This window comes from Paenibacillus sp. HGF5 (assembly GCF_000204455.1).
GTDB lineage: Bacteria > Bacillota > Bacilli > Paenibacillales > Paenibacillaceae > Paenibacillus_AQ > Paenibacillus_AQ lautus_A.
Map to the genome: position 1 here is coordinate 1 of NZ_AEXS01000143.1, position 94,011 is coordinate 94,011.

Annotated in this window: 92 protein-coding genes and 1 riboswitch; of the genes, 18 read left to right on the forward strand and 74 right to left on the reverse strand. The window is 52.5% G+C overall.

Annotated features, from left to right (window positions below):
• Nucleotides 1-358 precede the first annotated feature (358 nt).
• A complete protein-coding gene (locus HMPREF9412_RS22300) occupies nucleotides 359-1,240 on the reverse strand; it encodes a nucleotidyltransferase-like protein (RefSeq protein ID WP_009594087.1) in 882 nt (293 codons plus the stop codon).
• A gap of 185 nt (nucleotides 1,241-1,425) precedes the next feature.
• On the opposite strand from HMPREF9412_RS22300, the gene HMPREF9412_RS22305 reads away from it, so the two are divergent.
• The gene (locus HMPREF9412_RS22305; RefSeq protein ID WP_009594056.1) at nucleotides 1,426-1,791 is read left to right on the forward strand and encodes a YgzB family protein; all 366 of its coding nucleotides are present in this window, start codon (nucleotides 1,426-1,428) and stop codon (nucleotides 1,789-1,791) included.
• 131 nt (nucleotides 1,792-1,922) lie between these two features.
• On the opposite strand, the gene HMPREF9412_RS22310 is transcribed toward HMPREF9412_RS22305, so the two are convergent.
• The 20 genes from HMPREF9412_RS22310 to HMPREF9412_RS22405 all read right to left on the reverse strand — a co-directional run bounded on the left by HMPREF9412_RS22310 (nucleotide 1,923) and on the right by HMPREF9412_RS22405 (nucleotide 17,334).
• On the reverse strand, nucleotides 1,923-3,680 hold the full coding sequence (locus HMPREF9412_RS22310; RefSeq protein WP_009594068.1) for a glycosyl hydrolase family 18 protein: 1,758 nt from the start codon (nucleotides 3,678-3,680) through the stop codon (nucleotides 1,923-1,925).
• Nucleotides 3,681-3,758: 78 nt separating this feature from the next.
• Complete coding sequence (gene perR, locus HMPREF9412_RS22315) at nucleotides 3,759-4,178, reverse strand: peroxide-responsive transcriptional repressor PerR (protein ID WP_009594041.1); 420 nt, start codon at nucleotides 4,176-4,178, stop codon at nucleotides 3,759-3,761.
• Nucleotides 4,179-4,265: 87 nt separating this feature from the next.
• The gene (locus HMPREF9412_RS22320; RefSeq protein ID WP_009594051.1) at nucleotides 4,266-5,585 is read right to left on the reverse strand and encodes a DUF4097 family beta strand repeat-containing protein; all 1,320 of its coding nucleotides are present in this window, start codon (nucleotides 5,583-5,585) and stop codon (nucleotides 4,266-4,268) included.
• Between the two features lie 57 nt (nucleotides 5,586-5,642).
• Nucleotides 5,643-6,260, reverse strand: coding sequence for a hypothetical protein (locus HMPREF9412_RS22325; RefSeq protein ID WP_009594064.1), 618 nt, complete (start codon nucleotides 6,258-6,260; stop codon nucleotides 5,643-5,645).
• 196 nt (nucleotides 6,261-6,456) lie between these two features.
• A complete protein-coding gene (locus HMPREF9412_RS22330; protein ID WP_009594060.1) occupies nucleotides 6,457-7,170 on the reverse strand; it encodes an MgtC/SapB family protein in 714 nt (237 codons plus the stop codon).
• Nucleotides 7,171-7,218: 48 nt separating this feature from the next.
• A complete protein-coding gene (locus tag HMPREF9412_RS22335) occupies nucleotides 7,219-7,677 on the reverse strand; it encodes a GNAT family N-acetyltransferase (RefSeq protein ID WP_009594096.1) in 459 nt (152 codons plus the stop codon).
• Nucleotides 7,678-7,894: 217 nt separating this feature from the next.
• On the reverse strand, nucleotides 7,895-9,334 hold the full coding sequence (gene gatB / locus HMPREF9412_RS22340; RefSeq protein ID WP_009594110.1) for an Asp-tRNA(Asn)/Glu-tRNA(Gln) amidotransferase subunit GatB: 1,440 nt from the start codon (nucleotides 9,332-9,334) through the stop codon (nucleotides 7,895-7,897).
• Between the two features lie 30 nt (nucleotides 9,335-9,364).
• Nucleotides 9,365-10,822, reverse strand: a complete 1,458-nt coding sequence (gene gatA / locus HMPREF9412_RS22345) for an Asp-tRNA(Asn)/Glu-tRNA(Gln) amidotransferase subunit GatA (RefSeq protein WP_009594131.1) — start codon at nucleotides 10,820-10,822, stop codon at nucleotides 9,365-9,367.
• 20 nt (nucleotides 10,823-10,842) lie between these two features.
• Complete coding sequence (gene gatC / locus HMPREF9412_RS22350; RefSeq protein WP_009594109.1) at nucleotides 10,843-11,130, reverse strand: Asp-tRNA(Asn)/Glu-tRNA(Gln) amidotransferase subunit GatC; 288 nt, start codon at nucleotides 11,128-11,130, stop codon at nucleotides 10,843-10,845.
• Nucleotides 11,131-11,304: 174 nt separating this feature from the next.
• Nucleotides 11,305-11,685 (reverse strand): hypothetical protein, encoded by a 381-nt coding sequence (locus HMPREF9412_RS22355; RefSeq protein ID WP_009594088.1) that lies wholly within the window; start codon nucleotides 11,683-11,685, stop codon nucleotides 11,305-11,307.
• A 351-nt stretch (nucleotides 11,686-12,036) separates the two neighbouring features.
• Complete coding sequence (locus HMPREF9412_RS22360) at nucleotides 12,037-12,672, reverse strand: ABC transporter permease subunit (protein WP_009594108.1); 636 nt, start codon at nucleotides 12,670-12,672, stop codon at nucleotides 12,037-12,039.
• Entirely contained in the window at nucleotides 12,669-13,592 is a 924-nt protein-coding gene (locus HMPREF9412_RS22365; protein ID WP_009594099.1) for an ABC transporter ATP-binding protein, read from the reverse strand. Before HMPREF9412_RS22365 ends, HMPREF9412_RS22360 begins: the two co-directional genes overlap by 4 nt.
• Nucleotides 13,589-13,783: a PLDc N-terminal domain-containing protein gene (locus HMPREF9412_RS22370; protein ID WP_009594094.1), complete on the reverse strand. Its 195-nt coding sequence runs from the start codon at nucleotides 13,781-13,783 to the stop codon at nucleotides 13,589-13,591. Before HMPREF9412_RS22370 ends, HMPREF9412_RS22365 begins: the two co-directional genes overlap by 4 nt.
• A 36-nt stretch (nucleotides 13,784-13,819) precedes the next feature.
• Nucleotides 13,820-14,029, reverse strand: a complete 210-nt coding sequence (locus tag HMPREF9412_RS22375) for a hypothetical protein (RefSeq protein ID WP_009594077.1) — start codon at nucleotides 14,027-14,029, stop codon at nucleotides 13,820-13,822.
• Entirely contained in the window at nucleotides 14,026-14,364 is a 339-nt protein-coding gene (locus HMPREF9412_RS22380) for a YxlC family protein (protein WP_009594083.1), read from the reverse strand. The genes HMPREF9412_RS22375 and HMPREF9412_RS22380 overlap by 4 nt, the downstream gene beginning before the upstream one ends.
• Nucleotides 14,348-14,905, reverse strand: a complete 558-nt coding sequence (gene sigY, locus HMPREF9412_RS22385) for an RNA polymerase sigma factor SigY (protein ID WP_009594091.1) — start codon at nucleotides 14,903-14,905, stop codon at nucleotides 14,348-14,350. The genes HMPREF9412_RS22380 and sigY overlap by 17 nt, the downstream gene beginning before the upstream one ends.
• A gap of 235 nt (nucleotides 14,906-15,140) precedes the next feature.
• Nucleotides 15,141-15,332, reverse strand: a complete 192-nt coding sequence (locus HMPREF9412_RS22390; RefSeq protein ID WP_009594128.1) for a hypothetical protein — start codon at nucleotides 15,330-15,332, stop codon at nucleotides 15,141-15,143.
• Between the two features lie 179 nt (nucleotides 15,333-15,511).
• Complete coding sequence (locus tag HMPREF9412_RS22395; protein ID WP_009594127.1) at nucleotides 15,512-16,150, reverse strand: MBL fold metallo-hydrolase; 639 nt, start codon at nucleotides 16,148-16,150, stop codon at nucleotides 15,512-15,514.
• A gap of 2 nt (nucleotides 16,151-16,152) precedes the next feature.
• Nucleotides 16,153-16,719: a thioredoxin family protein gene (locus tag HMPREF9412_RS22400; protein WP_036673129.1), complete on the reverse strand. Its 567-nt coding sequence runs from the start codon at nucleotides 16,717-16,719 to the stop codon at nucleotides 16,153-16,155.
• A gap of 3 nt (nucleotides 16,720-16,722) precedes the next feature.
• The gene (locus HMPREF9412_RS22405) at nucleotides 16,723-17,334 is read right to left on the reverse strand and encodes a DedA family protein (RefSeq protein WP_009594089.1); all 612 of its coding nucleotides are present in this window, start codon (nucleotides 17,332-17,334) and stop codon (nucleotides 16,723-16,725) included.
• A gap of 185 nt (nucleotides 17,335-17,519) precedes the next feature.
• Between HMPREF9412_RS22405 and HMPREF9412_RS22410 the strand changes: the two genes are divergently transcribed.
• On the forward strand, nucleotides 17,520-17,834 hold the full coding sequence (locus tag HMPREF9412_RS22410) for a hypothetical protein (RefSeq protein WP_009594078.1): 315 nt from the start codon (nucleotides 17,520-17,522) through the stop codon (nucleotides 17,832-17,834).
• A gap of 239 nt (nucleotides 17,835-18,073) precedes the next feature.
• Here HMPREF9412_RS22410 and HMPREF9412_RS22415 read toward each other — a convergent pair whose 3' ends face one another.
• The 5 genes from HMPREF9412_RS22415 to yyaC form a co-directional block, all read right to left on the reverse strand.
• Nucleotides 18,074-20,221, reverse strand: a complete 2,148-nt coding sequence (locus HMPREF9412_RS22415; protein ID WP_009594122.1) for an O-antigen ligase family protein — start codon at nucleotides 20,219-20,221, stop codon at nucleotides 18,074-18,076.
• Between the two features lie 362 nt (nucleotides 20,222-20,583).
• Nucleotides 20,584-21,774, reverse strand: a complete 1,191-nt coding sequence (locus HMPREF9412_RS22420; RefSeq protein ID WP_009594059.1) for a class I SAM-dependent methyltransferase — start codon at nucleotides 21,772-21,774, stop codon at nucleotides 20,584-20,586.
• Between the two features lie 27 nt (nucleotides 21,775-21,801).
• Entirely contained in the window at nucleotides 21,802-22,494 is a 693-nt protein-coding gene (locus HMPREF9412_RS22425; RefSeq protein WP_009594126.1) for a DUF6483 family protein, read from the reverse strand.
• A 340-nt stretch (nucleotides 22,495-22,834) separates the two neighbouring features.
• The gene (locus HMPREF9412_RS22430; RefSeq protein WP_009594101.1) at nucleotides 22,835-23,626 is read right to left on the reverse strand and encodes an alpha/beta fold hydrolase; all 792 of its coding nucleotides are present in this window, start codon (nucleotides 23,624-23,626) and stop codon (nucleotides 22,835-22,837) included.
• Nucleotides 23,627-23,732: 106 nt separating this feature from the next.
• Nucleotides 23,733-24,272: a spore protease YyaC gene (gene yyaC, locus HMPREF9412_RS22435; protein WP_009594134.1), complete on the reverse strand. Its 540-nt coding sequence runs from the start codon at nucleotides 24,270-24,272 to the stop codon at nucleotides 23,733-23,735.
• A 176-nt stretch (nucleotides 24,273-24,448) separates the two neighbouring features.
• Here yyaC and HMPREF9412_RS22440 point away from each other — a divergent pair, with 176 nt between their 5' ends.
• Nucleotides 24,449-24,676, forward strand: coding sequence for a DUF1128 domain-containing protein (locus tag HMPREF9412_RS22440; RefSeq protein ID WP_009594048.1), 228 nt, complete (start codon nucleotides 24,449-24,451; stop codon nucleotides 24,674-24,676).
• A 106-nt stretch (nucleotides 24,677-24,782) separates the two neighbouring features.
• Here HMPREF9412_RS22440 and HMPREF9412_RS22445 read toward each other — a convergent pair whose 3' ends face one another.
• Complete coding sequence (locus tag HMPREF9412_RS22445) at nucleotides 24,783-25,502, reverse strand: pirin family protein (protein ID WP_009594116.1); 720 nt, start codon at nucleotides 25,500-25,502, stop codon at nucleotides 24,783-24,785.
• Between the two features lie 65 nt (nucleotides 25,503-25,567).
• A complete protein-coding gene (locus tag HMPREF9412_RS22450) occupies nucleotides 25,568-26,572 on the reverse strand; it encodes an asparaginase (protein ID WP_009594097.1) in 1,005 nt (334 codons plus the stop codon).
• Between the two features lie 281 nt (nucleotides 26,573-26,853).
• On the opposite strand from HMPREF9412_RS22450, the gene HMPREF9412_RS22455 reads away from it, so the two are divergent.
• The 3 genes from HMPREF9412_RS22455 (at nucleotide 26,854) to HMPREF9412_RS22465 (ending at nucleotide 28,136) form a co-directional block, all read left to right on the forward strand.
• Nucleotides 26,854-27,111, forward strand: a complete 258-nt coding sequence (locus tag HMPREF9412_RS22455) for a GlsB/YeaQ/YmgE family stress response membrane protein (protein ID WP_009594073.1) — start codon at nucleotides 26,854-26,856, stop codon at nucleotides 27,109-27,111.
• Between the two features lie 48 nt (nucleotides 27,112-27,159).
• Nucleotides 27,160-27,570 carry a YtxH domain-containing protein gene (locus HMPREF9412_RS22460; protein ID WP_009594054.1) on the forward strand — a complete coding sequence of 137 codons (411 nt, stop codon included), beginning with the start codon at nucleotides 27,160-27,162 and terminating at the stop codon, nucleotides 27,568-27,570.
• Nucleotides 27,571-27,704: 134 nt separating this feature from the next.
• Nucleotides 27,705-28,136 (forward strand): DUF5665 domain-containing protein, encoded by a 432-nt coding sequence (locus HMPREF9412_RS22465; RefSeq protein ID WP_036673137.1) that lies wholly within the window; start codon nucleotides 27,705-27,707, stop codon nucleotides 28,134-28,136.
• A 96-nt stretch (nucleotides 28,137-28,232) separates the two neighbouring features.
• Here HMPREF9412_RS22465 and HMPREF9412_RS22470 read toward each other — a convergent pair whose 3' ends face one another.
• From HMPREF9412_RS22470 to HMPREF9412_RS22520, 11 genes are all read right to left on the reverse strand, one after another.
• Nucleotides 28,233-29,210, reverse strand: coding sequence for a magnesium transporter CorA family protein (locus tag HMPREF9412_RS22470; RefSeq protein ID WP_009594132.1), 978 nt, complete (start codon nucleotides 29,208-29,210; stop codon nucleotides 28,233-28,235).
• 122 nt (nucleotides 29,211-29,332) lie between these two features.
• Nucleotides 29,333-30,103 carry a sigma-70 family RNA polymerase sigma factor gene (locus HMPREF9412_RS22475; RefSeq protein WP_009594120.1) on the reverse strand — a complete coding sequence of 257 codons (771 nt, stop codon included), beginning with the start codon at nucleotides 30,101-30,103 and terminating at the stop codon, nucleotides 29,333-29,335.
• A complete protein-coding gene (gene rsbW / locus HMPREF9412_RS22480) occupies nucleotides 30,100-30,549 on the reverse strand; it encodes an anti-sigma B factor RsbW (RefSeq protein WP_009594118.1) in 450 nt (149 codons plus the stop codon). The genes HMPREF9412_RS22475 and rsbW overlap by 4 nt, the downstream gene beginning before the upstream one ends.
• Nucleotides 30,550-30,581: 32 nt before the next feature.
• Nucleotides 30,582-30,905, reverse strand: a complete 324-nt coding sequence (locus HMPREF9412_RS22485; protein WP_009594079.1) for an STAS domain-containing protein — start codon at nucleotides 30,903-30,905, stop codon at nucleotides 30,582-30,584.
• Between the two features lie 112 nt (nucleotides 30,906-31,017).
• Nucleotides 31,018-32,697, reverse strand: a complete 1,680-nt coding sequence (locus tag HMPREF9412_RS22490; RefSeq protein ID WP_009594095.1) for a response regulator — start codon at nucleotides 32,695-32,697, stop codon at nucleotides 31,018-31,020.
• 20 nt (nucleotides 32,698-32,717) lie between these two features.
• Nucleotides 32,718-33,572 (reverse strand): CheR family methyltransferase, encoded by an 855-nt coding sequence (locus tag HMPREF9412_RS22495; RefSeq protein WP_015737480.1) that lies wholly within the window; start codon nucleotides 33,570-33,572, stop codon nucleotides 32,718-32,720.
• Nucleotides 33,573-33,650: 78 nt separating this feature from the next.
• Nucleotides 33,651-37,310, reverse strand: coding sequence for a response regulator (locus HMPREF9412_RS22500; RefSeq protein ID WP_009594103.1), 3,660 nt, complete (start codon nucleotides 37,308-37,310; stop codon nucleotides 33,651-33,653).
• Complete coding sequence (locus tag HMPREF9412_RS22505; protein WP_009594119.1) at nucleotides 37,307-38,482, reverse strand: PP2C family protein-serine/threonine phosphatase; 1,176 nt, start codon at nucleotides 38,480-38,482, stop codon at nucleotides 37,307-37,309. Before HMPREF9412_RS22505 ends, HMPREF9412_RS22500 begins: the two co-directional genes overlap by 4 nt.
• 251 nt (nucleotides 38,483-38,733) lie before the next feature.
• Nucleotides 38,734-39,075, reverse strand: a complete 342-nt coding sequence (locus HMPREF9412_RS22510; RefSeq protein ID WP_009594092.1) for a general stress protein — start codon at nucleotides 39,073-39,075, stop codon at nucleotides 38,734-38,736.
• 87 nt (nucleotides 39,076-39,162) lie between these two features.
• Nucleotides 39,163-39,696 carry a hypothetical protein gene (locus HMPREF9412_RS22515; protein ID WP_009594102.1) on the reverse strand — a complete coding sequence of 178 codons (534 nt, stop codon included), beginning with the start codon at nucleotides 39,694-39,696 and terminating at the stop codon, nucleotides 39,163-39,165.
• 56 nt (nucleotides 39,697-39,752) lie between these two features.
• Nucleotides 39,753-40,274, reverse strand: coding sequence for a DUF948 domain-containing protein (locus HMPREF9412_RS22520; RefSeq protein ID WP_009594084.1), 522 nt, complete (start codon nucleotides 40,272-40,274; stop codon nucleotides 39,753-39,755).
• A 278-nt stretch (nucleotides 40,275-40,552) separates the two neighbouring features.
• On the opposite strand from HMPREF9412_RS22520, the gene HMPREF9412_RS22525 reads away from it, so the two are divergent.
• Nucleotides 40,553-40,717 carry a DUF1328 domain-containing protein gene (locus HMPREF9412_RS22525; RefSeq protein ID WP_036663891.1) on the forward strand — a complete coding sequence of 55 codons (165 nt, stop codon included), beginning with the start codon at nucleotides 40,553-40,555 and terminating at the stop codon, nucleotides 40,715-40,717.
• A gap of 121 nt (nucleotides 40,718-40,838) precedes the next feature.
• Here the strand turns inward: HMPREF9412_RS22525 and HMPREF9412_RS22530 are convergent, their stop codons facing one another.
• The 3 genes from HMPREF9412_RS22530 to HMPREF9412_RS22540 all read right to left on the reverse strand — a co-directional run bounded on the left by HMPREF9412_RS22530 (nucleotide 40,839) and on the right by HMPREF9412_RS22540 (nucleotide 43,690).
• On the reverse strand, nucleotides 40,839-42,344 hold the full coding sequence (locus HMPREF9412_RS22530) for a DHA2 family efflux MFS transporter permease subunit (protein ID WP_009594045.1): 1,506 nt from the start codon (nucleotides 42,342-42,344) through the stop codon (nucleotides 40,839-40,841).
• 56 nt (nucleotides 42,345-42,400) lie between these two features.
• Nucleotides 42,401-42,850: a MarR family transcriptional regulator gene (locus tag HMPREF9412_RS22535; protein ID WP_009594042.1), complete on the reverse strand. Its 450-nt coding sequence runs from the start codon at nucleotides 42,848-42,850 to the stop codon at nucleotides 42,401-42,403.
• A gap of 255 nt (nucleotides 42,851-43,105) precedes the next feature.
• A complete protein-coding gene (locus HMPREF9412_RS22540) occupies nucleotides 43,106-43,690 on the reverse strand; it encodes a hypothetical protein (RefSeq protein WP_009594047.1) in 585 nt (194 codons plus the stop codon).
• A 184-nt stretch (nucleotides 43,691-43,874) separates the two neighbouring features.
• On the opposite strand from HMPREF9412_RS22540, the gene HMPREF9412_RS22545 reads away from it, so the two are divergent.
• Nucleotides 43,875-44,219, forward strand: a complete 345-nt coding sequence (locus HMPREF9412_RS22545) for a hypothetical protein (RefSeq protein WP_009594133.1) — start codon at nucleotides 43,875-43,877, stop codon at nucleotides 44,217-44,219.
• A gap of 108 nt (nucleotides 44,220-44,327) precedes the next feature.
• Here HMPREF9412_RS22545 and HMPREF9412_RS22550 read toward each other — a convergent pair whose 3' ends face one another.
• Nucleotides 44,328-45,203, reverse strand: coding sequence for a cation diffusion facilitator family transporter (locus HMPREF9412_RS22550; RefSeq protein WP_036673142.1), 876 nt, complete (start codon nucleotides 45,201-45,203; stop codon nucleotides 44,328-44,330).
• 222 nt (nucleotides 45,204-45,425) lie between these two features.
• On the opposite strand from HMPREF9412_RS22550, the gene HMPREF9412_RS22555 reads away from it, so the two are divergent.
• Nucleotides 45,426-45,614 (forward strand): hypothetical protein, encoded by a 189-nt coding sequence (locus HMPREF9412_RS22555; protein WP_009594046.1) that lies wholly within the window; start codon nucleotides 45,426-45,428, stop codon nucleotides 45,612-45,614.
• A 122-nt stretch (nucleotides 45,615-45,736) separates the two neighbouring features.
• On the opposite strand, the gene HMPREF9412_RS22560 is transcribed toward HMPREF9412_RS22555, so the two are convergent.
• The 5 genes from HMPREF9412_RS22560 to HMPREF9412_RS22575 all read right to left on the reverse strand — a co-directional run bounded on the left by HMPREF9412_RS22560 (nucleotide 45,737) and on the right by HMPREF9412_RS22575 (nucleotide 51,451).
• Complete coding sequence (locus HMPREF9412_RS22560; protein ID WP_009594043.1) at nucleotides 45,737-47,362, reverse strand: ABC-F family ATP-binding cassette domain-containing protein; 1,626 nt, start codon at nucleotides 47,360-47,362, stop codon at nucleotides 45,737-45,739.
• 442 nt (nucleotides 47,363-47,804) lie between these two features.
• Nucleotides 47,805-48,836: an MBL fold metallo-hydrolase gene (locus HMPREF9412_RS22565; protein ID WP_009594074.1), complete on the reverse strand. Its 1,032-nt coding sequence runs from the start codon at nucleotides 48,834-48,836 to the stop codon at nucleotides 47,805-47,807.
• A 127-nt stretch (nucleotides 48,837-48,963) separates the two neighbouring features.
• A complete protein-coding gene (gene cydS, locus HMPREF9412_RS33780; RefSeq protein WP_015737491.1) occupies nucleotides 48,964-49,065 on the reverse strand; it encodes a cytochrome bd oxidase small subunit CydS in 102 nt (33 codons plus the stop codon).
• A 5-nt stretch (nucleotides 49,066-49,070) separates the two neighbouring features.
• Nucleotides 49,071-50,102: a cytochrome d ubiquinol oxidase subunit II gene (locus HMPREF9412_RS22570; RefSeq protein ID WP_009594061.1), complete on the reverse strand. Its 1,032-nt coding sequence runs from the start codon at nucleotides 50,100-50,102 to the stop codon at nucleotides 49,071-49,073.
• Nucleotides 50,099-51,451 carry a cytochrome ubiquinol oxidase subunit I gene (locus tag HMPREF9412_RS22575; protein WP_009594104.1) on the reverse strand — a complete coding sequence of 451 codons (1,353 nt, stop codon included), beginning with the start codon at nucleotides 51,449-51,451 and terminating at the stop codon, nucleotides 50,099-50,101. Before HMPREF9412_RS22575 ends, HMPREF9412_RS22570 begins: the two co-directional genes overlap by 4 nt.
• A 357-nt stretch (nucleotides 51,452-51,808) precedes the next feature.
• On the opposite strand from HMPREF9412_RS22575, the gene HMPREF9412_RS22580 reads away from it, so the two are divergent.
• Both HMPREF9412_RS22580 and HMPREF9412_RS22585 read left to right on the forward strand, forming a co-directional pair.
• The gene (locus HMPREF9412_RS22580) at nucleotides 51,809-52,939 is read left to right on the forward strand and encodes a virulence factor (protein ID WP_009594093.1); all 1,131 of its coding nucleotides are present in this window, start codon (nucleotides 51,809-51,811) and stop codon (nucleotides 52,937-52,939) included.
• Between the two features lie 119 nt (nucleotides 52,940-53,058).
• Nucleotides 53,059-53,238: riboswitch (Lysine riboswitch) on the forward strand.
• 113 nt (nucleotides 53,239-53,351) lie between these two features.
• The gene (locus HMPREF9412_RS22585) at nucleotides 53,352-54,803 is read left to right on the forward strand and encodes an amino acid permease (RefSeq protein ID WP_009594067.1); all 1,452 of its coding nucleotides are present in this window, start codon (nucleotides 53,352-53,354) and stop codon (nucleotides 54,801-54,803) included.
• Nucleotides 54,804-54,879: 76 nt separating this feature from the next.
• On the opposite strand, the gene HMPREF9412_RS22590 is transcribed toward HMPREF9412_RS22585, so the two are convergent.
• From HMPREF9412_RS22590 to xylA, 5 genes are all read right to left on the reverse strand, one after another.
• Nucleotides 54,880-56,022: a transglutaminase domain-containing protein gene (locus HMPREF9412_RS22590; protein ID WP_009594081.1), complete on the reverse strand. Its 1,143-nt coding sequence runs from the start codon at nucleotides 56,020-56,022 to the stop codon at nucleotides 54,880-54,882.
• Nucleotides 56,023-56,129: 107 nt separating this feature from the next.
• The gene (locus HMPREF9412_RS22595; protein ID WP_009594111.1) at nucleotides 56,130-58,481 is read right to left on the reverse strand and encodes a YcdB/YcdC domain-containing protein; all 2,352 of its coding nucleotides are present in this window, start codon (nucleotides 58,479-58,481) and stop codon (nucleotides 56,130-56,132) included.
• 194 nt (nucleotides 58,482-58,675) lie between these two features.
• On the reverse strand, nucleotides 58,676-59,299 hold the full coding sequence (locus HMPREF9412_RS22600) for a bifunctional 4-hydroxy-2-oxoglutarate aldolase/2-dehydro-3-deoxy-phosphogluconate aldolase (RefSeq protein ID WP_009594066.1): 624 nt from the start codon (nucleotides 59,297-59,299) through the stop codon (nucleotides 58,676-58,678).
• Between the two features lie 270 nt (nucleotides 59,300-59,569).
• Nucleotides 59,570-61,066: a xylulokinase gene (xylB, locus tag HMPREF9412_RS22605; protein WP_009594063.1), complete on the reverse strand. Its 1,497-nt coding sequence runs from the start codon at nucleotides 61,064-61,066 to the stop codon at nucleotides 59,570-59,572.
• Between the two features lie 216 nt (nucleotides 61,067-61,282).
• Nucleotides 61,283-62,599, reverse strand: a complete 1,317-nt coding sequence (gene xylA, locus HMPREF9412_RS22610) for a xylose isomerase (RefSeq protein ID WP_009594057.1) — start codon at nucleotides 62,597-62,599, stop codon at nucleotides 61,283-61,285.
• A gap of 368 nt (nucleotides 62,600-62,967) precedes the next feature.
• Between xylA and HMPREF9412_RS22615 the strand changes: the two genes are divergently transcribed.
• Both HMPREF9412_RS22615 and HMPREF9412_RS22620 read left to right on the forward strand, forming a co-directional pair.
• Nucleotides 62,968-64,140 (forward strand): ROK family protein, encoded by a 1,173-nt coding sequence (locus HMPREF9412_RS22615; RefSeq protein ID WP_009594065.1) that lies wholly within the window; start codon nucleotides 62,968-62,970, stop codon nucleotides 64,138-64,140.
• Between the two features lie 152 nt (nucleotides 64,141-64,292).
• Complete coding sequence (locus tag HMPREF9412_RS22620) at nucleotides 64,293-64,496, forward strand: hypothetical protein (protein WP_009594106.1); 204 nt, start codon at nucleotides 64,293-64,295, stop codon at nucleotides 64,494-64,496.
• A 125-nt stretch (nucleotides 64,497-64,621) separates the two neighbouring features.
• Here HMPREF9412_RS22620 and HMPREF9412_RS22625 read toward each other — a convergent pair whose 3' ends face one another.
• From HMPREF9412_RS22625 to HMPREF9412_RS22645, 5 genes are all read right to left on the reverse strand, one after another.
• Nucleotides 64,622-64,858, reverse strand: coding sequence for a glutaredoxin family protein (locus tag HMPREF9412_RS22625; protein ID WP_009594069.1), 237 nt, complete (start codon nucleotides 64,856-64,858; stop codon nucleotides 64,622-64,624).
• Between the two features lie 65 nt (nucleotides 64,859-64,923).
• Nucleotides 64,924-65,865, reverse strand: a complete 942-nt coding sequence (gene trxB, locus HMPREF9412_RS22630) for a thioredoxin-disulfide reductase (protein WP_009594070.1) — start codon at nucleotides 65,863-65,865, stop codon at nucleotides 64,924-64,926.
• A gap of 425 nt (nucleotides 65,866-66,290) precedes the next feature.
• Complete coding sequence (locus HMPREF9412_RS22635) at nucleotides 66,291-67,337, reverse strand: leucine-rich repeat domain-containing protein (protein WP_009594072.1); 1,047 nt, start codon at nucleotides 67,335-67,337, stop codon at nucleotides 66,291-66,293.
• 130 nt (nucleotides 67,338-67,467) lie between these two features.
• Nucleotides 67,468-69,492, reverse strand: a complete 2,025-nt coding sequence (locus HMPREF9412_RS22640; RefSeq protein WP_009594098.1) for a heavy metal translocating P-type ATPase — start codon at nucleotides 69,490-69,492, stop codon at nucleotides 67,468-67,470.
• Nucleotides 69,493-69,832: 340 nt separating this feature from the next.
• Nucleotides 69,833-70,942, reverse strand: coding sequence for a hypothetical protein (locus HMPREF9412_RS22645; protein ID WP_009594040.1), 1,110 nt, complete (start codon nucleotides 70,940-70,942; stop codon nucleotides 69,833-69,835).
• A gap of 187 nt (nucleotides 70,943-71,129) precedes the next feature.
• Between HMPREF9412_RS22645 and HMPREF9412_RS22650 the strand changes: the two genes are divergently transcribed.
• Entirely contained in the window at nucleotides 71,130-71,768 is a 639-nt protein-coding gene (locus HMPREF9412_RS22650) for a nucleotidyltransferase domain-containing protein (RefSeq protein WP_009594130.1), read from the forward strand.
• Between the two features lie 61 nt (nucleotides 71,769-71,829).
• Here HMPREF9412_RS22650 and HMPREF9412_RS22655 read toward each other — a convergent pair whose 3' ends face one another.
• Nucleotides 71,830-73,122, reverse strand: a complete 1,293-nt coding sequence (locus tag HMPREF9412_RS22655; protein ID WP_009594125.1) for a homocysteine synthase — start codon at nucleotides 73,120-73,122, stop codon at nucleotides 71,830-71,832.
• A 150-nt stretch (nucleotides 73,123-73,272) separates the two neighbouring features.
• The gene (locus tag HMPREF9412_RS22660; RefSeq protein WP_009594055.1) at nucleotides 73,273-74,100 is read right to left on the reverse strand and encodes an SDR family NAD(P)-dependent oxidoreductase; all 828 of its coding nucleotides are present in this window, start codon (nucleotides 74,098-74,100) and stop codon (nucleotides 73,273-73,275) included.
• A 240-nt stretch (nucleotides 74,101-74,340) separates the two neighbouring features.
• Here HMPREF9412_RS22660 and HMPREF9412_RS22665 point away from each other — a divergent pair, with 240 nt between their 5' ends.
• Nucleotides 74,341-74,598 (forward strand): DUF3949 domain-containing protein, encoded by a 258-nt coding sequence (locus tag HMPREF9412_RS22665; protein ID WP_036673148.1) that lies wholly within the window; start codon nucleotides 74,341-74,343, stop codon nucleotides 74,596-74,598.
• A 75-nt stretch (nucleotides 74,599-74,673) separates the two neighbouring features.
• Here HMPREF9412_RS22665 and HMPREF9412_RS22670 read toward each other — a convergent pair whose 3' ends face one another.
• From HMPREF9412_RS22670 to HMPREF9412_RS22700, 7 genes are all read right to left on the reverse strand, one after another.
• Complete coding sequence (locus tag HMPREF9412_RS22670; RefSeq protein WP_009594050.1) at nucleotides 74,674-75,531, reverse strand: ATP-binding cassette domain-containing protein; 858 nt, start codon at nucleotides 75,529-75,531, stop codon at nucleotides 74,674-74,676.
• A complete protein-coding gene (locus HMPREF9412_RS22675) occupies nucleotides 75,524-76,366 on the reverse strand; it encodes a hypothetical protein (protein WP_009594080.1) in 843 nt (280 codons plus the stop codon). The genes HMPREF9412_RS22670 and HMPREF9412_RS22675 overlap by 8 nt, the downstream gene beginning before the upstream one ends.
• Complete coding sequence (locus HMPREF9412_RS22680) at nucleotides 76,347-77,036, reverse strand: RNA polymerase sigma factor (protein WP_009594062.1); 690 nt, start codon at nucleotides 77,034-77,036, stop codon at nucleotides 76,347-76,349. The genes HMPREF9412_RS22675 and HMPREF9412_RS22680 overlap by 20 nt, the downstream gene beginning before the upstream one ends.
• An 89-nt stretch (nucleotides 77,037-77,125) precedes the next feature.
• Nucleotides 77,126-79,327: an ABC transporter permease gene (locus HMPREF9412_RS22685; protein WP_009594071.1), complete on the reverse strand. Its 2,202-nt coding sequence runs from the start codon at nucleotides 79,325-79,327 to the stop codon at nucleotides 77,126-77,128.
• Nucleotides 79,320-80,189, reverse strand: coding sequence for an ABC transporter ATP-binding protein (locus HMPREF9412_RS22690; protein WP_009594107.1), 870 nt, complete (start codon nucleotides 80,187-80,189; stop codon nucleotides 79,320-79,322). The genes HMPREF9412_RS22685 and HMPREF9412_RS22690 overlap by 8 nt, the downstream gene beginning before the upstream one ends.
• A 317-nt stretch (nucleotides 80,190-80,506) precedes the next feature.
• Nucleotides 80,507-81,412, reverse strand: coding sequence for an aldo/keto reductase (locus HMPREF9412_RS22695; RefSeq protein WP_009594052.1), 906 nt, complete (start codon nucleotides 81,410-81,412; stop codon nucleotides 80,507-80,509).
• A gap of 50 nt (nucleotides 81,413-81,462) precedes the next feature.
• On the reverse strand, nucleotides 81,463-82,257 hold the full coding sequence (locus HMPREF9412_RS22700) for a sulfite exporter TauE/SafE family protein (RefSeq protein ID WP_009594117.1): 795 nt from the start codon (nucleotides 82,255-82,257) through the stop codon (nucleotides 81,463-81,465).
• A gap of 122 nt (nucleotides 82,258-82,379) precedes the next feature.
• Between HMPREF9412_RS22700 and HMPREF9412_RS22705 the strand changes: the two genes are divergently transcribed.
• Nucleotides 82,380-82,565, forward strand: a complete 186-nt coding sequence (locus HMPREF9412_RS22705) for a hypothetical protein (protein ID WP_036673163.1) — start codon at nucleotides 82,380-82,382, stop codon at nucleotides 82,563-82,565.
• 44 nt (nucleotides 82,566-82,609) lie between these two features.
• On the opposite strand, the gene HMPREF9412_RS22710 is transcribed toward HMPREF9412_RS22705, so the two are convergent.
• Together HMPREF9412_RS22710 and HMPREF9412_RS22715 are read right to left on the reverse strand one after the other, a co-directional pair.
• Nucleotides 82,610-83,164 carry a hypothetical protein gene (locus HMPREF9412_RS22710; RefSeq protein ID WP_009594076.1) on the reverse strand — a complete coding sequence of 185 codons (555 nt, stop codon included), beginning with the start codon at nucleotides 83,162-83,164 and terminating at the stop codon, nucleotides 82,610-82,612.
• Nucleotides 83,161-84,063, reverse strand: coding sequence for a hypothetical protein (locus HMPREF9412_RS22715; protein WP_009594082.1), 903 nt, complete (start codon nucleotides 84,061-84,063; stop codon nucleotides 83,161-83,163). Before HMPREF9412_RS22715 ends, HMPREF9412_RS22710 begins: the two co-directional genes overlap by 4 nt.
• A 193-nt stretch (nucleotides 84,064-84,256) precedes the next feature.
• Between HMPREF9412_RS22715 and HMPREF9412_RS22720 the strand changes: the two genes are divergently transcribed.
• Nucleotides 84,257-84,598, forward strand: a complete 342-nt coding sequence (locus tag HMPREF9412_RS22720; protein WP_009594086.1) for a hypothetical protein — start codon at nucleotides 84,257-84,259, stop codon at nucleotides 84,596-84,598.
• Between the two features lie 157 nt (nucleotides 84,599-84,755).
• Here HMPREF9412_RS22720 and HMPREF9412_RS22725 read toward each other — a convergent pair whose 3' ends face one another.
• The 5 genes from HMPREF9412_RS22725 to HMPREF9412_RS22745 all read right to left on the reverse strand — a co-directional run bounded on the left by HMPREF9412_RS22725 (nucleotide 84,756) and on the right by HMPREF9412_RS22745 (nucleotide 92,230).
• The gene (locus HMPREF9412_RS22725) at nucleotides 84,756-86,945 is read right to left on the reverse strand and encodes an alpha-galactosidase (protein ID WP_009594085.1); all 2,190 of its coding nucleotides are present in this window, start codon (nucleotides 86,943-86,945) and stop codon (nucleotides 84,756-84,758) included.
• Nucleotides 86,946-86,992: 47 nt separating this feature from the next.
• Nucleotides 86,993-89,035: a beta-galactosidase gene (locus tag HMPREF9412_RS22730; protein WP_009594058.1), complete on the reverse strand. Its 2,043-nt coding sequence runs from the start codon at nucleotides 89,033-89,035 to the stop codon at nucleotides 86,993-86,995.
• Between the two features lie 116 nt (nucleotides 89,036-89,151).
• Complete coding sequence (locus HMPREF9412_RS22735; protein ID WP_009594112.1) at nucleotides 89,152-90,438, reverse strand: ABC transporter substrate-binding protein; 1,287 nt, start codon at nucleotides 90,436-90,438, stop codon at nucleotides 89,152-89,154.
• A 71-nt stretch (nucleotides 90,439-90,509) separates the two neighbouring features.
• Nucleotides 90,510-91,349, reverse strand: coding sequence for a carbohydrate ABC transporter permease (locus tag HMPREF9412_RS22740; RefSeq protein WP_009594105.1), 840 nt, complete (start codon nucleotides 91,347-91,349; stop codon nucleotides 90,510-90,512).
• Nucleotides 91,349-92,230: a carbohydrate ABC transporter permease gene (locus HMPREF9412_RS22745; protein WP_009594044.1), complete on the reverse strand. Its 882-nt coding sequence runs from the start codon at nucleotides 92,228-92,230 to the stop codon at nucleotides 91,349-91,351. Before HMPREF9412_RS22745 ends, HMPREF9412_RS22740 begins: the two co-directional genes overlap by 1 nt.
• A 124-nt stretch (nucleotides 92,231-92,354) precedes the next feature.
• On the opposite strand from HMPREF9412_RS22745, the gene HMPREF9412_RS22750 reads away from it, so the two are divergent.
• Nucleotides 92,355-94,011 (forward strand): cache domain-containing sensor histidine kinase (locus HMPREF9412_RS22750; RefSeq protein ID WP_009594039.1); only part of this gene is annotated, 1,657 nt, incomplete at its 3' end.

Genomic DNA, 94,011 nt, shown 5'->3' on the forward strand with positions numbered 1-94,011 from the left:
CTTCTTTGTCTTTCGCCGAAAACTCATTTTCAGCGGCGACCTTTATAATATATCATGCTGCCCATCATTTCGTCAAGAACTTTTTTTGAGAACTTTTTAATTCGACATCTTCTTAACCGAATTATCAAAGTCCCTTTCGAAGGGGCGAGTTATAATGTATCACAGAAACAGCTGGCTCGTCAACATGATTCGCCAAATTATTTTTCGACTTCATGTAACAAAGTAATCGACACATGATTCGCTAAACCTTCCCCCTATCTTGATGTCACTCTCGTTAGATACTGTTTCCTGAGACGCGGTTTCATAAACGTTAGTATTAACTTCTTCTGCACAAAAAAAGAAGGACTCCCGTCCTTCCTCATAAGTCGGTGTAGTACCGGATGGCTTCAGTCCCGTAGGATCTGGATTCCCTCCATACCGGAACTTCCTTCACCAGCGACCGATACACCAATTTGCGCATCACGATCGGCAGCTCCTTGCATACTGGTGCCAGCTCAGGGTGGAGCACCAGCTCCTGTATCGTCCAAGGATTCCGACGGCTTCTTAATATGCGGAGCAATAGCGCAGAAGAGCTCTCCAGCTTAGATATCATGGAGAATTCATAGGCAAGCAAGGCCAGCTCTACCCGTTGTCCCAGCGTTTCCGTGCTGACCGTAAGCTCTTCATATAGCTTGCGTACAGGTGTGTTTAATCCTGTAATCTGCTCCCAGACCGCCGATTCCGGATGAATCCCCCGCTCGATCAGCTCCAGCTCGCCCCAATGGTGCAGACCTTCCAATAGAGTATGGTAAGCATCCAGCACCCGCTCCTCCTTCAAAAGCATCTTGGCATCCATGTACTTTTGCAGGAAGTGGGCAAAGCCTATAAACAATTTTTGCTCCCGGAACGGTTCTGCGAACCTGAGGAAATCTCGTCGCAGATTGGAAAGGCGATCTTGATTGTCTTTTATGACATCCCCTTCCAGGAGGCATTTGATCAATACTTTGTCCGTGCCCCTCAGGAGCTCCCGATGCAATTCGTCCAAGCCGATGCTTAACACCTGACAGCGTTCCCCGCCTACGATAGAATGCTGGATGGGAGGCTCATCAGGCGTTCCGTCATACACGACAACAATATTGACCTCAAAATCGTGAACAAGTGATCCTCGCTGCATATTGTCCGAATTACGGTATGCTATCGCTCCTACAGCTTCCTCATCAACCGTATTTCCATAATAAAAAGAAAAGTTGGTTAATTCCACGTTTCCCTCCATACATTCCTTGGCGAATTTCAGCCATTTCAGTTATAATGTAATTCTACATGTCCATGTAAGTTCCTTCTTTTAGGAGATAAGATCTTATAAGATGACAAACGGAATTCAAGATCTCATTTCTTGTTTCGCCTTATTTCATAAACAACTATTTGAATAGACAGGAGTTTTCGAGCATGATCTTTAAGAATGCAAAAATCAACGCCTTCCGCACATGGGGACTGCTGCTGACTATGCTCGGCATGGGCCTTATGGTGCTTGGCACGGCCGGTATCGTATTCTTTGGACAAGCAGGCAAAATATTTGCCGGTATCGGGTTGGTGTTTGGCCTGATTATGATGCTGGGAAGTCTCGGCATTTACTTTTGGGCAGGCATGCTGTCCACGAGCGCCGTCCAAATCCAGTGCCCGGAGTGCAATAAACTGACCAAAATGCTGGGCAAAACCGACCGCTGCATGTTCTGCCATACGATTTTGACGCTGGATCCGAGCCAAGCCAACATCACAGCAGAAGAGCTTGAAGCCCAGCAGATCAAATCCTAACAAGGATTTGCAGAACCTGCTTATATGTAGGATTCGCAACGCTTAAGACGAATAAACACAAAGAACCCGGTTATCCTCGCGATAACCGGGTTCTTTGTGCTTAGGATGAGAATGATAAGTTCCATGGTTCCCTAATCATGTATCGTCTTAAGAACATGCCACGTTTCCGGGACGGCAAAGCTTCGATTCCAGGAAGCAATGCCGCCAAGCTCCAGCTTTTTGGCCATTTTGACCCGGGATTGCAATGAAGTGCCGTCTTCCATCCATATCTTCTTAATGGACTCTCCCTCCTCGAATTGGACATAATTCTGTCCGGTCCCGGCATCCAGCGAGCCTTTCACCTTCTCCTCCTTCAGCAGGGCCTGCAGCTTCTCCATACCAATCGCTTTGGAGGACACTTTCGTCTCTCCCGCTTCGCTCGTTTCGGTCCAGACCCGCGTATACAACGGTACGCCCAACACCAGCTTGGATGGCGGGACTGCATCTTCTTCCAGGATTCGCCTTACCGACTGCTCAGCCCATGGCAATGAGGAGACCGATCCCGCTTTCGGACTGGTGGCCCAGTGCTCGTCATAGGCCATCACCATCATGTAATCAACGGTTTCGCCGAGTCGTTTCCGGTCGAGAAAGAGCGACCACATCTCGCTGTTCGATTTGGGCGTAACATCGATGGACACAATCAAACCTCTGGCTTTGGCAAGCGGCTTCATTTCCCGCACGAATTGTACGACATGATCTTTATCCTTGGTGTAGACATTTTCAAAGTCGATATTGATACCGTCGAGATTGTATTGCTTGGCATAAGCCAGCATCTGTTCAATGATATGGGATCTTTTATCGAACGTAGACAGCGCTTCGGTGGTCAGGTCAGGGTCGAAGCTGTTGTCCATGAGACCCCAAACTTCCTTGTTCCTGTTATGCGCCCAACTCACATACTGCTTAACCGCTTTGGATTTGACCGTTCCTTCTCCGTCCACGATGCTGAACCAGGTCGGACTGACCACGTTGACACCGGGCAGTTCGCCAATGCTATCCGTGCTCGGATTCTTGGTGTAGACGGCTTCCCATACCAGGTTGACCGACTTGTCCTTCCATTCCAGCTCAGCCCGCGAAGGGATCTGCTTCAGAGCCGGAATTTCCTTCAGTTCCCCAAGCTCGATCTGCTCTTTAAGGACATATCCCGTATACCCGTTATCCGCCTGAACGAATAACCATCCCTCCTCTTCGCGCCATACCCGAAGCCGCTCGCCGGCCGGCATGTCCAGTACGATCGGGGACTTCTTCTCCCCGCTCTCGCGCAGAGCCACGGTGTCCTCGGGTTTACCGGGAGCCGCCTTCGCAAGCTGAATCGCATCCCCGGCGCGCATCAAAATGACCGCGCCTGTTGCCGAGTCTTCGTGAACGGCCACCCCATAATGCTGCTTGAGCGGCTTCAGCGGAACATAAGCAATGCCGTTAACCAGTTCAGGCGCATAAGGCAGGGTAACCGCTTTGCCGTTCAATTCCCCCTTCAGACTATCCATCTTCATGCGAAAAACCGATTCGGAAGTCGTAATAATAATCGATTCCGTTTCCTGCTCGAAACGGATGTTGGCATCCACGCTCTCCTGAATCACCGTTATCGGCAGCAGCAGCTCTTCGCCAGATCCCAGAGCAGGGTGCTCCTTCAATTCGCCCTGAACGAAAATCGGCTTGTCCATTCCGCGCCAGTCCGGTACGGTATAGGTCTGGTTCGGAAACAACGTGGTGACAACCCACCAGACCCCCGCCGCAATCAGCATCAGCCCTAGATAAAAAGAGCTTCTGTTTGTACGCCTCTTTTTTCCCCGATATCTTCTTCTTGCCAAACTGCTCCCCCATTTCACTTTCGCCAAATCGCCCCAATCCATCGCGAAAAAATAAGCCCTAAAAATAAAAACGTGTGGAATGGTTCATTCCGCACGTTCATCATCTATAACAACCGGCGTCTATTGACAGGACTTGCAGAGCCCATACAGCTCCATTCTCAGTCCTTTTACTTCAAATCCGGTGCTTTTCTCAGCCTGCACTCCCACATCTTCGAGGGACGGATAGCTGAAATCTTCGATTTTGCCGCAACTTTGACAGATGACATGATGATGGTCGGAGACGTTGGCGTCAAAACGACTCGAATTGTCTCCGTACGTCAGCTCGCGCACCATGCCGGCTTCAATAAACATTTTTAAATTGTTGTATACTGTGGCTACGCTCATACTAGGAAAATTAGGTTCCAGAGCCCGATAAATATCATCCGCTGTCGGATGGCCCATAGATTCCACCAAATACGTTAAAATCGCATGACGTTGCGGCGTGATACGGACACCGGTCGTTTTCAGTTGTTCCAGCGCATGCTGTACGGACGTTCCCATGGTTGCCCACCGCCTTCAAGTTTAACTGGTTTTTACAAAGCATAGATCGCTCTTACGCTTTATTGTACGGCGTTTCTTGGATTGTTGTCAATCCGGCAGAGGCGTCCAGCCCCCGCTGTTCCGGCCTTCCTCCTGTTCCGGGTAGCTCCGGTAAATGTTCAGGTTACTGTTACCTTCAATGCGAATGGAATGCTCGCCGGTGCCGGATTCCCCGGAAATGGTTTTCTGCTCGATCTTAAGATTAGGCAGCGTGGTCAGAATTCTTCCGTAACTAATCGTCCCTTCAAGCTTGTAATCGCCCTCGAGAGGAACGTGAAGATTCATCTCTCCAACCGCGCTATATACATTCCAATCGCCTCCGATCCGGGGGGAACGAATGGCTACTCCGCCATTAAGGGACTCGGCGCTTAATTGCGACTCCGCACCGCTGATCAGAATATTGCCGTTCCTCGTCTGGACCCGGATATGATCCGTCGTTCGCTTGACCGTCATGTTTCCTACTTGCGTGGTCAAGTCGGTCTCGCCCGTGATGTCAACAGCCAGCATATTCCCGCGGTTGGTGGACATTTTAACATTACCGATAACGCCGCGCGCGGTCATTTCGCCGTTCAGCGTTTTGCCTGTCACATTCCCGTAGACCCGATCCATCGTGATAGGCCCATTCCCGCTCTCCAGCAAAATATTCTCAATCGCTTCCACCCGGTTTAAGGTAATCGCTCCGTTCATCGTCCGTATCTCAAAATTGAACCGGCGATCATCCGGGACCGCGATATTCAAATTCATTCGGGGCTGCCGTTTACCCGATTCTCCATAGGCTTTTCCCTTGGACCGAATCGTGATCGTCTTGCCTTCCCCGACCTCGATCGTCGACTGCTCGGCGATCGCCTCCGCTACACCAGGCTGCTCTCGGTCGACCCACACTATCGCTTCCACCCGGATATCGTCGACGTCCTGCCGCGTGATGGAGATATCTCCGTTCAAGTGATCGACGATGATCTTCTCGGTATTGAGCTCCACCGGTATATCCAGTGCCGGCTTCTGGAACCGGTTATCTTCCGCTTCGCTGTAATCCACGCCCGCTGCCGTCAAATTCAGGCTCACCCGGTTCCAGAGATGAAGGAAATGCTCCTGCTGGGAAATCACGAATACGGACGCCGTAACGGCGACTGCCAGCAGAATCCCCCGAATATCCGGCCGAAACCGAAATTCCCTACGACGGCCCAGGGCTCGGGACAGTGTATACCTGACGATATATTCAACGCCGAGCAGGATAAACAGCAGCGGCCACCAACGCTGGAGCATGAATATATAATCCGTCCCTCTCCACTCGTCAAGCAGCAGCAAAGCGCCCGTACTGACAAGCAGCAAGGCGGCCGTATATCGCCCAACTCTGATTTTATGTTTCATCCGTCTCCTCCCCTCGTCTGATTACGCGGCTTTCACCCATGTGCCGCTGTACGTGTACTATAGGGATTTTCTCTTGTCTTTATGATGCCTGAGAGCTTCCCGGATCCCGGCCCAAATCCCGATAACGATGAGCACGACGGCGGAGGCCTCCGCACCGTAGTCGCGAATTCCCTGCTGCAGCCAAGGCGGCTTCTGGTGAAACAAAATGAGCAGGGACCCGGTAACAACCAGCATCAAGCCAAAAGCGATTCCCCGCTCGCCGCGAAACAGATGAATAGCCCCGTTCCCTCTTCCGTCACCTCCGGAAGCAGCGGCTGCCTCGCCGCGTCTTTTTCGGGAAATAATATATTCGGCTGCCTGCAGCACGTCAAACACGTTATAGAAATAACCGATCGGAATCAGAAGCCCCAGCACGACAAGCAGCGGAACGTTGATCTGCATGCCGATGGAAGAGAAATATAAAAGCGCCGATATATCCAGCAGCAGCAGCATGATGAACGTGATTCCCTTACGGTACATGCCGAGGTACAGATGACCCAGCCCTGGAATGAGTGCGGCTAATAAAAGCGCGTAGAATTTCCGTCTTTTTCGCTGAAGTCCGGGATGCCGCTTCATCCGAATCGAGCGCCTTTTTTTCTTGCGGACTGCGGTTTGCGTTTCGGTGGTTGGATTCATAACCTACTCGCCTCCTTCCAAACATCAAGGGACTGGCGTTGTTTACCGATGTTTTTCTTTGATAGTACCCCAATGCGAAGCCGAAGTAACTGGCAAAAAACTGGATAGGCCATTCAGGAGAAGCTGATAAGCCTACAAAAAAACGGCCCTGCCGGTAATTCAGCAGATGCCGTTTGGTTATGATGATGGAAGCCGGTTATTCAGCCGTTACCATCGTTACGTGGCCGATTCCCCGCAATTGCCGGGTGATCTCCATCGGTTCGAATTTACGGTCGGTCAAGACTTGCAGCGAAATTTCTAGTCCTAGCACCGCAGGCTGCAATTCCCCGTATGCCGCATTGCTCCGCTCGTTTACGACGAGCTTCTTGATCACGAATTCCTGCTCCTCCAGAACTGCCGATATGTCATCCAAAATATTCGGCGTATTCTCAGCATGCAGGGTGATCAAATGCAGTTTGCTGCCGCGGATGTACCGCTGCTCCAGCTTATTAAAGACCACCAGGTTCAGAAGGATCAGCACCGTGGATACAATCGACGCAAAATAAAACCCGGCCCCTACGGCTAGCCCCACGGCACCCACAACCCAGATGGACGCGGCGGTCGTTAATCCGGTAATGGATTTGCCTGTAAACAAAATGGTGCCGGCGCCAAGGAACCCGATCCCGGTAATGACTGCCGTGGCCAAGCGCGCAGGGTCGATCCGAACGTTAATCTCGGCAACGAAATCGGAAAAACCGTAAATGGATAACAGCATAATAAGCGCAGAGCCCAGACACACCAAGATATGGGTGCGCAATCCTGCCGCATGGTTGGAACGCTCCCGTTCAAAACCGATCAAGCCGCCAAGCAGCATAGCCAGCAGCAATCGTAATAATATGGATACATTATCTATCACCCAAGGATTAGTCAAAAGAACGATACTCCCCTCACGTCACGTCTGTCGAATATGCGATATCATTCATTGTTTATGAAGATGGAACTCGGTCAATTCCACGCCCGGAGAGACCTCGAATGCATGGTCCCTCACGAACCCGAATTTCTCGTACAAGGTCACAGCCGGCGTATTGCGCGTCCCTGTCGATACCGTGAACATCGGCGCCTCCTTGTAGCTTTCCAATACATGGCGAATTAAACTCCCCGCGATACCTTTGCGAAAATGACCGGGATGGACCATCATCCGCGATATGGTGACCTGATCCTCTCCGGGCTCCACCGCTATGGCTCCGACGAGATCCCCTTCTTCATTTATATAACCAAAAAAGGTTTCCCCGCTCGCACGGATCGTCTCAAAGGTGTCCAGCAGCGGAGGAATTTCCGAGAATCCGATCAATTCGGCTTCCAAAGGGTACGCCATGTGCTGCAGGCTCCATATCTGCTGCACGGTATCCCGATCCTCCAAGGATAGTTCCTTAATCATCCATTCATCCCCTAACCGAGTTATTGTAAGAAAAAAATCATCGGCGTACTTTCAAATAAAACAGACCGCGTTTAACGGTCGTTTTTCTTGGGATATCAGGCAGCAGCCCTTCCAAAGTTCATACTTTCTGATATCTTAAAAAGGAACTTGCCCCGATTTCGGGACAAGCTCCACATCTTCTAAGAAAATGATTCGAGGAAAAACCCCGGATCGGTAATTATCCGTTCAGCACCTCAACCAGCAGTTTGTTGGCGAGGGCCGGGTTGGCTTTCCCTTTGCTCTCTTTCATCACTTGACCAACCAGGAAGCCGATCGCCTTCTGTTTGCCTGCCTTGTAATCCTCCACGGATTGCGGATTGTTCGCGACCACCTGCTCAACGATGCCCTTGATCGCACCTTCATCGCTGATTTGGACAAGTCCCTTTTCCTCAACGATTTGCGCAGGCAGCTTGCCGCTTTCCAGCATCTCCTTAAAGACGGTTTTCGCGATTTTGCTGCTGATGGTCCCCTTCTCGATCAAGCCGATCATCTCGCCCAAGCCTTGACCCGTCATCTTCACTTCAGATAGCTCCAGATTGTTCGAGTTCAAATACCCCAACAGATCGCCCATGATCCAGTTGGATACGGATTTGGCATCCTTCGTGTAGTTCAAGCTGTCCTCAAAAAAGTCGGCGAGCAGCTTGGATGACGTAATGACCGCAGCATCATAGTCCGGCAAGCCGTACTCGGAAGCATAGCGGGCTTTGCGGGCATCCGGAAGCTCGGGGATCGTCGCGCGAACCGCTTCTTTCCACTCTTCGCTGATATGCACCGACACCAGATCCGGGTCCGGGAAATAGCGGTAGTCGTGCGCCTGCTCCTTGCCTCGCATGGAGAAGGTCTTCGCCTGGGCTTCGTCCCAGCGCCGCGTTTCCTGTACGATCACGCCGCCTTCATCAAGGATTTCCGCTTGACGGAACTGCTCATATTCCAATCCGCGCTGCACGCCGCGGAAGGAGTTCATGTTCTTCAGCTCGGCTTTCGTTCCGAATTCCTTCTGTCCCCATGGACGAAGGCTGATGTTGGCGTCGCAGCGAAGCGAGCCCTCTTCCATCTTCACGTCGGATACGTCGCAGTACTGCATAATCGCGCGCATTTTCTCCAAGTATGCCTTGGCTTCCTCCGGCGTCGAGATCTCCGGTTCGGACACGATCTCAACGAGCGGCGTTCCGACCCGGTTAAAATCGACCAGCGATGCATAACCTCCGTCGACGTGCGTGAGCTTGCCGGCATCTTCCTCCAGGTGCAGGCGGGTAATGCCGATCCGCTTCGTCTTCCCGTCCACCTCAATATCGATCCAGCCGTTCTCGCCGATCGGCTGATCGTACTGGGAAATCTGGTATGCTTTCGGGGAATCCGGGTAGAAATAGTTCTTGCGGTCGAATTTGCTGACATCGCCGATGGTGCAGTTCAGCGCCATGGCAGCCTTTATGGCATATTCCACAGCCTGGCGGTTCAATACGGGCAGAACGCCGGGATGGCCAAGGCAGATGGGACATGTATGCGTGTTCGGCGGAGCTCCGAACGCAGTGGAGCAGCCGCAAAATATTTTGGAATGGGTATGCAGCTCTACGTGAACTTCCAATCCGATAACCGTTTCATATTTAGATGTAGACATCGATTGTTTCCCTCCTTCTCTGCCGCCGGTTTACAGTTCAGGGCGCCGTTTATGATGATCTGTATTTTGCTCGTAGGCATGCGCAACGCGCAGCACGGTCGACTCATCAAAGGCTTTCCCGATAATTTGCATTCCTACGGGCAGTCCGTCCGCGAATCCGCAAGGGACGCTTACTGCCGGCACTCCCGCCAGGCTGACAGGAATCGTCAGGATATCGTTCAAATACATCGTCAGCGGATCATCGACCTGCGTCCCCAGCTTGAAAGCCGTAGTCGGAGCCGTTGGTCCGATGATGACATCATATTGCTCGAATACTTTATCGAAGTCCTGCTTGATGAGGGTACGGGCTTTCTGCGCCTTCAAATAATAGGCATCGTAATAGCCCGAGCTGAGCGCGTAAGTCCCCAGCATGATGCGGCGTTTCACCTCATCCCCGAAGCCTTGGCTGCGGGATTCGTGATACAGGTCGATCAGGCTGCCTGCATTGTCGGAACGAACGCCGTAACGTACGCCGTCAAAGCGGGCCAGATTCGAGGAAGCCTCCGAAGAAGCAAGCAGATAATACGTAGCGACCGCATAATCGGTATGCGGCAGGGAAACTTCGTCCCAGGTAGCGCCCAGCGATTCAAGCACCTTCAGCGCGTTCAGGACGGTTTCCTTCACTTCGGCGTCAACGCCCTCGCCCAGATACTCTTTAGGCACGGCGATGCGCAGACCGGCAACGTCTCCGGACAATGCGCTCAGATAGTCGGGCACGTCCACTTTGGCGGATGTCGAATCCATCGGGTCATAACCGGCGATGGCTTGCAGGACATAGGCAGAATCTTCTACGTTTTTCGTCAAAGGCCCGATCTGATCCAGCGATGAAGCGAAGGCGACAAGGCCAAACCGGGATACGAGTCCGTAGGTCGGCTTAAGTCCCACGACACCGCAGTAAGAAGCCGGCTGCCGAATGGAGCCGCCGGTATCCGAGCCCAGCGCGAAGTAAGCTTCGCCGGCAGCCACGGCCGCAGCCGAGCCGCCGCTCGAGCCGCCTGGTACCCGGTCCAGGTCCCATGGGTTGCGCACGGGATAAAAGCTGGAGTTCTCATTGGAGCCTCCCATTGCAAATTCATCCATGTTCAGCTTGCCGATCGTTACGGTGTCCGCCGCACGCAATTTACCGACAACCGTCGCATCGTAAACCGGCGTGAAGTTAGACAGAAACTGACTTGCGCATGTGGTGCGAAGCCCTTCCGTTACGATATTGTCCTTAATTCCGACAGGAAGTCCGAACAACAGTCCGCGCGTCTCCCCAGCAGCCAGCTTGTCGTCCAAAGCCTTGGCCGATGTACGCGCGCCTTCCTCGTCCAGCGTAATAAATGCCTTTACCCGATCCTCACGTTCGGAAATACGGGTAAACGCTTGGTCGACCAGATCGGTTACGGAAAGCTCCTTATTCTGCAGCTTATTATGTATCTCCGATAACTTGTAATCAAACAGACTCAAGTGTGTATCCTCCCTCCAGGCTATTCCAAAACAGCAGGTACTTTAATTTGATCGTCTTCTTCATCCGGTGCGTTGAGCAGCACTTTCTCGATCGGCAGGCTCTCGCGCACTTCGTCTTCCCGCATGACATTGCTGAGGTGCAGCACGTGCGTAGTCGGCTCAACGCCGTCCGTATCCAATTCGTTTAATTTCTCGGCATATTGTAAAATCGCATTCAGTTGGCCGGTAAACATCTGCTCTTCTTCAGGCGTCAAATTTAATCGGGCCAGCTTCGCTACATGCTGAACATCCTTATCGGTAATGCTCATGGCTTTGCGTCCTCCTTCATGCCCCTATCCAGTTAAAGGGGTAAAGTCTGTCTCGATAACTTTTCTCATTATATTGTAGAAGCATGGAAGATTCAATCCAATGGCTTGAAGCGTGGAGCTTTCAGGAACTGGTTGCCTCTCACTTCAAAAAAGAGTCGGCCTCAGCCGACTCTTCTAGATCCAAGCGCGAAGATTCACCTGTTTGATGAAGTCCGCCTGGGACATTGCTTCCTTGGTTTCCTCTTCCTCTTCAACACTTTCCAACTCGCCGTTCATCACTTGACGAAACAGCTTCTCATTATATGTCGACAGGGCGAAATCGATGAGCGCTTCCCGCTCGACCCGCTCGGCTTCCTGTTTCAACACGATTGATTCCAGCTCTACATCATCCGCCGGAACAAAAAAATTACGGTTGAGGCTCGGAATCCGAATGACGTAATCGAACGCATTGTCCGGATTTCGGTCATACGCGATGATATAACCGTATTGACCGATTGGAAGATTCTGCTCAAAGGCATCCGCAACGATTGTGATCTTTTCCCCTAAACGCAGCATCGTCTACCTCCTGAGTTGTCTATCCTTTTTCAAGCGATAAGAAAGTATAAACTTCTATGGCTAATCATCCTTATTTCCCAAGAAAACTTCCGCTATATGCGGTCTGTCTTCCGAAAAGTAAGTCGATTGCCGTTTTCTTATCTTCATAGTCTACTAAAAAAAGATAGAGATGTCCATGTGATTCACATAAAACCTGAATCTCCCATGGAAACTAGGATTGCGGGGACAATGGGCTCCGTCTGAGCAGCCTCGCGGCAACGATAATCGACAGCACCATGAGCAGTATTGCCACGATTATCGGAGACCAGACGTTGCTCCCTTCGCCGACAATCCGCTCCGCGGCCATGCTGCTTAATCGGCCCGGTTCCATTGAAGGCGGGAGGGCAGCAAACCGGACAAGAGCGAAAGCGCGCCGGCCACCGCCAAGCTGATGAAAGCAGCAGCAGGCCCGCGGAGGACGGCGCCGAGCGGCAGGGCAAGCGTTACGATCCAAGCCAGCCATACGACATACAAGCCCCCGCCGCTGGCCACCGCCCCCCATTCCAAGGGACCGATGAGCAGATGCGTGTAATACGCTGCGCCGCCAAGCCCAAGCGCAAAGGATGCGGCTACCAAAGTCATCATGGCGGCCCATTTGGCAGCCATCATGGGAATCGTGGATACCGAGCGGGCAAGAACGAGCTCAGCCGTGCCGGTGGCCCTTTCTCCTGCTACCGTGTTCATCCCCGCAAGCACAAGCACTAGCAGGCCGATAACGCTGAACTGGCTTAAGGCTGATGCCATCACGCTCTCGGCGGACGGGACGGTAAATAACGCCGCCGCTTCCGGCGGCACTTCTCCGGCCATGGTCAGGATTTCCGGCAAATAATAGGTCGATACCGGCTGCATAATGCCAAGCAGCAGAAAAACGGCGGGGACCCAAATCCATTTATAGGTCCGGCCGGACTCAAGCATCTCTTTTTGATAATAGATCCAGAACGGCTTCATGAGCCCACCACCTTCATAAACATATCCTCGAGCGTAGACGTGCCGGCTTCAAAACGAAGCAGCTCGATTCCGCCGTCGGCAAGCTCTTGGATTAAAGCGGCACGCGCCACCTCCATATCCGTCACCATCAGCTTGGCGCCGCGTTTGCCGAGCTCGATCTCTTGCACATAAGGACGGTTCGCGAGACTGTCGAGCCAAGCAACTTCCCGCTCCCCCGGTTCAACATCAATCGATAAGACCGGCTGGCGGTATTTCGTGCGAAGTTCGCTAAGCGCGCCCTTCTCCGCAATCTCCCCGTCTACCATCAGTATCATGTCATCGCAAATTTCCTCCGCATCATGAAGCACATGGGTCGAGAACAGAACGGTGACTTCCCCTCGCAGGCGGTCGAGCAGGTCCATAACCTCCCGGCGTCCGATCGGGTCCAGCGCCGATACCGGCTCGTCCAGCATGATCAGCTCCGGCTCGTGCACAAGCGCCTGTGCGATGCCAAGCCGCTGCTTCATTCCGCCGGAATAACCGGATATCCGGCGTTTGGCAGCCTCCTGCAGGCCCACCATCTCGATCACTTCCCGACTTCGCCGAAGGGCCTCTTTTCCGGACAATCCCGACAGCTTGGCACTAAATGACAAATATTCCATACCTGACATCCAGCCATAAAACTTCGGATACTGCGGCAAGTAACCAATCCGGTGACGCCAACTGTCCGTATGTCCATCTCCCGATCCATATCGAATCTCGCCTCGGGTCGGAGGAATCAATCCTGCCAGCATTCGCAGCGTTGTCGTCTTCCCTGCGCCGTTCGGTCCCAGCAGCGCCGTACAGCCTCCGCGCTTCAATTCAAACGAGATGCCTTTAACCGGCATGATGCTTCCGATGCTTTTGGTCAGTTCATGAATACTAAGAAGTTTCTCGGTCAAGCCTCTCGCCTCCCCGCAATAAAATAAGCAATGCTGCCAAGAATGTTACCCAGCAATATAATCAACACCCACATCCATCTCGGCCCACGTATGTTTGCCGGCTCTGCCCGAAACAAAGATAGAAGACCCGTGACCGCAAGAATCGCTTGCAGTGCAAGGATCGGCCAGATCAATCCCCAGTTAATATCCATAACAATCCCCCCATGTTCCATATTTAATGAAGAAGCTTAAGACTCGCTGCCGTCTTTACGAATGACGAATATCCAGTAAAAGAGCAGCGGTAACGGCATCGTCGTAGACCCCCATATCCCCCAGAACCAAGCCATCTTGCCAAGCCCCCGCTTCCTTGCATCCAGGAAAAGCCATGTCCCTTGGATCAGCACCAGCACAACGGCAAGGACGATCACTACCAGCGGGCTCTCGTTCACTTCATTCATCGGATTCCCTTCTTTCCGGCAGATCTCAGGCTTTTGGAAAATACAAGAACGGAAATCCCCGCGACCATGCCGAACCCGTGAATAAACAGCAGGATCATCGGCGCTGCCAAGGCAGCCATCAATCCCCCGCCGACGATAAAGAGCGCAACCAGAAGAAAGAGAAGCAGCTCGTATTTCATCCTCTTCCGTTTGCGTTCCAAGGTATGAACGGCCAACGCATGCATTCCTTCCAGGGATGGGGATGGCGCATCTTCAAACAATTGATCCACCCGCTTCATTTCCTGGTTCAATTCTTCAATCCATTTTTCATCCTCATGTTCAGGTCCTTTGACCATCGTCACCCATCTCCTTTCGCAGCTGTTTAATGCCGTAGGCGGTCCGCGATTTCACCGTTCCTTCGGGGATGCCGAGCATCGTTCCGATTTCCTCGTAGCTGTAGCCGTAATAGTGCTTCAGCAGGATGGCAATCCGATGATCCTCGGATAATCGGGACAATCCATCCAGCATATCCGTCCAGTCTTCTCCCCGCCGCTCCATCTGCCAGCGCATCCGCCTTGCCGATTGAACCGCCTCCTGCTCCAGCCATTTCTTCTCCCGTTTCTTTCGCCGGGTATTATCGATGAACAAACGGGTAGCAATGGTAATCATCCAAGAGGAGAAGGACGAAGTCCCGTTGTAACGGTTCATATTCTCCATGCATCGAACGATGGTATCCTGCGCGGTATCTTCGGCAAGCATCGGGTCCATCGTCACTTTCAGCAAATATTTATAAAGGAAGGAGTAATGCTGCTTGAACAGCAGCGCCATGGCAGCAGCATCTCCTAACTGCGCTTGTCGTATCAAATCCTCTTCGCCAGGGATCATGATTGAAACCATCACCTTCTTTCGCCTTCGCCTGTAATACGAATAACTGCAGCCAATCGTTCAAACGGTTATTATATTTATCGTGTACCAAATGATGTAATTTATATAGATGCCTCCGGATGCTTCTAAAATTCCTTATGGTATCCGTAAAAAAACAAAAAAAGCAGCCGGCTGGCCCGGCTGCAGTCTCCAATCGGAGGATCATTGTTTCTCACTTCATGATGAGGGTGTCATGTTAGCGGTCCACCTATTGATTCAATCTGATAACCTGCAGCCGATGATGCCATGGCTGCTGCGCGATCCCTTCATCCTTCACCAGCCTGTCCCAGACAACGGATGAAATATCCGTCTGGCCCCGCCGGCGGAACTCCGGTTGCCGATCAATCGCTTCGCTTCTTGTAACATTCCCGTTCAGCAGCGATAGATGATCTTTCCTCACTGGCGCTTCCCCCTAATCACGTCCATGCCAAAAAACTCCCCATAAAATAAAAGAACGCAAACCGGGATGAATTCCACAGTCTGCGTGCTTCGCAATGGGTAACATTTAATTAACCGTATTGTATCAATCTTGTCTATATTTGTCCAGACAAAGTTTCCCGATTTATGTCGGATGTTATCCTACCTGCTCGCAGGAACATAAGGATTCCGCTGCTTTTCAAAGCCAATGGTGGTCCGTGGCCCGTGGCCGGAGTACACAACGACCTCATCCGCAAACGTATACAGCGTGTTCTGAATGGAATCAACCAAATCGCGTTCACGGCCGCCCGGAAGATCCGTTCGCCCAACGCCTAGACGGAACAGCACATCGCCGGAAAACAGATCATTTCCGCACTTGAAGCTCACGCTTCCCGGCGAATGGCCCGGTGTATGAAAGACCTTGAAGGTATGCCCGATTAGCTGCAGCTCCAGTCCATCGGCCAAATCATACTCCGCCGGCTCGGTGGACAGCGGTCCGGTGACCTGAGGCCACATCAGCGAACCGTTAAGCTTGGGACTGGCCAGCCATTCGCTCTCCAAGGTGTGGAGATAGACAGGACAGTCCTTCAGCTTGCGGATTTCCTCGACGCCCCCCATGTGGTCGAAATGCGCATGGGTCAGCAGGATCGCTTCAATCTCCAAATCGGCTATTCTCTTCACAAGGGGCCCCGGGTTCATGCCAGGATCGATAATGATCGCTTTGCCTTCCACAGGCCCTGTCAGTAAATATGCATTCGTCTGAAGCGGTCCTAAATTAAAGGTCTCAATATGAAGTGTCATGATTAGAACCCTGACATCAGTTCACGCAATTCCTTAATGATGGCAGCGTGAAACTCATACCCTTCCCCGTAGGCTTGGATGATGCTTTGCCGCGTGACGGCAAGGTTGTCCTGATAGTCTGAGGCTTCACGATCCGGATTGTTCTGCTTGAACTCAATCATAAACTTCTGAACATGCGCCGGACGCGGTCCCCATGTGCCGAGGACATGTCCCCCGGTATCCGAAATGATAACAACCGGAATGGAACGGGCGCCCATGGTCAGGAACTGATCCATGACGTCCAGATTCTCTTCCATAATCAGCACTTCCGTCTCAATTCCCGCGGCCTCCATCGCACGGAATACGACAGGAATATTGCGCGCAACATCGCCGCACCAATCCGCTGCCAGAATGAGGACACGCAGATCATCCCTGAAATTGAGGCTTTCAAAAAACTCTTTATCCTCTTCATTCTCCCATTTAAACTGCTCGTAGCCTGCCTTGAACGTCTCCTGGTTCTTCTGCATGCCGTCCATGAATTGCTGCGGAGATATGCCCGTACCCAAATGATTTGCCATATTCATACTCATTCGTTATTTCGACCTCGCCTTCGCTGATTTTATCCATTTTATCAAAAAATAAAGAATCATGACGGCTAATGCGCCCAGCAGAATTTCCCGAACGTAAGGCCCTGCCTTCTCGTCGATATGCTCCCACTGGTCGCCCAGAAGCAATCCGAGGTATAAGAATAATGCCGTCCACGGAATAACCGCTAGGGTGGTCAACAGCGTAAACCTGCCCACATGCATTTTGGATATGCCCGCCGGGATGGAAATCGCATGTCTTACCACCGGTACAAACCGAGCCGTAAATATAACGCCGGTACCATACTTGCCGAACCATTCCTCGGCGTAGTCGATATGCTTCTTCTTAATCAGTATGTACTTCCCGTACTTCTCCAGGAAGGGCCTCCCCCCGTAACGGCCGATCCAATAAATGAATAACTGGGCGAGCACGCCGCCAACGGTACCAAAAATCATGGCACCGATAAAATGAACCTCCCCCATGGAAACCAGATAACCGCCATAGGCGAGTACGATCTCGCTTGGGATGACCTCCACCATTAATCCGAGCATGATTCCGAAATAGCCCAGCTGCTGGATCCATTCAAACAGTCGGCCCACAGCCTCGTAAAAGAATTCCACGCTTGTCCCCCGCCTTCCTACTGCGTTGATTTCTAGTACTAGCCTATTCTAACACAGCCCGGGACATGCCTTCTACATGCCTTCTACATGCCTTCTACATGCCTTCTAATGCGCCCAATTATGGGCGGCGCAGTGACTTTCGCCCGTTTCGGGACATATGGTGAAGCAAAGGAGTGAGTTAAAGCATGCATTCTCCCCATGCCAAACGACCGGGCAGCAAGCCCCCCTCCCCGCGCGGGATACGGCGGGCCTGCAGCAAAGAATTATACCGTACGACCAAGCGGCTCAAGCTGTACCTTCCTCCGGAAACCTTAAAGCAAGGAGAGGAATTGTATTATCGGAAGGTCATCGGAAACCTGATCTGGATTCACGAAAACTACAGCAACAAAAAACTGCTGTGCGACTGGTGGGAAAAAGACGTCTGCGGCGAGCTTGCCGAGCTCTGGCAGGTTCCGGAGCGCCAACTGGCCTCCGCTTTTCGGGATGCCTTCGGGGGATGACACAGCCCCCTCTCTTCTCCGTCACACCGTGAGAAAATGCGACAAAAGACTGCATTTGGGTCGTCAACCGAAGATCGATAGGACGATCCTTTCTACACCGTTCGTTCTAAGGCGAGCCATCAAAGCGTCGTCAACGCCATGAACTGCCGCCCCTTCATGGTACCGCATCAGGAGAGGCATCCCCGCAATCGGTTGCGATTCGGCATGATTCGCCATATCCTGTGCGGGGATAACGGATATCAGGGCTGCCTTGCAGCATGCTCCCGTTCTCCCCATGTCATCGTGTTATCGAAGCGGTTGGCCTGCCGAGCCGCAAGCACGGACAGATGAAAGCCACGGTCATTTCGAAAAGGATCAAGCTCATGAAGGGCGGCCGCAAGAAAGCGATAGCGCTTCAAGGTATCCCATCCGGCCCGGGCCGCGTCAACCGCTCTGGCGGAATCTCCCGCCCTGCGGTGCCAGTCCGCAAGGGCGGCCAGCTTCAGCACGGCCCGGGTTTGCTTGACCGGATTGAAACGATCCAGTTCGATCCCCCTTTTGAACCATGCCGCCGCTTCCTCCGATTCGCCTCTTAGGGAATAGCCTTCTGCCAGCCTCCAGCTTAAACCCGGGTGATTCGGCGCATGTTTCATGCTTCGTTCCAGCAGCGGAATCTGCTCGCTTGGGGGAAGCCATGCCGAGAGCTTTATGGCCGCATCCGTATTGGCGGGGTTCCACTTCAACGAGGATCGGAGGAGCACGATCTGCCGGCCTGGCGGCTCTGATGCGGCCCACCGCTCTTGGAGCTCGCTGATGCCCAGCGCCGCGGCGAGGAAAGTCCAAGCCACGATCGGGAGAATGACCATAACCCTGGAACGGGCCCCCTTCCCTTCATAGCCGGTTTGCAGTTGATTCCATCGTTTGAACGGCCGGGGTAGCCGAGTTGCCATAGATCCAAGCTGCGGCGCCTCATCGGGGGAACCCCCGGCCAAGCCCATTACCGTAAGCCACAATAGGAGCAGCCATACCAACCCGAAGCCCCAATCGAAATCCACGGACGCATGTCCGATCAGCACGAGGGCGGGGGGCATGAATCGGGAGCTTGCCGCGATGAGCTTAGCAACCATAAAGATAATCAGAATAAGGACAAGCAGCAGCCCAATGACTCCCGTATTCAACAGGATATCCATATATCCGTTGTGCACCTCGGCACCCACATAGGGCTGGGACTGAATGGCGAGATAGGATTGCCGCCACGTCTCCCCTCCCCGTCCCAGCCACGGCGACGACCGGGCCAGCTGCCAGGCGTCGCTGTACATGAGGCGGCGCGCGCTGAGCGTTGCCGCGCCGCCCAGGGTCCGATCCTGCACCTGGAGCAGGATCACGACCATCGCTGCGGCTGCCAGCAAGGCCGCAGCGCCCAAGGCCCCGGGCGCGGCGTAACGCCGCCCGGGCCCTCCCCTGTGCCGCCAGCGGCACAGCAGCAGGCCGGCGAGGACGCCGCCGGCCCAAAGCCCGGCCAGCCACAGCAGGCCGGGCAGCAGGGCTGGCGCCAGCCTGGCATCCGCCAGCTGGCGGTACAGCAGCGCCGCGCTCGCCACAGGCGCGGCGGCAGCCACCAGGAGCGGCGCCAAGGCACGCCGCTCCTTGGCGAAGCCGGCCGCGCACGCAAGAGCGGCCGCGAGCCAGGCGCCGCGCGACTCCGTTAGGAGCAGCGCGGCGGTGTAGGGCGCAAGCGGCAGCAGCGCAGCCGCTGCGCGGAGCGTGCCCGTCCGGTTCCGCAGGACGGACGGCAGCGCGAACAGCCGCTCCAGCAAAAAGGCGGCCATCACCGCCCCGAACGTGTTCGGGTACTGAAGCAGGCCGCCAAGCCTCGCGCCAGTCGCGCTAATGTCCGCATCCGCCGTATGATAGATCCCATACGGCAGCTCCATAAGCCCGTATACGGCAAGCAATGCGCTGCCGCACAGCACGGCGCCCAGCAGATGCCAGCCGGCATGCATGATCCGTAAGCCGGGGCCTGTACGGCACGTGCGCCAAGCAACAATGGCAAAAGAACCATAGCTTCCCCACAGGATGATCTCCTTCATCGTGCCTTCCAGAGAGAGGGGGCGCCCTATCCCGTGAAAGACGTAGATGAGAAGGATTGCGCAGATGCAGCCAAGAACCACCCGCAATTCTCTGTCTGAAGGAACCGCCTCCGGCAGTTTTCCCATGCCATGATTCTTCCGGCGGCCTTGAACGGCACCCTGCCAATCGGCTCCCGTCATGAGCAGCAGAAGCACGCCGAAACCCGCTCCGATCCAATATATATCCTCGTCAAAAAACATTCCGCTCCGGATACTGGCAGCAAGCCCCAGCCCGATCAGCATCATCCCGCAAACACGATGCAGGGTATTCGATGCCATTACACCACGCCCCGTTCAAGAAAGAATGCGTAACCCTTCTCCATTTCTGCCACTTGCACGCTCCCGCTCCTCCGTGTGCTGAGCATGAAACCCACCTAATAGCCATTGTGGACAAGGAAGGTCGGCGTTATTCTTGATTCAATGTTGGCGATCTCATCGCTGCCGTAAGGCCGCTTGATTCCCTAGATCAAGGCTTTGATCGCCATCGCAAGAGTAACGTCTATCGACGTACACTCTCAGAAGAATGACCGCGTTTAGATGTTGATTTTGTTGCGATAACTGGAAGGCCGGCTCCGAAGCTCCTATTTCCCATCAAAAAAAGCGATGAACGTGCGCACTCGCACGTTCATCGCCAATCCGGTTCAACGCGATTCCATTTCCGTATTCGGGAGCAGATCCTTGCAAGCCCGTTCAAGGTACGGCGAGGCGCTTAAAAAATCGCGAAACGCGGTATACTCCTGCCATAGTTTATTCCGATCTCCGGCAGAACCGCTGACCGCACGGATCAAAATATTCTTGGGCGTATGTTCCATATCGATAAACTCCAGCAGCTGCGTCTTGTAGCCCATCAGGTCGAGGAGCTTGGCCCGAATGGCGTCCGTGGCAAGAGCTGAGAAGCGTTCCTTCAAGATACCGTGGGACAGCAGCGGCTCCATGACTGGGCTCTGGACTTGGGCGAACAGCTCGTGCTGGCAGCAAGGCACCGACAGAATCACCGAAGCCCCCCAGCGGACCGCTTTTTCCAGCGCCGCATCGGTTGCCGTGTCGCATGCATGCAGCGTGACCACCATATCCACCTGCTCCAGTTCGTCATATTCCGCAATGTCGCCGACAAGAAACCGCAATTGGGTATAATTCAGTTTTTTCGCCAGCATACTGCAGTGTTCGATGACATCCGCCTTGAGATCCAATCCGACAATATTCAGCTTTCTGCGCGCGGTTACCGCCAAATAGTGATACAGGGCGAAGGTCAGATAGGATTTGCCGCAGCCAAAATCGACGATCGTAAGCGGACGGTCCTCCGGCAGATGAGGGAGGACATCCTCCACCATCTCCAAGAAGCGGTTGATCTGTTTGAATTTATCGTATCTGCGGGCAAATACTTTGCCATCCTCGCCCATGATGCCCAGCTCCACCAGAAACGGAACCGGCTCTCCCTCTTCAAGAATGTACGTCTTTTTCCGGTTATGCGACAAATCCGTTTTGGTCTTGGAAGCGGATTTGGTCAGAATCGAAACCTTGTATTTCTTCGAAATCAGAACCTGATAGTCCGCTTCCGGCGTATAGATCATCGCTTGCCGGAATACATTTTCGAACATATCCAACAGTACGGCCTCCGCCTCATCCGCCGGCACATTTTGATGGGTGACCTTGGTTGCGGAATAATAGGCGAACTGATAGTGCAGCTTGTTCTTGAGCTCTATGGGCTTAACCGTTACTTTGCTGTAGGTCATGCCTTCCCGCTTACGAAGCTGGCTTAGCGTAGCCGTAATCAATGATGCTTCTTCCATGATGTTATGAATCAATTTTCTTAATGCATCCAAAAGGTACATCTCGCTTTCTTTTATGTTATAGACAGGTTAATCGAGGCCGGGAATCGGTTTATCTCCGTCCACCGCCGCATGCGAAAAACGGCGGTGGAGCTCGTCCATTCCTTCCTCGACTTCCTCCAGCGGAAGCCCGCCTTTTGCCAAATCCTCGGGCCGTTTCTGCTGCAATCTTTGATAGAACCTTACGGCTTCGTTATATTCGATCTTACCGCTATCCAGCAGTTGGTACAGGGTATTCTCCGCTTCCGCGAACATCCCCTGCTGCTCCGTATACGCATAATAATCCAGCATCGCCGTTTCGGGCCACGCGTAAGCCCTTAAACGTTCTTTCACCAGACCGATTCGTTCCGTCAACCCGATCAGTTTCGGATCCGCCCCTTGCAGGGCTGACTTCAAATATAACTGAAAGACCTTGGTATAGAGCATAACGGCTTCTTCTTCGCGCTCAAGCTCGAGCAGCAGCGATGCTTCCTCTTCCATCAGCCTAGCGGCACTCTGCAGCTTGTCCGCTTCCAGATAACCATGATTACGAAAGAGCTGCTCGATATCGGCTGCGGACAAGGAGCGAAGCAACCCTGAATTTAGCCGGAACTGCCGTTTAAAAAGCTCATCCAGCTCCCATAAAGCCTCGGTGTGCTTGCGCTCCTGCTTGAGCGAAAACACTTTGGCTATCATCTGTGTCATATCCTCAATAAGCCGCACAAGATAATCCCTGCGAAACATGCACTCGCCCCCAACCTGCATCCGTGCCGGATGCAGCGAATTGTTGACCTCATCTTTAACCTTCCGGTAATTCCCGCTGCCAAGGAAACTAGGACCGGCATGCCCGGCAGCTTCGGTGAATCCCCCGCAGGTGCATTCATGCCGGGTCTATCCCCAATCCGGATCACGATTAAATTGTAGGCTATCCGGGAGCAGAATTCCAGTAGCCGCCTTCCTGCCCGTTCACGCTTGTTCAAGGCGGGGTCCGGAAGCGATGGAGGGTCCACTGCAACTGCAGCCCAGAATGCAATAAACGGATACCCCGCAATAGGAGTATCCGTTTATTATAAACGATATGGATTTATTCTTGCTCCAGCCGTCCCATGAAAGCGGAAATGACTTCGCCGAGCTTCTCGGGCGTCTCCATCATACTCATATGACCCGCGCCTTCGATCACGATCCGGGTTACGTTGTCATGGTCTGTGGTAAAGGTGCGCTCCGCCGGAATCAAGCCGTCCTTCTCTCCTGCTACAAGCAGGATCGGCAGCGTGGATGCCGATAGCACATCTCGCCGGTCCGGCCGCTCACGCATGGCCAGCGCCGCACCTATCGCTCCTTGCGGCGGCGTAAGGTAACCGATCTCCTTCGCCCGCTGAATGCATTCCGGCTTGGTTTCCTTCGTATCCGGAGCAAACAGGCCCGGCACCAATCCGTCAACAAAAGCCGTAATGCCCTCCCCTTGGATGGTGCTGACCGCTTTCACCCGTTTCTCCTTCGCTTCATCCGAATCCGGATAGCCCGTAGAATGGATCAAGCCAAAGCCGTTCAATCGAGAAGCGTAGCGCTGGGCGAAGGAGAGCGCTATATATCCTCCGAGGGAATGACCGAGCAACGCCGCCTTCGGAATATCGAGCTCATCCATCAATAGCAGGACATCATCCGCCATTTGTTCGATGGTATACGATCCCATCGGTGCATCGGACCGCCCGTGCCCCCGGAGATCCGGTACAATGACTCTGAAGCCTTGAAGATATGGCAGTACCTGTTCCCAATAGGCGGAGCTTCCGCAGAAACCGTGAAGCAAAATGACCGGCTCACCTTGTCCCTGATCCACGTAGCAAATCGTGCTGCCGTTGCATTGTACTTTTTCCATAGCGATACCCTTCTTTCTATTCAGCGATGCCCTAGGATAGACACCCATTATTTTATAAAGAATGAACTATTATTAAACAAAAACAACCCCGGTTGAAACGCGTGTCTTACGGCCTAAGGCCAAAGGCCGCCGCGGCTTGCTTCGCTATCTGCTCCGCCATTCCCATGACCTGGTAAAGGGACGTCACTTGGAGGGTCCAATACGGCTTCGGTCCATGAACGTTCACGACCGCTGCCACGCTGTAGTCTCCCACTGCCGGCAGCTTCCCGCCGACGGATTGGGCCGGCGTCAGCGGACCTTCGCTTGCAAAGAAATAACCGACGGAAGAGGATTGTCCCAAGCAAGCATCAATGGCAATAACCACCTGATCCTCGGGTATGCCTTGAAGCTTTGCCTCAAGATTGAAAGCATCACATGGCTCGGGCAGCGTGCCGATCACCTGCGGAAAACCGTATTCCACAAGCCGGCTTCCAGTCAATGGACCGAGCGCGTCACCTGTGGAACGGTCGGTGCCAATACATAAAAATACGATGCTGCCCAGCGCATGGCGCTGCGAAATCCCCCGAAAAAAATCGGCCAGTTCATGGCCCGACATCTTGGCTTTGGCAGCATGCACGCTTGGCGTCTTGCCGGCTTGTTCGCTCATGACGGACCTCCTTGATTAAATGGTTCGATGATTCGCATCGCTGACGTGAAGCGTTTTTTCTGATTTTAACCTATCTTCCTCTCCGATGGCAAAAACATTGGTCGAGCCGCACGCTAACATGTTACAATACAGGGATGAAAATCGTAAATCCGCCTAAGAGAGGATGGTGTTATTCCATGGATTTGAGTAAAAAATCCCAAGCCAATGTCGAGTATATGATCGAACAGATTAAAACGAAGCTACGGATGGCTACAGGCGCTGCCATGCAGGCCTCTGCCTTCTCGGTTAACCAATATGACGATATTTATGATCTGTACGATATGGTCATGAATAAACAGAATCTTAGTATTTCGGAAGTGGAAGCCGTTGTATCCGAGCTTGGACAGCTCCGCGGAAACCAGTAGGACGGTATCTTCACGAACGTTGAGTGTATTCTTAAGAAGCGCTTTTGTCATCACAAAAGCCCCGGGTACTTGCGAATCTCGCAAGTCCCGGGGCTTTCTGTTTACGTTATGGCATATCGATAAGGACCATTTCCGAGCTTCCCTCACTGGAGTTCCCCCGGAAGGTCAGCTCATGACGACGCTGTATCCTTGCCGCATCGCCCGCCTTAATATCGAATACGCCGTCTTCCGATGATATTTCGACATCACCGCTTATGACGTATAGATGCATTCTACGATCCCCGGCCAGACTGTACGTCAGTTCTTGTCCGGTCTCCAGTATGCTGCTGTACATCACAACATCCAGCGACTGGGGCAGGCTCGACTCACCATTGCCTGAACCGATGATCGGAAGCATCTGGTTCAATTGCTGTTCTTTTGTGAAATTGCTTTGATGGTGACTGGTCTCAAGGCCCGGCTCCGCAGGGAGAAACCACATTTCCAGATAGCGTACGTCCTCCGAAGATGAGGCGTTCCTCTCGGCATGGTACACGCCGGAGCCTGTATTCACGACATGAATCGTACCGGGCGTAAGCTCCATGAGCTTCCCTGTATCATCCTCATACGTCAACGTGCCTTCCAGCACCAAATGCACAATCACCAAATCATGATGAAACCTGCGATCAAACCCCTCCATCGGTTGGAGCACGTATTCATTATGCGCCAGAAGGCTTCCAAAGTGCTCGTTATGCGGGTCTGTATAATCACCAAAAGAAAAGCTGAATTCGCTATGAATACCGTCTTCATGGGTAGTATGTCTTTCCGCTGCCGTCATGATTTTAATCATGGCCGGTCACCTCCGCCTTTTTTACTATTCAATACCCCGGCGGTTTCCGGTCTAATCAGTCGCCCTTAAGCGTGGAGCAGCTTAAATCCGGTTTCTACCCTGCCTACTCGAAGACCCTCATCATTATATAAATCCTTAGGATATGCAGCTTTCAGCCGTTCGATGGTCGCTTTGCTGCCGTAGCCGATCTGTTCCAATATGGACTCCGCGATCCAGCCCCATTCTTCCTCGGAGCCGTCCGAAATTTTGAAAGAGATGCCGAGCCGCTCCTTCTTAAGGCCGAAACAGTACACTCCCTTGAAGCCGCCCTTGGCCACAATATTAGGATCTTCCAGAAGAAGGGTATCCACTTTATGTTTACCCGCCACCATATAAGGCGCTGCATGCATGGCCTTCGTGATTCGAATGACTGCCTTTCGCGTCGGCTCGTCCTCTATAAGGTCCGGGCATGCAAGCTTCATGTAGGCTGTTGCCAAAGCGCGGAGCGGCATGGCGAATACCGGCAAGCCGCATCCATCGGTTCCCAGTTTAACATCGCCCGGAGCCAATCCAGCCAAATAGGCGACCGTCCGAAGGATCTCCTGCTGCAGCGGATGTTCCGGCTGATCGTATCCCGTCAGCGGATATCCCGCCATCTGGCAGTAGGCCAGCATGCCATAATGCTTGCCGGAGCAATTATGGTACCATTTACTTTTATCGCCGCCGCCTCGCAGAAGTGTTTCTTTGCTTCCTTCGTCCAGCGGCCAGCTGGATGCGCACACCATGTGAGTTTCGCTGATGCCCGCCTTGCGTGCAAACCGCTCCAATACTTCCACATGAGCCTGCTCCGCACGATGCGAGGCCGTCATGATCGCAATTTCCTCATCGGACAGTCCGTAATGATCCGCCAGCCCGCCGCGAATGGAAGGAATCGCCTGCATCGGCTTGGCCGAAGAACGCGTAAATGCGACATAATCCGGATCTCCCGCATAAGCCTCGACCTTACCTTGTTCATTCACAATGCATATATGTCCATTGTGGACGCACTCCAATATGTCCGCCCGATATTCCTTCACCAATACAGTGTCCATGTTGAATAACTCCTTCTATATACCGTCTGTAACGTATGATGCCTTGAGAAGCCTGTATGCTTGCATCTCCCCGAGATCACGCTTATTCGAGAATGATTGCAAATCTGTATTCAGTATAGTACAAAAAACGGCAATTGACAGCAGAATACGTTCCATAGAGGACGGACATTCCATTTATCTCCCGTTTTGCACGTCTCCTGTTTCATGGTGTGGCCTTGCGTTTAATTACGAGATAAGCAAGCCCACTCGAAACACATTGCTCTGAAAAAGGAGGCGATCGTATGTGGGGAATCATCATCAGCATCGTGATGGCAATCATCATCGGGATAATCGGGGATGCGCTGGTTGGTCATGAAATGCCGGGCGGACTTATCGGTTCCATGATCGCAGGTTTCATAGGCGCATGGCTCGGACCGTGGCTCTTCGGAGCATGGGGTCCTGTCATAGGCGGATTTGCCATTGTGCCCGCAATCATCGGTACGGCCATCTTTGTATTCCTGCTCGGTCTTGTTGCCAAGTTGTTTAGACGCACAGCCTGATCCTCGTGTTTATATTCATTTTTATATTAACTAAAAGGAGTGAAAGTTATGAATAACGCAGAACAAGAATATCCAGTACAAAGCGGTTCCACATTCTTCAAAGGTGCTTTTATCGGTGCCTTGGTCGGGGCGGCGGCAGCTCTGTTGTTCGCTCCAAAGCCAGGCCGCGAGCTTCGCGGGGATTTATCCGAGAAGCTGAGCATGGTGTCGGATAAAACCAAAGAAGTCGCTTATACCGTAGGCGATAAAGCTTCTGAACTGGCAAAAACGGTGGGCAGCAAAGCCTCCGATGTCATGGCCACCGTGAATGAAGGCCGCCAAAGCATTATGTCCAGCGTCAAGGAAGCATCGGCAGACGTGTCGAGCGAGGTTTCAAGTGCTTCCAAAGATGTGAAGGATAAAGCGATGGACACCTCTTCCGAAGTCAGCCGTGAAATGAAAACGACAACGAATTATTAATTCGTAGGGTCACGAATAGCCAGCTGACGCAGCTGGCTATTTTTATGCCAAATCCGGCACGTTGTCTTATCAGCATTGTATGGATTCCGAAGTGAAATGAAACGGCGCATCTGCCTGGAAAGCGGGGATATTTCATGAGTAAAGCAAACCCATATCATGGCGGCTCCGGCTTCTCAACCCGAAGCGGCAGTCGTTCGACACGAAACGAGGAACAACGTGGGCAATCCGAATCATCCAGGGAAAGACACTCCATAGAGGCGGATGAGGTCCAGGAGCATCCCTTTGAGCTTAGGCACGAAGTGAAGAAATTGAACACGCGACTGGACAAAATCGCCGCCACGCTGGAGAAGTCCGAAATGAAGGACATGATCGATAATTACATGAATCCCAAAAAACGCATCATTGCCAACCTCACTGCCGGCTTGGCCCGGGGGTTGGGCTTAACCCTTGGCACGGCTCTCGTGCTGGGTCTTCTGGGTTATATTCTCAGCTTCTTTGTCAATGTGCCGATGATAGGGGATTTCATCTCGAACCTGCAGGGATATATTGAACAATCCAAATCCTAATTCGTCTCTATTACCTGAACAAGCCCGGTACCTTTAACGGTTACCGGGCGATTGTGATGGTTATGGCTGCAATTCTTCTGCAAGCGTTCTTCGCACTCAAATATTCCTGTTTTTGGACTTTACTTGAAGCAGGTCCCCCGTCCATCCCTTTGCACGCATCCAAAGGTACATCCCTCCGGTCCAGAGCAAGGTGAAGCCGATGACTGCCGTGAAGCCCCAGAACGTCTTAATGCCGGGCAAGTTCTCGAAATTCATGCCCCATACGGCTCCGATCACGGTTGCCGGTGTGAATACGACCGTAAAGATGGTCAAGGTCTTCATGATTTCATTACCGCGGAACGCCGAGATTGCATCATCGATGGATACCAGCGTATCGATTTCGCGCTCATAGTGATAAATCAGCCTTTCCATTCTTTCTACTCGATGCAGGAGCTGTTGGAACGAGCGGCTGGCATCCAGCTCGCCGTGATATCCTTCCTTCGCCGCAGCGATCAGCTCCTGAAAAGGAATAAACAGGTTGCTCCATTCCAGCAGCTCAAACCTCGACGAGAGAATGTTATCCATTAAAGATCTTCGGTTGCGTGTACGCATATCCTTTTCGACGAGGCGCAGGTTATGTTCGAATTGATCCATTCCTGCATGGTAATAATGCAGAATGGCCCGGGCCAATACAAACATGCCGTCTACGGGCCGCTCGCATTGATGAAGCATCGAGGCTCTATCGGCCTTGACCATCACGCTGCGGGTATGCTCATCCAAATTAATGGTGATCAGCACATGAGCATCCACATAGAAATAGAACTGTTCCGCCTTATGATGCTCGTGTTCATTCGTGACCTTATAAAGCATGGACCCCATAATGACCGGCTCCACCCCATCCTTGAAACGAACGGATAAGTAATTCCGGTCCTTTAACGACGCTGCCAGATTAAACCATTCAGCTGTATAAGGATAGCGTGACCGAAGTTCGCCGATCCAGGAGGATTGCCAGTTCTCGGTTCGGACATCGTGCCATTGCCACCCCCCTGCATAATCATAAACATCCTGACCTTCTGTCGTATCCGGCCCAAGCATGATTTCCTTGCCACTCCCTTCGATAAATACGGATATTAGGTTTCAAAAAAGGCACGCATTCCCGTGATGGAGGAAGCGTGCCTTATGTTGCTATACGTCTGTCTCTACGAAGCTTGTCCATATCAATACGAAGAATTGGACATGATCTGCTTCAGTTTTTCCGTTGCCCGCTTCTGGATACGCGAGACACTCATTTGCGACACGCCTAACCTTTGAGCGATCGCTCGCTGGGACTGCCCCTCCTGAAATGCCAGCAGCAGCACCTTCTGCTCTTGCTCCTTCAGCTGGCTCATCGCCTGTTGAAGATCCATCCGCTTCTCGACGGAATCAAAGTCGTTCACGTCCGAACTGATCAGTTCTCCAAGCGTGGCCCCGGTTTCTTCCTGAGACAATGGGGAATCCAATGATACATAATGATAGCATTCCCTTCCCGCCAACACTTCAACGGTTTCCTCCACGGAAAGATCCAGGTAGGATGCAATCTCATTCACATCAGGGGATCGTTCAAGCTTCACCATTAGTTCATCAATCGCTTGCTGGACCAAGGCCCCCTTCTCCTTGATTCGTCTTGGCACTTGAATGTACCACGATTTATCGCGAAGGAAGTTTTTCATATGCCCGATCATACTCTTCATGGCATAGGGCTCAAACGGAATCCCCAGGCTAATGTCGTATTGCTGAAGCAAACGGATTAATGCCATTTGGCCAACCTGATATAAATCCTCATACAGATCGGGCCGATTCCGGGCAATTTTGCCTGCTGCCATCTTGACCATCGGTTCATATTTTTTAATCAGCACCGTTGCGATATCGTTATCCTTCGTCTGCTGATACTGTTCTATTAAATGCACTGCTTCATCCCTGGACTCTTGGGGAGTCGCCTTATCACTCATACTGGCTCCTCACTTCTTGCGAGCCGCTTCGTCAGCGTAACCTCGGTTCCCTTTCCAGCCTGGTTTGTCACGCTCACCTCGTCCATAAGCGCCTCCATCAGGTAGAAGCCAAGTCCTCCGATTTGGACCTCGCTGAGATCTTTATCATGAAGTGTACGATTGCCAACCGCCCCCACACTGTCGAAACTCTCCCCTTCGTCTCTGACCGTAATGGATAGCGACTCGCCGGTCACTTGAAATAAAACCTCTACCATTCCGCCTTCCTGGCTATAAGCATATAAAACCGAGTTGTTACAGGCCTCCGACACCGCAACCTTCATATCTTCGATCTCTTCATAGGAAAAGCCCATCTTGGAAGCTATCCCGTATAGATTCAATCTTACAATATCCACGTATTCAGCACTGGCAGGCAAATTAAGTGTTATTCTTTGTACATCTGAATTCATTCTTTTCGATCCTTTCCTATTGGGAATTCTTCTTACGACTGAAAGAACTTCGCAATACCCGTCATATCGAACAGCTTTTGAATTTGCGGCGGAACTTCCTCAACTGCAAAGCGTGCTTCCATGCCATGTCTGGCTTTCAGTATCGACAGAAGAATACCAATGCCCGTACTATCAATATATGTCATGTCCTTCATGTTGACGATCAAGTCTACTTCGGAATTGCCGACAAGAGGCTCCATTACCAATCGAAAATCCGGAGCGACGGACAGATCAAGTTCACCGCTCAAAAATACCGTGCATACGCCCTCGTTCATTTGGGTCTTGGCATTGAACTTATCATTCGTTTTTGTATTCATAGACACTCTCTCCCAATCATTTGTTTTCCCTTTACATAACCCGTTATCTCGCTTGTTGAAACAGGTTAACGAGGGATAAAGACGCGCTAATATATGGAAAACGATTCATTCACTAGCCGTTGATGATTCGAACTTGGCTTGGGCTGATGTCCCACCCGTCCGGCTCTACCGGCATATAACGGGATATCAGGTGCTTTACACAGCTGATTTTGACCGGTTTACTGATATATTCATTCATGCCGGCATCAAAGCAGCGCTTCTGAATCCCGTCCATCACATTGGCTGTCATCGCAACGAGTACGGGAGCGTCCGCTTCCGGCTTCATCTGGCGGATGAGGCGAGCGGCCTCCAAACCGTCCATGACCGGCATTTGCAAATCCATAAAGATCATGTCGTAAGCCTTAGGCCCGGCAGCCATCTCGACGGCCTGCCTGCCGTCTTCTGCCATATCCGCATTCATTCCCATCTTTTCAAGCATGCTCTCCATCAGCTTTCGATTAATCGGATGGTCGTCCACGATCAGAATGTTCGGCTGTCTTCCCCCGTGCACCCGATATTTGCCCGAATGTTCCTCTTCCCGGAGCCGAGGATGCTCCTCCTCATGCGTGTGAACGCAGATCGTGAATACGAAGGTGGCTCCCTCCCCTTCTTTGGAGTCAACCTCAATCTCTCCGCCCATCATCTGCACAAGCGATTTACAGATCGCTAGCCCCAGACCTGTTCCGCCGTAGCGTCGGGTCATCGAGGAATCCAGTTGAGAGAACGGCTTGAACAGCCGGTCAAGCTTCTTCGATGAGATACCGATTCCCGTATCTTTTACCGTGAATTCAAGCGTTAATCGATTCTCTTCGGCCTTGGCAAGCGAAACAACCAAATACACGCCGCCCTCATTCGTAAATTTCACGGCATTGGATACCAAATTCACCAACACTTGACGAAGGCGCCCCATATCGCCGAATACCATCGAAGGGATTTGATCCTCGATAAAATACGTAAGCTCCAGGTTTTTCTTGGAGGCTTCTCCGGAGAACAAACCAAACACTTCCTGAACGCAGGACTTAAGATCAAACGGATATTCCTCCAGCTCCATTTTGCCGGATTCCATCTTGGAGAAATCCAAAATGTCATTAATGATGTTAACCAAGGCATCCGCACTGTTGCGGATAATCGTGGCATATTCACGCTGTTCATCCTGAAGCTCGCTGTCCATCAGCAAATCAATCATCCCGATGACGCCATTCATCGGCGTTCGGATCTCATGACTCATCATCGCCAGAAACTCGGTTTTGGCTTTGGCGGCAATCTCGGCTTCTTCCTTGGCCAGCACTAGCTCTTGATTAATCTTTTCCAGTTCCTGAGTCTTCTGGTGTAATTGCGCGGACTGGATCTTCAGCCTGTTATTGGTCCGATACATATCGACAAAACCCTCGATCTTGGATTTCAAGATTTGAGGGATGAAGGGTTTAACCATATAGTCGATTGCACCGGCGGAGTATCCCGCAAAAAGATGCTCCGCGTCCTTGCTGTTTGCGGAAATGAATATTATCGGAATATCCTTCGTCTTGTCTCTCGCCTTGATCAGCCTTGCCGTTTCAATGCCGTCCATGCCGGGCATTTGGACATCAAGAACAATCACGGCAAAATCATACTTCAAGAGATATCGCAAAGCCTCTTCGCCTGAAGTAGCTTTAATGAGCGTGTATTGTTCGCTGTCCAGAACAGCTTCGAGTGCAAGTAAGTTTTCAGGGCGGTCATCTACCAACAGAATATGAATCGGTTCGTGAAACCCCATGAGATCCTCCTACAAAACTTCTATTTAATCTTTCGATAAATTTTCTCGACGCGGTCCAGTGTCTCATAAGCTTCGCTATAATTCGTAAAGTGTATGGACTCTTTGGCGCCCAGGACGAGAATACCGAAATGGCTTAGACTCTCGTGAAACAATCCGTGCACGTGATCTCGCAGCTGGTCATTAAAATAAATCATGACATTCCGGCAAAAAATCACGTTAAACTCGTTAAAGGAACGGTCCGTTGCCAAATTGTGCTCGGCAAATATCATGTTTTTCTTCAAGAACGGCTGAAAAATAACCGAGTTGTACTTCGCGGTATAGTATTCGGAGAACGAGCGGGTACCGCCCGCCTCCAAGTAATTCTTCGTATATTGCTTCATGCGTTTGATATCGAATACGCCTTCCTTGGCCTGCTGGAGCGAACGCGAATTCATGTCCGTCGCATAAATCCGGGATTTTTCATACAACCCCTCTTCATGAAGCAAAATGGCCATGGAATACACTTCTTCTCCGGTTGAGCAGCCTGCATGCCAAATCCGTATATACGGATACGTACGAAGCAATGGAACCACCGACTGCCTGAATGTCAGGAATAGTTTCGGATCCCTGAACATTTCGGTAACAGGAATCGACAAATTATATATGAGCCGCTCAAAACATGAACGGTCGTGCAGTACTTTGTCTTGGAGGGCAGAAATCGTGGAAACACCCTCTGCATGAACATGATGCCAGATTCTCCGCCTCAACGAAGGAATGGCGTAATTTCGAAAATCGTAACCATAGAATCGATGAATGCCATCCAAAAGAAGTTCGATCTCGATCTGTTCCAGTTCACGCTCGCTATTCTCTGTCAACAACAGTTGTTCTGATTCCATATGGTCACTAGATGACATTACGCTTGCACCGCTTTCCGAGTGTTTATTTGCTACTTGTACTTTACCCACTAAAGCGGCTTACGAATACAACCAAACCCTCATTAGGGAAAGAAGTTGCTCTGTCTGAATCGGCTTCTTCATATAATCGGAAGCACCCGCTTCAATGCATTTCGCGCGGTCCTCTTTCATGGCTTTGGCCGTCAGGGCAATAATCGGCAATTTGTCGAATTCCGGCATTTCGCGTAAACGGCGCATCGCCTCATAACCGTCCATCTCCGGCATCATCATATCCATTAACACCAGATCGAAATCCGGATTCTGCTGAAGGAGCTCGATCGCTTCCCGGCCGTTCTCGGCAAAGGTCACTTCCATATTGTATCCTTCCAGCACGCTGGAGAGGGCAAACACGTTGCGGATATCGTCATCCACAAGCAGAATTTTCTTGCCTTCAAACAGTTCTTCCTTGTTGTGCAGCTTCTGCAGGATTTTACGTTTATCCTCCGGCAAATCGGCCTCAACCCGATGCAGGAACAGCGTCGTTTCATCCAATAGCCGTTCCGGTGACTTCACGTCCTTAATGATGATCGACTCCGCATATTTGCGAAGCTGCATCTCTTCCTTCGAATCCAAATCCTTGCCGGTGTAAATAATAATAGGCAGATCCACCAGGTTCTCGTCATCGCGAATCTGGTCAAGCAGTTCAAAGCCTGTCATATCCGTCAGCATCAGATCAAGCACCATGCAATCATAGCGCTGCTTACGCAGCTCGCTGAGCGCCTCGGCGCCCGTGGATGCCGCCGTAATCGACACATCGTCATGACCGATCAATTCGATAATGGAATTCCGCTGAATATCGTCATCCTCGACAATCAAGAGATGTTTCATCGATTTTTCCGCATAGGATTGGATATGCGTAAACGCGTCCTCCAGCGCTTCCCGGCTTGAAGGCTTCTTCAGGTAAGCGATCGCTCCCATCATTAAGCCTTGCTTCACTTCATCCACAACGGAGATGACATGCACCGGAATATGGCGGGTAACCGCAGAGCTCTTCAGCTCGCCCATGACGGACCAGCCGTCGATAACCGGGAGCTGGATATCCAGAATGATGGCATCCGGTCTGTACGACTTGGCCATCTCCAGTCCGATATCACCCTGCAGTGCGACCAAAGCCTTGAAGCCGCGGCCTCTGGCCATATCCAGCAGGATTCTGGCAAACTTCACGTCATCCTCAATGATGAGCAGTACTTTATCTGTCGGCCCGAGCTGGTTGCGATCATCGTCTACCTGTATGGCAGGCTGAACCTCTTTAGTAACCATCTTGGCTTTCGGTACGATCAGAGAGCTCTCCGGCGGTGCCTCCATCGCTGCGGCCGCTTCCTTCGCACCGTCTGCCACTTCTGGATGGCTTGCCGGCAGGAAAAGGGTGAAGCAGCTTCCTTTGCCTTCCTCCGATTCCACCGTAATGCCCCCGCCCAGCAGGCGGGAAAGCTCGCGGCTGATGGAAAGTCCAAGCCCGGTCCCTCCGTATTTCCGGCTGGTGGTACCGTCCACCTGCTGGAAGGCTTCAAAGATCAGATCCGTTTTGTCTGCCGGAATGCCGATTCCGGTATCTTTGACAGCGAAGGACACATAGTCCGATTCCGCATTCAGGTAAACCGGAAGCTTGTCCTTGTCTGCCTTCTCTACAAGCAACTCGACAGAGCCGCTATTCGTAAACTTGAAAGCATTCGATAACAGGTTGCGCAGAATTTGCTTCACGCGATGACTGTCCGTCACGATGCTTTGCGGGAGTTCCTCTTCAATGCGCACGCCCAAATTGATATGCTTGCGCGATGCCACCGCTGCGAAATTCTGCTCCACGAAGGCTTCGATATCCGGAAGCTGGACGTCTTCATAGTTGATTTCCATTTTCCCGGCGTCCACTTTCGATAAGTCGAGAATTTCATCGATCATTTTGAGCAGGTCGGAGCCCGACATGTAAATCGTCTGTGCATATTCAATCTGCTTGGAGCTCAGATTCCCATCCTTGTTCTCGGACAACAGCTGCGACAATATCAGCAGGCTGTTAAGAGGGGTGCGCAATTCGTGGGACATGTTCGCCATGAACTCCGACTTGTATTTGGTTGTAATCGAGAGCTGCTTCGCTTGCTGCTCGAGCTGCATTCGCGCCTTCTCGATTTCATCGTTCTTCTCTTCCACTTCCTGCACTTGCTCCTCAAGCGCACGCGTCTTGGCAACAAGCTCGGTATTGTAATGCTCCAGCTCTTCCTGCTGGCGCTGCAGCAGATCCTCGGAACGCTTGAGGGCATTGGTCTGCTCCTCCAGATTCTCGTTGGTACGGCGAAGCTCTTCCTGCTGCGTCTGCAGCTCTTCCGACTGAACCTGAAGCTCTTCGGTCATGGCTTGCGATTCGCGCAGCAGTTGCTCGACCCGCAGTCGGCCTGTGATATTGTTCAGAATGATGCCGAGGGACTGGCTTAGCTGAGACATCAGCTGTTCCTGCAAAGTTGTCGTTTCCTCGAACGAAGCCAACTCGACGACGCCCAGCACTTCATTCTCGAACAGAAGCGGGTAGATCATGATGGACACCGGCTTCGATGAACCCCACGCGGATTCCACATTCATATAGCCCTCCGGAGCGCCTTTCAGGACGACCGGCTTCTTATCGAGCGCCGCCTGGCCTACAAGCCCTTCCCCGATCATGAAGGCAACCTTCGGCTCTTCTCCGCCTTCATGGGCATAGGAGCCCTTCATCTCCAATTTGTTCGGATGTTTGTCTTCCTGACGGATATAGATGGCTCCGTAATGAGCTCCCAAGATCGGCGTGAATTCGCTGATGAACCGCTGGCCGACCTCTTCCAGGGAATTGATTCCTTCCAGCAGCTCGGTGACTCTGGCCATATTCGAGTTCAGCCAGGATTGATCACGCTGCGCTTGGAGATACGTTTCCTCGATGCGCTGCTTCTCGATGATGTCTTCGGACAAGTCTTTGAATACTCGAGCTACGTCCCCAAACTCGTCCTTCGAAGTAACCTTGATACGGCGGATGGCCTTCAGCCTGCCTTCGCCGAAGCTCTTCAGCATCATGGAGACCACGTTGATGCCCCGGGTAATGCTTGGGAGAATCCATAGAATGACCAGCATTCCGATAAGAAGCCCACCGGCCATGATGTAGATGAACATTTGCACGGAGCGGTCGTAAGCGGCTTTCGCTGCGGCTATATCATCGTTGATCTTCTGATTCTCGTAGCTGCTAAGCTCGTTCAGGCTGATCAGCATCTCCTCCTGGACCGATTGCCCGGTAGAATTACGGAGTGCGTTGGCCCCATCTGCGTCGCTGGTAGAGAGCAATTCCAGCGTCTTGTTCTGATACACGATATATTCGTTAACCGCACGCTCGATCCGGACCAGCAATTGCTGTTCCTCTGCGGTATTTACGCTTTCCTTGATGGCCCTAAAATACTCCTCCGCCTGCGCCGTCATCGTCTCGATTTCCTGTTTGGACACCGTATACGTAGACGGATCGTTGCTCAGGATCATATTCGTAAGTTCGCGCGCCATATTGTTGACTTCTCCGCGCATGCCGCTGGAGTTTCGCACCTTCTGGTAGCGCTCCTGAAAGATTTGGTCCATCTGGTTGTTCATGTAACTGATCCGGTCGTACCCGATCAGGGTCAAAACCAGCATAAGCGCCAGTAATGTTGTAAAACCAATGACTAACTTGCTCTTAAGCTTCATTGATTGGTTTCCTCTCCTTTTTTAAGAGATATCCAAACCAGGCATTTATCGTCCTCTCGCTCCTGCGATGGATCATCCACAAAATACTGTTCCTTCATTTCGTCTTCTCTCCAATGGTGAGGGCCGCCCAAATGCGTCTTCAGATGATCCAGCTTCTCGTCATGCCCGCCCTCTACCAGTTCGAGCAGGCCATCCGTATACATAACCAAATGACCTTCGCCTTCATACTGAAAGCTTCTTGGCTCCATGTCCTCGATCCGGTCGAACAAGCCAACCGGGCAGCAGCCTTGATCCAGCGTCATGACTTCGCCGTCCTCCTTGAAGAACAGGGCCGGGGGATGTCCTGCGTTGACATAGTCCACCCGCTTCAAACGAGTGTCCACGACAAGATAGATGGCCGTAAAATAGTACTGAATCAGCTGTTCGCCCAGGTTCAACTGATTGAATCTGCGATTCAATTCCTGAACCACCTTCTCCGGTTCGACATAAGTCGTGACCGTATCCTTCAGCACCGAAGCGATGAACATGCAAAACAGGGACGAAGTAATCCCGTGTCCCATCATATCCAGCAGAATCACGCCATATCGGCCGTCGCCTAGCGGAAACCATGCATACAAATCTCCCGCAAGCTCTGCCGAGGGCTGGTACAGCGCATGAATCTCCAGCTGTTCATCTTCGATGGGCGAGCTTAACACGGCATTCTGAACCATGGCCGCAAGCTTCAATTCCGCCTGGACCCGCTGTTCCCTTTCAATATGCCAGTCTTTCTCTTGCTTCAACCGAAGCGCGAGGCGTATCCGTGCCATCAGCTCCACCTTGTTGATCGGTTTCGTGACGTAATCGACGGCGCCGGCATCCAGCGCTTCCGCCAGCTTCTTCGAATCTCCGACGGCGGTGACCATAATGATCGGTATATCTTTCAAATGCTCGTATTGCTGAACAATACGGCAAGCTTCTATTCCATCCATCTCAGGCATCATCATATCGAGCAGCACCAAATCGATATCCGCCCTACGGGGATTCGGATCTTGGCTGCGATCGCCGATTCCCAGGTGTTCCAGCATTTCCAGGGCTGAAGATGCAGATAGCGTATTGTGATAATTTTCCTTCTTCAAGATTTCTCGAATAATAATGACGTTAGTCGGATTGTCATCTACGATTAATATTCTCATTGCCCTCTCCTTTAACGTTACGGCTTATGCGGCAGAAATCCTTTTCCTACTATTATACTATAATAACCCTATGATCATTTGCCATAGAAAAAGGTTCTCAAGCTTGAATCTTCCACTTTTAATAGATATATGGAACATTCTTTTAAAACATAGATAAGGAATGAGACGTCAATAGTCTCATTCCTTATCTATGTTTTAAGTCCTATAACCCCTATGTCGAATCAGCGCCAGGCTGAAAATTCAATGCTTCCTCAATCCTTCTTAGCAATCACGAGCACTTTGCCAAGGTCCAATTGTTTCTCGTAAAATCCCGCCTCGGCTTCGGTAAAGCCAAGCGATACGATCTTGGCACGCAGCTCATCCCCGCGGGACCGAAACAGATTCGCCAGGGCATCAAACACGCCTTCTTCCTTAATGCCTACGTTATTGGCATCGGCTGCTTCCACAATCCGGCTCGTCTTGTCCGAATCATGGGCCAATACATAAATGTGATCCAGATCGTAACCGGACTGCCGAAGATTCTGAACCTCCTGAACCGCTTGCGTCCCGTTTTCCACGACTTTGGCATATGACTTCGTATTGGTGAATTCCATTGTGAAAACCTCCCCTAATAGTGTTAAACCTCAATTTAGGTTATAGTCCATTGGTTATTAACCGTAATCCTCAAGGTTGAAACAAATTTATTCGCTATAATCGAAAAATAAATCGACGCCTTCGATTTCACCGGTATCCCGGTCAATGTATACCTTAAGCGCATGATGGTTCTCAAGGTATACATCTCCGTCCTCCGCCTTAAAATACGGTCTACCCAGGGATGCCCGGACATGATCGGTTGACATGCCTATATGCTGGCCTTCAACCTGAAAGGATTCGGCAGAGGGCTTGACATGAACATATTCCGTGTAGCCGTTGCGGACTCCAACCTCCATATCTTTATAAAGAAGCTTAGTGGTTCCGCTCAGGCTGTCCTGCTCGATTCGTGCAGGCGTTCCCAGCTTGTGGACGATATCACGCTTGGTATCCGCAAGCGATATCCCGTTTAACGTCCCGTAGCCCTCTGAAGAGTTGTCGCCGGTGTGTGCTTGTCCAACATCCGCAGCGGCATGAACTACAGGCGGTTGCCATATCTCGGCAGCAGGCTGCTGCACTGCCGCAGCACCTCCACCTCCGGAGTAAACCATGAGCCCGACCATCAACAGTGCGACATTCCACATGCGACCTCCTCCTTTCATCATCTTGCCGTGCACTACCCTGGCTTGGTTAAGCCCTGTTATCTGGCTTTTTGACGACGGAAACTGTTCCACAGGCCAACTGCCGTGTCCACGTAGGACAGCCAATTCCGGCTGCGGGATTTTTCTTCCGCTTCCGTCTTCTGATAAACGGCGTCATACGACTGGAACGTGCGATCTTGTGCCGTCAAAGGCACTTCCATGCGGGCGGGCTGCTCTTTCTTCTGCTCTATCCGGGATTGCTTAAAGCGGCTAACCATGCCGGAAGATACTTGCTTCACCGCATAAGTGACTTCGCTTAAAGCTTCTCCCAGGTTTTTGACGGTATCCATAACCGGATCAATTTGTTTCATCTTATGCTGAACATCCACCGTAATATCGTTCGTATTTCGAATGGTCTGCTTCACTTCATAACTCAATTCGTCGACCGTCTTTTGTACTTCCTGAAGCGTTTGTGTTACCTTTTCGAGCGATTGCGTGGCTGCCTTCAATGTCTTGATCAAGAAGAATACGAGAACCGCAAATGCCACGGCAATAATGGCAACACTGATTTGAGTTAGCATACGTTGTCCCTCACTTTCAAGTTATGTTTGGTTTCGGATACGCAATAGTTACCCTATCCCCCACCTCACGAAACAAAGGGTTCCTTGCCATCCATGCCACTGTTCTCCAGCTTGTTTCATCCTCTGCCGCCCCGGTTAAAGAACACTACGAAGGGCGCTGCGGCAACGCCGATGGCCCCTACCGATCTTCAAATTGGATAAGAGCTCCTTACTTGGAGCAGCATGCGTTGACATGCCATATATCCAATAAAATCGATGAAGAAAGCAGGGTGAATATGATGTTAAAATGGTCCGTAATTTTTCTGGTGGTTGCACTGATTGCAGGGATCTTCGGCTTCTTCGGCATCGTTGAGGCTGCAGCCAGTATCGCGAAGGTTCTGTTCTTCGTCTTCGTTGTCCTGTTTGTGATCTCTCTCTTTACCGGACGCAGACGAAGTATGTGACGGCGTCACGTGTTGTTAAAGCCCGTGCATTGAATATACACTTAGGAACATGAAAAGGGTGTCCCTCCGTTGTTAAACGGATGGGACACCCTTTTTATGGCGTGCTTGAATTTGAGGCGGCTTAAGCGTGCGTTGCTGCAGCCTCCCGGCTTCCGGCTGCCTTCGGCTCTTCCGCCGGCTTCGTCTTCTTGATGAAGAAAGCCAGAATCAAGGAAACCACGCTGATCCAGGTGGCAATAACAAAGGCATAGTTAATGCCATAAATCGTTGCTTCGTTGCCCAGCTTAAGCAGGTCGGCCTGATTCTTCGGATCGAACACCCCCGACTGCATCAAGGCTTCTCCTCGGCTCTCCGCCTGGGTGGACATGACGGTAACGAGAATCGCGGTTCCGATCGAGCCGGAAACCATGCGGAGTGTATTCGACATCGCCGTACCATGGGCGTTCAAGCTCCGCGGCAGCTGATTCAGTCCCGCGGTCTGAATCGGCATCATGAGCATCGACATACCGAACATGCGGGCCGTATAGATAATCATGATCTGGCCGTAAGACATCGTTTCGGTCAGATTACTGAACTCCCACGTCGTAATGACCGTAATCGCCAGACCGATAACAGCCAGCCATTTTGCGCCAACCTTATCGAATATCGCGCCCGTGATGGGTGACATAATTCCCATCAGAATAGCGCCGGGAAGCATGAGCAGACCGGATTCCACCGGCGTAAACCCGCGAATCTGCTGCAGATAAATCGGCAGCAGGATCATCCCGGCATACATCGCCATCGTGACGATGACATTGATCAAGGTCGTTAACGTAAACATGTTGTACTTAAATATACGGAATTCCAGCATCGGATTGTCGGCCTTCATTTCCCGCCATACAAACAGGATGAGGGCAACCGTGCCGACCGCAAGGGTCGTCACAACCGGCGTGCTGGACCAGCCGTCGTTCCCGGCGTCACTGAAGCCGTAGAGCAAGCCGCCGAAGCCCAGGGTAGACAAAATGATGGCGATCATGTCCAGCTTGGGCCGGCTGACCTCGGTCACGTTTTTAAGGAAGAAGACCCCGATTAACGTAGCGATAACGGAGAAAGGCAGGATCATGTAGAACAGCACCCGCCAATCGTAATGCTCCACGATATATCCGGAAAGCGTAGGTCCGATCGCAGGAGCAAAAATCATGGCGATCCCCATCATCCCCATGGCTTTACCGCGGTTCTCTATAGGGAAAATGTTCAGAAATACGACAGTCATAAGCGGCATGAGAATTCCTGCACCCGCTGCCTGAACGAGGCGTCCGGTTAGAAGAAATGCAAAGTTAGGGCTGATGGCACACAGCAAGGTGCCGATCGTAAACAGCGTCATGGCGCTGATGAACAGCTGCCTGGTCGAGAATCGCGCAATCAGGTAGGCGGTAACGGGAATCAGCACCCCGTTCACCAGCATAAAGCCTGTGGTCAGCCACTGGGCTACCGTCGGTTTGATGCTTAAATTTTCCATGATGCTCGGCAGAGCAACATTCATCAAAGTCTGGTTAAGAATGGCGACAAAAGCGCCAATCATTAATGCGGCAATGATGGGGCCTTTCTTGACAGGCTCGCCGGGACGAGCAGCAGTATGGGTATTCATCGGAAGCTTTCACTCTCTTTCTAAGTAAGTTCGTTTATATCAATAGCATGTTTGTTCTATGTGGACAGCTGACCTTGGATATACTCAACATTCGTCAAAATTTTGCGGTACAGGGAACTCAACTGTTTAACCTCTTCATCTGTTAGAAAACCATATAACAAACCGCTAAGCTCAGCGCGTTTATTGGCCAACTGCTCGATCAGCTCCCGCCCGAGCGGCGTAATCTCCAGATGGATGACCCTGCGGTCGGTTGTATCCCTTACGCGGCGCGCGAATCCGCCTTCGATCAATTTATCGGATATGCCCGTGACCGCACCGCACGTCACATGAATGGAATCCGCCAAGTCAGACAATCTCAAAGCACCCTGTTCGTGGAGCTTCTCCAAGGCGGTGTACTGGGTTCTCCCCAGTTTAGGGAACCCCTCCTTCTGCCATTCATTCTGCACAGTCCGAAGCATCTTCTTAAATAGCATCTCCAACTCCAGAATTTCATTCCGCATGGACATGTATTTTTTACACTCCTTTAATGGTCCAGCACTCCTTCAATAGAGACACCCTCTCCTTCGCCTCTAAATACTTTAGTACTAAAACATTTATTTCTAAACATTTACTGATTATAGTAGGGGATTATTTCAGTGTCAATGTTTACATATATATTTTTTTCATAATTATTTTCTGAAAATAATGCCGTCTCATGAAAGAAAATGCAAAAAGACCCAGACGTCGTTTCCTTGTCTGAGTCTTTAGCCGATTCTCTTGCTTTACTTAAACAGCGAAGGAATCGACATCCAATCCATCGTAAAGTTCAATTCCAGGCCATCGGATAGAAACTTAACATTCTTCACGGTTACCAAATCGGGCAAATAGTCCTTCAGCGAAATTTGAATGGGCTCAAGCCGGAACACATTCAGCGGAATCTCAACGCCACGAATCGTTGTCGATTCATGCGTCAAGTGAAGATAGCTTCCCTCGGCTGACATCTGAAAGCGCAGAACGGCACCAAAAGGAACGATTCCCCATTTACCGTTCATGCTGGCTGACATGGTGGTACCGTTCATTGCGAAATCGGCACCGGTTATATCGACGCCAAGGTCATGCGTGCTCATATATTTTACCATGTTCTTCTTGCTGAGTTCCCCGACTTCCTCGGTGCTTAGTTTCATGCGGGTATCCCGGTTCGACACCATGGTCATCAATTTGTCCTTGAAATCAACGGATCGATAGCGCATGTCCAGGGATTGCGTAGGATAAACAAACCAGACTGCCGCACCGATGATCACAAGCAACAAGACAAGTATTCCCAATAGGAATCGCCCGGTTCGTTTCTTTCGGCGTACCAAATCCAAAGATCCCTCCTCCCTAAGGATTTCCCTGCTGGAACAGGGCTTTTCCCATCCCCAAAGTATATAGGAATCCTGGAAACTTGTCACGATTTGAGAATTGTACCCAACTTTCTTGGTTCAAAACATCCAAATGGTGGTTATTACGATATTGTCAAATATTACTTCGGTCCCAAGGAGGAATTATTCCATGAAAAAAACACTAAGCATTACTGCAGCCCTAGCACTCACCCTGTCTCTAACCGCCGTAGCAAGCGCGGATCCGATTAACGGTACGGTATCCAACACTTCAGGACCGGCTCCGATCTCGGTGGAAGACCCGATCATCAAACCTGAAGAAGTCGTGATCGTACCGACGCCGATGATTGAGCTTACAAGCAAAACTTACTTCTACAACGCTCCAAACGGCGAAAAGCTTGGTGCCTTGGCTCCGCAAAAGCTCGACACAACCGGCAATCGTTACGATGTCATGCTTGGCGGGGAATGGGTTGAAGTATATACATGGCTCGGTAAAGCTTGGATTTATGTAGAGTAATCGTGTATGGCTATCGGGCTTCATGATCCTTCATGTACCCCGGCATGTTAAATGGCAGGTCAAGAGAATCTTGGCCTGCCATTTGTATACCTGCACATTCGGTATCCCTTAGGAGGATCCCTTAGGCTCCACATGAATATGGACGCTCATAATATTGTGAATCTTCTCCATCTGCTCCTCGATGCGGTCACTGATCTGATGGCCCTCCAAAACGCTGATATCCGGGTCTACCTCGATAACGACATCCACCAGTACATGATTGCCGTGGATTCGGGCTTTCATATCCTTGATTCCCTCGACACCGGGCGTACGGGCAATCGTGCTGCGCAAATCAGACAAACGGTTTTCATCAAAGCCATCCGTGAGGCTATAGGTACAATCCCTGAATATTTCCCAAGCCGTTTTGCAAATAATGACGCCAACCACTACAGCCGCCACGGTATCCAGCCAGGGCAGGCCGAATTGTGCGCCGATGATGCCCACAGCGGCCCCAACGCTGACGAGCGCATCGGACAAGTTATCCTTGGCCGCTGCCATCAGCGCCTGGTTATCGATGCGCCGCGCAAGGTTCCGATTGTAACGATATACGCCCAGCATCGCAACGGCACAGATGCCGGCCACGCCGGCAGACCATACATTCGGCACTTCCTTGGAGCCTTCAAAAAAAGAACGGACGGCTTCGACCAGCACCTGGATGCCCACGACAGCCATGATGAAGGAGGCCACCAGCGCCGCGATCGTCTCCGCCCTCAAGTGCCCGTATGCATGATCGGAATCCGGCGGCTTCTGGGAAATTCGCAGCCCGATCAATACGGCGAGCGATGCCACGATATCCGTCAGGTTGTTAAAACCGTCGGCGAGCAAAGCACTGGATGCAAACAAATATCCACAGAATATTTTAAACGATGACAGCACGAGGTATGCCGCAATGCTGATCCAGGCCCCGCGCTCCCCTTGTTTGATGTTATCATAGGCATTCACTATATACGTCTCTCCTTTGCTTGCTCCGTGCAGGCTTTAAGCGATATCCATCATTATCCATATTTAATCCTAGCAAAGGTCATTCGTGTGGGTCTAGGGAAACATAATTGCTTCGGTCAAAGAACCATGGACGTAGAAAATGGTATTAATCATTGTTACCCTTGCCGGACGATTTAAAAACGAATAAAATGAGGACAAGCGAACACGAAGAGGAGGGTGATTCCTATGCCCGAGAATAATGAGCCACGCAAAGTGAATTTGGCTGATGCGATCAAGCAAAAGCTGGAACAAAAGAAACAGCAAAATACATCCGCGAACAAGCCGGGACAATTCCAAGCCGGTTCAGCGCAAAAAATGAAAAGCCAAAATAACAAAAAACCAAACAACCAGCGTCGTCGTACCGGCGGTTCGTAAAGAACCGATCCGTAACGCACGCCAAAAAATGCTGCACCTCCCATACCCGGGAGGTGCAGCATTTTTATTGAATAAGAAGGCGGGATGACAGCTTGTCGCCATCATCCCGCTGCTTAATTTCTTTAAACTTCAACCGGGTACATGCTTTCGCGAAGCCCCTTGATCTCTTCACTCTCCAGATACTCGTCATAACTCATGCTGCGGTCGATGATGCCGTTAGGCGTAATCTCGATAATCCGGTTCGCAATCGTCTGAATGAACTGATGGTCATGCGAGGTGAACAAGATGGTTCCGTCAAAATCGATCAAGCCGTTGTTGAGCGCCGTGATGGACTCCAGATCCAAGTGGTTCGTCGGCTCATCGAAGATCAGCACGTTCGCGCCGTTCAGCATCATTTTGGCCAGCATGCAGCGAACCTTCTCGCCTCCGGACAATACGCTGGCTTTCTTCAACGCTTCCTCCCCTGAGAACAGCATGCGGCCAAGGAATCCGCGCAGGAACGTCTCGTCCTGATCCTTGGAATATTGGCGCAGCCATTCCACGAGATTCAGGTCGACTCCGTCGAAATAAGCCGAATTGTCTTTCGGGAAATACGCTTGGGTCGTGGTTACGCCCCAGCTGTATTCGCCGGCTTCCGCTTCGGTTTCGCCGGTGATGACCTGGAACAAGGTCGTTTTCGGCAAGCCGTTTGGCCCGACAAACGCAATTTTGTCCCCTTTATTCACAACAAAACTCACGTTGTCCAGCAGTTTCTCGCCTTCCACGCTCTTCGTCAGGCTGTCCACGGTCAGCAATTGTTTGCCGGCTTCGCGTTCAGGCTTGAAGTTGAGGAACGGATATTTACGGTTGGATGGACGGATATCGTCCAGCGTAATTTTATCGAGCTGCTTCTTCCGGGACGTCGCTTGCTTCGATTTCGAAGCATTCGCGGAGAAGCGCTGAATGAAGGCTTGAAGCTCCTTGATCTTCTCTTCCTTCTTCTTGTTGGATTCGCGCTGGAGCGCGAGGGCCAGCTGGCTGGATTCATACCAGAAGTCGTAGTTGCCGACATACAGCTGGATTTTGCCGAAATCGATATCCGCAATATGCGTACATACCTTGTTCAGGAAGTGACGGTCATGGGATACCACGATAACGGTGCCTTCATAATCCATCAGGAAGTTCTCGAGCCACTGAATCGATTCGAGGTCCAAGTGGTTGGTAGGCTCATCGAGCAGCAGGTTATGCGGCCGGCCGAACAAGGCTTGGGCCAAAAGAACGCGGACCTTCTCGTTGCCGCTCAGCTCCGACATTTTCTTGTCGTGCAGCTCACGCGGAATACCGAGGCCGATCAGGAGCGCAGCCGCATCCGGCTCGGCATCCCATCCGTTCAGCTCGGCGAATTCGCCTTCCAGCTCACCCGCACGCATGCCGTCCTCTTCGGAAAAGTCGGCTTTTGCATACAGCGCATCCTTCTCCTTCATGATGGTATACAGTCTGGCATGACCCATGATGACCGTCTCCAGAACCGGATATTGGTCATATTCATAGTGGTTCTGCTTCAGAACCGCCATCCGTTCGTTGGGAGTCATATGAACCTCGCCTGAGTTCGGTTCAATCTCGCCGGAGAGGATTTTTAGAAATGTAGACTTACCCGCCCCGTTAGCGCCGATGAGGCCGTAGCAGTTGCCCGGGGTGAATTTTATATTGACATCTTCAAATAGTGCTCGTTTGCCATAGCGGAGCGTTACGCCGCTTGTACTGATCATTAAGCATTACCATCCTTTATCACTATTGGTTTCAGCACATTATAGCATAAGTACGGCGGTTATCGAAGCTTCTGGACGATATAAAACGGTTTTAAACAAATATAACCTCCTGCATGGGCCATTTCATGCTGACCAGCCACAGGAGGCCGACGATCAAAGATTACCTTTTACCAAGTTTCATAGAACCGAGGCGTTTCTATTAATTAGAAGAAACCAGTCGGACCGGATCCGCTGTCTTACCATAGACTTCACCGGGAATCGATTGACGATCCCGTGCAGTTGGCTAAGAATAACGCTGCTGCCGCAAGAGCGGTCGGCATTGGCCCAAAACGAAGACGATTAGAAGCAACTAATAAATGGGCCCGAAAGGTTATACGACCTTTCGGGCCTTCTTAGGCAGTCTGTAGTGTGTATGCCGATCGGAATCGCTTCCGGGTTTCTGTTACGAAGTCACGCTTCTTCGTTCCGGCTGAACCTTGAAGGTTTCCCCGTACTTCAAGACACGAATCCGCTCCTTGGCAATCCCGAGCCGCTTTCGTTCCGCTTCCATCCGGTCCAGCGCTTCCCTGGCCGTATCATCGGCCAGCTTGAAGGTCCCGTAATGCATCGGAATCATCGTCTCCGCCTTCACGTCCTGAAACGCCTGCAGCGCCTCTTCCGGATTGACGTGCTGAGACGTCATGAACCATTCCGGCTCGTATGCCCCGATCGGCATCAAAGCGAGGTGAATGTTGAACCGTTCGCCGATCAGCTTAAAACCCTCGAAATATCCGCTGTCTCCCGCAAAATACAAATTCGGCGGAAGCAGTCGGGTGCCGTCCTCAGCGACGGGTTCGTTATTGCATGCCGATTCATCGGAAGAACTCGAATCCGTCTTTCCATCCTGCAGCACGGGCTCCATCACGAATCCTCCCCAATGGGACGTATTCGTATCAAACGGCGTGCGCCGCGTCCAATGCTGTGTCGGCACGAAGGAAAATTTCACGCCTTTTATGGCGACCGATTCCCACCACTGCAGTTCGATCACGCGGCGAAAGCCTTTATTGATCATTTTCCGACGCAGACCAACCGGTACAATGATGGTGGTGTCCGCACGGTACAGCTTACGGATCGAGGAAACATGCATATGGTCATAGTGGGAATGCGATATCAAAATGACATCGATCGGGGGGATCTCATGAATGGGAAGTCCAGGTTCCCCAAGGCGCTTATTAAACCCCATTCTCCGCGCCCATACGGGATCAGTCACAATATTCATGCCTTCGTATTGAATGAAGAACGTGGCGTGCCCGATCCAGGTAACGGAGGTTTCGTGCCGGTTGCTATGCAAATACTGAAGATCCGGCGTCAGGTTCGGAATGCAGTAGGAATAATCCTTCTTCTTCTGACGACGTTCGTCGCGCCACTGCTTGAACTGTTTAAGCGTTTTGTCCGTGCTGACGTTATCGATATTGTTATAGCGAATTCTTGGCATGCAGCCTCCTCCTTCCATTACCCTGTATTTTACCCGTATTGAGCTATCCGCTCAACTTTGCGCTTTGTTGTTCTTTTTACACCGAATGATTCTTGGCGAAACAGCCCGGCTTTATTTTGTCCATCCCTCAATCCGAAGGGTCTTTATACTTGACGACGTAAATCGCCATAAAGGCTACGGCAGCCAGTACCGTGAGCAGCGGTGCTATGAAAATGCCGAAATCCTCCACTTGCCTCACCCCTTCTTCGCGGATTTGCCGCGAATGTAGTTCGCATCGAACAAAAACAATCGCATCAGCAGGATCAGGGAAGGCACCAAGACGCAGAAGCCGAGAATAAACGCGGTAATCAAAGCGATGGCCATCGTATCGTTGGTGATGCTCTCATGAATGTGGATGTAATCATAGAGAATGTACGGCAGATGCGAGCGACCATATCCGTACCAGGCAAAAGCGAATTGAAGCATGACCATGATAAATGCGATGCCAAGGCGGATGCGTTTCCACACGAGGTATACCGCGATGACAAAGCAGACGAACGACGCGATAAACATCCAGGCGATATCCAGCATTTGCCCAAAATGCACCGGATTCTGATGGTTGATCTGGAAAAACGCGAACACCGAAGCCAGGATCGTCGGCCCGCTCCAACCCAGTGCATAACCCCGGACCACGCCGAACGCCACCTCATCCCCGGCACGCTGCGCGTAATAGGACAGGAACATCGCCGAGATGTACAGAACGCTGACAAGGGCAAGCAGAATGACCGACCACGTGTACGGATTCGTGAAGAACGTGTACCAGTGAAGCTCCACCTTACCGCCGTCCATATAGATGATGCCGCCTTCGGATATGGCCAATATCGTCGACAAGGCGGCAGGAATGAGCAGCCCCGTCGCTCCGTATAGTCCCATGTATACGATATTGTTGCCCGTCTGGCTGCCATACGTATGATAGGCGTAGTAAGCGCCTCGGATGGCGAGCAGCACGAGCACCAAGCTGCCCGGGACAAGCAGCGCGGTGCCATAATAATACGCGGCATCGGGAAAGAATCCGACGAGTCCGACCACAAAAAAGATCAGGAACACGTTGGTCACTTCCCAAACGGGGGACAGATATCGCTGGATGATATTGTGGATCTTGTTCTCATGTCCGGTAAGCACGCTATAGAAGCTGAAGAATCCGGCGCCGAAATCAATCGAGGCCACCAGCAAATAGCCGAACAGGAACGTCCATAGAACGGTTATGGCTATCATGGCATAGCTCACTTGCGGTCTCCTCCTTCGATTTCGAGTCCCAGCAGCCGGATTTCCTCTTCCGCGCTTTTATTCCGGAACAATTGGCTCAGCACGCGGATTGCGGATACGGACAAGACCAAATACAGTAGAATAAACAGCAACAGCATCCAGCCGACGCTCGATGAAGTGGTCGCCGCATCCGATACCTTCATATATCCCCGCACAATCCACGGCTGCCTTCCGATCTCAGCAAGGAACCAGCCCAGCCATATGGCTGACATCGATAGAGGCCCTAAAGCCAATATACTGAGCAGCAGCCACTTTGGGTAAGGCTTTTTGCCAGGAAGTTTCCTTCGGAACATATACAGGAGAGGAATCAGAACGATCACGGCGCCGCTGGTCACCTTCAAATCAAAAAAATAATGCACGGACATGGGTGGTCTCTCGTTCTCCGGAAATTCATTCAGGCCGATGACCTCCGTACTGGGGCTGTTCCCTGCCAGTATGCTAAGCGCGTACGGAATCTTTAACGCATACTTGATTTCGTTATGCTCATCCAGAAAGCCGCCGTAAATGAGCGGGGCTTCGGTCATCGTCTCAAAATGCCACTCGGCGGCCGCCAGTTTCTCGGGCTGGTATTTGGCCAGGAATTTGCCGGAAAAGTCTCCGATCATCACGGTGGCCACGGCAAAAACAAAGGTGGAAACGACGGTAAGCTTCAGCGCTTTCTTAAAATAGACGTGCCTGCTTCCCCGAAGTAAGCTGAAAGCCGCGATGCTCGCCAGCGCCGCAGCGCTTGTCGTAAACGCCGACGCCAGCACATGGCTCACCTTGGTCGGCGTCGCCGGATTGAACATGGCCACGAACGGATTCACGTTCGTAAACACCCCGTCCACCAGCTCAAAGCCCTGCGGCTGGTTCATAAATGCATTCATGCTCGTGATAAAGAAAGCAGAAGCGGAGGAGCCGATTGCCACGGGAATTAGCAGCAGCAGGTGGGTCCATTTGTTTTTGAACCGATCCCACGTATAGAGATAAATGCCAAGAAAGATCGCCTCCACAAAAAAAGCGAAGGTTTCCATAAACAGCGGCAGCGCAATGGCCTTACCGGCTACGCGCATAAAGGTGGGCCACAGCAGGCTGAGCTGCAAGCCGATGGCGGTTCCTGTCACGACGCCAACAGCCACGGTAATCACATATCCCCGCGCCCAGCGCCTGGCGAGCAAGGTATAGTGGTCATCCCCCGTCCGGATCCCCCTCCATTCCGCCAGAGCCAGCATAATGGGAATCCCGACGCCGATGGTTGCCAGAACAATATGTACAAACAGGGTCAGTCCGGTCAGTATGCGGCTCATCAGTACTGGATCCAGTGATGACATCAGGTTCACTCCTCGGGTGTGTTATCCAAAATGATGCATGTAGCGCAAATATCCTTTCACGGCACCGTACAGCATAATGGCGGCCACGATAAAGCATAGAATCGCAAGCTTTTTCTCCTGCTTCCTGTACATCGACAGCCTAGCCTCCCTTATGTATTTCGGACTTCCCGCAAGGGGTGCCGCCCTTCGCCGTAATTCTTTGAAAAGCATGAATGAATTCCTATCCAACATTATCAGTTTTACAAACCCTTCCTCTTTTTATCCAAAGTCCGGTCAATTTGTTGGAATCCTGTGCATGATGTTTTTTCCGGCATGGAAAAGAGGTACAATAAGAGGATAAGGAGGCGAAACAAACCCATGAAAATTACATTCATTGAACCAACCCCGAGCCCGAACTCCATGATGCTTCATCTTGATGAAACCCTGGAGTCCGGAATTCGCAGAACATATACACTAGACAACGAACGGTCGGCTCCTCCCTGGATCAGGCAGCTGCTCCATATCCCGGGCGTAAAGAGCGTGTTCCATACCCTCGATTTCATCGCGCTCGACCGTAAAGGCAACGCCGATTGGCCCTCCATCCTGGGCGCCGTTCAGGAAATATTCGGCCAGGAGGGGCTCGCCGCCGGACTCAAGGAAGGCGCGGATGATATCGCATTTGGGGAAGCCCAAGTGTTCGTGCAATATTTCCGCAATATTCCGATGCAAATTCGTGTCAAAAGCGGGAATCAGGAAGAACGTATCGGCCTGTCGGAGCGCTTCTCCCAAGCCGTAGCCGCGGTAGGGACTTCGACGCTTATCAAGGAACGCAAGCTCAAGGAGTACGGCGTACGCTACGGCCAGCTGGGAGACATCGCCCGTGACGTGGAGCAGGAGCTGGAAGCCGCATTCCCGCAGGAGCGCCTCGATAAGGTCATTGCCCAGGCGATTGCCCACGGTGCCAGCGACGAGGATTTCGTCGAGCAGCGCCGGAAGCTGACGGACGAGGAAACCGAGGCCGCGATGCAGGATGAGGACTGGCGCGTGCGTTATGCCGCTCTGGATGCGCTGGAGCCGACGGAGAAACACCTTCCGCTGCTTCGCAAAGCGCTTCGGGATCCGAAGATGCAGATCCGCCGGCTCGTCGTTGTGTATTTGGGCGACCTTCGGACGCCTGAAGCGATGGAGCTTCTGTATGAAGCCATGCGCGACGAAACCCCGGCCGTTCGCCGTACCGCTGGAGATACCTTGTCCGATATCGGCGATGCCGCCGCTACCCCGGTCATGGTCGAATCGCTCAAAGACAGCAGCAAGATCGTTCGCTGGCGTGCGGCCCGCTTCCTGTATGAAGTCGGTACGGAGGAAGCACGTTCCGCCCTTGAGGAAGCCGCCAACGATCCGGAATTCGAAGTGAGCCTCCAGGCGCGAATGGCGCTGGAGCGCATCGAATCCGGCGAAGAAGCTGCCGGAACCGTCTGGCAGCAAATGGCTAAACGGAATCAATCGTAATCGCACAGCGGGAAACCGCCTTGAACCGTAAAAATTATCCATTGCTTCTAACATGGAATGTGATTTATACTTAGGACTCTCTTGTTAGAATTGAATATACAGATAGCCTCATCATTCCAAGATGAGGTAGAGGTTGCAGACATGATCAGTAGTTGTGCCGAGGCAAAGAGAAGCCGGTGAAGCACAGTGAAAGGCATGAATGCCGAAGTGCAGGGTATCCTCTTATATCCTGTGCTGGGGCCGTTGTCGAAAGAGACGGAACTGTCACGGGGATTTCCCCGTGTTGTGCTATCTTCATGGAGGGTATGATGCGGATACGATCAAGACCGCAGGTATAGGACCTGCGGTCTTTTTGTTCTAACAGGGTATATTTTAAATATCATTTCTTAATGTATAGAAGGAGTGTTCGACCTTGAATCGCAAAAAAGCACCGGCTGCTTCGCTTAAGCAGAGCTTTAAAGCCCGTCATATGACGATGATCGCCCTTGGCGGATCGATCGGTACGGGCCTGTTCCTGGCAAGCGGAACGGCCATCGCCTCTGCCGGTCCGGGCGGAGCGCTTATCGCGTATGCCGCCGTAGGCCTCATGGTTTACTTTCTGATGACCAGCCTGGGCGAACTCGCTACGTATCTTCCGGATTCCGGCTCATTCAGCACCTACGCCTCCCGGTTTGTCAGTCCCGCCTTCGGATTTGCCGTCGGCTGGAACTTCTGGTACAACTGGGCCGTTACCATTGCCGCCGAACTCGCGGCGGCGACGGTTATTATCAAGTTCTGGTTCCCGGACAGCCCTTCATTCCTATGGAGCCTTCTGTTCCTGGCGATTATGTTCGGCTTAAACATTCTATCCGCCAAAGGATACGGCGAATCGGAATATTGGTTTGCTATCATTAAAGTAGCGACCGTCATTGTTTTCCTTATCATCGGCGTCATGATGATTTTCGGCATTCTTGGCGGCGAAGCGGTCGGATTCAGCAACTTCAGCCTAGGCGACGGGCCGGTACACGGCGGATTCTTCGCGCTGGTCGGCGTGTTTATGGCCGCAGGCTTCTCCTTTCAGGGAACCGAGTTGATCGGGGTAGCCGCAGGCGAAAGCGAGAATCCGAGAAAACATGTGCCCAAAGCCATTCGTCAGGTTTTCTGGCGCATCCTGATTTTCTATATTTTCGCCATTTTTGTTATCGGCATGCTGATCCCTTACACCCATCCGAGCTTGCTTCAATCCGGGGTCGACAATATCGGTGTCAGCCCATTCACCTTGGTGTTTGAGAAAGCCGGCCTTGCGTTTGCGGCTTCCGTAATGAATGCGGTCATTCTCAGCTCCGTGCTGTCGGCCGGCAACTCCGGGATGTATGCCTCGACCCGCGTCCTGTATGCCATGGCGAAGCAGGGCATGGCTCCGAAATGGCTGAGCCGCCTGAACAGCCGCGGCGTGCCGGTTGCAGCCCTGATCGTAACCTCCGCCGTGGGCATGCTGGCGTTCCTGGCCTCCTTCTTCGGCGATGGCGTCGTTTACGTGTGGCTTCTGAACGCCTCCGGGATGTGCGGATTCATTAACTGGCTGGCGATTGCGGTGAGTCATTACCGCTTCCGCAAAGCCTACGTTGCCCAAGGCAAGGACCTGAAGGATCTTCCGTTCCGTGCGCGCTGGTTCCCCTTCGGCCCCATCTTCGCTTTCCTGCTCTGTCTCGTGGCCATTATCGGTCAAGGCAATTTCAGCGGGGAGATCGATTGGTTAACGATCATTGCCACGTATGTCAGCATTCCGTTGTTCCTCTCCATCTGGTTCGGCTACCGCTTGATGAAGAAGAGCCGCATCGTGCCTTTGGATGAGTGCGATTTGAGCACGGATGCCAAATCATAATGAAGACGAACATGCAAAAAAAAAACAGCTTCCTCCCGTTGTTGGGAGGAAGCTGTTTTTCATTTGGCACGGACATCTACCATATGATCTGCACTCTAAGATCACCCGTGTTTTCAAAAGCATTGTGATAATATTTGATGGACCCCAGATTGTTCTTTAACTGAAGCTGCTGGAGCACGCTCACTAGCTCTCGCTCGCTGCCGTCAAACCGGAATACCAGCTTGCGGCTGCCTTCCGCCTTCGCTGCCTTCACCAGCGGTTGAAGCTGAAGGTGGGAGCTGACGATGGCGCGGGCATCGTACAGCTGATACTCCAGATCCTTCTTAATCGCTTCGTATGCTCCCGCTTTCGAACGATCCTTCGCGGCCAGCCCGGCCAGCGTATTGCGGTAAAGCGTATTCGCCTTCGGATAGGATTTCACCCAGGTATGATCCCGGCCCATCTGCTCATCCGTCCGGAGGTAGTACGTGTAGGACACCTCGTTGTCACGATCCGGCACGGGATCGTTCCACGTCGTGTCCAAGTGATACCATTTGCCGTCCAGAAGGACTAGATTCCAGGCGTGGAGCTGGCCCTGTGGATTGTCGGAGGCGTAAGCCGTACCCTCCACGATTTTGTTCGGAATCCCGGCTTCCTTCAGCAGCTTATGCGTTAATAGAGAATAACCCTGGCATACCGTGCTACCCGTGTAAAGCCCGTCATAGGCCGTATATTTCGTAAGCGTTGTATCGTATTTCAAGTTGCGGACAACCCAATCATGGATGGCTTTCACCTTCTCATGATCATTCATGCCCGGCTTGATGATCTGCTTCAAAATGCGGTCGGTATGCTGGTTCACGTAGTTCGTCTGCTCCGCGGTCTCGCGATAGCTCAACCGGACGGTAACATTGGCGGAACTGGATGTTCCACGATAGTCGTAGCTATAGCTGGCGATGGTGTAATGGATATAAGGATCACTGGCCATCGCCTGATCAAGTGCGTCTTTTAGCTGCGATTTCAGCGATTTGGTCTCGCCCTGGTAAACAAAACGCACCGTCGATTGCCTGTCGCTCATCGCTGTCAGCAGTTTCTGCTGTATCGCATGGACCGACTTCACGACCGCTTTGTTGGAAGTGGCATAGACATCACTGAGATTAGCTGGTTCTGGTACTGCTGCAACGGTTACCGCCAAAGTCCCTATGAACAGTAATTTAACGATCGTTCCTCGGCTTCGTTTCATCGGTACACCCGCCCTTCATCTTCCTCATCCGTATGCACCATCATTGTAACACATAACATCAGGGCTTAAGGGTTCTAGTTTTGTCGACCGGGCACGAATATTAAATACTACCAATAGAATGAGGACAAGAAGGAATCGCTTCGTCCCGCCAGCTTCGACATGCGGACCAGAACCTCAGCCGCTTCCGCGCGCGTCACTTCGCGATTAGGCAGGAACTTGCCATCCACCGCCGGAAGAAGTCCCAGCTTGAGCGCGATCAGGGCTGCGCCTTTGTTCGTCACGGCGTCGGCATCGGATATCCCCTGCACATCGGTTGGAAGAATAAAGGCTTTGGACAGCTTCTCGTAATTCAAAATCCGGGTCAGCGAGCTTGCCAGTTCATCCCTGGTCAGCTTACGGTCCAGCTGCAGCGGGCTGTCCGGGTCATACGGAATCCAGTTCTGCCCGATCAACACTTGAATGGCCTGGTAATACGGATGGTCCGGCTGCAGGCCCGCGTACGGATCCATGGTGGATCTTCCGTATAGCTGCTCGTAGGACGGGCTAACCGAAGCCGCTACCAGCTGATACCATTCGCCAAGGGTGATCTGACGATCCGGGTACACCTTGCCGTCCTTGTCCGGAACCAATACCCGATATTTCACCAGCTCCTTGAGAGCCGCTTCGGCCGAATGCCCTGACGCGTCAGTCACTGCCGGAATATCCTTGCGGTTCATTTCCGGCATGATATCGCGCCATTCTCCGCTCTTGGCATCAAGCGGTACCTGCATGCCGCCTAAAGCCTGCTGTTTATGTGTCGGATAATAAATCAGCTTGATGAAAGGCTTCGTGATTTCATTATTGGCAGACAGGTAACCGCCGTAATAGCCGTATTTCAGCTTCAGGTCAATCTCCTTCAAATACTGCGCTCTTGCCTGCTCCTCGGTAATAGCCGGCTTTACGTCCGTTGGCAGCTTGGAGAGGACGCCTTCCGAATTCACGCTAAAGCCCTGGATCTGCCCGTTGGCCTCAATCGTGAGGTTCAGGGAATCGCCCATGACGCGAATATCGCCAACATAGCGCTGGAATGAAAATTGATAGTTGAGGGTTTTCGTGTCCTTGCCCATTTTATCAACCGATGTCAGCTTCCATTCCTCGGAAGCGTTGGGTACCAGCTTGCTTACCGTCTCAAAAGCAAGCTCCTGCGCAGCCTGCTGCGAAATCGGGTTCTTCACTTCCGCAGTTTCGGTCCGGTCATAACGATAACGGTTGTACGAGTAGATCTGTCCGGTCTTGGCGTCCACCTCTGCGGATACCATCTCTCCTCCGCCCATGGCGGAGATACTATGTTCGCCCCATCTGATGTTCCACGTCTTAACCTCTTTGTTGTTCCATCTTGTACCCAGCGTCTTGGATTCTGTCTTCAAGCCGGACGGCAGCTTGATCTGCGACTCCACCCATCGGGCTGCCGCATCACCGCCGGCGAATGGACCCGCGATCGGCTTAAAGGTTTCTTCGGTTGCCGGAATCGTGCCGTCCTCAACGGAGACAAGCCCGCTCTCTTCCCCCGTGAAACTGATGAATTTGCCGGTATTGGCATCCATTGAATAACCTGACAGATCATTAGGTATGTAACCTAAAAAATATTCGCCTTTGGCATTGTTATATAAATTTTCCGGCACATACGCCAAGGATACTTGGAATTGATCTTCAAACAATTTGCGGATCGAGGCCTCGTTCAATTTCGGCGTGGATGAAGGAAACTCCTCACTGACTTGATTGCGGGAATATTGAATCGTATTGCCCTGTCCATCCAGCGTGATCGTAATGCTGTTCACATCCGATTCAATTCCGTTCACCGAGGTCTGGAAATAAAAATCAAACCGGGGCGGACTGAACAAAGCTGCTTGCATACCGAGATACGCTTCATTCTCCTTAAGCTCGCTTGCTTTCACGTCCGACACATGGGTGCTGATCCATTTCAGCGCCTTCTCCTTGGCTGCTTCCCGGGTTAACGCCGGTTTGTCGCTATCCAGCTTCAACAAAGAATTAGGGAGATAGATATGAATAAGTTCACCCGTAACCGCATTGACCTGGGCATTGAAGCCGGAGGTTGAGTTCCCTTTGGTCAGCACCAATTGCAGATCCCATGCAAGCGCGCTCGATCTCATGTCGTCATTCTCCAGGAACTGCACGTTCGACACCTTCACGTTCTTGAGTTCCGGGAAAGCCTTCTTCACGATTTCTTCCGCCTGTTTGGACGAAATTTTTGCGCCCTTCGGTATTTCGTTATCCGTAACGCTTTCGGAACCGGCTTGACCACTGCTGCCGACGGAAGTTACCGTTTCGGATACAGCGACTCCGCTGCCCGGAACGGAATTGTCCCCCCATACCGGCTGCGCCAAACAAAGCATGGCCGTAGCCGTAACCGCACAAACGGTCTTTTTTACCCTTACTTTCTTCTTCCCCGATGGATTCACTTACATTCGCTCCCTTCCATTACTTGAACCTAACCATGCATTACTTACACACGATGCTATCCTCAACAAGTGCCTGTACACGGCAGCAATGACATAACCAAGCTACCTAAATAATACCATAACTTGTCTATATATTCCTTATGTAGTAAGCTTCCAAAACATAACCTGCGTGGTTAAGGATGAACAAAGTGTAACTATTTCGCCGCTTCCACGAAAGCCGCTGCACGGCGCTGGATCTCGTCCGTATTGCCGGACGCAAGGGCATCCTTCGGAAGCAGCGCGCTCCCTAAACCCACCGCTGCCGCGCCTGCGTTAAAATAATCCGGAATATTGTCCAGCGTAACTCCGCCCGTGGCAAGCAGCGGAATGTGATTCAGCGGGCCCTGAAGCTCCCGGATAAATGACAAGCCAAGGCTTGCCATTGGAAACAGCTTCACGATCTCCGCCCCGGCGGCGTACGCCGCAACGATCTCCGTTGGCGTCATCGCCCCGGGCCATACGTCGATTCCCTGCTCCAGGGCAAATTCGATGACGGAAAGATCCGTGTTCGGCGAGATCAGGAATTGGGCTCCCGCAGAGACCGCTTCCTTGGCCATCTCCACATCAAGGACGGTACCCGCGCCGACATACACGTCACCGTCATAGCGGGCGCGCCAATCCTGAATCATATGTAAAGCGCCCTTCGTATTCATCGTCACTTCCATAAACCGGATTCCGCCCCGGCTCAATCCTTCCCCCACGAAGCCCGCTTGTTCTTTTGTAATGCCGCGCACGATGGCAACGATTTTCTGGCGTTTCAGTTCGGCTGTCAGTTTCATTGGCGTCCCCCCATCACTTTTTTTACACTTCCCGCGCCATCCTTAATCGGATTGGCCGCAGATGTTACACAATGATCACAGGCCATCCAATAAAAGGAACCTGAGAATCGATATCCAAACCGGTTCCCATCGAAGAGGTTTGACCCTCATTCCCCAGCGTAACCTGCTTATGACTTCAACCTGCTTCAAGTATATGCGGTCCGGAGCGTTCACGCAAAAAAAGCAGGCCGGGAGAAATGTCTTCCCGACCTGCTCTTCAACAACTGTAGGTTATCCGCGGAATTCGGACAGCTCCGCGCCAAGCTCACGCGTGGCTCCGTATACGCTTTGATAGAGTCCAAACAATTTGTCATAGGCCTGAACCGCTTGCGGGTTTGGAGAATACGAGCGTGCCTGCCGCAAAAACGCCTTCGCGCAATCCTGAAGGCTTGGGAACCAGCCGCAGCCGTAAGCTGCAAGCATGGCCGCGCCCATGGCCGGGCCCTGCTCGCTTTCCAGCTTCACGATTTCGGCGTTAAACACATCCGCCTGCATTTGCAGCCAGGTCTCGTTCTTGGCTCCGCCGCCAATGGAAATCACGCGGTCGATCTGCTTGCCCGATGACCGGAGGATATCGATGGATTCGCGGAGAGAGAACGTGATCCCTTCGAGTACCGAACGCGCGAAGTGAGGCAGCTTATGCCCGGCGTCCATGCCAATGAAGCTGCCGCGGATGGTGGCGTCCGGATGGGGCGTGCGTTCGCCGACAATATACGGCGTGAACAGCAGCCCGCCGCTGCCTACCGGGATATTCCCGATATCCCTTAACAGCGCGTCAAAGGAAACATCGGGAGCAAAGGTATCCTTGAACCAGGTCAGGCTGTATCCCGCTGCTAGGGTTACCCCCATGATATAATAAGCATCTTTCTCGCTATGGTTAAAGAAATGGACCTTCCCTTCAAAATCCACCTCACGACGCTCCTCATAGGACAGCACCACGCCCGATGTACCAATGCTGCACATCGTTTGCCCTTCTTCGAGAATGCCGGCCCCGATAGCTCCGCAGGCGTTGTCCGCTCCGCCGGCAAACACCTTCGTCTCCGGCAGCAGAGCGGCTTGCTCGGCGATCTCGGGGAGCAGCGTGCCGCATTCGTCGAAGGATTCGACCAACGGTGGGCATAAAGTGTGCGGCAGCTGGAAAGCATCCAAAATGTCGGTGCTCCAGGATTTACCGGCCACGTCCAGCAGCAGCGTTCCGGCTGCATCGGAGTAGTCCAGCGCGTATTGTCCGGTCAAGCGGAAACGCACGTAATCCTTAGGCAGCAGGAACAGGGCAGCCCGTTCCAGCAGCTCCGGCTCAAACTCCTGAACCCAGAGAATCTTCGGCAAAGTGAAGCCTTCCAGCGCGCGATTGCGTGCAATGCCAAGCAGGTTCTCCTGCAAGGTCTCCTCGATGCGGCGGCATTGCGCCGTTGTCCGGGTATCGTTCCACAAGATCGCCGGCCGCAGCACGGCGCCCTCTCCGTCTACCAGGACCAAACCATGCATTTGGCCGGAGAAGCTCAAGCCCTCAACCTCGGATGGATTTATGTTGTTTCCTTTCATTAATTGTCGTAACGACAATACCGTTTTGTCCACCCAGTCCTCCGGCCGCTGTTCGCTGTAACCGGGCTTCGGCTGGCTCAGCGGGTATGACTCCGAATGCTCGGCAACCACCGTGCCGCTGCGGTCCACCAGCACGGTCTTCACGGCACTGGTCCCCAAATCAACTCCGATAACGTAACTCATCTATATCCTCCTTCTTCTCCTCATGAACCGAACATGAAAACATCGTTGGCATTTCTCCCTGGGCACATCGTCTGGTCCCGGGGCATGCCTCCAATGACTGCCGACCGTCGCTCGCCATCGTTTCCGGTTTGAAATAAGTACACCGGCATCCCTGGAGGGAGCCGGTGAAGGTTTTGGATTTCATGGAACAAGCTTAAACAGCCGTACCGTTATGAATTAATTCGCAAGAATGTACTGATTCAGGATCGCCTTCAGCATTTCTTGGCGTCCGGATTCGTTTTTGCGAGGGGACTCGTTGTTCAGCGCGTATTCCGCAAGGGAAGCCAGCGTAGCCTTACCGTTTACGACGTCTGCGCCGATGCCTTCATTAAAGCTGCTGTAGCGCTTCGCGATGAAGTCCTCGAATACGCGGTCTTCGATCAGCTTCGCTGCCACTTTCAAGCCTTTTGCGTAAGTATCCATACCGGCGATGTGCGCATGGAACAGATCTTCCGGCTCGAAGGATGGACGGCGAACCTTCGCGTCGAAGTTCACGCCGCCGCGGCCGAGGCCGCCGTTCATCAGCACTTCGTACAGCGTCAATGTAGCGTCATAGATGTTAACCGGGAATTCGTCCGTATCCCATCCGATGAGCATATCGCCTTGGTTCGCGTCGAGGGAACCGAGCATGCCGTTGATGCGTGCTACGCGAAGCTCATGTTCGAAGGTATGACCGGCCAGCGTGGCGTGGTTTGCTTCGAGATTCAATTTAAAGTGCTTGTCGAGACCGTATTTCTGCAGGAATGCAATCGTAGTAGCCGCATCGAAGTCATATTGGTGCTTGGTCGGCTCCTTCGGTTTAGGCTCGATCAGGAACTGAGCGTCAAAGCCGATTTCCTTCGCGTAATCCACCGCCATATGGAACAGGCGTGCCAGGTTATCCAGTTCTAGGCCCATATCCGTGTTCAGCAGGGTCTCGTAGCCTTCACGGCCTCCCCAGAACACGTAGTTCTCGGCGCCGAGGCGTTTGCCGACTTCGAGGCCCTTCTTGATTTGCGCAGCCGCATGAGCGTATACATCGGCGTTGCACGTAGTGCCCGCACCGTGCATGAAACGAGGATTCGTGAACATGTTGGCCGTGTTCCACAGCAGTTTTTTGCCGGTGGACTTCATATGGTCTTCAATCGAGTCCACAATCGTATCGATGTTGCTGTAGAACTCGCGCAGGCTGCTGCCTTCCGGTGCAATGTCCACGTCGTGGAAGCAGAAATACGGAAGGTTCATCTTCTCCATGAATTCAAAGCCTGCCTCAACGCGTGCTTTGGCAAGGTCCATGCCGGAGTAGTTGCCCCAAGGACGAACTGCCGTGTCGGCACCGAACGGATCGGAGCCGCCTGCAGTCAATGTATGCCAGTAAGCCATCGCGAAACGGAGATGCTCTTCCATCGTTTTGCCGGCTACGACTTCTGTCGGATTATAAAATTTAAAAGCATAAGGGTTGGTCGATTTGCTGCCTTCGTACTCGACTTTGCTAATGTTGTTAAAATAGGCCATGAATAAATCCTCCTATACCTTGTTAAGGTGTGGTTAACGCTTACAAGGTTATCCTATCACAGCTCCACCACTTTGTCTATTGGTTAAACAAAGTTATTCCTTTACAAGTTTTTCAAAACCGATTCCGCCTGCCGTGGGATGGTTTCGCTCCTGCGGCAAAGGACATGTTCCCCGTCTAATCCAGGGTACACCATCCCTCCACATTCGGATGAAGACATCGCCCACCGGATCCGGCTCATTAATGATTCCGTGACTTATGCTGCGTTACGGGCTGTTGCATTTTCCGGGCTTTGCCCCTAGACTATGAGCATATCAAGTCTCACAAGCCTAACTGGATTAGGAAAGCAAGACTAAAAGGATGAACACACATGACGAATATTACCGGTGACCAGGCTCTGGTCAAGAAAATAAACACTTCCATCATTCTCGATACGATACGTCAACACGCGCCGGTCTCCCGGGCGAAGGTGTCCAAGCTGACAGGCCTCAACAAGGCAACCGTCTCCAATCTTGTGCAGGAGCTGTGCAGCAACCACCTGGTCCAGGAAATCGGGCCCGGCGAATCCAGCGGCGGCAGGAAGCCGCAGCTGCTGCTGTTTAACGGACAAGCCGGGTATGCCATCGGCGTCGAGCTGCGCGTGAAGCAGATAACCGCCGTGCTTACCGATCTGGAAGGACGGATCCTTGCCGAAGAAGACACCGCGCTTGAAGGGCACGACGTTGAATCGGTGACGAGGCTGATGGTGGGCATGATCCACAGCCTGATGCGTCAAGCCCCTCCCTCCCCGTACGGCATCATCGGGATCGGCGTGGGCGTCCCGGGGATGGTCGACGGCGACGGCACCGTCCTCTTCGCCCCCAACCTGGGGTGGGACATGGTCCCGCTGCAGGAGCAGCTCGAGCTTGAGCTCGGACTCCCCGTCACCATCGACAATGAAGCGAACGCGGGTGCCCAGGGCGAGCTGCGCTTCGGAGCCGGCCGGGACGCCCGCCATCTCCTCTATATCAGTGCCGGCAGCGGTATCGGCTCCGGCATTATCATCAATGGCGAGCTCTATAAGGGAGCCCGCGGATATGCCGGCGAAAGCGGCCATATGTCCATCGAAGCCGAGGGTCGGGAATGCAGCTGCGGCAACCGCGGCTGCTGGGAGCTGTACGCCTCGGAGAAATCCTACGACGGCAAAGATGCCGTTCTTCCGTCCAGGCGGACGTCCGAGCTTGTCCATCATGCCGAGCTCGGCCATGAGGAGACCATCCGGCATTTCGAGGAGCTCGGACGCTATCTCGGCATTGGCATAACCAATCTTGTCAACGGATTCAATCCGCAATCGGTCATCATCGGCGGGCCGCTGTCCGACGCCCGGGCTTGGATCGAAGAAACGCTCCAGCAGGTCGTTGCCCAGCGCACGCTTCCATACCACCGTGAGCGGATGGAGATCCGGTTTGCGGAGCTGGGCAGCCGCTCTACCATGATCGGTGCGGCCTACTCTGCCATTTCGCAATTTCTCAGCCCGGTACGGGTCTCCATGCCGATTCATTAAAATTGACGATATTTTGTCGTAATTAGCGCCCAGCATATTAAGGAAAATCCAGCGATTTTCCGCTATAATTAATCTCGTCCTGTAATTTAAATCACGATTCTCCTCACGGAGAAACGTGTGATCGTTATACAAAAGGGAGAGGAAACGCTCAAATGACCTATGTAAGCACTGCGGAAATATCGGCACAAATGTTTGTGACCGTATTGCTGTTTCTCCTAGTTATCGCACCTTTGTTCAGTCTCGCCATTATGCGTTTTTTTCAAGGCAAGAAAAAAGCCGGCTTCATTCTCCTCGGCTCCGGCGTGGCGGCATACGTCGTATTCCAGATCATCATGAGCCTGTTTTTCAGCAAGTGAACATGATTTGTACGAACGTATGGCAGCATGAGCATGGCTCGGCAACAAAAAAAGCTCCTTCCCGAACCTCGGGAAGGAGCTTTTTATCATAGGCAAGCGATTGGCTTGCCATCATGCTGATGAGATTAAGCTTCAGGATTCAACGCTTTGTTGAACTGGATCTTGTTCATGCCAAGAATACGGTGCTCACCGATGATGGTGAGAGGTACCGCGCGAACGCCCATATCCCATACCTGCTGCGCGAATTCGTCGTTCTGCTCGATGTTGCGCTCTTCAAACTCGATGCCTTGATCGGACAAGAAGCCTTTTACTTGTTTGCAGTGCGGGCAGTTGTTCGAAGTGTATACAATCACGTTTTCCATGTCGGTCAGTCTCCTCTACTCATGATTTGGGCTGCTTACAGCCGGTTCGATCTCTATCTATCAGTTTACAACACGACAGCGCTGTGTTCCAAGCTCTCGATGTATTTCTCCGCATCCATAGCCGCCATACAGCCGCTTCCTGCTGCCGTGATCGCTTGTCTGTAACGGGTATCCTGCACGTCGCCGCAAGCAAATACGCCTTGGATATTCGTTTCGGATGTTCCCGGAGTCGTTACGATATATCCGTTCGGGTCGGTCGTAATGCTTCCGCCAAGGAAACCGGTGTTCGGATGGTGGCCGATCGCCACGAACACGCCGCTGACCGTAATCGTCTCTTCTTCGCCAGTCTCATTGTTGAGCACTTTGATGCCCTTAACGCCTGTCTCGTCCGCAATGACTTCCTGCGGCGTGCGGTTCAACGCCCATTCGATTTTCTCGTTGGCACGGGCGCGATCCTGCATGATTTTCGATGCACGAAGCTCCTCCCGACGGTGAACCAGCGTTACTTTGGATGCAAAGCGGGTCAGGAAGTTAGCTTCTTCCAGCGCGGAATCGCCGCCGCCGACAACAACGATCTCTTTCCCGCGGAAGAAGAATCCGTCGCAGGTTGCGCAAGTGCTCACGCCGCGTCCCACATTGTCCTGCTCTCCCGGAATGCCGAGATATTTGGCCGTTGCGCCCGTAGATATAATCAGCGTCTCGGCAACCACCTCGCCCATTCCGTCAACGTCCAGCTTGAACGGACGCTCTCCGAATTCCACGCTGTTCACCCAGCCTGTACGAAATTCCGCGCCAAAACGTTCCGCCTGCTGACGCATATTGTCCATCAGCTCAGGACCCATGATGCCTTCGGGAAACCCCGGGAAATTTTCAACTTCGGTCGTGGTTGTCAGCTGTCCGCCAGGTTGCGGACCTTCAATGACGAGCGGGCTCAAATTCGCGCGAGCCAGATAAATGGCAGCCGTAAGCCCGGCAGGGCCTGTGCCTATAATAACGGATTTGTACATATCGTTTCCCTCCTATATATGGAACACTTAATTATAATCATTATAAATTAATATTAATTATGGTTATATCGGAGCCGTCTGTCAATATGTCACATCACACCCCAACTGCAAATATTGTTAATCCATTCTTCATAAACCGCTGGGGAATTTACTATTTCGAAAAAATGAATCTCGTGCTCGAAAGAACACCTCGTTGTAAAACGTTTACTTCGAGGTCAGGAGTGCGCTGAGATTAGGTTAGAAGAATTTTGGGTTACGAAAAGACATCAACCACACGATTAACGGTGCGAAGATGAATGTTTGATGAAGTTCCGAAGCGAAACGCGATACCTGCACAAATCCCCCTGTACTCGCCATGCGAGCTCAGAGGGATTCATAGCTAGGTCATGATTTTCCAAATGCTCTGATTATTCAATGTAATCACCCTAAAACTGATTTTGAGGACTTGGATTGAACCGGTTATCCGACAGATTAACATACGAAAGTCCCGTCAGTTTCTCTATGAATTCCGGCTCGCTCTGGAGTTGATTTCGGCTTAGGTCAAGGAAACTCAGATTCTGCAGCTGCCCCATCTCCATGGGAAGTTCCATAATCCCCGTGTAATTCATACTAAGCAGCTCCAGCAACCTCAATCGTCCGATCTCCGGAGGGACCCGCGTCAACGATACTTCCTCTCTCCGGATCACATGATCTGTAGGTCCATGATAACTCCCGCACGCGATATTCAAGCGTTTTAACTTGGTCAAATCACCAATCTCCGCCGGAATCTCCACGAGATCCTCCGTATATACCGTCAAATCCTCTAATTCCGTAAGACCAAACAGGGCCGCAGGCAGTCTGGTGACGTAACTTTCATGGATCATAAGTTCCTTCAGCTCCTTCAGCTCTCCGATGCTTTCAGGAATCTCCTGGATGCCAAAACCGAAAATTTCAAGCTTGCGCGGTTTATGGAACAATACATCCTGCCAGAACACTTCAAACTTCTTATGTTCCGGACGGCTTAGAAACAGGCCCGGAACCATGGCCGATATGCTCTCGGCTTCTTCTTTGCCGATCTGAAGCCCGCCCATTCGTTCATGAGCTACATTATGTAAGAGGTCCTGTCCATCCTGATCCCAAAAGTTCAAATCCTCCGGCAGATGGGGATGCTGCCATGCAAACAGATCATCCGCCGCCTGCTTCAACACAACAGCGGCTTCCTCGCAGCACCCATAGATGTAGTAAGTGCCTGCTCCGTATTCAATCCCGTTGCCACTCACGGTTTCCTCATCCGATCGCTTCATGATATCGTGCTCGCTAATCTTGCGTTCTTCGATCAGATAAGGCTCAAGCAGCGAAAACACACGCTCGGCTTCCTCCATGAGCTGGAACTCTCCGCGCCTTGCTAACACGAATACCGCCGACCGCTCCATCGCATAATCAATCAGCCAGGTATAAGCAGCTCCCCTTGGAGAGTCGTAAAAGAATGCCATATTGCTGACCACCTCTCATCTTCCACGAAATCAAGCAGCCTGTTTATTTCGCTGCCCATAGAGAAATCCCCTTCTTCTCCAGCAAGGAAAAGAAGGGGACGCTTTGTCATTGCAGACGATGCTCAGTCCATTAACGGCTGCTGCGCAGGAGGCGCAGCCCGTTCAGGATGACCAGAATCGTGCTTCCTTCGTGGCCGATGACCCCGAGCGGCAGCGCTACGCCTTCGATGAAATTGGCTGCAATCAGTGTCAAGATGACGGTAATGGCAAAGATCATGTTTTGCTTCACGATGCGTTGAACCTTGCGTGCCATTTTAACGGTACCGGCGATTTCATCGATGTTGTCGTTCATTAGCACCGCATCCGCCACCTCCAGCGCGGTTCCGCTTCCCGAAACGCCCATGCCGATGCCGACGGTTGCCGTGGCCAGCGCCGGCGCATCGTTCACGCCGTCCCCTACCATGACCACATGGCCATAACGGGCACGCAGGTCCTTAATATGGGTAACCTTATCCTCCGGCAGCAGGTCGGAGAACACCATGTCGACGCCGCTTTGCTTGGCGATGACTTCTGCCGTCGCCTTGCGGTCCCCCGTCAGCATCGCTACCTTGATGCCCAGCTGCTGGAGCCGCTTAACGGCCATGGCCGCCTGAGGACGGACCGCGTCCTGCAGCGCGATCATGCCCACGATGCTGTCCCCTTTCAGGATAACGGATACCGTTTTGCCTTCGGATTCCAGCGTGTCCCGAATGGACAGCCAGTGCTGGCGATTCTCTTGAACCGCGCCCAAGCTTTCATCTTGATCGGAAATCGCACCCGAACGCGGATCTTCGGTCCCTTCCTCCAGTATGTCGCTTTTGCCTATTTTCCAGGTGACTCCCGCAACTTCCGCCTGCATGCCCCAGCCAGTGATGGACTGACCGTTCTCTACCTGCTGCAGCGGTGCTCCCTCTTTCTCAGCTGATTGGACAATAGCTAAAGCTAGCGGGTGCTTCGACATCCGTTCGATGGAAGCGCTGATGCCGAGCAGTTCGTGCCGATCCCACCCCTCGCCTGCGATAAAATCCGTAACCACGGGTGTGCCGAGCGTCAAGGTACCGGTCTTATCAAATGCGACAACCGCCGTACGCGCCATATTCTCGATATGGGCGCCGCCCTTGAACAAGACGCCCTTTCGGGCACGATTGGAAATCGCCGACAGCATCGCAGGCATGATGGAAGATACCAGCGCGCAAGGGGATGCCACCACGAGAAACACCATCGCTTTGTAGAAGGTAGTATCCCAATCCCATCCCAGAACGGGAGTGGCCAGAACAATCAACGCCACGGTCGCAATGACAACGACGCGGGCATATATCGATTCGAACCGCTTGATGAACCGCTGCGATTCCGGCACCTCGTTCTCCGCTTCTTCCACCAGCCGGACGATCTTGGCGAACAACGTAGATTCCGCCGATTGGGTAACCTCAATGTACAGGACGCCTTCCCCGTTTAAGGTGCCAGTGAACACTTCATCGCCTACGGACTTATCGACCGGCACGGATTCGCCGGTAATGGAGGCCTGGTTCACGGAGGAGCTGCCGCGATAGATTTTGCCGTCTGCCGGAATCAGCTCGCCCGGCTTCACCAGAATGAGATCGCCGATCTCCAGCTTGTTAATGGATACCGACACCATTTCCCCCTTCTCGATGCGAAGGGCCGTCTCCGGCTGCAGCTCCATTAAGGACGAGATGTCCTTGCGGCTTCTTTCCATCGTATAACTCTCAAGCGCTCCGCTGAGGGCAAAGATGAAGATCAGCATCGCGCCTTCGTTCCAGTATCCGATCGCTGCAGCCCCCATAGCGGCAGCGATCATCAGCAGGTTCACATCCAGATCGCGTTCCTTCAGAAGAGTCTCGACGCCTTCTTTGGCTTTCACCCATCCGCCGACGGCGTAGGATATCACGTACAGCACAACGGAGAGCGGCTCAGACCATTGGCTGGTCAACCAGGCCACCAGCATCAGCAAACCGCTGCCCAGCGCAGCCACTACCTCCGCATTGCTCAGCAGGCTGCGGATATCCCATTTCCCCGGCTGCCTCGGCTCACGCGGATCGGCTCCATTTTCTATTGTCGATATGCGTCCAGTTGTCGTTTGACTTTGTATCCATTGCATAACCAATCACCTTCCTAATTGAGAATGAAATCCATTATTACTACCCTTAAAATGACACATGCTGCCCCGGCTAGGCCGGAGCAGCATGCTAAATGAGAATGAGAATCATTTTTGAACTTATACAATTTATTTTCCTTCGTACAACTTTATATGTATCATACTCACTTTGCTTTCATTTGTAAACCATATTTTTCACGTCATTTTAAATTCTGAAGAGCACTATCGGTGTTGTTGTCCACACATATGAGGCATATGTGCTATCAAACGTAAAAAAAGTCCTAGCGATTTCTTCGCAAGGACCTCTCTTATGAACCAAACCGTATAAAGCGCTCTCATTCACTCAATCGAGAATCATGGAACATCTGCGCCGCATTTCCAATCTCGCGCCGGTTATCCGTATGGCCGCAAGTTCCGAAGGATGACAGCAGACCTCGTGTATGCCCTGCCGGTACACCATCCGCAAATCAGCAGTGCCCACGCCATTGATCCGGAGCGTCAACTGGGGTTTCGTTCGTCTGATTCGACTGATCATCTCCGAGAACGCCGAGACCTTCTGACCTGCTTCATCCGATGATGCGGAATTCCCTATTCCTTCGCAATCGAATACCAGCACATCGGCCAAACGGGCAATCTCCGCCGCAGCCGACGGGCTCATTCCTTCGCCAAGCAGCGCCCCGTACCGTATTCGGACAAAACGCTTCTGATCCATCAGCGTCTGCTCCGCCACTTCTTCGATAAAATTATGGATCGATATAAACTCATCCGCATGTGCCGGACGTACAGCCAACAGCTCTAAATGGCAGTCTATGCCTTCCGCCCCGCACTGCTCCATCGCCCGGAACAAGGACTCGAGCTGAGCATCCTGCGCCTCGCGTAAATCCATCGTATTGGTAAGCCGGGCATCTTGCAGCAAACTGATCGCGCATCGGGCTCCGGCTGCCGCTTGAAACACCGACACCCAATACGTCACCCATAACATAATGAGTCTCCGTCTTAACAAAGCGCTCTTCTCCGCGCTCCGTGAATTCAGCCATGCCGAATATACCTCCTGCAGCAGGCCATGCTGCAAAGCATCCTCACCGCGTATCAGTCCGATTCCCTGAGCACCCTGCTCGAGATCACGTATGATGGATTCAGGATCCGCGGATCGGCTCATGACTTTCAGTCTTCGGTTCCTGTCACTCCACCCCAGCAGTCGGGTCAAGGAAGGTCTGTCCGTGCCGTTATGACGAATCCCCGAAACCCTGAGGGCTTCCTCAATGTCGTCAGGCGATGCCAGTAACAGCAATACCTCCTCATGGGTGACTCCTCCTGCCATAGCAAAATGCTTCAGCAGATCCGTCTCGGGAGAAAAATCGTTTGCCGTGATGTCCTCTGCTTCGATAAACTTCTTATCTTCCCATAAACGCTCTCCCAATTCACTGCCTGCTCCCCAATGCCTTTCCGTCATGGTTATCCTTCTACTCCCTTTCACCTTGAATTGGATAAACGCTTCTTTACAGGTTATTATGAAACAATTGGAAATATACAGCGCACGGGATAAACGCCGATCGAAAAAATATCCGCCCCCGACCATTTCCCGACCATTTATAATGGAGGAACGGGCCGAAGCGAGAGAACAAAGAGGAGGCATGGACATGCGAACCGATTATGACCATTGGGAACCCTTCAGCGTATCGGAGGCTGCCGGGATTTTTGCGAAAATCCCTGTTCATTGGTATATCGCAGGAGGATGGGCGTTAGATTTGCATTTGGGAGAGCAGACCAGAGAACACAGCGATACCGATATCCTGATCCATCGCGAAGAGCAGGCCGATGTTTACGCCGCCTTAGCCAAAGCTTGGACGCTGTACAAAGCCGATCAAGGAAACTTGTCGTTATGGGAAGAAGGCGAGTATCTGCATTCCGTCGGGGACGTATGGGTCAGCAGGAATGACAAAGCTCCATTTGCATTCCAGCTCATGTTGACGGAAACCGAACAGGATTGCTGGGTCTATCACCGGCAACCGTCGATCCGAAGACCGCTTTGCGATATCTTGTTGAAGACAGACCAAGGAATCCCCTACCTGAAGCCGGAAATACAACTCCTGTGTAAAGGAGGCAGCAGGAACATCCGCGATAAAGACGAGCGGGATTTCAGGACGGTCCTCCCCACCCTGGACCATGAGGCTGTTGAGTGGCTGGCCCAATCGCTCCGCACGCAATTTCCGGAAGGTCATCCCTGGATCGACTACATCGATCAACGGGGTAACTGCCGTGTGGCATCACAAAAATAGGGCGCCTTCCCCCAATAGGGAAAGCGCCCTTTGTCTTACCTATCGATATAGCAGGATTGTCTTACTTCTGGCTGGCCGCAATCGCTTGTTCCAGATCGTACAATATATCGTCGATGGACTCGGTCCCGATCGACAGACGCAGCAGTTCCGGATTGACGCCTGCCGTGAGCTGCTCGTCTTCGGACAGCTGCTGATGCGTCGTGCTGGCCGGATGGATGATAAGCGACTTGGAATCGCCAACATTGGCAAGGTGTGAGAACAGCTTCACATTCTCGATCACCTTCTGCCCTGCTGCTGCCCCGCCTTTAATGCCGAAGGTCAGAATGGCGCCTTGGCCCTTCGGCAGGTACTTTTGCGCCAGCTCATACGAAGGGTGGCTCGGCAGCCCTGCATAGCTGACCCATTCCACGGCTTCGTGATTCTCCAGATACTTGGCAACCTTCAGCGCATTCTCGCTATGGCGCTCCACCCGGAGATGCAGCGTTTCCAGCCCTTGAAGAAGCAGCCAGGAATTGAACGGGGACAGCGACGCGCCGATATCCCGCAGCAGCTGCACACGCGCTTTGATAATGTAGGCGATCGGGCCTACGGCCTCTGTATACACGACGCCATGATAGCTTGGATCCGGCTGCGTCAATCCCGGGAACTTGTCATTAGCCGTCCAATCGAATTTACCGCTATCCACAATGACCCCGCCGATGGAAGTGCCGTGGCCGCCGATGAATTTGGTCGCGGAATGAACGACGATATCCGCTCCATATTCAATCGGGCGCAGCAGATACGGGCTAGGGAACGTATTGTCGACGATCAGCGGAATGCCGTTCTCATGCGCTATGGCAGCAACGGCTTCCACGTCCAGCACATTCCCCTGCGGGTTGCCGATCGTTTCGGCGAACAGCGCCTTCGTCTTGCCGTTGATCGCTTGGCGGAAATTCTCCGGATCCGTGGAATCCACGAAATGGACCTTGATGCCCAGCTTCGCCAGCGTATTGGAAAATAAATTATAAGTGCCGCCATACAAGCTCGAGGAGGAAACGATTTCATCACCTGCACCCGCAATGTTCAGAATGGAGAAGGTGATGGCTGCCTGCCCGGAAGATGTCGCCAGCGCTCCGGCCCCGCCTTCAAGCGCTGCAATCCGTTTCTCGAATACATCCGTGGTCGGGTTCATGATGCGCGTATAGATGTTGCCGAATTCTTTAAGCGCAAACAGATTAGCTGCGTGCTCGCTGTCTTTAAACCCGTAGGAAGTGGTCTGGTAAAGAGGGACCGCGCGGGATAATGTGGTCGGGTCAAGCTCCTGACCGGCGTGAACCGCTAGCGTTTCAATGGAAAATTGGCGTTCTTCTGACATGGGTATTTCCTCCCTTTTCTTCATATGGAAAGTATGATCATTTCATAATTTCTCCCATTCTCTCATACTTTCCTTCGTTTGAAAAGAGTGATACCCAACTAATTTCATCGGAATATAATATTTTATTCTGCATGAGATTTGAAAACCCCTTCATTCCTTCTCCTCTCGATAAACTTTACCCCACCCATAACCGGCTTCGGGGGACGTATCCTCGGGCATGCCCGGCAAGATCAGGCCGCCGTCAATACGAAGGTTAACGCCGGTAATGTAGGAAGCCGCATCCGAGCACAGCCAAGCGATGGCTTCCCCGATGTCCGAGGGCGTCCCCAATCGCCCCAGCGGGATTTTGCTGCCAAGCGGCTCTTCCTCCGCCGATTGCTCCGGCTTGTGCACCGTCGCACCCGGAGCGACGCAGTTCACCCGGATGCCATGCGGCGCCCATTCCAGCGCCAGCGATTGCGCCGCGCGGATCAGCGCCGCCTTCATGCCGCCGTAGATGCTGTCCTTCGGGTAGGCCCTCTCTCCCCGAGAGGACGTAATGAAAATGACGTTTCCCGGAATTCCTTGGGCGATCATCTCCCGAACCGCATATTTGCTGAGCAGCATCGGCGCCCGGAAATCTAGATGCATCGTCATGTCCAGCGCATCCTCTTCTAGCTCCGTCAACTCGTCGTATAGACCGATACCGGCATTGTTCACCAGCAAATCGATCCGGCCGAATTCTTCCAGCGTCTTTCGTATCGTATTCTCCGCTTCGCTGCGAACGGTCAAATCGCTCTGAATAATAAGCGGCTCCTTGCCGTAGGTATGGCCGATGTCCTCCGCTACATCCACGATTCCTTCTTTGCTCGAATTGTAGGTCATCGCCAGCCGGTAGCCTTTTTCAGCCAGCACCTTGGCAATGCCTCGTCCGATTCCCGCGCCAGCGCCCGTTACCAGCGCCACCTTCTCCGTTCCCTGTTTACTTACGGTTCCCATGATTTCTCGCTCCCTTCCGAATTCATCCTTTCATGCCACAGTCGCTTGCCGCCGTTCAACGATGACGCGCACCGTGCCTACCCTTCCTTACCCTGTTCTGAAACGGATGATTGGCTTTCGATAGATAAAGTCGGCATAACGGGCGTTCATATGGTAAATATTTGAATCCATTCCGAGATTTATACGTAGTGTATATTAATATGGCTTTCCATATACGATAAACCAAAGGAGCGTGTACGTATGAGTTCTGAGATGTGGATGATTGCGAGCGTTCTGGTCGCCGCATTCCTGATCATGATTCCCGTACAGTACCGGTATATTGCAGCGTTAAAGGAAGATCCCCGAAGGCAGGGGGTCGATCAGGAAACGTATTACAACAACATATCGTTTCAAGAAGAACAGCTCCACTACAATACGCAAGTCTTGTTTTTGCCTTCCACCATGGTTGCTTCGTGGATTTATAATTGGAGGCATAAGAGTGGAAAAACGACCAGGTAGACGGCTTTAAACGGATGAAAACGCAAAAATCATCGCCCGAATGAAGGCGATGATTTTTCATGATCCAAGCTATACTCAGCCGCGTCTGGCTAATGCGTTCATATGTAGGAAAAAGGTGTCCTCTAAGGTAGGCGCCTTCTCCATGAACTCGGGACCCGGCTGCTTTTTCCCCATCAGCCTGACTCTCATCCGATGCTCCGTCATTTGAAAGTGAATCAGCAGCTCCTGCGGTATCCGCTCAAAGTCTTCCAAATCGATCTCGCCTTCCCAGACGCTGGAGGCCACATTCAGCTTCCATTGGGTCGGTGAACCGATATACCGGAGGCGGCCGCGGTGTATCCAGATGACGGTATCCGCCGCCTCTTCCCATTCGTTCAGCTCGTGGGCTGCAACGATCACCATACGGCCCCTGGCATATTTGGTCAGATATGTGATGAGAAATTTGCGCTCCTCCGCGTCCATGCCGTTCAAAGGCTCATCCAAGAACAGAAAGGACGGTGAGGCCAACAGCGCTTGTACGACGGCAATGCGCCGCTGCACCCCTTGCGACAAATTCTTGACCTTGCTCTTGCGGAAAGGCTCCAGCCGAAAGTCCGCCATCAGCCTGTCAATAGCTTCCGGATTAAACACGCCCTTCAATTCGGCCATATAGGTCAGCAGCTTGCCGACCTTCATATCCCCATACAGCTCGATATCCGCCGGAACATACCCGATTTGACTGCGGATCAGCGGCAAATGATCCCCTGCCCTGCGCCCGCTGTACAGTATATCGCCTGCATCGGGCGCCTGCAGCGTGGTCAGCAGCTCGATCAGGGTTGTTTTTCCGGCGCCGTTCGCCCCCACGATAAGGTTCAGGCCGGATTGAATCTCCGCTTTCTCGATTTCAAGCCGGTACGTGCCTGCCTGCCGTTCCAGTCCTTCCAGCCTAATCATTCGCCAATCTCCAGGCTCCGTTCAGCTTCAAGCTTCGTCCGTAGGAAGAAATCAGCAGAATCAAGCCGATCACAAGCAGGGACATGTCTGTCAGCATTTTGCCGCTCATGGAAACGCCGTGGTCCACGATCTGGCCCTGTATCACGATCCACATGCCGTACACCAACACCGCCGAGATCAGCGAATAGACCATGCCTTTGCGAAACAGCATATACATCGCGGCCCCTCCCGTCACCAGCAGAATGCCCATCCACTCCAGAATAAAGGGCCCGAATAAAAAGCGGGAGGATTCTGCTTGGATGGATCGAAGCCCGAGCGCAAGGGTACTGAGCAAGGCCATTCCGACGACGATGCCCGTCACGAGAAGCAGGCGGGTATACAAGACCAGTGCCGGCGGGTAAGGGGTCAGCGTCTCCACGGCCCGCATCCCTTTATCCCAGGTTCGACTGCTGAACAGCATCGATACGATCAGCAGCAGAGGGGTAATCAATGGAAAAATGCCGCCGGGCAAGCCGGCAAATTGATCAAGCGGATATTCCGGATCGATCAGCATGACCAGCATGCAGAATACCGCGCCTGCCGTGAGCAGAATGGATCTTTGATTCAATCGAATCTGGCTCCGAAGGATCTGTTTCAATGAGGGCGGGTCGACCTGCGGATTAAAATCCAGCTTGGGAGACTCGGGGTCAATCCGGAGCTGATTGAACTCCCCCTGAAGGGACGCGATGAGCTGGGCCGTCTCATCCGGTGTCGGCGACGGAAGAGCCGCTCGTCTGAGCGGGCCGCGAAGCTCGTCTTCAAGTCTTCTCAATTCATTATCGAATGGATGATCCATGGAGATACACCTCACTTTCTTTTACTTTGCTCTGCGAATCAGATTCTTCCGACTTGGAGCGGTTCCGTACCTGTTCCTGAGGACTCTTCTCCCGCGTCCTTCGGGACGAATGGACGGGAACCAAATCGGAATGCTCCATGGACAATGTTTTCTTCAGCTTTCTCAAGCCGTTATATAAATGCGTTTTGACCGTACTCAAGGGGAGGTCGACCAGGTCGGCGATTTCCTGCAGCTTCAGGTCATGAAAGAACCGAAGCGATATGACTTCCTGTTGTATATCGGGCAAGGTCTCGAGCGACGCCGCAATTTCGAGGGAAGTTTCCTGCCTTTCCACAAGCTCCTCCGCGCCCGGTTCAGGGTCGTATGCATCCGGCATCTCCTCACCCGCAAGACCTTCGGACCTGTAGGATGCGCTTTTCCAATAATCCTTGCACATATTCAGAGCGACGCGGTACAGCCAGGAGCGAACATGCTCGAGCGTCCCGTGCTGCTTCAGATGCCGTATGAGCCGGATAAAGGTTTCCTGAACGATATCCTGGGCCTTTTGCCTGTCGGCCAGCCTCTGGGTCGTATAACTGAGCAGCGGGCCATGGTACCTCGTCACCAGCATTTCAAACGCTTCCTGGTCGCCGGCAGCCATGCGTTCGGACAGCTGCTGATCGGAAATCATGCCTATCCCCCCCTTTCTACATGCATTCTCATCTTCCGTTATAACTATTTCTCAATTATAACCGACCGCGTGCAGGTGCATAGTCGTCATTATTTGACATTCATCACGGCATCCCACTCCTGCTGCCACTCTTTGTACGTGATCGGGTTCTCCGGTCGTAAGGCCGGGTTGCGTTCGGTGTCGGGAAGCATCAGCCCCTGCCCATAAAACTGCACCAGCAGCTCTTTGACCTGATTCCCTCTGCCTTCCTCCAGCGCCTTTCTAACCTGTCTGGCCATACTTATGCCTATTTGGTTTTGGGGATCCTCCCCGCTTCCGTTTTTGAACAGCAGCTGCTGTACCGACCGGAGATTTCCGTAAGCCGATCTTAATTGTTTATCGCTAAGCCCTTTCTCCTCCACGTAATACACATACCAGAAAAGACTGCTGATCTTCCCGCGCACGTCTCGTTCCGGATGCTCAAAATTATAATGGAACGCACCCTGGTTGCCGAACAGAATCGAGTTCATCCATTCGCCGGGCAAGTTCGCGAAGTTATAGGTGTAGTGGTTCGAGGACAGAATCAGGCGATGATTCACCTGAGGGTAATCAAAACCTTGGCCCAAATACAAGATCTTCTCGACCCTGCTGTTGAACTCGGGTATCCACTCGGAAAAATAGTCATATTTCTTTTTCATATCCCTCAGCAGCGACACGGATGCCTTCTCCAGATAAGGCGTTGTCACGATGGTAACCGGGAGATCGTTCCGGTGGATTTCCTTCCAAAATTGTCCCCCGTACAGAGAGATATTCTGCTCGATCTCCCTGTCCTCAAACCGCTGGTAGCCCGGCTTCCGCTCCAGCTCTTTCATTCCTGTATACAAGGGTTGCGGATAACCCTCCACCACCAGCTTCATCTCTCCTACAGAGTAGCGCAGCTTGCCGTATTGCCAGCCCAGATAAACATATTTTGACGTAAGGTCTCCATTATCGCTCTTTAAATATACCTCCTGATGACCCGGAAGCGGATACCAGGCCATATGTCCCTCCAGTTTAACTTCAGGCCCCACGCTATAGGCCGCAAATTCTTCATTGGAGTACCCGGCCATAAAATCCATCACCTTGCCCCTATATTCCAGCTCGGCTTGAAGGTCCCCTCCCTTGGCATCGCCAACCATCCTGATCGATATCCGCTCTCCCTGTCTGCGATAAGCAGCATCGATGCCCTGGAGTTGGACACGTTCAAGCTTGAACATCCGGTTCAAGGTTAACGGCAGCTGCCTCATGCCCGATATTTCGGAGGATGGTATCGTTAGCTTCGCCGTCACGCGAAGCTCGTCGTTTGGCAGCCGTTTCAGCTTGATGTCATAGGAAGACACATGATAGAAGGCAATATTTTCAGGATCATCGACATAAGAAATCGTCGGGTCTCCCAGCTTCGCATCAATTTGGGCATACCGTTCCGCCCAAAGCGTGCCGTAGGGCACGGCGGCGGCTGCCGTCAACACGACAGCCCCGAGCACGCCCAGCCACCCTGCCTTTTTCAGCATCGTGGGGCGCTTCGAGTTTAACAAGAACAAACACACCGTCAGCAGCAGGAACGTGAAGGCCAGCACGAACCAACGGGACAGCTGGATATCCTTGGATAGTAGGCCGTACCCCCAATTCTCATATTCAAACCGATTGGATTGAAGGAAGAATTGGTTAAGGTGAAACACTTGGGCCGGCATCCATCTTAATTCGCTGATGAAATAAATTTCCATAAAAAACGTTCCAAACATCCATGCACAGAAACCGATCAAATACACGATCCGATTCGGTATGCTTGCCCCGAGGAGCATCGCTAGCGCGAGCGTCACCATATAGGAAACCTCATACTGCACCGCGAATTGCATCGTATGCACCATCGCGATATCACCGGCTATCCCCTGGCTGACCGACAGGATATAGAATATAACCGACGTCGAGAGGGTAAACAGGGAAAAGTACAGCAAGCTGACCGCATATTTCGACGACAGCAGGGTGAAGAAGGACACAGGCAGGCTGTGGTTCCATTCAAACGACCGACGGCGGACATCCCGCCGGATGGACAAGATGCCGATTAACATCGCCGGACCCAGCGTCATCGTATGACCCAGCATGTGAAAGGAATACGCAGCCGAGTACAAGTTATGATTCGGTCCGTTTCCGCTTGCCGCCTGCAGCATGATGACGATGAACAGAATCGCGTAGAGGACCGGAAGCGAGGCAAACAAGGGATTGCCGAACAAAAGCCGCAGCTCCAGCAGACTATGCCTCCACCACTTATGCATGGCGATCCCTCCGCAGCAGAGCCAGATAGCCGTCCTCCAGGGTCGGATCCGCCGGAAACGCGCCGGTCACTGGGGCCGCTGCACTGATAAACCGGCAAAGCACGCCTTCCGGTACCGTTCGAGTGGACACGACGGACATGGGATCCATCAAGGCAAATTCCTCATGCCCCATCACCGCTTCCCACACTTGTCCCTTTCCGCAGGCCTGCAGTTCGGCCAGGCTGCCGTTCATGGCCAATCTCCCCTTGTTCATTACGGCGATGCGGCGGCAGTTGCTCTCGATATCCGCTACGATATGAGTGGACAACAGGACCGTCCGGTCGATGCTGAAACGGGTTAACACATTCCGGAACCGGACACGCTCCTGGGGATCCAGCCCAGACGTCGGCTCGTCTACGATCAAAATATCCGGGGAACCGAGCAGCGCTTGGGCAATGCCCAATCTTTGCTTCATGCCCCCCGAGTACGTACGCACTTTTTTGTCCGCCTTCTCCTGAAGATTGACCATCTCAAGCAGCCTGGAGATCTCCTTCAGCCTAGCGCTCCGGTCCGTGATCCCCTTCATGGCCGCCACATAATCCAGATAATCTCTGCCGGTCAGCTGCGGATAAATGTGAAAATGCTGCGGCAAATAACCGATCATCTGCCGAATCTCCTCCGGCCGTCCAAGGGATATTCCGTTCACCCTCACCTGCCCGGAGGTCGGCGTCAATAAGGTTGCCAGGATGCGCATTAAGGTTGTTTTTCCGGCGCCATTGGGGCCTAGCAGACCCGTCATGCCTTTATCCAATTGTAATGAAACATCCAAGAGCGCCCAAGCGCCCTTGCGATAGGTTTTTGATAGATGCTCAATGGTAATCATTCTAGAATCCTTTCACCATGTACGATTATGGCATAAGCCGCGCGGTTTACGTTCCTTGGAACGAACCATCGCCTCAAAAAGTTTGACATTCCCCAAGGTTTGACGCCAATTTATTGATAAAGTACAAATAAGGTACAAAAAAGCCCGTGATCCTAAGAGCGGATTGCGGGCATGAACTATTTCGCCTGACGTCAGGCTCTTATCCGGTTATTATAACATGCGGGAATGAGGTTCATCCGTAAATCTTCAAGCCATAAATATTTCATGCCCCAAAAGATTAACGGGATAGACCATTCACACGCTTATCGCTCCCGGTGTTACCGATGTGCCTCATATTGGTTGGCGCGGCTGATCGCCTGGATCGATTGGATGTCCTGAGGCGATAAAGCTTCCAAATCCCCCGCAGCCAGGTTATGCAGCAGCTGCTCAAGCGAGCTTGCCCCGGGAATGGTGCAGGCAACAGCGGCATGGGCCAAAGCATAACGAATCGCCAGCTGGGACAAATCCCGGCCTCTTCCAAACGCTTCAAGCTTCTTGAGCACGTCAAGCAGCTCTTGTTTGCTGTAATCCAGGTATCCCTTCTCGGCTTTGGCTTGTCCTCGGTCCGACAAGATGCCGCGGGCAACGGGACCCCGGGCAATCGCGGATATTCCGTTCTCCTCAAGCAGATCAAGGACCGTTTCCTCCGGTCTCCGGTCCAGGATGCTGTACTGGCTCATGACGCTGACGATGTGGGATTTCGCGACATACTCGCGGATGACGTTCGGCCGGATGGACGATATGCCGTAATATCGAATCCACCCTTCCCGCTTCAATTCTTCAAAAGCTTCAATCGTCTCTTCGATCGGATCATCCAGCGTCCCCCCGTGAAGCTGGTACAGATCGATATAATCCGTACCCAGTCTGCGCAGACTGTCCTTAACGGCTGATTTGATGTAGTCCTTCGAAGGATCCCATACCCAGCCCTCCTGTCCCGGCACGCGGCGGTTGCCCACTTTGGTGGCGATGATGACGTCCTCACGTCGGCCCTGAACCGCTTTGCCAACCAGTTCCTCGTTGCGGCCTTCATCGTATAGGTCCGCCGTATCCAGAAAATTCACGCCTCGATCCAACGCTTCATGAATAAGCTTCACCGCTTGTCCTTCGTCCGTACCCAGCGACATGCAGCCCAGCCCGATTTCGCTTACATACAATTCCGAAGAGCCCAGCCGATTGGTTTTCATCGTTCATCTCCTCCTCTTCCATCATGATGAATAAGGTTCTACCTCTTTACTTACCCTAAAATATCGATCCAGATCTTGACCGCCGTCACCGCAATGAGAAGAGCCAAGGCGTACCGCAGCAGGCGGACGTTCATCTTGCGGCTGATAATCGCGCCGATGGGGGCACCCATCAAGCTTCCGGCAACGGCAAACAGGGACGGCCAAATCGGAATGTCGCCCGAGGCGATTTTGCCGATAACGCCCCCGACCGCGGACAGAAAGACGATCGCGAGCGAGGATGCGATGGTGATCCGCGTCGGGATCTTAAGAACCGTCAGCATAATGGGGATCAGGATAAAGGCGCCGCCGGCCCCGACGATTCCGGCGATGCCGCCGACAATAAAGGCCGCTCCCATCGCAATCCATTCATGGTAAGTCACCTCGCTCACCGATCTGTTCTCCATGGATGCCCGGGTCGGCACGATCATCAATAACACCGCGATCACCGCCAGAAATCCATAAATCACGTTAATCGTTCCGCTCGTCATAAGCATCGAGGAAAGGCTCCCGATCAGACTGCCAATCAAGGTACTGGCCCCCATCTGGATGACCAATCGCTTGTGAACGTACGACTCACCGCCGCGCGAACTCATCCGATTGGTTAGCATGCCTGACAAGGAAGCAAAAAATACCTGCAGCATACTGATGGATGCGACCTCCTTGGAGGTGAAGGCCTCCAGTCCAAACCAGGAAGGTACATATAGAAGCAAGGGGAAATTAATGATCGCCCCGCCTATTCCCAGCAACCCTGAGAAAAAAGAACCGATGATACCTATAAAGACCATGACTACAAGTTGCACTATCAAGGTGATCGATCTCCGTTCATTTGATATCGTTGCCGGGGCACATTGCTATTGAATGTGCCTCGCTGTTGATTTATAATAAACCCAAGTATTTGTATCGGAAATTAAGGAGGTGTGTGGTGATCATGTTGAATAAGCTGAAATCTCTATTCCAGGACCGATGCCCCGACTGCGAGCAGAAGCTGATCTCCAGGCAAGAAGACATGGCAACGATCAAGCACTGCCCGGATCATCACTACACCGAAGAAATATATAACCAGTTGGGCGTTACGATCGTGTATCATCCCAGCAAAGACAATGGTTCAACATGATTGATTTCATAATCGTTAACAAACCTGGGTATAGCGCTTTATTCCTAGATCTCGGTCGATTTCCGTACGGCAAGCCTGACCAGGAGCAGAACCGCGATCTCGGCCGCCATTACGATGAGCGAGCACAGAAAGAACACAAGGAACATATCGCCCGAATCCAGATTTAAAATGAATGGGTACACGATCAGCCACAGGAACTGTCCCGCCATAAATAAGTGCAGCCGGAAGCTTGCCTTGTGATCCAGTCCGGACGCGTTACCCGCGAAATGCGCCTGGATGCCTCTGCAAATTCCGTAAATCAATACGGTATGCAAACAGAGGGCAGGCAGCTGGATCCATACATCCTTCGCGGATTGCACGGGTAAGCCGTCTATCCCCGCTTCGGTAAACCAAAACAATTGTAACACCGACCAGGCCATCAGCAGCCAAGCCGACAGATGCCCTGCCTTAAAATATCCGTTCAACTTCTGGAGCCGCCATAGTCCCGAAGCGATCAGCAGGTACCCGAGCATATCGGGCAACATATCCACCGAGTCCAGCTTAAAGTCGACAATTACAAACAACAGGCCCCAGCCCATACGCCCGTAAGCCCTAGTCATGGTGTCCTCCTGCTATCCCGGACAAATTCCGACAATTCTTGATCCGTCGGTCTCGGGTGATAGGGAATTACCGATTCTCCATGCCACTGGCGACCGCTTTCCTCCATAAAGGTTGTTTTCAATAGGAGTTGGTAAACCTGCATGCTCTTCTCAAGCGACGGCATATCAAATTGGTGGCTGATTCGAATGGAATCCCCTTTATGAATGTTAAGTGGAAGCTGAATCTCATCGATGAGCTCGCCTCTTAACTCGATGTGCGCTTCCGAAGGTTGCGACCGGTAGCTGGTACCTGGTATTTGACTTGAAATGTCGGCATAGATTCGGAGATGCCCCTCTAGAGCGATATCCAGCAGTTTCGAGGAGAACGCCGTTAACTGTACCGGACGCTTCACAACAGCGGAGTCGTATCCCGAATGATCGGAGGAAGATCCGCCGGATGTCCACGATATCGGATCTTGATCTTCCTGATGATATACGCCGGGCCAAACGTATATTTCCCCGACATTCACTTGCTCCGAGCTTCCGTCGGAATAAAGCGCGGTAACTTCCCGAATAAGAATCGGCTCCTCCAGCTTCTCTCCTGTCCCTTTTTTCTCAGGGGCATTTAAGTTCACCATCATTTTTCCTAAGTACTGCCTCTGATACTCCGCATATCGGGGATAGGGCGTCACGATCTGTCCAGGGTAACCTTCGATCCGGATGGAGCTCAACCTCTTATCTGCTTGTTTGTCCTCCACATAATACAAGTCGAATACGCGGCCTCCCCCTTCCCTCGTCTCCACATGATGCTCGAGGAATACCGTTCTTCCCAGTTGGTTGGCTTCGTAATACCAGACATTCCCGATCCAGCTGCAGGCTGCGAGCAGGATGGCGAGCACGTAATACCATTTCTTGCTCATGGCCCCTCCATATGTATCATGCGTTTGTTCCATATTCTTTAACTATCTTAACACGTAATATCGAAGAAGAGGGTTTGAACTGCGTTAATTTTTCCGTCTACTTCCCGCGGGAGAAACCCAGTCCGGATTGAAATAACGAACCCTATTCGTGGACAGACTAGTTGAAGCCACCCTAAAATCAAGGAAGGTGTCCATGATGAATCCATCGATCGAAGAGGTTACGAACTGGCTTCAATCCAATAGCAACCGCACGCTGCACATATCCAAGCAAGAAGAGAAGGATCAAGACCAGATTGAATTACGGCTGGAACGATTTGAACATCAGCAGCAGCAAGCGCAGTCCATCGACGGGTATGGAGATCGCCATGCTCTTCTGCTGCACGGCCCCGGCGTGGTCATCACGGCAGGCCACGAAGCCCCGCTGCCAAGCAATGCCTTCGTCATCGGGCTGGACGGGTTGACGGCCGCGGAGATTCAAGACCGTCAAGTGGTGCTCACAACGGAACGGGGCATTTATTCCATCACGGCGACCTGAATGCAGCCGGTAGAAACAGCAAGAACCGCCAGAGAGAGTGCTTCTCTGGCGGTTCTTTTGGCTTCTATGCAGCTTGATACAGCTTGATGCTGGATCAACCTTGATTTAACGTCGCGCTCGGGACGCAGATGGCTTCCGCAGGCTTTTAGTAAACAGCTTATACCCGTTCGAATCTCCAGATAAAGCTTTGGAAATCGCCGTGCATCGGCGGAACGGCCAAGCCGGCGTTCATCAGCCGGTCTCCGCCGTAGATGTTCCCGTCCTCAAGGCACTTGTAATCCCCTTCCGGATCCAGCCCCATCGTACGCAGCCACCGAATCGGCTCATTCGCCTCGCTTAAGATGCGGAAATAATACAGCACCGCTTCCGAGCGATCCTCGGAGACGATCGTCCAGGCCGCTTCATTCCCTTCGAACGGGTTCCGAAGGCGGTAGAAATCCCCGAACTGCACGAGGTGCCGAATCTCTTTGTACAGCTTTACCTGCTCGCGGACCTCCTCCTTCTCCTGTTCGCTGAAGGCCGTCAGGTCCAGCTCATAACCGAAATTGCCCGACATTGCCGCGTGTCCTCTCGTCCGCAGCGAAGTATTCCGGTGCACCTGATGATTCGGAACGGCGGACACATGCGCTCCCATGGAGCTAAGCGGATAAACCAGGCTCGTTCCGTATTGGATCTTCAATCGGCTGACGGCATCGGAGTTATCGCTTGTCCACGTCTGCGGCATGTAATACAGCATTCCCGGATCATAGCGTCCGCCGCCCCCGGAGCAGCTCTCGAACAAAATATGCGGGAACTCCGTCGTCAGCTGTTCCATCACCCTGTACAGACCGAGCATATAGCGATGGGCCGTTTCCCGCTGGCGCTCAGGCGGCAGCGCAGCAGATCCGATCTCCGTCATGTTCCGGTTCATGTCCCATTTCACGTAGGTGATCGGCGCGCTTCTCAGGATGCCGCGAACCATATCGGCCACCGCGTCGCCTACTTCCTCGCGGGAGAAGTCCAGGATCAGCTGCTGTCTCCCTTCCGTCCGCCGGCGTCCTTCCACGTGCAGGCACCAGTCGGGATGCTTACGGTACAGATCGCTGTCCGGCGATATCATTTCAGGCTCAAACCACAAGCCGAACTGCATATCCAGACCGCGGACCCTCTTCACGAGATCCTCGAGGCCGTCGGGCAGCTTGTTCTTGTCAACGACCCAATCCCCGAGGGAAGTCGTATCGTCGTTGCGCTTGCCGAACCATCCGTCGTCCAGCACGAACAGCTCGATGCCGAGATCCCGTCCCGCGCTTGCAATCTGCTCGATTTTATCGGCATTGAAGTTGAAGTAGGTTGCTTCCCAATTGTTCACCAGCACCGGGCGCGTGGCATCCCGGAATTGCCCCCGGCACAGCCTTGTGCGGTACATTTTATGATAGCGTCTGGACATGCCGCCGAGGCCCTCCGCCGAGAAGACCATCACCGCTTCCGGCGTCTGGAACGACTGTCCCGGCTCCAGCAGCCACGTGAAATCGAACGTATTCAATCCCATCGTGACCCGGGTCGTATCGTATTGGTCTACCTCGACCTGCGCGGAGAAGCTGCCGCTGTATACCAGACTGAAGCCGTACACCTCGCCGAACTCTTCGCCTGCCCCCTCGGACAGCAGCGCTAGGAACGGATTGTGGTTATGGCTGCTTGACCCCCTGCGGCTCTCGATGCCCTGCATGCCCGGGGATAGTCTTCTACGCTGCACATGGCGCTCTCTCGCCCATGCCCCATGGAGATGCAGCAGGTCATAACGGCTGTGATCCATATCCACGCTGGCGCTCATGGCACGCAGCAGCGTCATGTTCTCCTTGCTGTCGTTGCGGAAGGATACGGAGCGGGAAATAGCGTCAAACGCCTTCATGACCGTATAAGACAAATAAATCGTCAAACCGCTTACCCGATCAAACAGTTCCAGCTCCAGCGTATCCGCCTCGTCATCCTGTTCCGTGTATACGGCAGGCAAGCCCTCAAGCTTCGGCTTGCCGCTGTAGATCCGGTGACGGACATATTCGGCCTCGGTGACCGTGGTCCCGTTAGCCAGCTGTATCTGATATGCAGGCTGCCGAAAATCGCCGCTGCCATAGCCCGGGTATTCCTGAGGCAAACTGTCCAGGGAGAAGGAAGCATCCTCGCGAAACGGCGTCGGCGAAAAGGATGCTCTTCCCCTCCGTTCCAGTAATCCTAGGACGCGGTTATCGCGAATCCGGCGTCCCCAATAGGCATGCGCCGGATAAACGCCGCGCACCAGCTCAATCACATAACTTGACCGATCGCTCTGGAGATGGAATATCCCCAGATCTTCATGGAAATGTATACTCACTGCTTTTGCCCCCTAATCAAGGTCCGAGTAAGATCTCCTTGCTCTCTTTAAGACCGGGCGGCGGCAGCCCGTTCCAGAATCATGACGTCCCTTCCCGGAATCGTGACATGGCCCGTAACCTGCCGGCTGCCCAGGAGATCGAATGATTTGGCAGAACCTGCATCAAACGTCATCTCTTCGGCATTGTGGTTCAATATGAACAGATAGGACTTTCCGTTCTTCACCCGCTCCACCACCTCTACCCCTTGTGGTGTATCCAGCAGCGGCTTCACGCCTTGTTCTTCGCACAGATTGGCAAGAAACCCTTGCAGGAACTGCGCATCCGGACTGCTGGCCACATAATAGGCCTGCCCTTCGCCAAACGCATTCTTCGTTAAAACAGGCGTGCCTTTGTAGAAGTCGGATCCGTACTCAGCCAGAACCTCCGCCGTCTCCGCATGGATGACATCGCACAAAATTCCACATGGATAACTTCCACGCAGCGTTCCCCAATCCTGCTTCATGTCGATCTGATTTTGCATTCCGGGCAGCAATGCATCGATTTCCTCAGCCCAAATGCCGGTCACGTTGCGCAGCTCGCCCGGATGACCTCCGAGGGTCACCAGATCGTTCTCATTGACGATGCCGCTGAAGAAGGTGGTCACAAAGGTTCCGCCCTGCGATACGAACCGCTCCACGCGCTGGGCTACGCCCGGCTTCACCATGTACATCACGGGGGCAATCACGATATCATACTTGCTTAGATCCTCTTCGACGCTGATGATATCGGTCTGGATATTCTGCTGATACAGCGCGTCATAATATTTATGAACCTCATCCACGTAGTTCAGGGCTTTGGAAGGTCCGCTTGACAGCTCCAGCGCCCAGCGGTTCTCCCAGTCGTACATGATCGCCACCTTGGCGTCCGAACGGGAGTCGAGCAGCTTGTCTCCGAGCTGCTGCAGCTCTTGCCCCAGCTCCGCGCACTCCCGGAAGACCCGGGTATGCTCATGTCCGACATGCTCAATCAATGCGCCGTGGAATTTCTCGCACGCCCCCACGGAACGGCGGAGCTGGAAGAACATGACCGTATCCGCGCCGTGCGCTACGGCCTGATAACTCCACAGCCGCATGACGCCGGGACGCTTCGCGGAGTTGTAGGGCGACCAGTTCTGAACGCTCGGGGTCTGCTCCATCAGCATGAACGGCTGTCCGCTTCTCAACCCGCGCATCAGGTTATGCGACATCGCCGTAAAGCTCACCGGCGTATCGATCGCGGGATAGTTGTCCCAGGACACCACATCCATATGCTTCGCCCACTCGAAGTAATCCAGCTCCGGATAAAAGCCCATCAGATTGGTGGTGACCGGAATATCCGGCGTGACCTTCTTCAGCTCATCTCTTTCCAGCCGGTAACATTGCAGCAGGCTGTCGGACTGGAAACGGCGGTAATCCAGCGATATTCCCTGGAAGAACGACCGGTTTCCGCCGAATTCCTCGCTGAGCGCATTCGGCACCACGATCTCGTCCCACTCGTAAAAGGTATGGCCCCAAAACCCGGTATTCCATGCGGCGTTCAGCTTATCGAGCGACCCGTAACGCTCTTTCAGCCAGACGCGGAACTGACGCTCGCAGTTGTCGCAATAACAATACCCGCCATACTCATTGGAGACGTGCCAGATGACCAGCGCCGGATGATCCTTATACCGTTCAGCCAGCTTGCGCGCCATCAGCACGGAATATTTGCGATAGGTCGGGCTGTTCGGACATGAATTATGGCGGCCGCCGAATTTGCGTTTGCGCCCATCGTAATCGACGCGCAGGATGTCCGGGTATTTCTTGGCCATCCAAGCAGGGTGTGCCCCCGTGCTGGTTGCCAAACAGACATGAACCTGCTCCTCCGCCAGACGATCCATAATTTCATCAAGCCACGCAAAATCATAGCTTTCCTCATCGCGCTGCGTTTTGGCCCAGGAGAATACATTGAGGGTCGCCACGTCGACGCCCGCCAGCTCGAACATCCGCAGGTCCTCTTCCATCGTTGCCTTGTCCCATTGCTCGGGGTTGTAGTCCCCGCCATACCATATCTTAGGAAAACGTTGATTAATCATAGAATTGCCTCCTTCATAGACTCTGCTATAGAAAAGAGGTACCACCCCTTATCTTGTCGGACAAGGGATCATACCTCTTATGAACGTCTGTTAACTTAAAATTTTTGCATGGCTCCTTACTTGCTCAAGCTATCCCATGATGTCTGCATATCTTCAAGCATCTTGTTCGTATCGGATTTGCCGGCGAAGAATGCCTGCATCGCGCCGGAGAATTCCTGTGCGGCGCCATCTGGGAACTTCGCGGATTGTCTTGGCAGCACTTTGCCTGCCTGCACGTACTCCCATACGGCCGAACCCAAGTCGCCCATATCCTCAGGCGTTGCTTCGATGGTCTTCAAGGCCGGGATGAATTTGAATTTTTTCACGATGTACTCTTTGCCGATATCGGATGTGACAAACCAGTTCAGGAAGATCTTCGCTTCTTCCTTCGAAGCGGAATCTTTGTTAATGACCAGGTTGGCAGGTACGCCGACGTTCAGCTTGTCATTTTGCTCCGCATTGTCGCCAAGCGGCATCGGCAGGTAGCCGAGATTCAGATCCGGATTGATGGCATCGATCTCGGTTTGAGCCCAGTTCCCGTTCTGCATCATGGCAGCTTTACCTGTAGCCAGCAGGGAAATGGCCGTATTGTAGTCGGTGGTCAGCGGGTTCTTGTTGCCGTGGTCCAACGTCAGCTGCATCAGCTTGGTCCACTCTTCGAACTTCCCATTGCCCACGAATTTTTGCGTGCCGTCGTTCAAGCCCTGGATAAACGCATTCGGGTCATCCTGCTGGGCGAATGCCGGGTTAATGCCCTGGTTGCCGATCAACCACCATTCCTGGTAAGCGTTCGCAAAAGGAGTTATGCCTGCGGCTTCCAGCTTCTTCGCGGCATCCGCCAGCTGGGTATACGTTTTAGGAAGCTCGGTAATGCCAGCCTGCTCAAACAAATCCTTATTGTAGATGTAACCCCATCCTTCAAGGTTCATCGGCATGCCGTATACTTTACCGTCTTTGGTCATCGGCTCTTTCGCCATGTCGACCAGATCGTTCACCCAAGGCTGATCGGACAGATCCTCAAGACGGTCGATCCACATCTCCATCTCGGCGTCGCCGCCATTGGAGAAAATATCTGGCGCATCGTTGGATGCGAATTTGGTTTTCAATGCAGCACCATAGTCAGCGCCGCCGCCTACCGTTTGAATATCCAGCTTGATGTTCGGGTATTCCTTCTCGAATTCGACTTTAAGCTCATTCAAGCCGTCCACGATCTCGGTTTTGAATTGAAAAATCTTGACCGTTTTGACTTCGCCGGAAGCTCCATCCGAGCTTCCGCCCTGGCCTTCTTCCGACTTGCCGCCGCAAGCTGCAAGCAACAGCGAGAAAGCCAGCAGCATCACGAGTGATAATTTCATTTTGTTCATCTTTACTACCCCCTGATAATGATTATATATAAAGATGGAAAAACCGGTTATGGGCGAGGCGCCCGCTGCCCTTACCCCTTAACGGAGCCGGCAGCGACGCCCTCAACGATGTACTTCTGCAGTGACAGGAAGAAGATGATGATCGGCGTAATGCCCAGCACGAGCGCCGGCAGCGCCATATCCCACTGCTTCGAATACTGCCCGAAGAACGCAAAGGTCGCAAGCGGAATCGTCCGCAGTTCCGGACTTTGCAGAATCAAGGATGGCAGCAGGTAGTCGTTCCAGACCCACAGGCAGTTCAGGATGATGACCGTGACCATCATAGGTTTCAGCATCGGCAAAACGATGCGGCCAAATACCCTGAACGGAGAAGCGCCGTCGACCGTGGCGGCCTCTTCGATCTCCAGCGGAATGCCTTTCACGAAACCGTGGAACAGGAAGACCGACAGCGGTATGCCGAGTCCGAGATAACTGAGAATCAGACCCACGATGCTGTTGTTGACGCCGAGAAAGTTAATGACCTGCAGCAATGGAATCATAATGGATTGGAACGGAATGACCATGGCCGATACGAACAGCATGAACACGATTCGATTGAATCTCGTATTGGACCGGACCATCCGGTAAGCTGCCATCGCGCTCAGCAGGGCAATGATCAGATTGCTGATGACCGTAATGATGATGGAGTTCGTGAATGCTTCCGGGAAGCGGGTCATTTCCCAAGCCTTGCTGTAGTTGTCAAAGTGAAAGGCCGTTGGCCAGTTGGCCGCGTCGACCATAATATCGCCCAGCGATTTGACCGAGTTTACCAGCAGGAAGTAGAACGGTGCCAAGAAGATCAAGGCAACAATGACCATCACAATCTGCAATACGATCGTGGAGGCCGACATGGGAGGTTTCTTCGATCTCATTAAGCTTCAACCTCCTTCTGCTTCGTTAAACGGACTTGAATGAGCGTAATGACGGCAACGACCAGGAAGAAGATCAAAGACTTGGCCGTCCCGAGACCGTACCGGTTGTTCAGGAACGCCTCGTTGTACACGTTCATCGCCAGCGATTCCGTGGAGCGGTAAGGTCCGCCCTTGGTCAGCGACAGGTTCAGGTCGAACATTTTGAAAGACCAGGAAATCGCCAGGAACAAACATACGGTAACCGCCGGCATAATAAGCGGTACGATGATGCTCTTGAGCACTTGGAACCGGTTGGCCCCATCAATCTCGGCAGCTTCCATGACTTCCTTGGACACGTTCGTAATGGAGGCGATGTAGATGACCATCAGATAGCCTGACGACTGCCATACGAATACCATGATGATGCCCCAGAAGCCGGTTACTTCGTCTCCCAGCCACGGAAGATTAAAAAACGGAATTCCCGTCGCTTCGCCAACGGTTGCAAAGCCTTTTATGAAGATAAACTGCCAGATGAAGCCGAGCAGCAATCCGCCGATCACGTTCGGCATGAAGAATATCGTCCGCAGCCAGTTGCGCGCCCGAATATTTTTCGTTAAGAAGTAGGCCAGGAAGAATCCGACCAAATTCGTCAGAAGCACGCCGACGATCGTAAATTTGGTGGTGAACCAGAAGGATTGGGCGAATGCGCTGTCATTTGTGAAAATCTGTTTGAAATTGTCCAGCCCGACCCATTCGACGTTCCCGGAAACGCCATTCCAGTCGGTAAACGAGTAATACATCCCCATCACAAATGGGATAATGATCGTAATACCGAAAAACAGCAGCGCGGGTCCGATATAAACCAACTGCTGCGTCAAAGCAGCCGTTCTCTTGCTGTTCATGTTAATCCCCCTCCGCTTGTCCTATCGTTTCTCTATCCATTTCTCTATGATTTAATTATGCTAAGATGAAGACCTTGGGACTACCATAGGATGTGAACTAATTGGTATAGAAAATTGATCGGCGGTGAAAATATTGAACTGGAACTGGAACAGCATCCGCACCAAACTGATTACCTTCATGATCATGGCGACCATCATTCCGACCACCATTTCCATGATCATCAGTTATGTCATGACAACCAACTCGCTCAAGGAACGGGCCGTTGTTGAGAATATGAACCTTCTCTATCAGGGACGGTTGAATTTGGAGAGCTATTTGGAAGAGATGAACCGTAGCTCCCTTACGGTCTACTCGGATCCGGATTTTTTCCGCAGTCTCTATTACAGTCATGAGAACATCAACGCCAGCGGCAGGCAATCCGCCACGCTGCAATCCATTCAAAAAGCCATCAGCGGCTCAAGGCAGGTCTATCTTTACGTCGACGGCAAACGGGAAGCCACGTTATTCGCGCAGGATATCGCCAGAAAAACAAGCGAAGTCAACCTCTATCCCGAGATTCCCGATCTTCGTAACGATACGGTGTTCCTTCAGCCGCCGCATCCCCTTCATACGTACGGGTTTCAGTTAGCTTATCCCTATGAAGCCGATCAACAAGTATTCACGATGTACCGGGTCATTGAACGGGTCCCTTCAACCGAACGATTGGGCATTCTCGCCATCGATCTGGACATGGATTTCCTGAGCAGGATCAGCGGCCAGCTGTTCCAGCCTGATCATGAACAGCTGTACATTGCCAATGAAGACGGGTATATCATGTATTCCGGCAATGACGAAATGCTGGGACAACAAGTCCAGGGGGACTGGTACGCCAGCATCAAGCAATCCGGCAAGAAGGAAGGCCATTTCGAGTATAACAACAAAATCTATTTATATAACAATATCAAGACGTCGGTCAGCGACTGGACGATGATCAAGGAGATTCCTTCCTCCTATATTTTAAGCAGCGCGGACAAAGCTGCCTTCGTCAATATTTTGCTGATCGGCGTATCCCTTATTCTCATCATCGCCGCCACGATCTGGATTTCGGTCTATATCACGGCCCCGATCCGCGAATTGGTTGGCCTCATGAGCCAGGTCAAAAGCGGACGAATGACCGTGGATATCTCGTCCAACCGCAAAGACGAAATCGGAGCCCTCCATCGCAGGTTCGGCAGCATGATGGATACGATCAACAACCTCATCCTGCAGGAATACAAGCTGAAGCTGGCGAACCGGACTAACCAGCTCCGGGCGCTGCAGGCGCAGGTGAATCCGCATTTCATGAACAATGCACTGCAGACCATCGGCACCCTTGCGCTGGAGCATGGCATGAAGAGGATATACTCCCTGATCTCTGCTCTGGCCCGGATGATGAGATACAGCATGTACAATACCGACAAGCCGGTCACGCTGGCCACGGAGCTTGATCATATCAAGGATTACGTGGAACTTCAGAAGGAACGATTTGAGAATCAGTTCGACTTCCGTTACGATGTGGATGAGTCGACTCTGCAGGTGTTGATTCCGAAGATGCTGGTTCAGCCGCTGATCGAGAACTTTTTCAAGCATGGCATGAACCCCTTGGAGCAAGACAATTTCATTGCGCTCACAAGCCGGCGCCTATCGGCCTCGATCGTGCAGATCACGGTCGAAGATAACGGAAACGGGATGCAGGAGGAGCCGTTCCAAGCCCTTCAGGAGCACTTGCTTCGGATGGAAGAGTTGGATCTGGAACAGCTTC

What these genes read in the sequence shown, in the direction of transcription:
- HMPREF9412_RS22660 (WP_009594055.1), bottom strand. Translation starts at nt 74,100, where the DNA reads ATGGGAACCGTAAGTAAACAGGGAACGGAGAAGGTGGCGCTGGTAACG.
- HMPREF9412_RS22680 (WP_009594062.1), bottom strand. Translation starts at nt 77,036, where the DNA reads ATGATTTCCGATCAGCAGCTGTCCGAACGCATGGCTGCCGGCGACCAG.
- HMPREF9412_RS22525 (WP_036663891.1), top strand. Translation starts at nt 40,553, where the DNA reads ATGTTAAAATGGTCCGTAATTTTTCTGGTGGTTGCACTGATTGCAGGG.
- HMPREF9412_RS22380 (WP_009594083.1), bottom strand. Translation starts at nt 14,364, where the DNA reads ATGGTCAAAGGACCTGAACATGAGGATGAAAAATGGATTGAAGAATTG.
- HMPREF9412_RS22625 (WP_009594069.1), bottom strand. Translation starts at nt 64,858, where the DNA reads ATGGAAAACGTGATTGTATACACTTCGAACAACTGCCCGCACTGCAAA.
- HMPREF9412_RS22650 (WP_009594130.1), top strand. Translation starts at nt 71,130, where the DNA reads ATGCGAACCGATTATGACCATTGGGAACCCTTCAGCGTATCGGAGGCT.
- HMPREF9412_RS22415 (WP_009594122.1), bottom strand. Translation starts at nt 20,221, where the DNA reads ATGGCATCGAATACCCTGCATCGTGTTTGCGGGATGATGCTGATCGGG.
- xylB (WP_009594063.1), bottom strand. Translation starts at nt 61,066, where the DNA reads ATGAGTTACGTTATCGGAGTTGATTTGGGGACCAGTGCCGTGAAGACC.
- xylA (WP_009594057.1), bottom strand. Translation starts at nt 62,599, where the DNA reads ATGGCCTATTTTAACAACATTAGCAAAGTCGAGTACGAAGGCAGCAAA.
- perR (WP_009594041.1), bottom strand. Translation starts at nt 4,178, where the DNA reads ATGGGAACGTCCGTACAGCATGCGCTGGAACAACTGAAAACGACCGGT.
- HMPREF9412_RS22515 (WP_009594102.1), bottom strand. Translation starts at nt 39,696, where the DNA reads ATGTGGAATGTCGCACTGTTGATGGTCGGGCTCATGGTTTACTCCGGA.
- HMPREF9412_RS22590 (WP_009594081.1), bottom strand. Translation starts at nt 56,022, where the DNA reads ATGAAACGAAGCCGAGGAACGATCGTTAAATTACTGTTCATAGGGACT.
- HMPREF9412_RS22715 (WP_009594082.1), bottom strand. Translation starts at nt 84,063, where the DNA reads ATGAGCAAGAAATGGTATTACGTGCTCGCCATCCTGCTCGCAGCCTGC.
- HMPREF9412_RS22735 (WP_009594112.1), bottom strand. Translation starts at nt 90,438, where the DNA reads ATGAACAAAATGAAATTATCACTCGTGATGCTGCTGGCTTTCTCGCTG.
- HMPREF9412_RS22555 (WP_009594046.1), top strand. Translation starts at nt 45,426, where the DNA reads ATGCCCGAGAATAATGAGCCACGCAAAGTGAATTTGGCTGATGCGATC.
- HMPREF9412_RS22670 (WP_009594050.1), bottom strand. Translation starts at nt 75,531, where the DNA reads ATGATTAGGCTGGAAGGACTGGAACGGCAGGCAGGCACGTACCGGCTT.
- HMPREF9412_RS22535 (WP_009594042.1), bottom strand. Translation starts at nt 42,850, where the DNA reads ATGTCCATGCGGAATGAAATTCTGGAGTTGGAGATGCTATTTAAGAAG.
- HMPREF9412_RS22495 (WP_015737480.1), bottom strand. Translation starts at nt 33,572, where the DNA reads ATGGAATCAGAACAACTGTTGTTGACAGAGAATAGCGAGCGTGAACTG.
- HMPREF9412_RS22530 (WP_009594045.1), bottom strand. Translation starts at nt 42,344, where the DNA reads ATGAATACCCATACTGCTGCTCGTCCCGGCGAGCCTGTCAAGAAAGGC.
- gatB (WP_009594110.1), bottom strand. Translation starts at nt 9,334, where the DNA reads ATGTCTACATCTAAATATGAAACGGTTATCGGATTGGAAGTTCACGTA.
- HMPREF9412_RS22335 (WP_009594096.1), bottom strand. Translation starts at nt 7,677, where the DNA reads ATGATTAAGGAACTATCCTTGGAGGATCGGGATACCGTGCAGCAGATA.
- HMPREF9412_RS22635 (WP_009594072.1), bottom strand. Translation starts at nt 67,337, where the DNA reads ATGGCATTCTTTTACGACTCTCCAAGGGGAGCTGCTTATACCTGGCTG.
- HMPREF9412_RS22745 (WP_009594044.1), bottom strand. Translation starts at nt 92,230, where the DNA reads ATGAACAGCAAGAGAACGGCTGCTTTGACGCAGCAGTTGGTTTATATC.
- HMPREF9412_RS22565 (WP_009594074.1), bottom strand. Translation starts at nt 48,836, where the DNA reads ATGCCAAGAATTCGCTATAACAATATCGATAACGTCAGCACGGACAAA.
- HMPREF9412_RS22490 (WP_009594095.1), bottom strand. Translation starts at nt 32,697, where the DNA reads ATGGGGTTTCACGAACCGATTCATATTCTGTTGGTAGATGACCGCCCT.
- HMPREF9412_RS22600 (WP_009594066.1), bottom strand. Translation starts at nt 59,299, where the DNA reads ATGAAACTGACAGCCGAACTGAAACGCCAGAAAATCGTTGCCATCGTG.
- HMPREF9412_RS22615 (WP_009594065.1), top strand. Translation starts at nt 62,968, where the DNA reads ATGACGAATATTACCGGTGACCAGGCTCTGGTCAAGAAAATAAACACT.
- HMPREF9412_RS22510 (WP_009594092.1), bottom strand. Translation starts at nt 39,075, where the DNA reads ATGGAATTCACCAATACGAAGTCATATGCCAAAGTCGTGGAAAACGGG.
- HMPREF9412_RS22420 (WP_009594059.1), bottom strand. Translation starts at nt 21,774, where the DNA reads ATGTACCTTTTGGATGCATTAAGAAAATTGATTCATAACATCATGGAA.
- HMPREF9412_RS22580 (WP_009594093.1), top strand. Translation starts at nt 51,809, where the DNA reads ATGAAAATTACATTCATTGAACCAACCCCGAGCCCGAACTCCATGATG.
- HMPREF9412_RS22620 (WP_009594106.1), top strand. Translation starts at nt 64,293, where the DNA reads ATGACCTATGTAAGCACTGCGGAAATATCGGCACAAATGTTTGTGACC.
- HMPREF9412_RS22505 (WP_009594119.1), bottom strand. Translation starts at nt 38,482, where the DNA reads ATGAGAATATTAATCGTAGATGACAATCCGACTAACGTCATTATTATT.
- HMPREF9412_RS22305 (WP_009594056.1), top strand. Translation starts at nt 1,426, where the DNA reads ATGATCTTTAAGAATGCAAAAATCAACGCCTTCCGCACATGGGGACTG.
- yyaC (WP_009594134.1), bottom strand. Translation starts at nt 24,272, where the DNA reads ATGAGCGAACAAGCCGGCAAGACGCCAAGCGTGCATGCTGCCAAAGCC.
- HMPREF9412_RS22320 (WP_009594051.1), bottom strand. Translation starts at nt 5,585, where the DNA reads ATGAAACATAAAATCAGAGTTGGGCGATATACGGCCGCCTTGCTGCTT.
- sigY (WP_009594091.1), bottom strand. Translation starts at nt 14,905, where the DNA reads ATGGTTTCAATCATGATCCCTGGCGAAGAGGATTTGATACGACAAGCG.
- HMPREF9412_RS22705 (WP_036673163.1), top strand. Translation starts at nt 82,380, where the DNA reads ATGTTGAATAAGCTGAAATCTCTATTCCAGGACCGATGCCCCGACTGC.
- HMPREF9412_RS22665 (WP_036673148.1), top strand. Translation starts at nt 74,341, where the DNA reads ATGAGTTCTGAGATGTGGATGATTGCGAGCGTTCTGGTCGCCGCATTC.
- HMPREF9412_RS22395 (WP_009594127.1), bottom strand. Translation starts at nt 16,150, where the DNA reads ATGACACTTCATATTGAGACCTTTAATTTAGGACCGCTTCAGACGAAT.
- HMPREF9412_RS22455 (WP_009594073.1), top strand. Translation starts at nt 26,854, where the DNA reads ATGTGGGGAATCATCATCAGCATCGTGATGGCAATCATCATCGGGATA.
- HMPREF9412_RS22460 (WP_009594054.1), top strand. Translation starts at nt 27,160, where the DNA reads ATGAATAACGCAGAACAAGAATATCCAGTACAAAGCGGTTCCACATTC.
- HMPREF9412_RS22720 (WP_009594086.1), top strand. Translation starts at nt 84,257, where the DNA reads ATGATGAATCCATCGATCGAAGAGGTTACGAACTGGCTTCAATCCAAT.
- HMPREF9412_RS22685 (WP_009594071.1), bottom strand. Translation starts at nt 79,327, where the DNA reads ATGCATAAGTGGTGGAGGCATAGTCTGCTGGAGCTGCGGCTTTTGTTC.
- HMPREF9412_RS22730 (WP_009594058.1), bottom strand. Translation starts at nt 89,035, where the DNA reads ATGATTAATCAACGTTTTCCTAAGATATGGTATGGCGGGGACTACAAC.
- HMPREF9412_RS22375 (WP_009594077.1), bottom strand. Translation starts at nt 14,029, where the DNA reads ATGAATGAAGTGAACGAGAGCCCGCTGGTAGTGATCGTCCTTGCCGTT.
- HMPREF9412_RS22475 (WP_009594120.1), bottom strand. Translation starts at nt 30,103, where the DNA reads ATGAGTGATAAGGCGACTCCCCAAGAGTCCAGGGATGAAGCAGTGCAT.
- HMPREF9412_RS22465 (WP_036673137.1), top strand. Translation starts at nt 27,705, where the DNA reads ATGAGTAAAGCAAACCCATATCATGGCGGCTCCGGCTTCTCAACCCGA.
- HMPREF9412_RS22545 (WP_009594133.1), top strand. Translation starts at nt 43,875, where the DNA reads ATGAAAAAAACACTAAGCATTACTGCAGCCCTAGCACTCACCCTGTCT.
- HMPREF9412_RS22500 (WP_009594103.1), bottom strand. Translation starts at nt 37,310, where the DNA reads ATGAAGCTTAAGAGCAAGTTAGTCATTGGTTTTACAACATTACTGGCG.
- HMPREF9412_RS22710 (WP_009594076.1), bottom strand. Translation starts at nt 83,164, where the DNA reads ATGACTAGGGCTTACGGGCGTATGGGCTGGGGCCTGTTGTTTGTAATT.
- HMPREF9412_RS22430 (WP_009594101.1), bottom strand. Translation starts at nt 23,626, where the DNA reads ATGGAAAAAGTACAATGCAACGGCAGCACGATTTGCTACGTGGATCAG.
- HMPREF9412_RS22740 (WP_009594105.1), bottom strand. Translation starts at nt 91,349, where the DNA reads ATGAGATCGAAGAAACCTCCCATGTCGGCCTCCACGATCGTATTGCAG.
- HMPREF9412_RS22410 (WP_009594078.1), top strand. Translation starts at nt 17,520, where the DNA reads ATGCATTCTCCCCATGCCAAACGACCGGGCAGCAAGCCCCCCTCCCCG.
- HMPREF9412_RS22400 (WP_036673129.1), bottom strand. Translation starts at nt 16,719, where the DNA reads ATGAGTATGAATATGGCAAATCATTTGGGTACGGGCATATCTCCGCAG.
- HMPREF9412_RS22645 (WP_009594040.1), bottom strand. Translation starts at nt 70,942, where the DNA reads ATGACGGAAAGGCATTGGGGAGCAGGCAGTGAATTGGGAGAGCGTTTA.
- HMPREF9412_RS22425 (WP_009594126.1), bottom strand. Translation starts at nt 22,494, where the DNA reads ATGTTTCGCAGGGATTATCTTGTGCGGCTTATTGAGGATATGACACAG.
- trxB (WP_009594070.1), bottom strand. Translation starts at nt 65,865, where the DNA reads ATGTACAAATCCGTTATTATAGGCACAGGCCCTGCCGGGCTTACGGCT.
- HMPREF9412_RS22695 (WP_009594052.1), bottom strand. Translation starts at nt 81,412, where the DNA reads ATGAAAACCAATCGGCTGGGCTCTTCGGAATTGTATGTAAGCGAAATC.
- HMPREF9412_RS22355 (WP_009594088.1), bottom strand. Translation starts at nt 11,685, where the DNA reads ATGCTGCGTTTAGGGGAAAAGATCACAATCGTTGCGGATGCCTTTGAG.
- HMPREF9412_RS22440 (WP_009594048.1), top strand. Translation starts at nt 24,449, where the DNA reads ATGGATTTGAGTAAAAAATCCCAAGCCAATGTCGAGTATATGATCGAA.
- HMPREF9412_RS22485 (WP_009594079.1), bottom strand. Translation starts at nt 30,905, where the DNA reads ATGAATACAAAAACGAATGATAAGTTCAATGCCAAGACCCAAATGAAC.
- HMPREF9412_RS22675 (WP_009594080.1), bottom strand. Translation starts at nt 76,366, where the DNA reads ATGGATCATCCATTCGATAATGAATTGAGAAGACTTGAAGACGAGCTT.
- HMPREF9412_RS22690 (WP_009594107.1), bottom strand. Translation starts at nt 80,189, where the DNA reads ATGATTACCATTGAGCATCTATCAAAAACCTATCGCAAGGGCGCTTGG.
- HMPREF9412_RS22360 (WP_009594108.1), bottom strand. Translation starts at nt 12,672, where the DNA reads ATGAAGCCGTTCTGGATCTATTATCAAAAAGAGATGCTTGAGTCCGGC.
- HMPREF9412_RS22655 (WP_009594125.1), bottom strand. Translation starts at nt 73,122, where the DNA reads ATGTCAGAAGAACGCCAATTTTCCATTGAAACGCTAGCGGTTCACGCC.
- HMPREF9412_RS22640 (WP_009594098.1), bottom strand. Translation starts at nt 69,492, where the DNA reads ATGCAATGGATACAAAGTCAAACGACAACTGGACGCATATCGACAATA.
- HMPREF9412_RS22575 (WP_009594104.1), bottom strand. Translation starts at nt 51,451, where the DNA reads ATGTCATCACTGGATCCAGTACTGATGAGCCGCATACTGACCGGACTG.
- HMPREF9412_RS22445 (WP_009594116.1), bottom strand. Translation starts at nt 25,502, where the DNA reads ATGATTAAAATCATGACGGCAGCGGAAAGACATACTACCCATGAAGAC.
- HMPREF9412_RS22310 (WP_009594068.1), bottom strand. Translation starts at nt 3,680, where the DNA reads ATGGATTGGGGCGATTTGGCGAAAGTGAAATGGGGGAGCAGTTTGGCA.
- HMPREF9412_RS22470 (WP_009594132.1), bottom strand. Translation starts at nt 29,210, where the DNA reads ATGCTTGGGCCGGATACGACAGAAGGTCAGGATGTTTATGATTATGCA.
- HMPREF9412_RS22520 (WP_009594084.1), bottom strand. Translation starts at nt 40,274, where the DNA reads ATGCTAACTCAAATCAGTGTTGCCATTATTGCCGTGGCATTTGCGGTT.
- HMPREF9412_RS22450 (WP_009594097.1), bottom strand. Translation starts at nt 26,572, where the DNA reads ATGGACACTGTATTGGTGAAGGAATATCGGGCGGACATATTGGAGTGC.
- HMPREF9412_RS22325 (WP_009594064.1), bottom strand. Translation starts at nt 6,260, where the DNA reads ATGAATCCAACCACCGAAACGCAAACCGCAGTCCGCAAGAAAAAAAGG.
- HMPREF9412_RS22370 (WP_009594094.1), bottom strand. Translation starts at nt 13,783, where the DNA reads ATGGATATTAACTGGGGATTGATCTGGCCGATCCTTGCACTGCAAGCG.
- gatC (WP_009594109.1), bottom strand. Translation starts at nt 11,130, where the DNA reads ATGAGCATTACCGATAAGGATGTTCAGCATGTAGCGAAGCTGGCCCGA.
- HMPREF9412_RS22560 (WP_009594043.1), bottom strand. Translation starts at nt 47,362, where the DNA reads ATGATCAGTACAAGCGGCGTAACGCTCCGCTATGGCAAACGAGCACTA.
- rsbW (WP_009594118.1), bottom strand. Translation starts at nt 30,549, where the DNA reads ATGAATTCAGATGTACAAAGAATAACACTTAATTTGCCTGCCAGTGCT.